General features: G+C 70.7%; 102 protein-coding genes (1 of these 102 running past the window's edge). 31 read left to right on the top strand and 71 right to left on the bottom strand.

What is annotated here, in order from left to right; translation table 11 throughout:
- The 4 genes from ACFQRJ_RS16070 to ACFQRJ_RS16055 form a co-directional block, all read right to left on the bottom strand.
- Nucleotides 1-1,639: the 5' portion of a TIM-barrel domain-containing protein gene (locus ACFQRJ_RS16070; protein WP_377020232.1), read on the bottom strand. The gene continues 728 nt to the left of window position 1, outside the view; only the first 1,639 of its 2,367 coding nucleotides appear in the window; it begins with the start codon at nt 1,637-1,639; its stop codon lies beyond the left edge, outside the window.
- Between the two features lie 70 nt (nt 1,640-1,709).
- Entirely contained in the window at nt 1,710-2,660 is a 951-nt protein-coding gene (locus tag ACFQRJ_RS16065) for a carbohydrate ABC transporter permease (protein ID WP_377020231.1), read from the bottom strand.
- On the bottom strand, nt 2,657-3,604 hold the full coding sequence (locus ACFQRJ_RS16060; protein ID WP_377020230.1) for a carbohydrate ABC transporter permease: 948 nt from the start codon (nt 3,602-3,604) through the stop codon (nt 2,657-2,659). Before ACFQRJ_RS16060 ends, ACFQRJ_RS16065 begins: the two co-directional genes overlap by 4 nt.
- Nucleotides 3,605-3,636: 32 nt before the next feature.
- Nucleotides 3,637-4,854, bottom strand: coding sequence for an ABC transporter substrate-binding protein (locus tag ACFQRJ_RS16055; protein ID WP_377020229.1), 1,218 nt, complete (start codon nt 4,852-4,854; stop codon nt 3,637-3,639).
- Between the two features lie 504 nt (nt 4,855-5,358).
- Here ACFQRJ_RS16055 and ACFQRJ_RS16050 point away from each other — a divergent pair.
- Together ACFQRJ_RS16050 and ACFQRJ_RS16045 are read left to right on the top strand one after the other, a co-directional pair.
- Entirely contained in the window at nt 5,359-6,798 is a 1,440-nt protein-coding gene (locus tag ACFQRJ_RS16050; protein WP_377020228.1) for an MFS transporter, read from the top strand.
- Nucleotides 6,799-6,955: 157 nt separating this feature from the next.
- Nucleotides 6,956-7,501: a pyridoxamine 5'-phosphate oxidase family protein gene (locus tag ACFQRJ_RS16045; protein ID WP_377020227.1), complete on the top strand. Its 546-nt coding sequence runs from the start codon at nt 6,956-6,958 to the stop codon at nt 7,499-7,501.
- 156 nt (nt 7,502-7,657) lie between these two features.
- On the opposite strand, the gene ACFQRJ_RS16040 is transcribed toward ACFQRJ_RS16045, so the two are convergent.
- From ACFQRJ_RS16040 to ACFQRJ_RS16000, 9 genes are all read right to left on the bottom strand, one after another.
- Entirely contained in the window at nt 7,658-8,128 is a 471-nt protein-coding gene (locus tag ACFQRJ_RS16040; RefSeq protein ID WP_377020226.1) for a ribose-5-phosphate isomerase, read from the bottom strand.
- Between the two features lie 128 nt (nt 8,129-8,256).
- A complete protein-coding gene (locus tag ACFQRJ_RS16035) occupies nt 8,257-9,960 on the bottom strand; it encodes a dihydroxyacetone kinase family protein (RefSeq protein ID WP_377020225.1) in 1,704 nt (567 codons plus the stop codon).
- 286 nt (nt 9,961-10,246) lie between these two features.
- Entirely contained in the window at nt 10,247-11,635 is a 1,389-nt protein-coding gene (locus ACFQRJ_RS16030) for an RbtT/DalT/CsbX family MFS transporter (RefSeq protein ID WP_377020224.1), read from the bottom strand.
- 140 nt (nt 11,636-11,775) lie between these two features.
- On the bottom strand, nt 11,776-12,774 hold the full coding sequence (locus tag ACFQRJ_RS16025; RefSeq protein ID WP_377020223.1) for a D-ribose ABC transporter substrate-binding protein: 999 nt from the start codon (nt 12,772-12,774) through the stop codon (nt 11,776-11,778).
- 113 nt (nt 12,775-12,887) lie between these two features.
- Nucleotides 12,888-14,180: an ABC transporter permease gene (locus tag ACFQRJ_RS16020; protein WP_377020222.1), complete on the bottom strand. Its 1,293-nt coding sequence runs from the start codon at nt 14,178-14,180 to the stop codon at nt 12,888-12,890.
- 26 nt (nt 14,181-14,206) lie between these two features.
- Nucleotides 14,207-15,724 (bottom strand): sugar ABC transporter ATP-binding protein, encoded by a 1,518-nt coding sequence (locus tag ACFQRJ_RS16015; RefSeq protein WP_377020221.1) that lies wholly within the window; start codon nt 15,722-15,724, stop codon nt 14,207-14,209.
- Complete coding sequence (locus ACFQRJ_RS16010) at nt 15,721-16,392, bottom strand: DUF2291 family protein (protein ID WP_377020220.1); 672 nt, start codon at nt 16,390-16,392, stop codon at nt 15,721-15,723. The genes ACFQRJ_RS16015 and ACFQRJ_RS16010 overlap by 4 nt, the downstream gene beginning before the upstream one ends.
- Before the next feature lie 448 nt (nt 16,393-16,840).
- Nucleotides 16,841-17,944, bottom strand: coding sequence for a zinc-binding dehydrogenase (locus ACFQRJ_RS16005; RefSeq protein WP_377020219.1), 1,104 nt, complete (start codon nt 17,942-17,944; stop codon nt 16,841-16,843).
- A gap of 273 nt (nt 17,945-18,217) precedes the next feature.
- Nucleotides 18,218-19,189: a sugar-binding transcriptional regulator gene (locus tag ACFQRJ_RS16000; RefSeq protein WP_377020218.1), complete on the bottom strand. Its 972-nt coding sequence runs from the start codon at nt 19,187-19,189 to the stop codon at nt 18,218-18,220.
- Nucleotides 19,190-19,467: 278 nt separating this feature from the next.
- Between ACFQRJ_RS16000 and ACFQRJ_RS15995 the strand changes: the two genes are divergently transcribed.
- The 4 genes from ACFQRJ_RS15995 to ACFQRJ_RS15980 all read left to right on the top strand — a co-directional run bounded on the left by ACFQRJ_RS15995 (nt 19,468) and on the right by ACFQRJ_RS15980 (nt 23,269).
- Nucleotides 19,468-20,958, top strand: a complete 1,491-nt coding sequence (locus tag ACFQRJ_RS15995) for an FGGY-family carbohydrate kinase (protein ID WP_377020217.1) — start codon at nt 19,468-19,470, stop codon at nt 20,956-20,958.
- A gap of 137 nt (nt 20,959-21,095) precedes the next feature.
- Complete coding sequence (locus ACFQRJ_RS15990; protein ID WP_377020216.1) at nt 21,096-21,422, top strand: cupin domain-containing protein; 327 nt, start codon at nt 21,096-21,098, stop codon at nt 21,420-21,422.
- A 182-nt stretch (nt 21,423-21,604) separates the two neighbouring features.
- Nucleotides 21,605-22,351, top strand: a complete 747-nt coding sequence (locus ACFQRJ_RS15985) for a FadR/GntR family transcriptional regulator (RefSeq protein ID WP_377020214.1) — start codon at nt 21,605-21,607, stop codon at nt 22,349-22,351.
- Nucleotides 22,352-22,420: 69 nt separating this feature from the next.
- Nucleotides 22,421-23,269, top strand: a complete 849-nt coding sequence (locus tag ACFQRJ_RS15980) for an SMP-30/gluconolactonase/LRE family protein (protein WP_377020213.1) — start codon at nt 22,421-22,423, stop codon at nt 23,267-23,269.
- 36 nt (nt 23,270-23,305) lie between these two features.
- Here ACFQRJ_RS15980 and putP read toward each other — a convergent pair whose 3' ends face one another.
- From putP to ACFQRJ_RS15960, 4 genes are all read right to left on the bottom strand, one after another.
- Nucleotides 23,306-24,865 (bottom strand): sodium/proline symporter PutP, encoded by a 1,560-nt coding sequence (gene putP / locus ACFQRJ_RS15975; RefSeq protein WP_377020212.1) that lies wholly within the window; start codon nt 24,863-24,865, stop codon nt 23,306-23,308.
- A gap of 450 nt (nt 24,866-25,315) precedes the next feature.
- Nucleotides 25,316-26,851 (bottom strand): glycerol kinase GlpK, encoded by a 1,536-nt coding sequence (gene glpK / locus ACFQRJ_RS15970; protein ID WP_377020211.1) that lies wholly within the window; start codon nt 26,849-26,851, stop codon nt 25,316-25,318.
- Between the two features lie 149 nt (nt 26,852-27,000).
- Nucleotides 27,001-27,720 (bottom strand): MIP/aquaporin family protein, encoded by a 720-nt coding sequence (locus ACFQRJ_RS15965; protein ID WP_377020210.1) that lies wholly within the window; start codon nt 27,718-27,720, stop codon nt 27,001-27,003.
- A 125-nt stretch (nt 27,721-27,845) separates the two neighbouring features.
- Nucleotides 27,846-29,591, bottom strand: coding sequence for a glycerol-3-phosphate dehydrogenase/oxidase (locus ACFQRJ_RS15960; RefSeq protein WP_377020209.1), 1,746 nt, complete (start codon nt 29,589-29,591; stop codon nt 27,846-27,848).
- Nucleotides 29,592-29,696: 105 nt separating this feature from the next.
- Between ACFQRJ_RS15960 and ACFQRJ_RS15955 the strand changes: the two genes are divergently transcribed.
- Nucleotides 29,697-30,656 (top strand): sugar-binding transcriptional regulator, encoded by a 960-nt coding sequence (locus ACFQRJ_RS15955; protein ID WP_377020208.1) that lies wholly within the window; start codon nt 29,697-29,699, stop codon nt 30,654-30,656.
- Between the two features lie 262 nt (nt 30,657-30,918).
- Here the strand turns inward: ACFQRJ_RS15955 and ACFQRJ_RS15950 are convergent, their stop codons facing one another.
- The 16 genes from ACFQRJ_RS15950 to thiD form a co-directional block, all read right to left on the bottom strand.
- A complete protein-coding gene (locus ACFQRJ_RS15950; protein ID WP_377020207.1) occupies nt 30,919-31,518 on the bottom strand; it encodes an ASCH domain-containing protein in 600 nt (199 codons plus the stop codon).
- A 220-nt stretch (nt 31,519-31,738) separates the two neighbouring features.
- The gene (gene fdhD / locus ACFQRJ_RS15945) at nt 31,739-32,611 is read right to left on the bottom strand and encodes a formate dehydrogenase accessory sulfurtransferase FdhD (protein WP_377020206.1); all 873 of its coding nucleotides are present in this window, start codon (nt 32,609-32,611) and stop codon (nt 31,739-31,741) included.
- 128 nt (nt 32,612-32,739) lie between these two features.
- Nucleotides 32,740-33,120 carry an ArsR/SmtB family transcription factor gene (locus ACFQRJ_RS15940; RefSeq protein WP_377020205.1) on the bottom strand — a complete coding sequence of 127 codons (381 nt, stop codon included), beginning with the start codon at nt 33,118-33,120 and terminating at the stop codon, nt 32,740-32,742.
- A 71-nt stretch (nt 33,121-33,191) separates the two neighbouring features.
- Nucleotides 33,192-33,686, bottom strand: a complete 495-nt coding sequence (locus ACFQRJ_RS15935; RefSeq protein ID WP_377020204.1) for an SRPBCC domain-containing protein — start codon at nt 33,684-33,686, stop codon at nt 33,192-33,194.
- A 183-nt stretch (nt 33,687-33,869) separates the two neighbouring features.
- Nucleotides 33,870-34,340, bottom strand: a complete 471-nt coding sequence (locus ACFQRJ_RS15930) for an SRPBCC family protein (RefSeq protein ID WP_377020203.1) — start codon at nt 34,338-34,340, stop codon at nt 33,870-33,872.
- Nucleotides 34,341-34,491: 151 nt separating this feature from the next.
- On the bottom strand, nt 34,492-35,328 hold the full coding sequence (locus ACFQRJ_RS15925; protein WP_377020202.1) for an SDR family oxidoreductase: 837 nt from the start codon (nt 35,326-35,328) through the stop codon (nt 34,492-34,494).
- Nucleotides 35,328-36,278, bottom strand: a complete 951-nt coding sequence (locus tag ACFQRJ_RS15920; RefSeq protein ID WP_377020201.1) for an ABC transporter substrate-binding protein — start codon at nt 36,276-36,278, stop codon at nt 35,328-35,330. Before ACFQRJ_RS15920 ends, ACFQRJ_RS15925 begins: the two co-directional genes overlap by 1 nt.
- A 94-nt stretch (nt 36,279-36,372) precedes the next feature.
- A complete protein-coding gene (locus ACFQRJ_RS15915; RefSeq protein WP_377020200.1) occupies nt 36,373-37,044 on the bottom strand; it encodes an ABC transporter permease in 672 nt (223 codons plus the stop codon).
- Entirely contained in the window at nt 37,041-37,691 is a 651-nt protein-coding gene (locus ACFQRJ_RS15910; RefSeq protein ID WP_377020199.1) for an ABC transporter permease, read from the bottom strand. The genes ACFQRJ_RS15915 and ACFQRJ_RS15910 overlap by 4 nt, the downstream gene beginning before the upstream one ends.
- Nucleotides 37,688-38,506 carry an ABC transporter ATP-binding protein gene (locus ACFQRJ_RS15905; RefSeq protein WP_377020198.1) on the bottom strand — a complete coding sequence of 273 codons (819 nt, stop codon included), beginning with the start codon at nt 38,504-38,506 and terminating at the stop codon, nt 37,688-37,690. The genes ACFQRJ_RS15910 and ACFQRJ_RS15905 overlap by 4 nt, the downstream gene beginning before the upstream one ends.
- A 92-nt stretch (nt 38,507-38,598) precedes the next feature.
- A complete protein-coding gene (locus ACFQRJ_RS15900; RefSeq protein WP_377020197.1) occupies nt 38,599-39,483 on the bottom strand; it encodes a class II glutamine amidotransferase in 885 nt (294 codons plus the stop codon).
- A 95-nt stretch (nt 39,484-39,578) separates the two neighbouring features.
- Complete coding sequence (locus ACFQRJ_RS15895; protein ID WP_377020196.1) at nt 39,579-40,409, bottom strand: amino acid ABC transporter permease; 831 nt, start codon at nt 40,407-40,409, stop codon at nt 39,579-39,581.
- Entirely contained in the window at nt 40,406-41,107 is a 702-nt protein-coding gene (locus ACFQRJ_RS15890; RefSeq protein WP_377020195.1) for an amino acid ABC transporter permease, read from the bottom strand. The genes ACFQRJ_RS15895 and ACFQRJ_RS15890 overlap by 4 nt, the downstream gene beginning before the upstream one ends.
- A 145-nt stretch (nt 41,108-41,252) precedes the next feature.
- Entirely contained in the window at nt 41,253-42,227 is a 975-nt protein-coding gene (locus ACFQRJ_RS15885; RefSeq protein WP_377020194.1) for a glutamate ABC transporter substrate-binding protein, read from the bottom strand.
- Nucleotides 42,228-42,382: 155 nt separating this feature from the next.
- Nucleotides 42,383-43,177 carry an amino acid ABC transporter ATP-binding protein gene (locus ACFQRJ_RS15880; RefSeq protein WP_377020193.1) on the bottom strand — a complete coding sequence of 265 codons (795 nt, stop codon included), beginning with the start codon at nt 43,175-43,177 and terminating at the stop codon, nt 42,383-42,385.
- Between the two features lie 284 nt (nt 43,178-43,461).
- A complete protein-coding gene (gene thiD, locus ACFQRJ_RS15875) occupies nt 43,462-44,262 on the bottom strand; it encodes a bifunctional hydroxymethylpyrimidine kinase/phosphomethylpyrimidine kinase (protein ID WP_377020192.1) in 801 nt (266 codons plus the stop codon).
- A 289-nt stretch (nt 44,263-44,551) separates the two neighbouring features.
- On the opposite strand from thiD, the gene ACFQRJ_RS15870 reads away from it, so the two are divergent.
- Together ACFQRJ_RS15870 and ACFQRJ_RS15865 are read left to right on the top strand one after the other, a co-directional pair.
- The gene (locus ACFQRJ_RS15870; protein ID WP_377020191.1) at nt 44,552-45,184 is read left to right on the top strand and encodes a GtrA family protein; all 633 of its coding nucleotides are present in this window, start codon (nt 44,552-44,554) and stop codon (nt 45,182-45,184) included.
- Nucleotides 45,185-45,384: 200 nt separating this feature from the next.
- Nucleotides 45,385-46,608, top strand: a complete 1,224-nt coding sequence (locus tag ACFQRJ_RS15865; protein ID WP_377020190.1) for an aminotransferase class I/II-fold pyridoxal phosphate-dependent enzyme — start codon at nt 45,385-45,387, stop codon at nt 46,606-46,608.
- A 216-nt stretch (nt 46,609-46,824) separates the two neighbouring features.
- On the opposite strand, the gene ACFQRJ_RS15860 is transcribed toward ACFQRJ_RS15865, so the two are convergent.
- From ACFQRJ_RS15860 to ACFQRJ_RS15850, 3 genes are all read right to left on the bottom strand, one after another.
- Nucleotides 46,825-47,844, bottom strand: a complete 1,020-nt coding sequence (locus ACFQRJ_RS15860; RefSeq protein ID WP_377020189.1) for a hypothetical protein — start codon at nt 47,842-47,844, stop codon at nt 46,825-46,827.
- 182 nt (nt 47,845-48,026) lie between these two features.
- Nucleotides 48,027-50,249 (bottom strand): 3-hydroxyacyl-CoA dehydrogenase NAD-binding domain-containing protein, encoded by a 2,223-nt coding sequence (locus ACFQRJ_RS15855; RefSeq protein WP_377020188.1) that lies wholly within the window; start codon nt 50,247-50,249, stop codon nt 48,027-48,029.
- Nucleotides 50,250-50,403: 154 nt separating this feature from the next.
- Nucleotides 50,404-51,318, bottom strand: coding sequence for a hypothetical protein (locus tag ACFQRJ_RS15850; RefSeq protein ID WP_377020187.1), 915 nt, complete (start codon nt 51,316-51,318; stop codon nt 50,404-50,406).
- A 475-nt stretch (nt 51,319-51,793) separates the two neighbouring features.
- Between ACFQRJ_RS15850 and ACFQRJ_RS15845 the strand changes: the two genes are divergently transcribed.
- Nucleotides 51,794-52,207, top strand: coding sequence for a hypothetical protein (locus ACFQRJ_RS15845; RefSeq protein ID WP_377020186.1), 414 nt, complete (start codon nt 51,794-51,796; stop codon nt 52,205-52,207).
- A 134-nt stretch (nt 52,208-52,341) separates the two neighbouring features.
- On the opposite strand, the gene ACFQRJ_RS15840 is transcribed toward ACFQRJ_RS15845, so the two are convergent.
- The gene (locus ACFQRJ_RS15840; RefSeq protein WP_377020185.1) at nt 52,342-53,997 is read right to left on the bottom strand and encodes a WXG100 family type VII secretion target; all 1,656 of its coding nucleotides are present in this window, start codon (nt 53,995-53,997) and stop codon (nt 52,342-52,344) included.
- A complete protein-coding gene (locus ACFQRJ_RS15835; protein WP_377020184.1) occupies nt 53,994-54,764 on the bottom strand; it encodes a hypothetical protein in 771 nt (256 codons plus the stop codon). The genes ACFQRJ_RS15840 and ACFQRJ_RS15835 overlap by 4 nt, the downstream gene beginning before the upstream one ends.
- A gap of 226 nt (nt 54,765-54,990) precedes the next feature.
- Here ACFQRJ_RS15835 and ACFQRJ_RS15830 point away from each other — a divergent pair, with 226 nt between their 5' ends.
- Complete coding sequence (locus tag ACFQRJ_RS15830; RefSeq protein ID WP_377020183.1) at nt 54,991-55,461, top strand: ArsR/SmtB family transcription factor; 471 nt, start codon at nt 54,991-54,993, stop codon at nt 55,459-55,461.
- Between the two features lie 2 nt (nt 55,462-55,463).
- On the top strand, nt 55,464-55,946 hold the full coding sequence (locus ACFQRJ_RS15825) for an SRPBCC domain-containing protein (protein ID WP_377020182.1): 483 nt from the start codon (nt 55,464-55,466) through the stop codon (nt 55,944-55,946).
- A 109-nt stretch (nt 55,947-56,055) separates the two neighbouring features.
- Here the strand turns inward: ACFQRJ_RS15825 and add are convergent, their stop codons facing one another.
- Entirely contained in the window at nt 56,056-57,069 is a 1,014-nt protein-coding gene (gene add / locus ACFQRJ_RS15820; protein ID WP_377020181.1) for an adenosine deaminase, read from the bottom strand.
- A gap of 180 nt (nt 57,070-57,249) precedes the next feature.
- Between add and ACFQRJ_RS15815 the strand changes: the two genes are divergently transcribed.
- From ACFQRJ_RS15815 to ACFQRJ_RS15805, 3 genes are all read left to right on the top strand, one after another.
- Complete coding sequence (locus tag ACFQRJ_RS15815) at nt 57,250-57,576, top strand: hypothetical protein (protein ID WP_377020180.1); 327 nt, start codon at nt 57,250-57,252, stop codon at nt 57,574-57,576.
- Nucleotides 57,573-57,776 (top strand): hypothetical protein, encoded by a 204-nt coding sequence (locus ACFQRJ_RS15810; RefSeq protein WP_377020179.1) that lies wholly within the window; start codon nt 57,573-57,575, stop codon nt 57,774-57,776. The genes ACFQRJ_RS15815 and ACFQRJ_RS15810 overlap by 4 nt, the downstream gene beginning before the upstream one ends.
- Before the next feature lie 130 nt (nt 57,777-57,906).
- Nucleotides 57,907-58,761, top strand: a complete 855-nt coding sequence (locus ACFQRJ_RS15805) for a GNAT family N-acetyltransferase (protein ID WP_377020178.1) — start codon at nt 57,907-57,909, stop codon at nt 58,759-58,761.
- Nucleotides 58,762-58,785: 24 nt separating this feature from the next.
- On the opposite strand, the gene ACFQRJ_RS15800 is transcribed toward ACFQRJ_RS15805, so the two are convergent.
- Genes ACFQRJ_RS15800 through ACFQRJ_RS15790 form a run of 3 tightly spaced genes read right to left on the bottom strand, consistent with a single transcriptional unit; the run spans nt 58,786 to nt 62,100 of the window.
- Complete coding sequence (locus ACFQRJ_RS15800) at nt 58,786-60,462, bottom strand: ABC transporter permease (RefSeq protein ID WP_377020177.1); 1,677 nt, start codon at nt 60,460-60,462, stop codon at nt 58,786-58,788.
- Nucleotides 60,459-61,394, bottom strand: a complete 936-nt coding sequence (locus ACFQRJ_RS15795; protein ID WP_377020176.1) for an ATP-binding cassette domain-containing protein — start codon at nt 61,392-61,394, stop codon at nt 60,459-60,461. Before ACFQRJ_RS15795 ends, ACFQRJ_RS15800 begins: the two co-directional genes overlap by 4 nt.
- 28 nt (nt 61,395-61,422) lie before the next feature.
- A complete protein-coding gene (locus tag ACFQRJ_RS15790; RefSeq protein ID WP_377020175.1) occupies nt 61,423-62,100 on the bottom strand; it encodes a TetR family transcriptional regulator in 678 nt (225 codons plus the stop codon).
- Between the two features lie 230 nt (nt 62,101-62,330).
- On the opposite strand from ACFQRJ_RS15790, the gene ACFQRJ_RS15785 reads away from it, so the two are divergent.
- Nucleotides 62,331-62,699, top strand: coding sequence for a hypothetical protein (locus tag ACFQRJ_RS15785; RefSeq protein ID WP_377020174.1), 369 nt, complete (start codon nt 62,331-62,333; stop codon nt 62,697-62,699).
- A 2-nt stretch (nt 62,700-62,701) separates the two neighbouring features.
- Complete coding sequence (locus ACFQRJ_RS15780) at nt 62,702-63,511, top strand: nitroreductase family protein (protein WP_377020173.1); 810 nt, start codon at nt 62,702-62,704, stop codon at nt 63,509-63,511.
- Between the two features lie 86 nt (nt 63,512-63,597).
- Here the strand turns inward: ACFQRJ_RS15780 and ACFQRJ_RS15775 are convergent, their stop codons facing one another.
- Together ACFQRJ_RS15775 and ACFQRJ_RS15770 are read right to left on the bottom strand one after the other, a co-directional pair.
- Nucleotides 63,598-65,037 (bottom strand): acyl-CoA dehydrogenase family protein, encoded by a 1,440-nt coding sequence (locus ACFQRJ_RS15775; protein WP_377020172.1) that lies wholly within the window; start codon nt 65,035-65,037, stop codon nt 63,598-63,600.
- Complete coding sequence (locus ACFQRJ_RS15770) at nt 65,037-66,254, bottom strand: acetyl-CoA C-acetyltransferase (protein ID WP_377020171.1); 1,218 nt, start codon at nt 66,252-66,254, stop codon at nt 65,037-65,039. Before ACFQRJ_RS15770 ends, ACFQRJ_RS15775 begins: the two co-directional genes overlap by 1 nt.
- 282 nt (nt 66,255-66,536) lie before the next feature.
- Here ACFQRJ_RS15770 and ACFQRJ_RS15765 point away from each other — a divergent pair, with 282 nt between their 5' ends.
- Nucleotides 66,537-68,213 (top strand): catalase, encoded by a 1,677-nt coding sequence (locus tag ACFQRJ_RS15765; protein WP_377020170.1) that lies wholly within the window; start codon nt 66,537-66,539, stop codon nt 68,211-68,213.
- 82 nt (nt 68,214-68,295) lie between these two features.
- Nucleotides 68,296-68,820 carry a GNAT family N-acetyltransferase gene (locus ACFQRJ_RS15760; RefSeq protein WP_377020169.1) on the top strand — a complete coding sequence of 175 codons (525 nt, stop codon included), beginning with the start codon at nt 68,296-68,298 and terminating at the stop codon, nt 68,818-68,820.
- A gap of 70 nt (nt 68,821-68,890) precedes the next feature.
- On the opposite strand, the gene ACFQRJ_RS15755 is transcribed toward ACFQRJ_RS15760, so the two are convergent.
- The 3 genes from ACFQRJ_RS15755 to ACFQRJ_RS15745 all read right to left on the bottom strand — a co-directional run bounded on the left by ACFQRJ_RS15755 (nt 68,891) and on the right by ACFQRJ_RS15745 (nt 72,128).
- Nucleotides 68,891-69,409, bottom strand: coding sequence for a GNAT family N-acetyltransferase (locus ACFQRJ_RS15755; protein WP_377020168.1), 519 nt, complete (start codon nt 69,407-69,409; stop codon nt 68,891-68,893).
- A gap of 60 nt (nt 69,410-69,469) precedes the next feature.
- Nucleotides 69,470-71,368 carry a glycoside hydrolase family 76 protein gene (locus ACFQRJ_RS15750; protein WP_377020167.1) on the bottom strand — a complete coding sequence of 633 codons (1,899 nt, stop codon included), beginning with the start codon at nt 71,366-71,368 and terminating at the stop codon, nt 69,470-69,472.
- A gap of 127 nt (nt 71,369-71,495) precedes the next feature.
- A complete protein-coding gene (locus ACFQRJ_RS15745; protein ID WP_377020166.1) occupies nt 71,496-72,128 on the bottom strand; it encodes a hypothetical protein in 633 nt (210 codons plus the stop codon).
- 207 nt (nt 72,129-72,335) lie between these two features.
- Here ACFQRJ_RS15745 and ACFQRJ_RS15740 point away from each other — a divergent pair, with 207 nt between their 5' ends.
- Entirely contained in the window at nt 72,336-72,557 is a 222-nt protein-coding gene (locus tag ACFQRJ_RS15740; RefSeq protein WP_377020165.1) for a hypothetical protein, read from the top strand.
- 76 nt (nt 72,558-72,633) lie between these two features.
- Nucleotides 72,634-73,314: a pyridoxamine 5'-phosphate oxidase gene (gene pdxH / locus ACFQRJ_RS15735; protein WP_377020164.1), complete on the top strand. Its 681-nt coding sequence runs from the start codon at nt 72,634-72,636 to the stop codon at nt 73,312-73,314.
- A gap of 37 nt (nt 73,315-73,351) precedes the next feature.
- Here pdxH and ACFQRJ_RS15730 read toward each other — a convergent pair whose 3' ends face one another.
- Nucleotides 73,352-74,062: an AAA family ATPase gene (locus ACFQRJ_RS15730; RefSeq protein WP_377020163.1), complete on the bottom strand. Its 711-nt coding sequence runs from the start codon at nt 74,060-74,062 to the stop codon at nt 73,352-73,354.
- A gap of 152 nt (nt 74,063-74,214) precedes the next feature.
- Here ACFQRJ_RS15730 and ACFQRJ_RS15725 point away from each other — a divergent pair, with 152 nt between their 5' ends.
- Nucleotides 74,215-74,664 (top strand): SRPBCC domain-containing protein, encoded by a 450-nt coding sequence (locus tag ACFQRJ_RS15725; RefSeq protein ID WP_377020162.1) that lies wholly within the window; start codon nt 74,215-74,217, stop codon nt 74,662-74,664.
- 220 nt (nt 74,665-74,884) lie between these two features.
- Here ACFQRJ_RS15725 and ACFQRJ_RS15720 read toward each other — a convergent pair whose 3' ends face one another.
- Together ACFQRJ_RS15720 and ACFQRJ_RS15715 are read right to left on the bottom strand one after the other, a co-directional pair.
- Complete coding sequence (locus ACFQRJ_RS15720) at nt 74,885-75,628, bottom strand: GH25 family lysozyme (protein ID WP_377020161.1); 744 nt, start codon at nt 75,626-75,628, stop codon at nt 74,885-74,887.
- 105 nt (nt 75,629-75,733) lie between these two features.
- Complete coding sequence (locus tag ACFQRJ_RS15715) at nt 75,734-76,471, bottom strand: glutamine amidotransferase (protein WP_377020160.1); 738 nt, start codon at nt 76,469-76,471, stop codon at nt 75,734-75,736.
- Between the two features lie 145 nt (nt 76,472-76,616).
- Between ACFQRJ_RS15715 and ACFQRJ_RS15710 the strand changes: the two genes are divergently transcribed.
- Nucleotides 76,617-77,582, top strand: a complete 966-nt coding sequence (locus tag ACFQRJ_RS15710) for an aminoglycoside phosphotransferase family protein (RefSeq protein WP_377020159.1) — start codon at nt 76,617-76,619, stop codon at nt 77,580-77,582.
- Nucleotides 77,583-77,626: 44 nt separating this feature from the next.
- Here the strand turns inward: ACFQRJ_RS15710 and ACFQRJ_RS15705 are convergent, their stop codons facing one another.
- Complete coding sequence (locus ACFQRJ_RS15705; RefSeq protein WP_377020158.1) at nt 77,627-79,579, bottom strand: HNH endonuclease; 1,953 nt, start codon at nt 79,577-79,579, stop codon at nt 77,627-77,629.
- A gap of 431 nt (nt 79,580-80,010) precedes the next feature.
- Between ACFQRJ_RS15705 and ACFQRJ_RS15700 the strand changes: the two genes are divergently transcribed.
- Complete coding sequence (locus ACFQRJ_RS15700; protein WP_377020157.1) at nt 80,011-80,511, top strand: glutathione peroxidase; 501 nt, start codon at nt 80,011-80,013, stop codon at nt 80,509-80,511.
- 95 nt (nt 80,512-80,606) lie between these two features.
- Here the strand turns inward: ACFQRJ_RS15700 and ACFQRJ_RS15695 are convergent, their stop codons facing one another.
- The 13 genes from ACFQRJ_RS15695 to ACFQRJ_RS15635 all read right to left on the bottom strand — a co-directional run bounded on the left by ACFQRJ_RS15695 (nt 80,607) and on the right by ACFQRJ_RS15635 (nt 99,193).
- Nucleotides 80,607-82,613, bottom strand: coding sequence for a serine hydrolase domain-containing protein (locus ACFQRJ_RS15695; protein ID WP_377020156.1), 2,007 nt, complete (start codon nt 82,611-82,613; stop codon nt 80,607-80,609).
- 189 nt (nt 82,614-82,802) lie between these two features.
- Nucleotides 82,803-83,297, bottom strand: coding sequence for a hypothetical protein (locus ACFQRJ_RS15690; protein ID WP_377020155.1), 495 nt, complete (start codon nt 83,295-83,297; stop codon nt 82,803-82,805).
- A gap of 172 nt (nt 83,298-83,469) precedes the next feature.
- On the bottom strand, nt 83,470-85,620 hold the full coding sequence (locus tag ACFQRJ_RS15685; protein WP_377020154.1) for a prolyl oligopeptidase family serine peptidase: 2,151 nt from the start codon (nt 85,618-85,620) through the stop codon (nt 83,470-83,472).
- Between the two features lie 63 nt (nt 85,621-85,683).
- Entirely contained in the window at nt 85,684-86,109 is a 426-nt protein-coding gene (locus ACFQRJ_RS15680; RefSeq protein WP_377020153.1) for a cation:proton antiporter, read from the bottom strand.
- On the bottom strand, nt 86,106-86,366 hold the full coding sequence (locus ACFQRJ_RS15675) for a monovalent cation/H+ antiporter complex subunit F (protein ID WP_377020152.1): 261 nt from the start codon (nt 86,364-86,366) through the stop codon (nt 86,106-86,108). Before ACFQRJ_RS15675 ends, ACFQRJ_RS15680 begins: the two co-directional genes overlap by 4 nt.
- Nucleotides 86,363-86,965, bottom strand: coding sequence for a Na+/H+ antiporter subunit E (locus ACFQRJ_RS15670; RefSeq protein WP_377020151.1), 603 nt, complete (start codon nt 86,963-86,965; stop codon nt 86,363-86,365). The genes ACFQRJ_RS15675 and ACFQRJ_RS15670 overlap by 4 nt, the downstream gene beginning before the upstream one ends.
- The gene (locus ACFQRJ_RS15665; RefSeq protein WP_377020150.1) at nt 86,965-88,506 is read right to left on the bottom strand and encodes a proton-conducting transporter membrane subunit; all 1,542 of its coding nucleotides are present in this window, start codon (nt 88,504-88,506) and stop codon (nt 86,965-86,967) included. The genes ACFQRJ_RS15670 and ACFQRJ_RS15665 overlap by 1 nt, the downstream gene beginning before the upstream one ends.
- Nucleotides 88,503-88,835 carry a sodium:proton antiporter gene (locus tag ACFQRJ_RS15660; protein WP_377020149.1) on the bottom strand — a complete coding sequence of 111 codons (333 nt, stop codon included), beginning with the start codon at nt 88,833-88,835 and terminating at the stop codon, nt 88,503-88,505. The genes ACFQRJ_RS15665 and ACFQRJ_RS15660 overlap by 4 nt, the downstream gene beginning before the upstream one ends.
- Nucleotides 88,832-91,873 carry a DUF4040 family protein gene (locus tag ACFQRJ_RS15655; protein WP_377020148.1) on the bottom strand — a complete coding sequence of 1,014 codons (3,042 nt, stop codon included), beginning with the start codon at nt 91,871-91,873 and terminating at the stop codon, nt 88,832-88,834. The genes ACFQRJ_RS15660 and ACFQRJ_RS15655 overlap by 4 nt, the downstream gene beginning before the upstream one ends.
- A 434-nt stretch (nt 91,874-92,307) precedes the next feature.
- Nucleotides 92,308-94,911, bottom strand: coding sequence for an alkaline phosphatase PhoX (locus ACFQRJ_RS15650; RefSeq protein WP_377020147.1), 2,604 nt, complete (start codon nt 94,909-94,911; stop codon nt 92,308-92,310).
- Between the two features lie 223 nt (nt 94,912-95,134).
- Nucleotides 95,135-95,548 carry a universal stress protein gene (locus tag ACFQRJ_RS15645; RefSeq protein ID WP_377020146.1) on the bottom strand — a complete coding sequence of 138 codons (414 nt, stop codon included), beginning with the start codon at nt 95,546-95,548 and terminating at the stop codon, nt 95,135-95,137.
- A gap of 72 nt (nt 95,549-95,620) precedes the next feature.
- Complete coding sequence (locus ACFQRJ_RS15640; RefSeq protein ID WP_377020145.1) at nt 95,621-97,081, bottom strand: APC family permease; 1,461 nt, start codon at nt 97,079-97,081, stop codon at nt 95,621-95,623.
- 339 nt (nt 97,082-97,420) lie between these two features.
- A complete protein-coding gene (locus ACFQRJ_RS15635; RefSeq protein ID WP_377020144.1) occupies nt 97,421-99,193 on the bottom strand; it encodes an LssY C-terminal domain-containing protein in 1,773 nt (590 codons plus the stop codon).
- Between the two features lie 77 nt (nt 99,194-99,270).
- On the opposite strand from ACFQRJ_RS15635, the gene ACFQRJ_RS15630 reads away from it, so the two are divergent.
- Nucleotides 99,271-100,107: an aldo/keto reductase gene (locus ACFQRJ_RS15630; RefSeq protein WP_377020143.1), complete on the top strand. Its 837-nt coding sequence runs from the start codon at nt 99,271-99,273 to the stop codon at nt 100,105-100,107.
- A gap of 297 nt (nt 100,108-100,404) precedes the next feature.
- Here ACFQRJ_RS15630 and ACFQRJ_RS15625 read toward each other — a convergent pair whose 3' ends face one another.
- The 4 genes from ACFQRJ_RS15625 to ACFQRJ_RS15610 all read right to left on the bottom strand — a co-directional run bounded on the left by ACFQRJ_RS15625 (nt 100,405) and on the right by ACFQRJ_RS15610 (nt 104,411).
- Entirely contained in the window at nt 100,405-101,169 is a 765-nt protein-coding gene (locus tag ACFQRJ_RS15625) for an ABC transporter ATP-binding protein (protein WP_377020142.1), read from the bottom strand.
- Entirely contained in the window at nt 101,166-102,230 is a 1,065-nt protein-coding gene (locus ACFQRJ_RS15620; RefSeq protein ID WP_377020141.1) for an iron chelate uptake ABC transporter family permease subunit, read from the bottom strand. The genes ACFQRJ_RS15625 and ACFQRJ_RS15620 overlap by 4 nt, the downstream gene beginning before the upstream one ends.
- A 100-nt stretch (nt 102,231-102,330) precedes the next feature.
- The gene (locus ACFQRJ_RS15615; protein WP_377020140.1) at nt 102,331-103,380 is read right to left on the bottom strand and encodes an ABC transporter permease; all 1,050 of its coding nucleotides are present in this window, start codon (nt 103,378-103,380) and stop codon (nt 102,331-102,333) included.
- 11 nt (nt 103,381-103,391) lie between these two features.
- Nucleotides 103,392-104,411 (bottom strand): siderophore ABC transporter substrate-binding protein, encoded by a 1,020-nt coding sequence (locus ACFQRJ_RS15610; RefSeq protein ID WP_377020139.1) that lies wholly within the window; start codon nt 104,409-104,411, stop codon nt 103,392-103,394.
- Nucleotides 104,412-104,630: 219 nt separating this feature from the next.
- Here ACFQRJ_RS15610 and ACFQRJ_RS15605 point away from each other — a divergent pair, with 219 nt between their 5' ends.
- From ACFQRJ_RS15605 to ACFQRJ_RS15595, 3 genes are all read left to right on the top strand, one after another.
- Entirely contained in the window at nt 104,631-105,614 is a 984-nt protein-coding gene (locus ACFQRJ_RS15605) for a hypothetical protein (protein ID WP_377020138.1), read from the top strand.
- A 148-nt stretch (nt 105,615-105,762) separates the two neighbouring features.
- Nucleotides 105,763-106,113 (top strand): YciI family protein, encoded by a 351-nt coding sequence (locus ACFQRJ_RS15600; protein ID WP_377020137.1) that lies wholly within the window; start codon nt 105,763-105,765, stop codon nt 106,111-106,113.
- 5 nt (nt 106,114-106,118) lie between these two features.
- The gene (locus ACFQRJ_RS15595) at nt 106,119-107,417 is read left to right on the top strand and encodes an RNA polymerase sigma factor (RefSeq protein ID WP_377020136.1); all 1,299 of its coding nucleotides are present in this window, start codon (nt 106,119-106,121) and stop codon (nt 107,415-107,417) included.
- Nucleotides 107,418-107,491: 74 nt separating this feature from the next.
- On the opposite strand, the gene ACFQRJ_RS15590 is transcribed toward ACFQRJ_RS15595, so the two are convergent.
- The 3 genes from ACFQRJ_RS15590 to ACFQRJ_RS15580 form a co-directional block, all read right to left on the bottom strand.
- A complete protein-coding gene (locus ACFQRJ_RS15590) occupies nt 107,492-107,923 on the bottom strand; it encodes a hypothetical protein (RefSeq protein WP_377020135.1) in 432 nt (143 codons plus the stop codon).
- A 75-nt stretch (nt 107,924-107,998) separates the two neighbouring features.
- Nucleotides 107,999-108,310, bottom strand: coding sequence for a 2TM domain-containing protein (locus tag ACFQRJ_RS15585; protein ID WP_377020134.1), 312 nt, complete (start codon nt 108,308-108,310; stop codon nt 107,999-108,001).
- 138 nt (nt 108,311-108,448) lie between these two features.
- Nucleotides 108,449-109,252 (bottom strand): methyltransferase domain-containing protein, encoded by an 804-nt coding sequence (locus tag ACFQRJ_RS15580; RefSeq protein ID WP_377020133.1) that lies wholly within the window; start codon nt 109,250-109,252, stop codon nt 108,449-108,451.
- 274 nt (nt 109,253-109,526) lie between these two features.
- Between ACFQRJ_RS15580 and ACFQRJ_RS15575 the strand changes: the two genes are divergently transcribed.
- The 3 genes from ACFQRJ_RS15575 to ACFQRJ_RS15565 all read left to right on the top strand — a co-directional run bounded on the left by ACFQRJ_RS15575 (nt 109,527) and on the right by ACFQRJ_RS15565 (nt 112,482).
- Entirely contained in the window at nt 109,527-111,056 is a 1,530-nt protein-coding gene (locus tag ACFQRJ_RS15575) for a purine-cytosine permease family protein (protein ID WP_377020132.1), read from the top strand.
- 20 nt (nt 111,057-111,076) lie between these two features.
- Nucleotides 111,077-111,613 carry a hypothetical protein gene (locus ACFQRJ_RS15570; protein WP_377020131.1) on the top strand — a complete coding sequence of 179 codons (537 nt, stop codon included), beginning with the start codon at nt 111,077-111,079 and terminating at the stop codon, nt 111,611-111,613.
- A gap of 98 nt (nt 111,614-111,711) precedes the next feature.
- Nucleotides 111,712-112,482, top strand: a complete 771-nt coding sequence (locus tag ACFQRJ_RS15565; protein WP_377020130.1) for an alpha/beta fold hydrolase — start codon at nt 111,712-111,714, stop codon at nt 112,480-112,482.
- The last annotated feature ends 95 nt before the right edge of the window (nt 112,483-112,577 follow it).

Here is a 112,577-nt window from a genome sequence, read left to right as displayed (position 1 = left end):
TCGGGGCGATGACCAGCTCCGAGCCGAAGGCGTAGGCGTTCGGGGCCCGGTAGGCCTCGTCGCGACGGGGATGGAGGTGGTACAGCGGCCGCACCAGCGGGGTGCCGTCGGCCGCCCGGTGGTTCATGGTGTGCAGGTAGGGCACCAGGCGGTGCCGCAGCCGCAGGGCCTCGCCCATCGCGGCCCGGTGGCCGGCCGGGAAGGTCCACGGCTCCTTGCGGATGAAAGGGTTGTTGGCCGAGTGCAGGCGCATGATCGGCGAGAACACGCCGAACTGCACCCACCGCGTGGCCAGCTCGTCGTCGCGGATGCCGCGGGTGTGGCCGCCGATGTCGTGGCTCCACCAGCCGTAGCCGATGTTCGCGGCGGTGGCGGTGAACTCGGGCTGGAAGGCCAGCGAGTCCCAGGAGACCACGGCGTCGCCCGAGAAGCCGACGGCGTAGCGATGGCTGCCGGGGCCGGCGTAGCGGGAGAAGGTCATCCCGGCGCCGCCGTCGCGGGCCGAGTCCAGCTGATGGAAGTGGTTCAGCAGCCACAGCGGGTCCACCCCGGGCAGGCGGCTGGTGCTGCCCTGCTGCCAGTCGATCCACCAGAAGTCCACGCCCTGCTCCTCGAGGGGGTGGTGGAGGTGGTCGAAGTAGGCGCGCAGGAAGTCGCGGTCGGTGGGATCGAAGGGGATGGTCTGCTCGGTCTCCGGATCGATCCCCAGCTCGCGGGCCATCTCGGGGTAGGCGTCCTCGAAGGCGCGCACGCCGTCGGCCGGATGCAGGTTCAGCGTGGTGCGCATGCCGCGCCGGTGCAGCTGCTCGAGGAAGCCCGCCGGGTCCGGGAACAGCGAGGGCTCCCAGGAGTACCCGGTCCAGCCGCTGCCGAAGCGGGAGGGGACGGACTCGACCCGGTGCCAGTCCATGTCGATCACCGCGACCGAGAACGGGATCTGCTCCGTCTCGAAGCGGTCCATCAGCTCGAGGTAGCTCTCCGCGCTGTAGGGGTGGTAGCGGCTCCACCAGTTGCCCAGTGCCCAGCGCGGCAGCAGCGAGGGGCGCCCGGAGACGGCGTAGAACGCGTCCAGCGCGGCGTCGTAGTCGCGCCCGTAGGCGAAGATCGTGAGGTCACGGCGGCCCGGGGCGCGGGTGCCGATCCATCCGTCGGCCTCGAACAGGAACGAGTCGCTGTCATCGAGCATGGTGATGCCGTCGCGGGCGAGGATGCCCGGCTCCAGCGGCATCCGCCCGTCGACGTCGTCGAGGGTTCGGCCGGTGCCGCCGAGGTCGCGCGGCTCCTGCCCGTAGGTCCACCGGTTCGCATCCGGGCCCAGGGTCTCCACGCTCAGCCCCGCCGCGGAGAAGCGCTGCCCGTCGTAGCGCAGCTGAGCACGGCCGGTGCTGATCTCGACCCCGGCGCCGCTGCGGACCACCGAGAACTCCGGCACCTCCAGGCGCCGGCGGATCGCGAACGTGGAGGCACGGTCCTCGAAGCCGCCGTCCTCGCTCCACTCCAGCCGGAACAGCCCGTCGGCCAGGACGCTGATGCGCCAGTTCTCCCCCGTGACCACGGCCTCGGGGTGGGCCACCGGGTCGGTGCCGGGAAAGGGACGGACGACGGGCAGGGACGCGGCATCGTGCCGGGAGGGGGTCATGCTGGCTCCTGGTAGGTCTGCGACGGGGAGGGCGGGCGACCGTGGCCGCACGGCCCCGGGATATCGGGGATCAGGACTTCACGGCGCCCTGGGTGATGCCGCTGATCACCCAGCGCTGGGCGATGAGGTACACGATGACCGTCGGCGCCATCGCCATCAAGTAGGACGCGAAGGCGACGTTGTAGTTGGTGCCGAAGTCGCTCTGGAAGATGTTCTGGACCACGGGCAGCGTCTGCAGGCGCGGGTTCGAGGTGATCAGCGAGGCCAGCATGAAGTCGTTCCAGGAGGCCAGGAAGGCGAAGATGCCGACGGTCGCGTTCATCGGGCCCAGCAGCGGCAGGATGATCCGCCAGAAGATCTGCCAGGTCGAGGCGCCGTCGATGCGGGCGCTCTCCTCGAGCTCGCCCGGGATCGAGCGCAGATAGGCCGAGTAGAGCAGCACGGAGAAGGAGAGCTGGAACATCGCGTGCAGGATCGCCACCCCGACGGGGTTGTCCAGACCCAGCTGCGCGGTGAGCTTGATCTGCGGCAGCGCCACCACCGGGAACGGCAGGAACATCGCGGCCAGCAGGTAGATGAACGACCAGCGGAAGAACCGCCGGTGCCAGTTGCGCACGATCGAGTAGGAGGCCAGCGAGCTCAGCAGCAGCGTCAGCGCCACCGTCAGCACGCACACGAGCACCGAGACGCCGAAGGCGACGGGGAAGTGCGTCAGCTTCCAGGCCTCGGCGAAGCTCCCCGGATTGACGGGACTGGGCAGGGAGAGAGCGTTGCCGTCGGCCGACTGCGGGCTGGTCTTGAAGGCCATCGCCACCGTGACGTACAGCGGGATGATCACGGTCAGCGCGGCGAGCGCGAGCAGGATCGTCAGCGGCCAGTTCGCCCGGCCATTGCGGTGGCGCAGGAGACCGGTGCGGCCGGGACCGGAGGGCGTGCTGCCGCCCGGGGCGCCGGCCGGGGCGCCGGCGAGGGACGGAGCGGCCGGGCCGGTGCCGGTGGAGGCGGTGTCGAGAGTGCTCATGCGAGTCGGAGGTTCCTTCCTCGTACAACGACCAGCTGCACGACGGAGATGAGGACCGTGATCACGAAGAAGATCGTCGCGTTGGCCATCTGGTAGGCGTACTCACCGCCGGTGAAGCCGGAGAAGATGCTCATGGCCACGCTGCGGGTGGAGGTTCCCGGCCCGCCGCCGGTGAGGCCGACGATGACGTCGTAGGCGCCCAGGTAGCCCTTCACCCCGAGGATCGTGTTGATCAGCACGAAGCCGCTGATCAACGGCAGCGTGATCGCCCACAGCTGCTTCCAGGTGGAGGCGCCGTCCAGGGAGCTGGCCTCGTAGAGGTCGTCCGGGATGGAGGTGAGCCCGGCGGTGTAGATCAGCAGGGCCCCGGGGACCGTCTGCCAGGCGGTGACGATCACGATCGAGAGCCACGCGAGGTCGGGGTTGCCCAGGATGCTCTCCTGGAGCGGCCCGATGCCGAGCGCGGTCGCCAGCGCCGGGACGGTGTTGGAGAACAGATAGTTGAACACGTAGGCCACGACGATGCCGGAGACCACCATTGGGATCACGAAGATCGTGCGCAGCCCGGCCGCGAACCGCACCCGCTTGGTCAGCGCGATCGCCAGCGCGAGGGCGATGGTCTGCGTGACCACCACGGTGACCAGCGCGAAGCCGAGCGTGAACGAGTAGGAGCTGAGGATGGAGGGATCGGAGAACAGGGCCTGGTAGTTCGCCAGCCCCAGCAGCTTCCACTCGCCGAAGCCGACGTAGTCGGTGAAGCTGTAGAAGATGCCCACGCTCGCCGGGACCACGACGAACCCGGTGAAGGCGAGCAGGGCGGGGACGAGGAACAGGTAGTGGATCAGATCGGTGCGCGGCCCGTGGCGGCGCGAGCCGCGGCCGGCGCTGCTGCCGCGGGTGGCGCGGGTGCCGCGGGTGGCGGACGTGGTGTCGGTGGTGGTCATGTTCGCTCCTGGATCGACGTGTGCCATGGCGCTCAGACCGTCGCGTCCCGGCCGGCCACGCGGCGCCAGTCGGCATCGAGCTGGCGCAGCATCGTGGTGAAGTCCCCGCTGCGGATCGCAGCCTGGAGGTAGTTGCCCAGCGGGATCGAGGTGGGCACGAAGGTGCCGGCGCCCTGGTAGAACGCGGCCTCGTCGACGTAGGCCTGCAGGCCCTCCAGCCGCTCATCGGTCTGCGGCGGCGCGTCCTTCGTGGTCGAGTAGGCGAGGTTGTCGCGGTTGTAGGCGTCGATGATCTCGGGCTGCATGAGGAACTCGACGAGCTCGCGCGCGGTCTCGACGTCCTGCGCCTCCTCGGGGATCCACAGCCCCAGGTCGACATTCACGCGCGCCTGCCGGTCGGCCGGGTCGTTGGTCACCGGCAGCGCGAAGGTGCCGATGTCGAGCGTCTCGTCGATCAGCGCGATCTGGCCCAGTGCCCACGGCCCCTGGAGGTACATCGCCGCCTCGCCCTTGCCGAAGGCGAGGTTGCCGTCGGCGTAGGACCGGGTGGCGTGGTCGGGGTTGAAGAACGAGGAGATGGTCTTCGCGCGCTCCATGGGCACGGCGAAGTCCTTCTCGAAGGAGACCTCCGAGTCGGGGCCGACGTCCTCGCCGATCTCGGTCATCTTCGCGAAGAACTCCGCGGGATCGACGAGGCTGCCCACGGAGTAGTCGAACAGGCCCTGCCACAGGGTCCAGGTGTCGCGGTCGGTGGCGTAGATCGGGGTGATCTCGGCCTTCTGCAGCTCGGTGCACACGTCGACGAACTCGTCCCAGGTCTCCGGCACCGGCAGGTCGTGCTCGGCGAAGATCGTCTTGTTGTAGATGACACCGGCCGCGGCCAGGGAGTACGGCAGCACGCTGGTGCGGCCGGGGTAGTCGGCGTACTGGGTGGCGAGCACGCCGATGCTGTCGCGGATCCGAGCGGCCGACGGCAGATCCGAGAGGTCGCGCAGCACGCCGCGCTCGATGTACCGGGCGAGCTCGAGGTTGGTGTTGAAGCAGCCGACATCCGCCGGGTCCCCGCGCACGAACTGCGGGGCGATCGCCGTGGTGGAGTCGTGGACGACGGAGGTGCCCGGATGGGCGCTCTCGAACTGAGTCAGCAGGTCACCGAAGTACCCGATGACCTCCTGCTTCTGCATGAAGAAGCGCAGGCTGCCTCCGCTCGCGGCTCCACTGGAGCAGCCGGCCAGGGCGAGCGCGCCCACGCCGAGGCCTCCTGCGGCGCCGGCGAGGAATCCTCGCCGGGCCACCTGCTCTGGTCCACCACGTGTTCTCGTTCGCACTATCGGGCCTCCTCGGGCGCACCGTCACGCGTCGTCGTCGCGCGTGCTCGCGCCGACGTCGGGCAATCCTCCTCGGCCGCGGGCACCGGCCGGTCGAGGAGACCGGGCAGTGCGTCCGCGACCGCGGTTGCCACGCCCGGCCAAGTTTGCAGCGCTGTAAACCGGCTGTCAAACGGTCTTCCCACGTGAGCATGACGTGATGTGAGACACGCGACGCTGCCGACGGTGGCCGCCTCGCGCCCGGACACGCCGCGGGCGGACTTTCGCAACGGATCCGAGACCTTCGAGGCTTTTTATCACAGTGACCAGGAGTCTTGCGGGGCCGGCCGTGCGCGATCGGCCGCGCGGGGCCCCGAGAGGGGGTTGCGCCCGGTGGGGCGTGCGCCATCATGGCTCGGGAACCGCCCAGCCATCCCGGAGATGACGATGAGCCCCACCCCCGCCTCGCCCGACGCCTCCCCCGTCGGCGCCGCCCGCCCCCTGACCAGGTCGCAGCGCCTGGATCGCCTGCCCTTCACCCGCAAGCACGGGCGGATGCTGGGCGCCTCCGGCATCGGCTGGGCGCTGGATGCGATGGACGTCGGCCTGATCTCCTTCGTCATCGCCGCCCTCAGCGTCCACTGGGAGCTGAGCAAGGGCGACGGCTCGCTGATCGCCTCGGCGGGGTTCGCGGGCATGGCCATCGGGGCGAGCCTGGGCGGGCTGCTCGCCGACCGCCTCGGCCGGCGCAGCGTCTTCGCCCTCACCCTGCTCGTGTACGGCCTGGCCACGGGCGCCTCCGCCCTGGCGATGGGCGTCGGCGTGCTGATCCTGCTGCGCTTCGTGGTGGGCCTGGGACTGGGGGCCGAGCTGCCTGTCGCCTCGACCCTGATGAGCGAGTTCGCCCCGGCCCGTATTCGCGGACGCGTGGTCGTGTGGCTCGAGGCGTTCTGGGCCCTGGGGTGGATCCTGGCCGCGGTGATCGGGACGTTCGTGGCCGCCTCCGGGCCCACGGGCTGGCGCTGGGCGCTGGCCATCGGTCTGGTGCCGGCGCTGTACTCGGTGGTGGTGCGCCTGGGGATGCCGGAGTCGGTGCGCTTCCTGGAGAAGCAGGGCCGTCACGACGAGGCCGAGACCATCGTGCGCGGGTTCGAGGACTCGGCCGGACTCGCCTCCCCGGTGGCCGCTGAGCAGGACTCCTCCGAGTCCTCGCAGCAGGTCTCCCCGGAGTCGCCCGCAGCGCCCGCCGCGCGGGTCACCACCGAACCGCCGCCCGCCGATCCCCTCAGCTCCGAGACCGCCGGGGGGATCTGGTCGCCGCTGCTGCGCCGCCGTACCGCCGGGCTGTGGGCGGTGTGGTTCTGCATCAACCTCTCGTACTACGGGGCCTTCATCTGGATCCCCACGCTGCTGGTCGATCGCGGCTTCACCCTGACCCAGTCGTTCACCTTCACGCTGATCATCACCCTCGCCCAGCTGCCCGGCTACGCCGTCTCCGCGTGGCTGATCGAGGTCATCGGGCGCCGCTGGACGCTGACGCTGTTCCTGGCCGGCTCCGCCCTCTCCGCCACCGCCTACGGCCTGGCGGACACCGAGGTGCTGATCATCGTGGCCGGCTGCTGCCTGAGCTTCTTCAACCTCGGAGCCTGGGGCGCGCTGTACGCGATCGGCCCGGAGCTCTACCCCACGGCCGTGCGGGGCACGGGCACCGGCGCGGCGGCCGGCTTCGGTCGCATCGCCTCGCTGCTGGCACCGTTCATGGTGCCGCTGCTGCTGGCCACCGGCGGGCAGGTGCTGTCCTTCGCCGTCTTCGCGGTGGCCTTCGCCCTGGCGGCGGGCGCCGCGTTCACCCTGCCCGAGCAGCGGGGGCGGGCGCTGGCGGAGTGACGGCCCGACCCCGGGGCGCGTGACCTGGCGGACTGCGCCGAGGTTCGCGGGGCGGACGTCGTCGACCATTGGGCCGCCCGACGGTGCCATCGCGACCGCGGACGCATCGGCCTTCCGGCACACGGGGACGACGGGCCTCACCCCGTAGCCTCGTGCCATGGCAAAAGTCTTCGACTCCATCGACGAGGGTCTCCGGGGCTGGATCGCCGAGCAGCCGATGTGGTTCGTCGCCACCGCCCCTCTCGGCGCCGAAGGGCACGTGAACGTCTCGCCCCGCGGCCATGATTCGTTCTCCGTGCTGGGCCCGCACCGCGTCGCCTGGGTCGACTACACCGGCAGCGGCGTCGAGACCATCGCGCACCTCCGCGAGAACGGGCGCGTGTGCCTGATGTTCCTCTCCTTCGAGGCACGGCCACGCATCGTGCGCCTGCACGGCAACGGCCGTGTCTTCGTCCCGGGAGACACGGAGTTCGACGAGGTCGTGGCACTCCACCCCGCGCATCCCAGCACACGGGCCGTCATCACGGTCGACGTCACGCGGATCAGCGACTCATGCGGCTGGGGCGTGCCGGTCATGGAGATGAGCGGCGAGCGCGACCTGCTCCGGCTGCAGGCCGAGAAGAAGGGCGAGGACGGCATGGAGCGCTACCGCGCCGAGAAGAACACCCACAGTATCGACGGCCTGCCAGGCCTGCCTCAGTGACGCCTCGACCTCGGCGCGCGTGACCTGGCGGACTGCGCCGAGGTTCGCGGGTCGGGCGTCGTCGACCATGGGGACGCCCGACTACTGGCGACATAGCGGGTGCCGTGGCGTATATGGCCACGGCACCCGCTCACACGCCAGTACCCGGTTGTCGGGTCAGGACTTGTCGAGCGACCCGTCGTAGGCGCAGATCGCGTCGACCTTCGCCGCCGAGGAGGAGTTGGGGTCGAACTCGAGGTCCAGCCACACCTTGACCAGTTCCTTGGCGAGCTCGAGGCCCACCACGCGCTCGCCCATGCACAGCACCTGCGCATCGTTGGAGAGCACGGAGCGCTGGACGGAGTAGAGGTCGTCCGCGGTCACGGCACGGATGCCGGGGACCTTGTTCGCGGAGATCGCCACGCCCAGGCCCGTGCCGCAGATCAGCAGCGCCCGGTCGGCCTCGCCGGCGGCGATCTTCTCCGCCGCCTCGATGGCGACGTTGGGGTAGTAGGTGCCGTCCTCCCGGCCGGTGACACCGACGTCGATCACGGAGTCGACGCGGGAGTCGGATTCGAGCAGTTCCTTCAGTGCACTCTTGTGGCCGAATCCGGCGTTGTCGGATCCGGTGATGATCTTCCAGCCCATGGCTGCTCCTTCGGGTGATGGATGAGGATGGCTGACGGAGACGGTGTCGTTCTATGCAGTTGTCAGCGGGCCGGCGGGGCTGCGGCCCGGGACCAGCCCTGCCGGACCGTCGCCGGTCGACCGGACGGTCAGGCCGAGAGCAGTTCGCCGAGGCGGGTCACGATCCGTGCGAAGGAGATCGCGCCCGGGTCGGGCGTGCCCTTGGACTTCTCGCCGTGGGTGCGTGCTCGGCCCAGGTGGGCGACGAGATCCGCGGTGGACTCGGCGGCCGCTGTGGCGTTCTCGGCGGCGGCGGTGACCGCCTCGGCGGCGGGTCCGTCGGCCGACTCCAGGGTCTCACGGAACGGCACCGCCGCGTCGACCATGGTCTTGTCCCCGGGCTTGGCCCCGCCCAGGCGCTCGACCGCCTCGACGGCCTGGGCCAGGGCAGAGGGGATCTGCTCGTCGCTGACGGCCTCGTCGTCGCGGAAACCGCCGCCGACGCTGGTCAGCACCGCGCCCCAGAGGGCACCGGAGGTCCCGCCGGCCTCGGCGGACCAGGCGGCTCCGGCCTGGACCAGCACGGTGCGGGCGCCGGCACCGCGCTCGAGCGCGCGGGAGGCGGCGGCGTGGGCACCGCGCGCGCCGAGGACCATTCCCTGGCCGTGGTCACCGTCGCCGGCGATCGAGTCCAGCTGGCCCAGCTCCGGCTCCAGCTCCTCGAGCAGGCTCTGGAGGTCGGCGAGGATCTCGGTGATGCGGCGGGCGCTGTCACGCGAGGCGTCGGTGGCCTCGGGGATCGGGTCCTCGCCGGGGGTGTAGAGCTCGCCGCGCTCCTGGCCGGCCGGCCCTTCGACCGTGCCGCCGCGACGGAACGCCGGGGTGTCGGCGGGGGCGAGCCAGTGCTGCTCGAGCTCGTCGTCCAGCCGCATCACCGTGAGCGAGAGGCCCGCCATGTCGAGGCTGGTGACGTGCTCGCCGACCTCGGGGCGCACGAGCGTGAGGCCCTTGTCCTGCAGCAGCGCCGAGACGTGCCTCCACACCACGAACATCTCTTCGTACTTCACGGTGCCCAGTCCGTTCAGGACCACCGCAGCCCGCTGCGAGTCGAGCTCGGGCGTCTCCTTCAGCACGCCCTCGACCAGCACCTCGGCGAGCTCGGCGGCGCTGGGCATCGGCTTCTCGTCGATCCCGGGCTCCCCGTGGATGCCCAGGCCGATGGCCATCTTGCCCTCGGGCACGTGGAAGAGGGCATCCTCAGCCCCGGGCAGCGTGCAGCCGTCGAAGGCCACACCCAGGGAGCGGGTGGCGTCGTTGGCCTTCCAGGCCAGGCGCTCGGCCTCGTCGAGGTCGGCCCCGGCCTGGATGGCGGCGCCGGCCACCTTGAACACGACCAGGTCACCGGCGATGCCGCGGCGGTCGCGGTGGTTGTCCTCGGAGTTGGAGGCGATGTCATCACTGACCTTGACGATGCGCACGTCGATGCCTTCCGCGCGCAGCTTCTCGGCGGCGACCCCGAAGTGGAGCACGTCGCCGGCGTAGTTGCCGAAGCCGAGGATCACGCCGCCGCCGTTGTCGGAGTTGCGGGCGACGGAGTAGACCTGGTCGGCCGACGGGGAGGAGAAGATGTTGCCGCACGGGGCGCCGTGGGCGAAGCCGGGACCCACCCAGCCGGCGAAGGCCGGGTAGTGACCGGATCCGCCGCCGACGACCAGCGCCGGGGCGCCCTCCGGAGTGGCCAGTGCGCGCACCACCCCGCCGTGCACCTGCAGCAGTTCGTCGGGGTGGGCGGCCACGAGGCCTTCCACGGCGTCGGCGGGGAACGACTTCGGGTCATCGAAGAGGTAAGTCATCGTCGAACTCTCTCTGCAGGGATATGAGGGGCGGGTACAGGGCCAGCCTGCCTGATGGGCGGTGCGCCGACCAGATGGGCCCGGGTCGTCGGCCGACAGCGGCCGGCACGGCGCCCGTGCCGGGCGATCAGCCCGGAAGGACGGGCGGACCGTCGACGTCGGCCACTGCGTCGGTGCCGCCGGGCGGGACAGGACGGAACGCCTCGCACGCAAGATCCTATAGGAAAGTGTGTGCCGGGAGGCAACCAGGCTCCGTTCGACCCGTCAGACATCGGTGGGCCGGCTCTCAGCGGGCCGCCGCCGGCGTGGCGGCCTCGTCGGAGGACCGGTCCTCACCATGAAGGCTCGGCTGATGGACCTTGAGGAAGTAGGTCATCACGAAGGCGCAGGCGTACAGCAGCACGAACGCCCAGACCACGCCGACGTTCCCGCCCCACGGGCGGACCACGGCGACCACGGCCGAGCCGAGGAACGTCGCCCCGCCGGCGGCCGTGGTGTACATGGCCATCGCCGCGCCGGTGTGCTTGGGGGCGATGGCGGGCATGATCGCGCCGAGCGGCACGAAGCCGGCCAGCAGGATGCCGAACACGGTGCCCGCGGCGACCGCGACGACGAAGCCCCAGTCGGAGCCGGCGGGGACCCAGTGCGGCACGTACCACCACAGCAGCAGGCCGATCGAGGAGCCGACGATGCCGAACCAGCGCACCGTCCTCGTCCAGCCCCAGCTGTCGCCGAGCGCACCGAAGGCTGCGTTGAACAGGATGTTGCCGGCATAGACCACGCTGGTCATGACCAGCCACTGCGACATGCTCCAGCCCAGCCCGCCGTCGGCGATGGAGCCGGCGATGACGCTCGGCAGGATGATGAACATCCCGAACTCGGGGGCGGTGTTGATCAGGCGCGTCAGGAAGCCCATGGCGATGCGCTTGTTGGTGAAGGTCAGCCGCAGGCCGGAGAGGATCACGGAGCCTCTGCTCTCGCCCGCGGGGGCCAGGCGCATGCTGCCGTGGCGTTCGCGCACCCCGAACCAGGCGATGAGGAAGCCGATCGTGACGATCCCGGTGGAGGCGAGCATCGCCCAGTACTGCCCGAGGAACCCGCCGCCGAAGCCGTCGATCAGGAACACGGCGACCAGCGAGCCCAGGGTGGGCAGGCCGCCGGTGAACATGACGTAGAACCAGCCGACGGCCGCTCCGTTGCGCGCCTTGTTCACCACGGCGTTGATCCACACCAGGAACGCGAAGGCGAACAGCGGGAACCCGAACCCGCGCAGGAAGTAGGACAGCGCCACCAGCGGCACCGACTCCAGTTGCAGGGAGCCGAGGAAGGCCAGCTCGAACACGACCCACACCCCGAAGCCCAGCGCCATCACGCGGCGCGGGCCCCAGAGATCGGACAGGGCGCCGGCCAGGTAGGAGCCGACGAGCACGGCCAGGCTGTAGGCGGCGATGATCCGGGCGGCGAGGTCGATCTTCGCATCCCCGCCGCCGAAGGTCTCGGCGATGTGTGGGGAGACGATGTTGGACTCGACGCCGTTGCCGGTCATGAAGATCAGGACGCCCAGGAAGCCCCAGCGCAGTGGGTGCGGGATCCCGATCCGGTCCAGGAAGCCCTCGCGGACTCCCGCCTCGTCGTCGGCGCCGGCTGCGCCTGTCGCCATCGGTGCCGAACTCATACGGACACTCCTTCGTGTGCGGTGGTCGCTCTCGCGGCCGTCACTGCGGTGCCGGGCGTACCGCCCGGCGGTCGACGCGGCGACCCTAGGACGAGCACCGAACATCCGTCAAGCACAAATGTTCCGCCGCACCCTCCTCCTCACTCGGTGTAGGTGAACGGTGCAGTCATCTTGTCGACGTTCTCCTCGGTGATGAGGATGCAGTCCAGCGCCTGCTTCTCCTGCTCCGGCTCGGTGCCGTTGCGCAGCAGATCGTCGGCCATCTCGATGACCTGCTCGGCGAACTGCGCCACGGGCTGGAGCACGGTGTAGGCGAGCTCGCCGTTCTTGATCGCCTCCACGGCGTCCGGCGAGCCGTCGAAGCCGCCCACCACGATGTCCTCGAGGACTCCGGCCTCCTGGAAGGCCGCGATCGCGCCCAACGCCATCTCGTCGTTGCCGGAGATCAGGCCCTTGATATCGGGATTGGCCTGCAGCAGCGACTGCGCCTTGTCGTGCCCCAGGGTCCGGTCCCAGTCCGCGACCTCCTCACCGACCTTCTCCAGGTCGGGGTACTGGCTGATCGTGGTCGTAAAGCCGTTCGAGCGGGTCTGGGCGTTGTTGTCCGAAGGCAGGCCGAACAGCTCGACGTAGGTGCCCTCCTCCCCCATACGTTTGACCCATTCCTGGGCGCCGAGCGCCGCGCCCTGCGCGTTGTTCGAGACCAACTGCGCCTTGGCGACGCCCTCCTCGTTGATCTCGGCGTTGATGAGGAAAACGGGGATGTCGGCCTGGACGACCTTCTTAATGGTGCCGATCGAGCCGTCCGCGTCGGCCGGGTCCATGATCACCGCCACCGACCGGTTCGAGATGGCTGTGTCGACCAGCGTGTTCTCGGTGTTGGTGTCACCTTTGTGGGCACCGACGGTGGTGGTGTAGCCGAGCTCCTCGGCCTTGGCCGCGGCGACATCGCCCTCGGTCTTCCAGTACGGGTTGGAGGGATCGTTGACGATGATCGTGATCAGGCCGCCGTCGGACGAACCGCCGCCGCCAGCACTGCCGCCGTCGGACGAACCGCCGCCGGATCCGGTCGAGCACGCCGCCAGGCCGGCCGCCGCGGCGCCGATGCCGAGTGCGGAGAGGAAATGCCTACGTTCCATGATGTGTTCCTTTCGAGGGGATGCAGCCCGGCCGGGGTGCATCGGGGCTCTTGCAGGGTTCTGGTCCCGGGTCTGTGAGGGCCCGGAGGGGGCAGTGCCGGCGGTCGGAGTGGTCAGTGCCGGCGGTCCGGTCCCGGGTCGCCACTGCCTGGCTCCTCGGCCCGGTCGGGGGCCGGCGTACCGGGCGAGGGGCCGCCGCCGGCTGCCGCGCCATCGACCGCCGCGCCGTCGGTCGCCGCACCGCCTGCCGACGCACCGTCGGTCGTCCCGCCGTCGGCCGGCTTCGCCCCGGAGGCGGCGGGAGCGGGCACGGGCGTGCCGCTGGGCGGTGTCGTCGTCGGGGTCTGCTTGGCCCTGCGCGGCCTCCCGTACTGCAGGGAGTTCAGCAGTACGGCGACGATGATCACTGCGCCGACGAACACCGTCTGCCAGTACTCGGAGACGCCGACGAGGACGAGCCCGTCGGAGAGGAACCCGATCACGAAGGCGCCCAGCAGGGTGCCACGCACGGTGCCGCGACCGCCGGAGAGAGCGGCGCCGCCGATGACGACGCCCGCGATCGCGGTCAGCTCGTAGGTATTGCCGGCGGTGGGGCTGGCACTGGTGAGGGTCGAGGCGAGGATCAGCCCGGCCACGGCGGAGCAGAGCCCGGAGATCACGTACACCCAGATCTTCACCGAGCGCACGGGCACGCCGGAGAGCTGGGAGGCGCGCTCATTTCCGCCGGTGGCGTACAGCCAGCGCCCGAACGTGGTCCGGGCCAGCACCACGGCGAGGACCAGCGCGATCACCGCCATGATCAGGACGCCGGCGGGGATTCCCAGGATGCGGTTGAACCCGAGCCACTCGAAGCCGGTGTTGCCCAGGCCCTCGGTGCCGGAGAGGTCGTTGATGGTGCGGCCGTTGGTCATCAGCAGCGCGAATCCGCGCACCACGTAGAGCATGCCGAGGGTCGCCACGAACGGGGCGACGTGGAACCGTGCCACGAGCAGGCCGTTGACCAGGCCGATCACTCCGCCGAGGGCGACGGAGATCAGCACCGCCACGGGCACGCTGGGGTAGAGCGTCACCCCGAAGATGTCCAGCGGCACGCCGCGCAGCAGGAAGCCGGCGATCACGGCGGTGAACCCGAGGGTGGAGCCGACGGAGAGGTCGATGCCGCCGGTCAGCACCACCAGCAGCATCCCCAGCGACAGCAGCGCGAAGATCGCGACGTGGGAGGCCATGATCAGCAGGTTGTCGACGGTGAGGTAGTTCGGCGAGAGCAGCGAGAAGACGACGATGATCAGCGCGAGGGCCAGGAAGGCCCGCCCCTCGATGAGGAGCTTGGAGAGGTCGAGCTTCTTCGCACCCTCACCTGCGGTGGTGGAGGTCTCTGCGGTGGTGGTCGCTGCGGTGGAGGTCATCGTGCTGTCCGTTCCTGGGTGCGGGGTCAAGAGGTGACGACTTCGCCGGAGGCGGCCATGACGTCGGACTTCGCGGCGTCGGGTCCGAATTCGGCAGAGATGCGACCGCGTCGCAGCACCACGATGCGGTGGGCGATGCTGAAGCACTCCTCGACCTCGGAGGTGGAGTAGACGACGCCCAGGCCCTCGCGGGCCCGGTCGGCGAGCAGACCGAAGACCTCGGCCTTCGCCCCGATGTCGATGCCCCGGCTGGGCTCGTCCAGGAGCATCACGCCGGGTCCGGTCGCCAGCGCCTTGCCGATGACGACCTTCTGCTGGTTGCCGCCGGAGAGGGAGCCGATCGGGGTCTGCGGCCCGGGCGCTTTGACGGTGACGTCCCGGATCAGCCCGTCGGCCAGGGCAGTCTCCTTGCGGCGCGAGAGGAAGCCGCGCGTGAGGAACTGCCGGATGCTGGAGAGGGTGAGGTTCTGGCCGACGGACATGGTCTGGACCAGCCCATCGCGCTGGCGATCCTCCGGCACCAGCCCGATCCCCATCGCGATGCGTTCGCCGATCGATTCGGGGCCGAGCTGCTGCCCGCGGTAGAGGATCCGGCCACCGGCGATGCGGCCGCGACCCGCGACGGCTTCCAGCACCTCGGTGCGGCCAGCGCCCATGAGCCCGTAGAGGCAGACGATCTCGCCTTCGCGCACCGTCAGCGACAGTTCGTCGACGACGGCACGCTCGGGGTTCTCGGGGTCGCGGACGGTGAGGTCCTGGATCTCCAGCACGGGATCGCCGAACGCGTGGCCTTCCGGTGGGGAGCCCAGGTCGAAGTGTTCGCCGACCATGTGCTGGACGATCCAGGCCAGGTCGATCTCCTCGCGGTCCCCGCGGGCGGTCATGGTGCCGTCCCGCAACACCACGGCATGGTCGGTGACCTGCAGCGCCTCCTCGAGATGGTGGGAGATGTAGACCAGGGAGACGCCGCGGGCCGTGTGCTCCTCGATGATTCCGAAGAGGATCTCGACCTCCTTGGCCGCCAGGGCCGACGTCGGCTCGTCCATGATGAGGATGCGGGCGTCGATGGACAGGGCCCGGGCGATCTCGACTATTTGCTGCTGGCCGACGCGCAGGTCGCCGACCATGGCCGCGGGACTCACATCCAGTCGCAGGTCGGCCAGGAGAGCGGCGGCCTGTCGCGTCTCCTCGGCGTAGTCGACGCCGCCGGCGCGGGTGATCTCCCGGCCGAGGAAGATGTTGTCGCGCACCGAAAGGTTCGGGGCGAGGCTCAGCTCCTGGTGGATGATCGCGATGCCGTGGTCGCGGGCGTCGTTGGTGGTGGCAAAGGTGACCGGCTGCCCGTCGAGGATGATCGATCCCGAGGTGGGCTGCTCCACGCCCGAGAGGATCTTCATCAGCGTCGACTTCCCCGCGCCGTTCTCCCCGAACAGCGTGGTGACCTGGCCGCGGTGGACGCCGAAGTCCACGCCCTTCAGCGCCCGGGTGCCCCCATAGGTCTTGACGATGTCGCGCGCATGAAGAACCACGTCGTCGGTGTTCACTGGACCTCCAGGGAGACGGGGGTGACGAGCCAGCCCTCGGGGTTGATCGCGGTGAAGGCCCCGGTGACAGTGACCGTCTCGCCCGGCAGCGAGGTCGGGTCCACGGGCTCGAGGACCTGCTTCTTCGCCTCATCGTTCAACGCGGCGCCGGCGTCCTGGTACTCGATCTGGTTGGTGAACTGGCCGAAGCCGTAGGAGCCGGTGGCATCGCGCAGGTCGGTGCCGTTGATGGCCGGGCCGGTCTGGATGCGCACGGTGACGTCCTGGGGCATACCCTCGACGTCGACCTCGTAGATGCCGGCCTCGCCCTCGCCGACGGTGCCGGTGAAGGTCGTGGAGTAGACGGTGTTCCCGGCGGCCTCGACCCCGTGCTCGGAGGCCGCGGCGTCTGGGTCCTCGGCGATCGCGGCGGCCAGCTCGGGAGCCTCCACGGCGCGCTCGGTGATCTGCTCCTGGACCTTCGGGAACTCCTCGGCTCCGAACGTGGCCTTGTCGAACTCCTCCGGTCCGGCGGCCTGGGACTCCTCCCCCTGAGGCACCACTTTCGTGCCCAGGACGACGACGAGCAGGGCGATCAGGGTCAGGGTTGCCGCGACCCAGCGGCCGGTGTGCTTCCTCGGCGATGCCGGGCGCCCGGTGCTGGGTGCCGCGGCGGATGCGGTGCTCATGGTGAGCCTTCCTCTGGTTGCTCCGGCTGGTGGGTGTCCGGCCGGTGGGTGGTCAGCCGGTGGGGCCCGGCCGGTGGGTGTCCGGCCGCCGGATGACCGGCGGGTGCGTGTGCTGCGACGGGCACCGTGCTCCGCTGGCGCCGTGGAGGGTGGTGTGGCTGGTGCGACTGGTGCGGTGGAGAGTGGTGCCGTGTTCCGGCTGGTGCATTGCGGGCCGAGCACGGAGCGGATACGCGTCCGTCAGCGTCGACGGGGTGCCGGATGTGCGTTCGGCCGGCGATGTGGGCGATCAGGTGGGGCGCACCGCCGGATCGGTTGGATAGGAGACGGCGGCTGTGCACCGCAGCGTGCACGGGACGGGAACCGCCGGCTCGGGAGACGGGGCCCAGGTGCGGGATGACGAGGGGCGGCGCCGCACCCGGGGCTGCGCAGGCCGTCCGCAGACGGCTCAGATACCGGGCAGGATGGAGACCTTGACGGAGGCGCCGGCGGAATCGGCGACCTGGTCCAGGGCGGTCTGGACCTCACCGAGGCCGTACTGGTGGGTGCAGATCTCGTCCATGGGCAGCTCGCCGGATTCGATCATCTTGATCGCGGCGGGCCAGCAGTTCGGGCCGAGGTGAGCCCCGAGGACGTCGAGCTCCTTGTCGTCGGAGATGATCGACCAGTCGACCTTCACGTCCTCCTTGAACACCGAGTACTCGACGTAGGTGCCGAGCTTGCGCAGGAGGTTCAGGCCCTGGCCGACCGCGCTGGGGTGACCGGTGCACTCGATGTACACGTCGGCCCCGTAGCCGCCCGTCAGGCCGCGGATCTCCTCGTAGATGTCCGTCGTGGACGGGTTCAGGGTGAGGTCGGCGCCGCACTTCCTCGCCAGCTCGAGCTTGTGCTCGTCGAAGTCGAGGGCGATGACCGTCTTCGGGTTCTTGTGAGCGGCGCCGATGATGGCGCCGAGCCCGATCGGCCCGCAGCCGGCGACCACGACGACGTCGTCGAAGCTGAGCTGGGCGCGCTCGACGGCGTGCAGCGAGCAGGACAGCGGCTCGGAGAAGGCGGCGTGGTGGGCGGGGATCTCCTTGGAGACCTGGTGGGCGCGGGCCTGCGGCGGGACCAGCATGTACTCGGCCATCGCGCCGTTGAAGTGCTTGAAGCCGAACATGTCGTGCGGACCGCACATCCAGTACCAGCCGCGCTGGCAGTACATGCACTCACCGCACGGCACGATCTGCTCGCAGGCGATGCGGTCACCGAGCTGGACGCCGTGCTGGGCGAGCGCCTCGGCCGAGCCGGAGACGACCTCGCCGACGAGCTCGTGACCGGGCGTGATGCCCGGATCGACCCAGCGATCACGGTTCTCGTCGCCCCAGAACTTGGCGGCCCCGTGGTAGCACTTCAGGTCGCTCGCGCAGACGCCGACGGCCTCGACGCGGATCAGCAGCTCGTCGTCGCCCGGCTCCGGGACCTCGAGCTCCTCGAGGCGGTAGTCCTCCGGGGCGTGCATGACCACGGCCTGCATGGTCCGTGGGATCTCGTGCTGGGGGGTCTCGGTCATCTCGACACATCTCCTTCGATACGTTCCGGGCGTCGTCATGGCGCCTGCCGGATCGGGGTGCGGCTCTGCGGTGTGCCCCGTCTCGGTGCGAGCGTAGGCACCGTCCCGCACATTCGTCAAGCACAAATGTTCCACCTCGGACCGCGCGGCGCCCGCGGACATGGGGCGGCGGGCGTGGGGACCTGCCCCACCTGAATAGCCCGATGACGGTGGTGATGCCTCGGAGTCGACGGCGCCTCGGACGCGCGGGGGACGCCTCGGGGTCGGCCGCGACTACGCCGGGTCCGCGTCCCCGTAGTCGGCCAGCACCTGCTCTGCGGTGGGGGCGTCGGTGATCAGCGTCGTGAACAGCCCGGCCTTCGCGCCCGCCCGGATCGAGGCGGCCTTGCCGCGGCCCGCGGCCAGCGCGATCGAGGTGGGGATCTGTCGCAGCTGGTCCAGCGTCGGGCGTACCAGCAGATCGGAGCCGGGATAGACGACCGGCTCGCCGTCGGCGTCGAAGAAGTGCAGGCAGATGTCGCCGACGGCGCTGGCCAGCGAGGGATCATCCCGCGGCACCACCGAGGTCAGCGACTCCCGTTCCAGGTACGGGGCTCCGATGCCGGTGACCAGCACGCTGGCACGCGCCCACAGGTCCATGATCTCCACGAAGCTCGGGTCCGCCTGCAGCGACCGCCACAGGCTCCGGCTCGGAAGGGCCGGAGCGAAGATGAATCGCGGCTGCGCCCCGGTGCGGGTGGCGAGGTTCCGCACCGTCTCGTTGGTCTGGAACGCGGGATCGGACTCCTGCTGGCCGCCGACGGTGGGGGCGACGACCACCCCGGCGAGCTGGGGCAGCTCCATCCGGCTGACGGCATGGGTGGTCCGGCCCGAGGAGACCAGCAGGACGTCGTCGCGGCGCAGGGCCAGACGGCGCAGCTCCTCCCCCAGCTGGTCACCGAGACCGCGGTAGTCGCGCTGCGCCTGGTCGCCGGGCGCGATCCGCACCCGTTCGACCCCGAGCAGAGCCCGCAGGCGGCTCTCGAGCTCGGTGACGTCCTCCTCGGGGACGTCGAGCACCTCGAAACGCACCATCCCGATCCGGCGCGCCTCGCTGAGCAGCTTGCTCACGGTGGGCCGGGAGACGCCGAGCTTCTCGGCGATCTCGGCCTGGCGAAGATTCTCGACGTAGTAGGCGGACGCGGCGCGGTGCAGGAGCTGCAGATCCATATGGCTCTCGAGCACGTCCACCTCATTCACCGTCATCGCGTTGTCGTCGACCGCTGCGTCGGCGCCTTCGAGCCGCGGACGGGTCGTCCGTGAGCGCTGATCCTATAGAGTCCGACGGCCCCTCACGCAACCGCCGGACCATCGCCCGACGGGCGCAGCGGCGCCACCCGTCCTGGTCGGCGGCATGGAAGCTCCCCTCGGCGAGGGGTGCACGCGGCTCGGTCCCGGCGCCGACAATGGCAGGATGGGCACACCCCGCCGGACCCGGCGAGGGCTGCCGCACACCGAGGTGACGATGAGGAGAGGGCGCGCCGATGGCAGATCGCGCTGAGGCCGTGCTCGGCATCGACGTCGGCACCTCGAGCACCAAGGGCGTGCTGGTGGCCCTCGACGGCACCATCCTGGCGTGCGCGGTACGCGAGCACGCGGTGGATCGGCCCGCTCCCGGGCACGTGGAGATGGACGCGGAGATCTGGTGGGACGAGGTCGTCTCCCTGACCGCCGAGCTCACCGAAACCGCGGACGCCCGGATCACGGCGGTCGGCGTCTCCGGGATGGGCCCGTGCGTCCTGCTGACCGATGACGCCGGGCACCCGGTGCGGCCCGCGATCCTCTACGGGGTCGATACCCGCGCGGAGGCGCAGATCGCCGACCTCACCGCACGGTTCGGCGACCAGGAGATCTTCGAGCGCTGCGGCAGCGTGCTCTCGGCGCAGGCCGCCGGCCCCAAGATCCGCTGGGTCGCCGAGCAGGAGCCGGAGCACTTCGCCCGGGCGTCCAGACTCTTCATGCCCGCCTCGTACCTGGCGTTCCGCCTGAGCGGGCGGTACGTACTGGACCATGCCAGCGCCAGCATGGTCACCCCGCTGTACGACACGGGGACGCTGGACTGGCATCGGCCCTGGTCGGATCACGTCGCACCAGGTCTGGAGCTGCCGCCGCTGCAGTGGGCCGGCGAGGCCGCAGGCACCGTCACCGCAGCTGCCGCGAGCGCGGTGCCCGGCCTGTCGCCCGGGATCCCCGTCATCACCGGCACGGTCGATGCCTGGGCGGAGGCGATCAGCGTCGGCGCCACCGCGCCCGGCGACGTGATGCTGATGTACGGCACCACGACGTTCCTGGTCGCGATCACCGATGAGCCCGCTCCCAGCCGCACCCTATGGGTCACCGCCGGCACCTCCGCGGGGACGTTCACCCTCTCCGGCGGGATGGCCAGCTCGGGCGCGATCACCGCCTGGATGCGGGAGCTGACCGGCGAGGCGGACTTCGCCACGCTGATCGACGAGGCCGCCACCAGCGGCGTCGGCGCGAACGGCCTGCTGATGCTGCCCTACTTCGCCGGGGAGCGATCGCCCATGCACGACCCGTCGGCCCGCGGCGTGATCGCCGGGCTCACGCTGTCGCACACGCGCGGAGACCTCTACCGGGCGGCGCTCGAGGCGGCGGCGTACGGGGTGCGCCATCATCTCGAGGCGCTGCGCGAGGCGGGTGTGGTCATCGAGCGGATGGTCGCCGTCGGCGGCGGGATCCGCAACGAGCTGTGGCCGCAGATCGTCTCCGACGTCACCGGGCTGCCGCAGGAGATCCCGCGGCGCACGGTCGGCGCCTCCTACGGCACGGCGATGCTCGCCGCGCAGCTCGCCCACGGCTCCGACACCAGTACCTGGAACGGGATCGATCACGTGTGCGTGCCCGATCCCGACGCCGGTGCCCGGTACGACCAGCTGTACCGGATGTACCGCGAGCTCTACCCCGCGACGCGGGACGTCACGCACGCCCTCTCGGAGATCCAGCAGCACGGGTGAGCGCGCGGTGCCGCAGCAGGCCGCGGCAGCCGCCGACCGTCCACCGGCGGCTCGCCTTCTCGGCCGCCGCGTCGGGATCCGTTGTCGACCCGCGCCCCCGGTGCTAGCGTCGAGAGCGCGAGCCGAAGGGGGCTGTCATGAGCATCGAGACCATAGACCTCGCAGACCTGCCGAGCGGCAACTTCGAGGGCCGGGATCACGGCGCCTCCATCTCGATCATCGTCGAACGTGATCTCGGCCGGGGGCTCGGTCCCCGGCTGCACCGCCACCCCTACGACGAGACCTTCCTGGTCCAGGCCGGGTCAGCCGTGTTCACGGTGGCCGATCGCCAGGTGACGGTGTCCGCCGGGCAGCTGCTGGTCGCGCCCGCGAACACCCCGCACCGCTTCGAGTCGCTCGGCGGCTACAGCGGGATCCACATCCACAGCAGCGATCGGTTCATCACCGAGTGGCTGGAGGAGTAGGAGCGCCCTCCCGCGTCCCGTGAGCACCGGCGGGGACGACGCCGTGCGCTGCCGAGCTCCCGCCCGGCCCCCGAAACGAGCGCCCGGGGACCGGGCACCGCGGGCCCCTGGCCGACCGATATCATGGCAGGTCACAGATCCTCGCCGGCCCTCGAGCCGGTGCGCGCGGCGAAGGAGGTCACATGGATCCCGGGGTCCAGGAGTTCCTCGACATGCTCGTGCGGGAGGGCGTCGAGGTCGAGCGCGGTCTCCTCATCCCCAGCGAGCGCCGGCTCGCCGAGCTCAGCGGCATGTCCCGCGCCCGGGTGCGGGAGCAGCTCTCCGGCCTGCAGATGCTGGGCATCCTGCGGAAGGTCCAGGGATCGGGCAATGTGCTGGTCTCCCCCGGCACCCCGGGGGCCGGCTCCGGGAACGGCTTCGAGATGATGCTGCGGGCCGGGCTCGTGACCGTCTCGCACATCAACGAGGCTCGCGAGACGCTCGAAGTGGCGATCGCCCCGAAGATCACCGAGCACGTCACCGACGAGCAGATCCAGGGCCTCGAGGACCAGGTGCGCGCCATGGTCGACGCCTCCTCCTCGCGGGACTTCGCCGGCGGCCTGGCAGCGGACCACACCTTCCACACGTCACTGCTGCGGATCTTCGCCAACCCCATCACGACATATGTCGTCGACGGCATGAACCGGGCCCTGCACGACCTGCTGCTCGAACGTCGTCGCATCGCCATCAGCCGGGAGATCGCGCGCAACCACGGCGACCTCCCCCGGAGCTTCGAGACCGATACCGTCCACTTCGAGATCACCCGTGCCCTGCGCTCGCGGCGGAAGGAGGCGGTCACCGCGGCCATGGAGGAGCACTTCGAGCTGTGGCGGCGCATCTGTCGCGGCTCGGAGCTCCCCGTCGGCCGCGCTGCTGCGCGGGAGAGCTGACGCCCTGCTCACCCTCCCCAGCGGCTACCGTAGGGAGCCACCGCTGCACCGCCGGCATACGGAGGCCCCATGCACGCCGAACGCATCACCGAGTCGATCTGCCACCACGCCGAAGGCCCGTACTGGTCGAACAGCTGGGGCGGACTGCGGTGGGTCGACATGCTCGCCGGCGACGTCATGCACCTGGACGAATCCGGCACCGTTCGCCGCATTCCCACCCCGAGCAACGTCGTGGCCTGCGTGCGCCCGGCAGCCAGCGGCGGCGCCGTGCTCGCCCTGGAGAAGGGCTTCGCCCTCGAGGACGCCGACGGAGCGATCGATCCCCTGCCCCCGCTGTGGGAGGAGGACGTGCGCATGAATGAGGGCGCCGTCGCCCCCGACGGCTCCTTCCTGTGCGGCTCCATGGCCTACGACGCCCGCGAGGGAGCGGCGGCCATGTGGCGCCTGCTGCCCGACGGCACCACCAGCCGGATGCTGACGGGACTGACGATCTCCAACGGCCTGGCCTTCTCGGCCGACGGCAGCCGCGCCTACTACGTCGACACCCCCACCGGGCGGGTCGACCTGTTCGACTGGTCCGACGACGCGGGCCTGACCGGCCGCCGGACCTTCGCGGACCTCACCGGCCAGGACGGCCACCCCGACGGGCTCACGCTCGACGCCGAGGGCAGGGTCTGGGTGGCGATGAACGGTGCCGGCACGGTGCTGGGTCTCGACGAGCACGGCGGCGTCGCCGAGCGCGTCACAGTCGATGCCCGCCAGACCACCGCCTGCACCTTCGGCGGTGCGGATCGCGGCACGCTGTACATCACCACCAGCCGGGAGAACGTCCCCGACGGCGAGGACCTCCAGGCGGGCTCGCTCTTCGCGGTCCGGCCCGGGGTGCGCGGCGCCGAGGATCGCCTCTTCGGGCAGTGAGCCGGCGCCGCCGACGGCACCGGGGCACCCGCCCTCTCAGACGGTCGAGGCGGGGCGTCCGGTCTCCCCGTCGGCCGCGTGGGCCGGGATCTCCCCGGTGGTCACCGTCTCGACCGTGTCGTCGAACTCGCGCATGGCCAGCGCCGGCGGCTGCGGGGTCACCAGGCTGACGAGGATCGCCAGGATCAGGCAGATCAGGAAGCCGGGGATGATCTCGTAGAGGTGCTCGTCGCCGAACAGGCCCCAGGCGACATCGGGCGTGAACCAGCCCCAGATGAACGCGACGGCGGCGCCGGAGACCATGCCGACCGCGGCGCCGGCCATGGTCAGGCGACGCCAGAACAGGGCCAGCAGCACGATCGGGCCGAAGGCCGCGCCGAACCCGGCCCAGGCGAAGGAGACCAGTTCCAGCACGGAGCTGTCCGGGGCGAGGGCGAGCAGCATCGCGACCACGGAGACGGCGAGCACGCCGATGCGGCCGCCCCACAGCGCGCCTTTGTCCCCGAGCTTCGCGCCGAAACCGCCGACGAGATCCTCGACGAGGGCGGAGCTGGTCACGATCAGCTGCGAGGAGATGGTGGACATGATCGCCGCCAGCACCGCGGCCAGCAGCACACCGGCCACGATCGGGTGGAACAGGATCTGGGAGAGGTCGAGGAAGACGGATTCGCCGTTGGTCTCGTCGGTGAGGACCGCGTCGGCGTTCTGCTGGAAGTAGGCCAGGCCCGCGAGCGCGGTGAACACGGCCCCGATCACGCAGATGATCATCCAGACCATTCCCACGCCCAGCCCGTAGCGGGCGTCGCGGGAGGAGCGCAGCGCCATGAAGCGCACGATGATGTGGGGCTGGCCGAAGTAGCCCAGGCCCCAGGCCAGAGCGGAGATGATGCCGAGGGCGGAGCCGCCGGCGGTCAGGCTGGCGAAGTCGGCGTCGACCTCGCGCACCGACTCGAACATGGCCACCGGCCCGCCGACGGCGAACATGGCGGTGATCGGCACGATCAGCAGCGAGACCAGCATGACCAGTCCCTGGACGACGTCGGTGTAGGTCGCGCCGAGGAACCCGCCGAACAGCGTGTACAGCACCGTCACGCCGCCGACGATGAGCATGCCGGTCACGTACGGGCCGCCGAACATCGACTGGAAGAACACGCCGCCGGCGACCATGCCGGAGGAGACGTAGAAGGTGAAGAAGACCAGGATGATCAGGCCCGCGGCGATCCTCAGGATGTTCGTGCGGTCGTGCAGCCGGTTGCCGAAGAAGCTGGGTACGGTGATCGCGTTACCGGCGATCTGCGTGTACTGCCGCAGCCTGGGGGCGACGAAGAACCAGTTCAGTCCGGCGCCGATGGTGAGGCCGATGGCGATCCACGCCTCGACCAGCCCGCCCATGTAGAGCGCTCCGGGCAGACCCAGCAGCAGCCAGCCGGACATGTCCGAGGCGCCGGCGGACAGAGCGGCGACGAACGGGTGGAGCTGGCGCCCGCCGAGCATGTAGTCCTCACCGCCGCGGGTCTTGCGGAAGGCGTAGAGGCCGATGCCGATCATCGCGGCGAAGTAGACGGCCAGGGCGACGAGTCTGAAGGCGAGATCCATGAGGAGGCTCCGATCTCAGAGTGGGGTCTCAGGGGAAGCGGGGGTGCGATGGGTGGCGCTGAGCCTACGCGCGGGTAGCCAGATCCTCATCCCGATCACGAGCTGGCGCGGCAGTCGTAGCCGGATCGTCACTGGGCACGGGCGCCACCTATCTCACATCCCGCCCCCTCCCGCAAACGGCCGCAGGGCCAGTCCCGGCGCGCACCCACCCCGTGCACGGAACGTCTCGCGTGGAGCACCCCATGCACGGAACACCTCGCGTACCTCACCCCGTGCACGGAACGCCTCGCGTGGAGCACCCCCTCCAGCGGACCGGTATCCATGTCGGATTCCGGTCCGCTGGGAGGGGGTGCTCCACGCGGCGCGCGGTCACAGCCGCGCGGCCGCGCATCGGCGCGCGGTCACAGCCGCGCAGCCGTGCAGCCGCGCGGTCACAGCCGGGCAGCGGCGTCAGCCGAACAGCGCCTCGGTGTCGTCGTCGACCCAGTCGAAGGTGCGCTCGACGGCCTTGTTCCACAGGCGCAGGTACCGGTCGCGGGTCTCGGAGTCCATGTCGGGCTCCCAGCGCTTGTCCTCGGCCCAGTTGTCGATGACGTCCTGCTCGCCGTCCCAGAAGCCCACCGCGATGCCGGCGGCGTAGGCGGCGCCGAGCGCGGTGGTCTCGATGACCTTCGGGCGCACGACGGGCACCCCGAGGATGTCGGCCTGGAACTGCATGAGGGTCTCGTTCATGACCATGCCGCCGTCGACCTTGAGCTCGGTGAGGTCGACCCCGGAGTCCGCGTTCATGGCGTCGAGCACCTCGGCGGACTGGAACGCGGTCGACTCCAGCGCGGCGCGGGCGATGTGGTTCTTGTTGATGAACCGGGTCATGCCGACGATGGTGCCGCGGGCGTCGGGCTTCCAGTGCGGGGCGAACAGGCCGGAGAAGGCGGGCACGATGAAGCAGCCGCCGTTGTTGTCGACCTTCTTGGCGAGGTCCTCGATCTCCGGGGCCTCCTTGATGATGCCCAGGTTGTCTCGCACCCATTGCACCAGCGAGCCGGTCACCGCGATGGAGCCCTCCAGGGCATAGACCGGCTTGTTCTCGCCGATCTTGTAGGCCACCGTCGTCAGCAGCCCGTTCTCGCTGCGCACCAGCTCCTCGCCGGTGTTGATCAGCATGAAGTTGCCGGTGCCGTAGGTGTTCTTGGCCTGGCCGATCTCGAAGCAGGCCTGGCCGAAGGTGGCCGCCTGCTGGTCGCCGAGGATGCCGGCGATCGGGGTGTCGATGAGCAGGTCGTTCTTGCGGCCGTGACCGTACACCTCGGAGGAGGACTTGATCTCCGGGAGCATGGAGAGCGGGATGCCCATGTCCGCCGCGATGTCCTCGTTCCAGTCGAGGGTGTCGATGTTCATGAGCATCGTGCGGGAGGCGTTGGTGACGTCGGTGACGTGCACGCCGCCGTTGAGGCCTCCGGTGAGGTTCCACAGCACCCAGGCGTCGGTGTTGCCGAACAGCAGGTCGCCGGCCTCGGCGCGCTCACGGGCACCCTCGACGTTGTCGAGGATCCACTTGATCTTGGGGCCGGAGAAGTAGGTCGCCAACGGCAGGCCCACGCGCTCTTTGTACTTGTCGGGACCCTCGTCCCCGGCGAGCTCGTTGCAGATGCGCTGGGTGCGGGTGTCCTGCCAGACGATCGCGTTGTAGACGGGCTCACCGGTGTTCTTGTCCCAGACCACGGCGGTCTCGCGCTGGTTGGTGATGCCGACGGCCGCCAGCTGGTGGCGGTTGATGTCGGCCCCGGTCAGCGCCTGGCCCACGACGGTGCGGGTGTTGCGCCAGATCTCCACCGGGTCGTGCTCGACCCAGCCGGACTTGGGGAAGATCTGCTCATGCTCCTTCTGGCCGGTGGCGACGATCTGGCCGCCGTGGTCGAAGACGATCGCGCGGGTCGAGGTGGTGCCCTGGTCGATCGAGAGGATGTACTGCTGCTGGTCGTTCATCGGGACTCCTTCGTGTGATGAGCGGGTTCTTCTGAAAAGGGTGACGCGGTGCGTCGTAGGCGGGGAGGAGGCTCGGGCCGGACATCGAGGCCCGGATCTCGGGACTCAGGTTTCGAGGTCCGGGGTATCGAGGCCCGGGATATCGAGGCTCAGAACGCCATGCTGACGACGCCGGCGAGGATGCCGCCGAGCAGCGGGCCGACGATCGGCACCCAGGAGTAGGCCCAGTCGCTGCCGCCCTTGTGCGGGATGGGCAGGATCGCATGGGCCAGGCGGGGGCCGAGGTCACGGGCCGGGTTGATGGCGTAGCCGGTGGGACCGCCGAGCGAGGCGCCGATGCTGACCACGAGCAGGGCCACGGCCAGGGGGCCGAGTTCGTTCGGGGTGTTGCCGAACATGATGATGATGAACACCAGCACGAACGTCCCGATGATCTCGGTGACGACGTTCCAGCCGTAGGAGCGGATCTCCGGGCCGGTCGAGAAGGTGCCCAGGATCGTGCCCGGGTCGGTCTCGGCGTCGTAGTGGGTCTTGTAGGCGAGCCAGCAGACGACGGCCCCGAGGAAACCACCGATTAGCTCGGCGGCGAAGTAGGCGATGGTGTTGGCGACGGTGATCGGGATCCCGTCGGCGTATTCACCGGCTCCGCTGGAGAGCAGTCCGACGGTGACCGCGGGGTTCAGGTGCGCGCCGGTCTTGTACGCGGTCCAGACACCGGCGAAAACCGCCAGGCCCCAGCCGAAGTTGATCAGCAGCCAGCCGCCGCCGTTGCCCTTGGTCTTGCCCAGGATCACGTTGGCGACGACACCACCGCCCAGCAGGGTGAGCATCGCCGTGCCGGCGATCTCGTAGAGAAAAATGGTTGCCATGGGTCCTCCTCATCGAGCGACCCCGCTGCGGTGCGGGGCCGGTGGCATCCGTCGGGGTGCAGGCAGAGGCCTGCGGAAACCCCGACCGGCGCCGGCCGAGGCTCGGCCGGCGCCCGTGACTGCGGTCAGGTCCGGGGCGGCACCTCCGTCGTCTCGGCCAGGCGCGCCGAGACGAGCTCGTCGCTGGTGGCGCGCTCGCCCTCGAGGCGGGCGGCGATGAACTCCCGGTAGGAGTCGATCTCGCGGCGGCGGGCGTCCTCGTCCCAGCCGAGGTCCGGGCCGACGAGGGCGGCGATCTCCTCGGCGGCGTCGGTCCCGCGGTCGGGCGTCTCGTAGTCCAGGCGGGTGCGGCGCTGGAGGATGTCGGCGAGGTGGCGGGCGCCTTCGGCGCGGACCGCGTAGAGCACCTCGGCGCGGAGGTAGCGGGCGGCGTGCTCGAGCGGCTCCCCGAGGGAGGGGTCCTCGTCGATCAGCGCGAGCACGTCGGGCAGCAGGGCGCCGTAGCGGGACAGCAGGCGTTCCATGCGCACCTCGTCGAACCCGTAGCGGGCGGCGAGGCGGTCCTTCTCGCGCTGCAGGGCGGTGAACCCCTGGGCGCCGATCACGGGGAGGGAGCGGGTGAGGCTCTTGCGGTCGGGCTCGGAGTCCTTCAGGGCGAAGTCGACGACGTCCTCGGCCATCACTCGGTAGGTGGTGTACTTGCCGCCGGCGATCGCCGATAGGCCCGGCTCGATCTCCATCACGGTGTGCTCGCGGGAGACCTTCGTGGAGCCGGAGTCGTTGCCCTTCTTGACCGGCTGGAGAAGCGGGCGCAGGCCGGAGTAGACGCCGACGACGTCCTCTCGGGTGAGGTCGTCGGCGAGCACGGCGTTGGCGTGCTCGATCACGTAGTCGATGTCCTCGGCGGTGGCGCCGACGGTGCGCGGGTCCTGGGTCCACGGGGTGTCGGTCGTGCCGATCACCCAGTACTCGTCCCAGGGGATGATGAACAGGACGGACTTCTCGGTCTGGGTGATGATGCCGGTGTCCGGGGCGGCGGGGATGCGGTCGCGGGCGACGGTGATGTGGATGCCCTTGGAGGCGAGCACCTCGAGACCGGCGTCGGCCCCGGCGAGCTCCTGCTGCTCCTGGGTCCAGACGCCGCCGGCGAGGATGGTCTCGCGGGCGTGGACCTCGAACTCCTCGCCGGTCTCCTGATCGCGCATGCGAGCACCGGTGACGCGACCGCGCTCGTCGTGGAGGTAGTCGATGACGGCGGTGTAGTTGGCGACCGAGGCGTCCAGCTGCGCGGCGGAGCGCACCAGCATCATCACGAAGCGGGCGTCGTCGACCTCGGCGTCGTAGTACTCCAGCGCTCCCACGGCCTTCTCGCCGTCCAGGGCGGGGAAGACCTCGAGCATCTTCTCGTGCAGGAGGTGGCGGTGCATGGGGACGGCGCGCTTGCGGCCGACGGACTGCATGGCGTCGTAGAGCATCACGCCGGAGCCGATGAAGGCGCGGTCGACGACCTTCTTGAAGAAGGGGAAGACGAACTTGATGGGCCGCACCAGATGCGGGGCGGTGTGCTCCAGCAGCAGGTCGCGCTCGCGCAGGGCCTCGGCGACCAGCTTGAAGTCGAGCATCTGGAGGTAGCGCAGGCCGCCGTGCATGAGCTTGGAGGAGCGCGAGGAGGTGCCATTGGCCCAGTCGCGCGACTCGACCAGGCCCACGCTCAGGCCGCGGGTCGCGGCGTCGAAGGCGGCGCCGGCGCCGTTGACGCCACCCCCGACCACGAGGATGTCCAGCGGGTTCTCCGCTGTCGCGGCGCGCAGGCGCGCCAGGTGCTCCGTCCTGTTCTCCGGGGTGAGGGCGGACCGATGCAGGTCGGACACGTGACGCTCCTTCGCGAATGACGACTTCTGTGACGACTCCGCTCATCGTCGAACCTCCGTGCAGCGTCGCGCAAGTGTGGTGCACGAACGTGCAAGACTGCCCGTATGACGCCGGGAACACGCCTCGAGACGGCCTTCGATGCTGCACGGATGTACTACGAGGAGGGCCAGACCATGGAGGCGGTGGCCGGCGCGCTGTCCGTCTCGCGCTCGACCGTCTCGCGACTGCTGCGCGATGCCCGCGAGGCGGGACTGGTGCAGATCTCCCTGCGCCCACCCAGCGATCACCGGGTCGAGGCGCTGCGGCGCCGGATCGCCCAGCTGTACGGGGTGACGGCGCACGTGATCGCTGCCGGCCCGGCCGACGGGGAGCGAGAACGCCTCGAAGCCGTCGCGGAGGCAGGGGCCGAGTACCTCGACGACATGCTGGAGCCGGGCATGACGATCGGCATGGCCTGGGGCACCACCATCGCTGCACTGGTGGGCGCCGTGGGCCCGCGCCCGGTGCCGGGGCTGCGGATCGTTCAGCTCAACGGGGCCATCAACACCGAGGGCTCCGGGCTCACCTACGTCTCCACGGTGCTCTCGCAGGCGGCGACGCTGTGGGACGCGACCGTCCACCACTTCCCGGTCCCCGCGTTCTTCGACTACACCGCCACCCGCGACGCCATGTGGCGCGAGCGTTCCGTCCAGCGCGTGCTGGAGACGCAGCGCCAGTGCACCCTGGCCGTCTTCAGCGTCGGCGCCTTCGACGCCGAGGTCCCCAGCCACGTCTACACCAACAACTACCTGACCAGCGAGGACCTCCGTTCCCTGCGGGCCGACGGCGCCATCGGGGATGTGTGCACGGTGTTCCTGCGGGCCGACGGCTCCTTCCGCGGCATCGACATGAACGCCCGCGGCTCGGGCCCGGACCCGTTCCAGCTCACCCGCATCCCCCGCCGGCTGCTGCTCGCGGCCGGGACCCGCAAGGCCCTGCCGCTGCGAGCCGCGTTGCGCGCCGGGGTCGCCACCGACGTCGTGGTCGACGAGGTCACCGCCGCGAGCCTGCTGTCCCTGCGGTAGCGCGTCAGTCGTCCGCCGTGACCAGCCCCGACAGACTGCCGGTGTCGATAGCCTGACGTCATGGGAACTGTATTCGTCGCACTGATGTGCCTTGCCGGCTCCCTCTGGGGTGCGCACTACGGCACGAAGCGACGGGAAGAGCTGGAACGGCTCGATCGGGAGCGCCGTTCACGCCGTCCCGGTGCGACATCCGCGAGTACCTCCTCACTCAGCGGTGCACGAGATGAGCGACCCGACGAGCCGAACAGCGGGACTCCGCGCCTCAGGACCCGCTGAGCGCCGAGGTTCGGTGGAGGACGCGGAAGCGTTCGCAGACCACCGGCATGTCGGGCGCGAAGCCACGCGGGGAGTACTCACGCCAGAACGTCTCGTGGACTCTCCGCCAGCTCCCCAGGGTGCGGTCGTCCTCACCCTCGGAGTGTGCATGGTCGTCGCTGACCTGGCCGAAGGGAACGATCTCGATCGCGGTCACCTCGAGCACCGCGCGCGGAATGCCGGCACCATCGAGGATGATCGAGAGATCGCCGACCGCAGGGATCGGCTCCCCGTCCTCCTCGTAGTCCCACAGCGAGGAGGCTGTTGCCGTCTTCCTTCCCTCGAGAACGAGCGCGAGCAGACCGTCGGCGTGCTCCCGGGTAGCACCGAATGCCCATGCCTCAGGAACCCCGGCGGGTAAGGACGGGCGCGCAATGCGGGCCTCCGCCCAGAACTCGGCGTAATCGGCGACGGCAGGTTCGACGCCGGTGACGGCGGGTTCGTGCGCGGCGGCAGCGGTGTCGTCGGCGGCGTCGGCGCCGGGGGTGTCCACGGAGGCAGCGGCAGTGGCGTCAGCGGCAGTGGCGAAGGCGTCGGCGGCAGTCACCCGCTGAGATTATCGCGCCACGGGACGATCGATGTGACGTTCGAGGCGGCGAGATTGCGCTCAAGGGACCCGACCGTCACATCCGAACGAGCCGGCCGGACGGACGCACCGCGCACCGGCCAACACCCAGCGGGATCGGCCCGTACCGACCGGCCCAGGAAGACCGGCCGGTACCGAGCGGCACCCCGGGACCAGCCGGCGCCGGGCGACTTCCGCGGGATCAGCCGGCGGCGTCGCGGAGGTCGAGGCGGTCGGGGTGGGTGTAGAGGTTCATGCGGCCATCGCCGTCCTCGTGGGCCCGCGTGAAGCCCACCAGGGTCATGCCGAACTCCTCGGCGGTGTCCACGGCCAGCGAACTCGCCGCGGAGACGCAGGCCAGCAAGGGGATCCCCGCCATGTACGCCTTCTGGGTGATCTCGAAGCTGGCCCGCGAGGAGACCAGGAGGAAGGTGTCGCGCAAGGGCAGGCGATCCTCGAGCAATGCCCAGCCGATGACCTTGTCCACCGCGTTGTGCCGGCCGACGTCCTCGCGCACCACCAGCAAGTTGCCCTCGAGGTCGACGAGAGCCGCGGCGTGGACGCCCCCGGTGCGGGCGAAGACGGTCTGCTCGGCGGACAGCGCGCGGGCGGCACCGAGGATGGTGCGCGGGTCGAGCGACCAGTTCTGCATCAGCGTGTACCGGCTCTTCTGGCGCACCGCATCGATGCTCTCAGAGCCGCAGACTCCGCACGCGGAGGTGGTGGTGAAGTTCCTCGTGGCCAGCGGCAGCAGCTGCGGACGCGTGGTGGTGAAGTCCATGACGTTGTAAGTATTGCGGGCGAAGCCGCTGTCGTCCTCGACCACGGCGCCGTCGCAGTAGCGGGCCTCGGTGATGTCCTCGCGGTGGGCGATCAATCCCTCACCGTGGAGGAAGCCGTGGATCAGCTCGACGTCGTGGCCCGGGGTGCGCATGGTCAGGCTCAGTTGCTGCCCGTTCAGGCGGATGTCGAGCGGCTCCTCGACCGCGACGTGGTCACTCTTGCGGCCCGCATACAGCGTGCCCTCGCGTACTCGGACCGTGCGGATCCGCGTCCTATCGGTGACCCTGCCCATGGTGTGAGCGTAGCCCTCTCACCTGCACAGTGGTCGCCGGCCCCAACACTCGGAGGCACCCGCGCGACGCGCGCAGCGACGCGAGGAGCGCGGCCACGCGGCGAAGGCGGCTGCCCGCGAGCGAGACCTCACGCCCCGGGGTCGGATGCCTCGGCCAGCTCCTTGATCCGTGCCAGTCGGCGGTCCCAACCGCGAGCGACGACGCCGAGCAGGTCGGAGACTTCCCGGATGCGAGCGGGGTGGACGTCGTGGACGCGGCGGCGGGCCTGCCGGGTGACCTCGACGAGCCCCGCCTCGTCGAGGACGCGCAGGTGCTTGGCGACGGCCTGACGGGTGAGGTCGAGGTCGCGCGCCACCGCCCCGGCGTCGTCGGGCTGCTCCGCCAGGCGCACGAGGATCCGCCGACGGGTGCGGTCGGCGAGCGCTGCGAACACCTCGTCGGCCCCGTCGGCGAGCAGACCGTCGAGGTCCCCCCGGTGACGCCCTGCCGTCGCCTCGGAAGCCGTCACGTGACGGGGCCCCGTGTGCCCGACGAGGCGATCGGGCGCGGCGGGTTCGCCGGCGGCTGCTTGTGGCGCGTTCACGCAGACGCTTCCGCGAGCGTCCGCGCCACGGCGAGCTCCTCGATCCAGCCCTTCGTGTTGTCCTCGAAGCGCTCGCGGCGCACGGCGGCGTCGGAGCTGATCTCCGCGAAGCCTCGCTCGCGCACAGTCAGCTGCACGCCGTTCCCGTCGGGCTCGATCGTGAACTCGACGGTGTTCTTCGGGCAGTCGTCGAATGCTCCGGCCTGGCCGCCGAGCCAGGTGAACACGGCGCGACGCGGCGGCTCGAGCGCCTCGATGCCGAGGGAGAACTCACCGTGGACCGGGTCGACCACTCGGGCGACGTCCCCGTCGATCTCGATCTCGTGCGGGCGGTACTCGCCGTCGTTGATGAACCATCCGGGTTCGCTGATGATGGCGAACACCGTCTCGGCCGACGCGTCGATGTGGATGCTGCGCATGATCTCGTCGGGGACGTCATCGGTCGTGAGGCGGACCTCGTCGCTGGGGGTCGCTGTGAGCTCGCTGGTCATGACTTCGCTCCTGTGCTCGGAACGCGACCACCCCGGCCGCGTGCGATCAGCGTGCCACGACTCGCGCCGTAGTGCAACCCGCCAATTGCACTACGGGGGTGGCACGACCGGGGCTGCGATACGGGGCAGCACGACGGACCTCGGGTCGCAGCCGGCACAGCCTGGGACGTCGTGCGCGCGAGGTCAGGGGTTGGTGACCGCAGCGGCGAGCTTGTTCAGCGACTCCTCCAAGTCCTCCTCCGGAACCCCGGGGAAGATCGGCAGCAGTTTCGGGTCGGTGACATCGGACCAGTCGTAGGTCAGCGTGACCTCGGTGGTGCCGGCGTCGAGGGGCTTGAGCTCATAGAGCCACTCCCAGCCGGGCACGTCGTCCGGGGACTCCTCGCGAGCGGGCTTCCACCCGATCATCTTGTTCTCGTCGAAGGCGGTGACGTGGTTGCGCATTCGGTAGTCACCACCCATGCCCTCGGCATACATATTCATCGTGAACTGCTCACCGGCCTTGGTCACGCGCTCGGTGTTCTCGGCGGAGCGGACCATGCCTGACCCGTCGACGTCGGGGTGGCGTGCAGGCAGGCTCAGCAGGTCGAAGAGGTCCTTGGCGGGGGCGTCGATGACGCGGCTGACGACGATCTTGTTCTCTTCCGTGGTCATACCGCCACCCTAGGAGGCCGCCGGCCGCTGCACGCGGTGTTCGGGAGGATCGTGACCGCCCGGTCCGGCCGTGGGCCGCGCCGCCGCCCACCCGTCCGATCGCAGGCACGGTGGCCGCCTCACCCCGCCTCACCGGGCAGCGGCGGCCGCCTCACAAGGGCGAGGCCACCGCCTCCGCGAGCGGGGTGGCCGGCCGGCCCAGCACGATGGCGACGTCGTCGCTGACCATGTCGAGCTGCCCCGAGGCGATCGCGGTGTAGGTGCTGATCCAGGCCTCGACCATCCAGTCCGGCACGCCGTAGGAGGCCCGGGAGGCGTGAGCTTCCTCGAGGGTCTCGTCGACGTAGCGGTACTCCTGCCCCAGCGCGCCGGTCATGATCGCGGCGGCCTCGTCCAGCGACACCGCGGCGGGGCCGGTGAGGTCGAGGGTGCGCCCGGCCCATCCGGAAGGGTCGCGCAGGATGGCGGCGGCGACCTCGGCCACGTCGGAGCGGGCCACGAAAGCGCAGCGGCCCTCAGCGCCCGGCCCGCGGATGGTGCGGTCCTCACCGGCGAAGTCCAGCAGCACGTCGGCGTAGAAGCTGTCCCGCAGGACGGTCCAGGCCATGCCCGATTCCTGCAGAAACTCCTCGGTCGCGCCGTGGTCCCGCGCCAGCGTGAACTCCGCCTCGGCCGAGGCGCCGAGGAAGGACGTGTAGACGAGGTGGCTCACGCCGGCATCGGCCGCGGCCCGGATCACGGTGCGGTGCTGCTCGATCCGGTCGGCGGCCTCCCCGGCGGAGACCAGGAACAGTACGTCGACGTCGGCGAAGGCGGTCCGGCACGCGTCGGCATCGGCGTACTCGGCGCGGACCACGTCGGCTCCCGCGATCTCCGGCGCCCGGCGCGGGCTGCGCACCACCAGTCGCAGGTCGGGCCCGAGGTCACTCAGCTCGCGGGCGACCGCGCCGCCGATCTTCCCGGTCGCTCCGGTGACGGCGATCCTCATCAGACCAGGCCCTTCTCGCTGAGCCAGCCGCTGGCGATGTCCGCCGAGGAGGCCTGGTCCTCGACGCTCTGACGGTTCAGCTCGATCAGGTCGTCGGGCGTCAGCGCCTCGATGACCGAGGTCATGGCAGCCTCGGCGGCCTCGTCGACCTTCTCGCTGACGACGGGGACCACGTTCTGCGGCAGGATCAGCGACTCCGGGTCCTCGAGGACGACGAAATCGTTCGCCACGATGGCCGGATCGGAGGTGTACAGATCCGCTAGCTGCACATCCCCGTCCGTCAGCGCCTGCACGGTCAGGGGACCACCGGAGTCCTCGACCGGGACCACCGTGATGTCGACGCCGTAGACGGACTTCACGCCCTCGGGCCCGTAGGGGCGGACCTCGAACTCGCTGTTGGCGGCGATCTTCAGATCGTCGATGCCCGCGAGATCGCCGATCGAGCTCAGGGAGTTCGCCTCGGCGAACTCGGACGTGGTGGTGTAGGAGTCCTGGTCGGTGGCCTCGGCGAACGGCAGCAGACGCAGGCCCTCCGGGAGCACCTCGCCGAGCGCGGAGTGGATCTCCTCGGGGCTGGCCGACGCGGCCTCGGAGTCGTAGAACTGCAGCAGGTTGCCGGTGTACTCCGGCAGCACGTCGAGGGCGCCGCTCTCGAGCTCCGGCATGTAGACCTCGCGCTGACCGATCTGGAACTGCCGGTCGACGGTGAGTCCTTCGGCTTCGAGGACCTGCGCGAACAGCTCGGCGACGATCTCGTTGGAGTAGTAGGCCTGGGATCCGATCACGATCGTGCTCGCGTCGGCCCCGCCGGAGCCGCCGCCGTCGGAACCGCCCTCTCCGCCGCTTCCCTCCTCGAAGGGGTCCGAGCTGCCGCAGGCGGCCGCTCCGAGGGCCACGCCGCCGATGCCGAACGCGCCGAGCAGACGGCGCCGGGTGCTGTGGATGGTCATGAGGATCCTCCTGGGGTGCGGGACAGCGGACGGGCGATGGAACGGTGGGCCGACGGGACGGGACGGTGGACCGATGGAACGGGACGGGCGGTGCTCAGGCGGGACGGGCACCGCGCGGGGAGGTGGCGCGCTGGATGATCAGCAGCGCGAGGTCGAGCAGCAGCGCGAGGGCGATCACCAGCAGGGAACCGGCGATCATCTGCGGATAGTCCTGGGAGCCGAGCCCGAGGAAGATGTAGCGGCCCAAGCCCCCGTTGCCGACGTAGGCCGCGAGCATGGCGGTGGCCACGACCTGCACCGTCGCCCCGCGGAAGCCGCCGATGATCAGCGGCATGCCCAGCGGGATCTCGACCCGGGTGAGGATCTGCCACTCGGTCATGCCCTGAGCGCGGGCGGCATCGACGGTGGCGGGGTCCGCCGATTCGACCGCGGAGTACGCCCCGGCGAGCAGGGAGGGCAGCGCCAGGATCACGAAGGCCAGCAGCGGCGCGGTCAGGCCGATGCCCAGCACGAGGGCGAACAGAGTGACCAGTCCCAGCGTGGGCAGGGCGCGGGCGGCCCCGGAGGCGGCGACCGCGAGCCCGGCGAACCGACCGGTGTGGCCCACCAGCAGGCCGATCGGAATGGCGATCAGTGCGGCGATCAGCACCCCGAGGGCGGTGTAACCGAGGTGCTCGAGGGTGCGCACAGGGATGCCGGAGGGGCCGCTCCAGCGAGCGGGGTCGGCCAGCCAGACGAAGGCCTCGCCGTAGGGATTCTCGTTCACGGCCGGCTGACCACCTTCCGCCGGGTCCAGGGCATCAGCGCTCTGCCCAGCAGCACCAGCAGCGCGTCGGTGAGCAGGGCCAGCGCTGCCGTGAGCACCACGCCGGCCGCGATCTCCGCCACGATGCCGCGGCGGAACCCGTCCACGAAGAGCATTCCCAGGCTGGGCACTCCGAGCACGCCGCCCACGGTGACCAGCGAGATGGTGCTGACGGCGACAACGCGCACGCCCGCCAGCAGCACCGGCCCGGCCAGCGGCAGCTCGACCTGCCAGAACCGGGCCAGCGGGGCGTACCCCTGTGCGGTGGCGGAACTGAGCACGTCGCGGTCCACGGAGCGGAACCCGTCGGAGGCGGCGGGGACCATCAGGGCCAGGCCGTACAGCGAGAGCGCGACGATGATGTTCACGGGGCTGCGCACTCCGGTGCCGATGATGCCGGGCAGCAGCACGAACAGCGGCAGCGAGGGGATCGCGTACATCAGTCCCGACGCGGTGGTGACGCCCGGCCGCAGCCAGCCGGTCAGGTTGGCGAGCTTCGCGATCGGCAGTGCCAGCACGAGCGCGATAAGGATCGGCGGCAGCGCCTGGACCAGGTGGGCACCGGTGCGCGCCGCGAGAACGTCGAGGTTGGCGAGCACCCAGCTCACGACGGGGTCTCCAGCACACCGGCCGCGCGACCGTCGGCGTCGACCACGACATCGCGCCCGTCGACCTGTTCGACGTGGAGGGTGCGGGCCCCGCGGTCGGCGCCGACGAAGCTGGCCACGAACTCGTCGGCCGGATCGGCGAGGATCTCCTGCGGGGTGCCGACCTGGGCCACGACACCACCGGGCTTGAGGATGACGACGCGGTCGCCGACCAGGAACGCCTCGTCGATGTCGTGGGTGACGAACACGATCGTCTTGCGCAGCTCCCGCTGCAGGCGCAGCAGCTCCTGCTGCAGCTCACTGCGCACGATCGGGTCCACTGCACCGAAGGGCTCGTCCATCAGCAGGATGTTCGGATCGGCCGCGAGGCCACGGGCCACGCCGACGCGCTGCTGCTGACCGCCGGAGAGCTGGGCGGGATAGCGGCGGGCGAGGGCGGCATCGAGGCCGACCGTCTCCATCAGCTCGTGAGCGCGGCGGCGGGCCTCCCCCTTGGAGGTGCCGCGCAGCACGGGCACGGTGGTGATGTTGTCCAGCACGGTGCGATGCGGCAGCAGCCCGGAGGCCTGCATGACGTAGCCGATGCTGCGGCGCAGCGTCACGGGATCCAGGCTGGCCACGTCGTCCCCGTCGATGTGGACCCGACCGGAGGTGGCATCGACCATGCGGTTGACCATGCGCAGCAGCGTGGTCTTGCCCGAGCCGGAGGTGCCCACGAGCACCACCGACTCGTGGGAGGCGACGTCCAGGCTGAAGTCCGCCACGGCGACCGCGCCACCGGGGTACTCCTTGCGGATGTTCTCGAATCCGATCACCGGGGCCTCCAGTCGTGTCGGGGCGACGAGCTGTCACTGCCGGCTCGCTCAACCTTATCCAGATGGCGGCCTCCGTGGCGGCGCCTTGCCGTTCAGCGCACCTCGCAGTTCAGGGCGGGACGCACCGAGACGCTGAGGTCGCCCCGGTTGATCACCAGCGCCTGGCCCTCGCCCACGTCGAGATGGTCGGCCTGAGGGATCCCGGAGGAGGCCACGATCACGCGGTCGGCGTCGATGCGGTAGCGCAGCGAGTAGTTGTCGGCGGTGTGATGAGGCTTGGCCTGGGCCGGATCGGACTGCTGATAGGCGATCATCACGTCGGGCGTCATGTACAGGCAGTTCAGGGCCTCGGGAACACGACCGGCGTGCTCGAGGCACAGCTGCGTGAGCTCGGCGGCGGCCCGCTGCACGGCGGTCGCCGGGTCCGTCTCGCGGGCATGGAGCTCGACCAGGGAGAAGTACAGCTCCGAGTCGGTGGTGCCCTCGGGCGTGCGCCCGCCGCGCGCGAGGATCGCTTCACGCAGCGGGTCGGAGAGGTCGTACTGGCCGTTGTGCGCGAATACCGCCTCACCCTCGCGGAAGGGATGGGTGTTGTCGATCCGCAGGGGCAGGCCGGGGCTCGCCTTGCGCAGGTGCACGAGCATCATCGGGCCCGTCGCCTCGGCGACGGCGTCCCGGTAGGCCGCGGATTCGCGGGCCACATCGAGGTGGCGGTGGATGCGGGGCCGACGGGGGTCGACGGGCCAGTGCTCACCGGCCGGCCGAGAAGTCCCTGCGGCTGCGTCATTCCCGCCGGCCGCCGCCCCGCCGGCCGCCGCCCCGTCGGCCGCCGCCTTCCCGTCGGCCGCGTCGAACCAGGCCACGCCCCATCCGTCGCGATGGATCTCGGACTGTTCGGTGAACGGTTCGATCTCGTCACGGACAGCACGGTCCAGGGAGATGAGCTCACGGGAGACGACGCCGAGCAGTCGGCACATGGCAGGACCAGCCTTCCGGGGAACAGTGGACGACGGGGACGACGAACAGGGCCGACGCGAGCGGCAGGGAGGACGCGTCGGGCGGCGTGTCGGACTCAGCTCGCGCCGGCGCGGGCCTTCATGTGCGCATCCAGTGCCAGCGCGATCCGGGTGAGCAGGAAGTTCACGGCGATGTAGATGACCGAGACGACGATGTAGGTCTGGACCAGGTAGCGCGTGATCGAGACCATCGTCTTGCCCTGGAACTGCAGCTCGTTGACGCTGACCACGTAGCCGAGGGTGGAGTCCTTCAGCAGGGAGACCAGGGCGAGGATGAGGCTGGGCAGGACCAGGCGCACGGCCTGCGGCAGGATCACGGAGAGCATGGAGTCGCGGTGGCTGAGCCCGATCGCGGCGGCGGCCTCGTGCTGCCCCACGTCGACCGCCTTGATGCCGGCCCGGAACACCTCCGCGGTGGTTGCGGAGGAGACCAGGACCATCGGGATCGCGAGCATCCAGAACCGTGGGAACGTGACCCCGTAGGCGGGCAGAGCCAGTAGGAACCCGTAGACCACCAGCAGCATCGGGATGCCGCGGAAGAACTCGATCCACACCGTGCTCGCTGCGCTGAGCACCCGCACCCGCGACAGCCGCGCCAGCGCCAGCAGCAACCCGAGGGGGAAGGCCACCGCTGCGGCGACAGCGGTGACCTGTACCGTCCCGGCCAGCCCCTGGCCGAGGAAGGCGAGGTAGTCGGCCCGGAGGTAGACGACCCACTTGTTCGGATCCAGCTGCCCGTTGATCGCGAACTGCCGCAGTCCTGCCGCGAGCAGGCCGAGGATCGCCAGGATGCTGAGGATCGACAGCAGCAGGATCCGCCGGCGCCCCTTGGGGCCGGGCGCGTCGAACAGCACCTTGGTCGCGGTATTGCTCGTCGCAGCGCTCATGCCTGGGCTCCTGCCGTGACATCCAGAGCATTGCGGGTCCGGGAGCGGCCCGGCCGCTGCCCCGGGGAGACGGCGCGCTCGATGACACCGCCGAGCGCGGCGCCGCCCAGGGACATCGCCAGATACACGGTCCCGGCCACCAGGAACATGATCACCGCCTGCGCGTACTGGATGTTGAGGGTCTGGGTGACCCAGGTGATCTCACTGACCGAGATCGCCGAGCACAGCGCCGATCCGATCACCGTGCCGATGAAGACGTTCACCAGGGGCTGGACCATGGCTCGGAAGGCCTGCGGGAGCACCACGTGGCGCAGCGTCCCGAAGAAGCCGAGCCCGATCGACCGCGCCGCTTCGGCGTGGCCGACGGGCACCGTATTGATCCCCGAGCGGACGTTCTCGCACACGAAGGCGGCCGACGAGAGGGTCAGCCCCAGCACGCCGCACCAGAAGTAGGGCAGGCGCAGCCCGACGTCGGGGAGGCCGAACGCGACCAGGATCAGCAAGCTCAGCAGCGGGATGTTGCGGAAGATCTCGACGTAGACCGTCGCGGCCCAGCGCAGCGGCGGAATGGGGCTGACCCGGCACACCGCCAGCGCGGTGCCGACGACGAGCGCGAACAGGTAGCCGAGCACGACCAGCGCGAACGTGGTCGCGACACCCTCCACCAACAGGGGGATGTTCTCGCGGATGGCTTGCATGGGTCCCTCTCGAGATCAGGGGCGGGCTGACGGGCGGGGTGCGGCCGTCGGCCGTGCATGTCGCGGGGGCGGCCGGATCCCACCGTCTGGCCGGGCCGACGGGCTGGCCAGGTCCGTCGGCCGAGCGCGTCGGCCGGTGGTCGGCTCACGCCGGCATGTCGCCCGGGGTCGGGGGCTCGGGGGCCGAGCCATCCACGACCTCGCCGATGGTGGCGGCCCACAGCGCGTCCCAGGTACCGGAGTCGATGAGCTCCTGGAGGAAGGTGTTGACGAACTCGACGGCGTCCTCGTGGTCCTGCGAAAGGCCGATGCCGTACGGGTCGTCGACGAACGGTTCACCGACCACGGAGACCTCCGGGTCTGCGGCGGAGTTGCCCAGCAGCACGCCCTGGTCGAGGACGTACGCGTCGGAACGACCCTGCTTCAGTGCGGCGACGCAGGACTCGTTGTCCGGGAGGGTCTCGACCTCTCCCGGGTCGGTCACGAACTCTTCGATGGCCTGGATGCCGGTCGAGTTGGACTGGGTGACGAGGTTCTTGCCGGTGAGGTCCTCCGGGCCGGCGACGGTCTCGGCGTCCTCAGTCCGGACCTGAATGGCGGTGCCCGAGAGATAGTACGGGCCGGCGAAGTTGATGACCTCGAGGCGCTCGGGAGTGATCGAGTAGGTGGCGATCACGCAGTCCACGGTGCCGTTCTGGACCATGGTCTCGCGGGTCTCGACCGTAGTGTCGATGTACTCGATCTTGCCCTCGATGTCCTCGCCGAGGATGTAGCGGGCCAGCAGCTGGGTGATGCCCGCGTCGAAACCGGTGGGCTCGCCGCCACTGGTGCTGGCCAGGGAGAAGACCTGGTTGGCGAGGGTGCCACCACGGATCAGCTGGTCCTTGTCCTTGATGGCGCTCGCCCAGGCGCTGGCGGCGACGACGTCGTCCTCGGCGATCGGGCCGGAGGCGATGGCGTCGGTGAACGCCGAGCCTTCGGCGCCGCCGCCATCGGAGCCGCCGCCCAGTGAGGGGCCCTCACCCGTCTCGGAGGAGCAGGCGGCGAGGGCACCGAGGGGCAGGGCGGCAGCGGCCGCGACGACGGCGCGACGGCCGGGCCGGAAGCTGGTGCGGGTCATGGATCTCTCCGATTCTCGAGTCGCCCGTGGGGCGGGGTCGGGGCTGTGGGGTGGGGTCGGGGCTGGTGGGGCGTGGTCGCGGCTGACGGGGCATGGTCGCGGCTGGCGGGGCCGGGAAGGAGCCGGTGCGGCACGGCTGGTGCTGGTACGGCCGGTCAGTGGGGCAGGATCTTGCCCAGGAACGCCTTGGCGCGCTCGCTGCGTGGTGCGGTGAAGAACTCCTCGGGCTCGCCCTGTTCGACGATCTCTCCCGCATCCATATAGATCACGCGGTCGCAGACATGGCGGGCGAAGCCCATTTCGTGGGTCACCACCAGCATCGTCATGCCCTGCTCGGCGAGCTCGGTCATCACGTCGAGCACCTCGTTGATCACCTCGGGGTCGAGCGCCGAGGTGGGCTCGTCGAAGAGCATGGCTTTGGGTCTCATGGCCAGTGCCCGGGCGATCGCCACGCGCTGCTGCTGCCCGCCGGACAGCGCCGTCGGCAGCGAGTTCGCCTTGTCGGCGAGACCGACGCGCTCGAGCAGCTCCATGGCCTGCGCCTCGGCCTCCGCCTTGGAGGCTCCGCGCACCTTCCGCGGGCCGAGGGTGACGTTGTCGATCGCCTTGAGGTGGGGGAAGAGGTTGAAGGCCTGGAAGACCATGCCGACGTCGCTGCGCAGCTTGGTCAGCTCCTTCCCCTCCTCCGGCAGCCGCTGGCCGTCGATGGTGATCTCGCCGGCGGAGATCGTCTCGAGCCGGTTCAAGCAGCGGCACACGGTCGACTTCCCGGATCCGGAGGCGCCGATCAGCGCCACCACTTCACCGCGATGGATATCGAGATCGATGTTCTTCAGCGCCTGGAAATCGCCGAAGAACTTCTCCACGCCGCGCGCGGAGATCAGGGGCTCCCCGATCTGCTTCGATGCCTCCGGCCGCGTCGAACCCGTGGCTGTGCTGGTATCGGTCATAAGGGTGAGAATGCGGTGTCAGGAGGCGCCCTGTCCAGGCAGTGGGCATTCCGCTCACCGTTCGGAACAAGTTCGTGACCGGTGTTCACGCGATGACCGGAGGCCGGGTACTGGCGACATAGCGGGAGCCGTGGCCATATAGGCAACGGCTCCCGCTATATCGCCAGTTGTCGGGAGCGCCCCCGCCGGTCAGGGGTGGCGCGGCCCGGGCCGGACACCCGTTCGGGGACAGCGGCCCGGGCCGGGCACCCGTTCAGGGCCAGCGGCCCGGGCGGACTCGCCGCTCAGCGGTGGTAGGCGCCCTGGTAGACGGCGTCGAAGGGGGTGTGGCCGGCCTGGCGGTTCTCGATGGAGACGGTGACGATCTCCTTGGCCACCTGCGCCGCCTCGAGGGCGGTGGCGCCCTTGGCCAGCTCCGCGGTGACCGCGGCGGCCAGCGTGCAGCCGGCGCCGGAGACGCGCTCCTGGCCGATCTTGGGGCTGCGCAGCTCGACGACCTCGTCCCCGTCGTAGAAGATGTCGACCGCGTCGGACCCGTCCAGGACCACGCCGCCCTTGGCCAGGACCGTGACGTCGTAGGCCTCGTGGATGCGCCGGGCGGCCTCGGTGAGCTCCTCGACGGTCTCGATCTTCTCCATCCCCGACAGCGTCAGCGCCTCGAAGTGGTTGGGCGTGACGAAGGTGGCCAGCGGGAGGATCTTCTCCTTGAGGGCGTTGTCCGTGTCCAGGGCCGCGCCGGGCTCCTGCCCCTTGCAGATCAGCACCGGGTCGAGCACGACGTGGGTGAAGCTGCGCTCGCGCAGGGAGGCGGCGACGGTGTCGATGGTGACGGGCGTGCCCAGCATGCCGATCTTGACCGTGTCGATGTCGTGGACGGAGGTGGTCGCCTCGATCTGGTCCGAGATCACCTCCGGGGCGACGGGCACGAAGCGGTGGGCCCAGTCGTTCTTCGGGTCGAAGGAGACGATGCAGGTCAGAGCAGCGGTGCCGAACGTGCCGAGCTGGTGGAACGTCTTGAGGTCCGCCTGGGCGCCGGCGCCACCGGATGCTTCGGAACCGGCGATGGTCAGGGCGACGTGGGTCATGGGAACCTTCCTTCGATGCTGTGGGGCTTCGATCCTGTCGGGGGCGGTGCCGCGTGCCCCGATCGCGGCGCTGTGGCCACGACCCGGAGGTCGACGGGGGCGATGCACCCGTCACGGCAACGGAGACCGCGCGCTCCCAGGGTGCCGACGTCGTCGGCCCCGTCGCAGCGGCCTGGCCGTGCGCTCCCAGGGTCCGGGTGCACGCGAGTGGGCGGGTCGGCGACCACTCAGCATCCGGACCCGTCGCAGGCCGGGCCGCAAGCCTATCGCCTCGGGTACAGTGCCGTGCGTGCTGAGACCCCAACCGTCGACGGACACCGCGGATCCCACGCGATCCGGCGATGCCGCAGATCTCGGGTGTACGACGTCGTCGCTCGAGTGGGCAGGTTCCCTGGAATCCGTGCCGGCCCGTTCCGCCGCGCGCCGTGCCCGCGCGACGTCCCCGTCGGCACCGAGGAGGCCCCTGCGCGAGCGGGCCCGTGATCTCGCCACCGACCATCTGGGGTCGTCGATACGGTTCCTGCTCGTCGGCGGCATCGTCTTCCTGCTGGACGCGGCGATGTACAACCTGCTGGTGTTCTGGGAGCCCTCCGCCGGCTGGGGCCACGGGATCATGCACGGCCACCCCCTGACGGCGAAGCTGCTCACGATCGCGGTCGCCTCCTGCCTGACCTACCTGGGCAACCGGCTGTGGACCTTCGGGGACCGTCCCCGCCCGGACACCGCCCGCTCGATACTGCTGTTCCTCCTGATCAACCTGATCGCGGCCGGTCTGCAGCTGTCCTGCCTGGGCTTCTCGCGGTATGTGCTGGGCCTGGACTCGGTGCTGGCGGACAACATCTCCGGCACGATCATCGGCCAGGTCATCTCGACGTCGTTCCGGTACGTCACCTACGGGCGCTTCGTCTTCCCGCGGCGCTGAGACGGCCGACGGGCCGTGACGCGGCCGGCCGGCCTGCGGCGCGGCGCCCCGCGCGGCGCCCGGCCCCGCCCGGCGCCCGGCCCCGCCCGGCGCCCGGCCCCGCCCGGCGCCCTGTCCCGTCACACGCCGGCGCACCCCGGCACACCGACTCAGCCGGACTGCCCCGGCGATCCCGGTCCGTCTCTGACAGACTCGTGGCCATGGACACCACCGGCCCCTGGACCCGCGCCGCCGCCGCTGCCGGCCTGCTCGCCGGCGGCGAGGCCCGCCCCACCGTGTTCGCCCGCATGTCCGCGAAGGCCACCGAGCTCGGCGCGCTGAACCTCGGCCAGGGCTTCCCCGACGACGATCCTCCCGCCGTGGTGGCCGACGCCGCGGTGAGCGCGATCCGTGCCGGCCACAACCAGTACCCTCCGGGCATCGGCGAGGCCGCGCTGCGCGAGGCGATCGCCGAGCACCAGTCGCAGTGGTACGGGCTGCACTGGGACGCCGGCAGCGAGGTGCTGGTGACCACGGGCGCCACCGAGGCGCTGGCCGCGACCATCCTGGCCCTGGTGGAGCCGGGCGACGAGGTCGTGACGCTGGAGCCGTTCTACGACCAGTACGCGGCGCTGATCGCGCTCGCGGGCGGTGTGCATCGCACGGTCCCGCTGACCTCCCGCGCCGACGCCTCCGGCGACCTGGTGCTGGAGGTCGACGAGGTCGCTCTGCGTGCGGCCTTCTCCGACCGCACCCGCGTGGTACTGGTGAACACCCCGCACAACCCCACCGGCGTGATGCTGTGGGTCGGAGCGCTGCAGGCGATCGCCGAGGAGGCCGCCCGGCACGACGCGATCATCGTGACCGACGAGGTCTACGAGCACCTCACCTTCGGCCCGGCCCACCTGCCGATCGCCACCCTGCCCGGTGCGCAGGATCGCACGGTCTCGATCTCCTCGGCGGGCAAGACGTTCTCGGTCACGGGCTGGAAGATCGGCTGGATCACCGCCCGGCCCGAGCTGGTCACGGCCATCACCGGGGTCAAGCAGTGGCTGACCTACGCCTCCGGGGCGCCGTTCCAGCCGGCCGTGGCGGCAGGATTGGGCATGCCGACCTCTGCCTTCCAGGATCTCGCCGACAGTCTGCGTGCTCGCCGCGACCTGCTGACCCAGGGCCTGCGCTCGATCGGTTTCCGGGTCAGCGTGCCCGAGGCGGGCTACTTCACCGCGGCCGACGCCGCGCCGCTGGGCGAAGCCGACGCCATGGCTCTGTGCGAGCGGCTGCCCGAGGAGGCCGGCGTGGTCGCGATCCCGCTGTCGGCCTTCTACCGCGACGGCGCGGCCGGGGAGGCGAGCTCGTATCTGCGCTTCGCCTTCTGCAAGAGCCACGCCACGATCGAGCAGTCCCTGGAGCGCCTGGAGGCCTGGGCACGGCACCGCCGCTGACGGCGCCGAGGTCGGCTCATCCGGCCGCGACCCAGATCGAGCCGGCCCCTTCGGTCCACGGCGTGTACACCTCGAAGGTGCCGTCCCGGCGCGCTGTCGTCCTCGTGCCTCGTGATCCTCTCGCCGGGGTGGCCGGGACCGACCGCACGACGACGGCCCGCCTCCTCACCGGTTCTCCGGGAGCAGGCGGGCCCTCGTGGTCCGCGCGGGATCAGATCAGGTGGCTGAGATCCAGGCGGGGTCGCCGCTGAAGTCGAGCAGGCTGCTGACGGTGAACGCGCCGCCCTCGACCTGGTCCTCCGGCACCAGCAGCGGCACTTCCCATTCGCCGGTGCCGCCGTCGTAGAGCGTGCCCACGTCGAGGCTGTCCTTGGGCGCCACGGCGCTGGTGAGCGAGTAGCTGTTCCCGGCATCGGAGACGTACTCGACCAGGATCGAGAAGCCCGGCTCGAGGCTGTCATCGCCGTGGTACGTCGCCGTGATAGGCACCAGGATGTAGGTCTCGCCCTCGGCGGGCTCCTCGTTGTACGAGTTGGCCTCCAGGACCTCGTCGGTGGCGTCCCAGTTCGGCTCGCCGAGGGTGACGTCGATGGTGCCGCCGTCACCATCGTCGATGGTCACGGTCTCACCGAGTGCAGCCGGATCATCCTTCGTCGCGGCTCCCCCGGAGGATCCGCCCTGGGACTCCTCCTCAGTGGTCTCCTCCGCCGAGGTCTCCTCCTCGGTGGTCTCCTCCTCGGTCGGCTCCTCCTCGGTGGCCGCCTCCTCAGAGGTCTCCTCCTCGGTGGTCTCCTCCTGAGTCGTCTCGCCCCCGCCGCTTGTGTCCTCGTCGCCACCGTCGCGGGTGAACAGGAAGATGCCGCCGCCGACGATGACGAGCAGGAGCGCGAGGACCGCGCAGCCGGCGCAGATGATGATCGGGACCTTCGCGCCCCCGGACTTCTTCTCGCCGCCCTGCGGGGTGAAGCCCTCACCCGAGTCGCCGCCGAAGGACGGCGCGAAGGAGGCGTCCTGCCCGTAGCCGGCGTTCGGCGACGCCTGACCGTAGGGGGCATCCGCGGAGGCCTGACCGTAGTCGGCCTGCGGCGGCTGGCCGTAATCGCTCGGCTGCTCCTGGCCGAAGCCGCCGTTCGGGGACGGCTGACCGTAATCCCCGTACCCACCGTCCGGAGAAGGCTGCCCGTGGGAATCACTGGAGGGGGGCTGACCCCATCCGTTCTGCGGTGGCTGCGACATATCTTTTCCGGCGCGTAGACAGCGCCATCCCCTCTCTCCCGGTACGTCTGTGCGGTCCGACCCCTGGGCCTGACCGTCACATAGTACGGGGCGTGCCGACCGGGAGCGATGCCTTCGACATCGCTATCCGGTTACGAACGGGCGAGAGAAAGCAGTCCCGCAGAAGCTCGACGGCGGCCGATTCAGAGCCGCCCTGTGAACAGCTCCCCGTGGAAAGTCCGACCCACGGCACGCCGGGACGCACCGCTGACGTCGAGGTACGGCGTGATGCCGCCGCGATGGCGCGGGAAACCGGCTCCGAGGATCAGTGCCAGGTCGACCTGCTCGGGTCGCTGGACCACTCCGGCCTCGAGCATCAGGGCGATCTCCTCGGCCAGGCCGTCCTGGACCTTCTCGAGCAGGGCGTCGCCGACGGGGGCCTGCGCCGCGCCGGCTCCCCCGCCGTCGGCGGCGAAGACCTCCGCGACCGACGGCGAGACCGGCGGGTGGACGGCAGTCCTGCTGCGCTCGGTGAAGCGGGCACCCCGCTCGGCCATGGCGGTCAGCCCCGGGGAGGCGTGGAAACGGGCGCCGAGCTCGTCGGCCAGCACCGCGCCGACGTGGTCGGCGACGGCCAGGCCCACCAGGTCCAGCAGCTCGAGGGGACGCATCGGCAGGCCGAGCGGATCCAGGGAGGCGTCGACCTCCTGGGGATCGGCGCCGGCGTCGAGGGAGGCGAGCACCGCGCCCAGCACGCGGAACAGCAGCCGATTGACGATGAAGCCGGGTGCGTCGGCGCTGCGCACAGCGAACTTCCGCAGGCGGCGCACCACCTCCTGTCCGGTCGCCAGAGCAGCGTCGTCGGTGGCCTCGGTGTGGACCACCTCGACCAGCGGCATCTTGGCGACCGGGTTGAAGAAGTGCAGGCCCACCACGCGCTCGGGGTGCTCGAGATCCTCGGCCATCCGCGCGACGGACAGCGAGGAGGTGTTGGTGGCCAGCAGGGCGTCGGGGGCGAGCACGCTCTCCAGCTCGGCGAAGACGGACTTCTTGACCCCCAGCACCTCGGGGACGGCTTCCAGCACGAGGTCGCAGCCTTCGAGCTCGGCCAGATCGGTCGTGGCCGTCAGCCCACCGGCCACCCGGGTGGCGGTGTCCTCGTCGAGCTTCCCCCGGGCGGCGGCCTGGGCCACGACATCGCGGGCAGCCGCCAGGCCCTTCTCCGCGATGCTCTGGTCGAGATCGCGCATGACGACGGGGACCTGGAGCCCGAGGGCGAGCTGCGCGGCGATCTGGGAGGCCATCAGTCCGGCACCGGCCACGCCGACGCGGCGGATCTCGCGGGCGTCGTCGACCGGGGCGCGGCCGGGCTTGCCGCGGCGCAGCAGCTCGGCGGCGTACATGGAGGCCGCGGCGGCGTCGCTGCGGGCCAGCTCACCCAGGGCGGCGGCCTCGCGGTCCAGGGCGGCGGGCAGGTCGGAGCCGGGCAGCTGCTGGAGCAGTTCGAGGGCGCGGGCGACGGCGGGGGCTCCCTGCATCTCCAGCCGCGCCGCCCAGGTGCGACGGGTCTCGGCCGCGCCGTGCGGGGCATCGAGTGCGTCGCGCAGTGCCTCGGCCTCGGGGCTGCCCTCGGCGGGAAGCGGGACGGCGCGACCGGCCCAGGCACCCGGGATGGTCGTCTCCGCGGCCAGCCGGGTCTCCACGGCGGCCTCGGCCACCGCGGGGTCGACGATGTCGGTGTCGGCCTCATCGACGTCGATGTGCGCGGCGACCAGGGCGGCGAACTCGTCGAGCGCTTCGTCCAAGTCCGCGGCGAGCTCGTCGGCCAGTCCGGTCTCGAGGGCCTGGTCGGTGCCGAGCTGCTTGTCGCGGGCGGGGTCCTCGAGGATCATCCGGGCGGCGGTCTCGGGGCCGACGACGGACTGCAGGAGGGTGGTGCCGCCCCAGCCGGGCAGGATGCCCAGGCTGGTCTCGGGCAGGCCGATGCCGGTGACGCCCGGGGCGACGGTGCGCACGTCGGCCATCAGCGCCACCTCGAGGCCGCCTCCGAGGGCGGCCCCGTTGAGGTGGGCGAGGATCGGGACGGGGCTGGAGCGCACGCGGATCTGGAGCGCATGCGCGGCCCTCGTCATGGTCTCGACGCTCTCGAGCACGTCGGGGTCGGAGAACATCGAGAGATCGGCGCCGGCGAGGAACACGCGTCCGGAGCCGGTCAGGGCGATCGCCTGGATCTCGCCGGCCTCGGCGCGGTCCAGGGCGGTGGAGATCGCGCCGGTGACGGCGTCGAGCGAGCGCGGACCGAGGGTCGCGGGCCGCTTGTCCTCACCCTCCGGGGGCGCGAAGGTCAGCACGGCCACGGTGCCGAGCCCGGGGTGCTCGCGATCTGCGGTCAGGACTCGGGTGACGTGCTCGGTGTAGCTGCTCATCAGTGGCCTTTCGCGATCTCTTCGTCGAGTGCCGGCGGGCTCCGCCCAGTTGCCTGATACCGCCGGTTTCAGATAGATCATGCCTCAGCGCGTCGGCGGGTGTCCACCGCGCGCCCCGGCGGCGAGGCCCCGCCGCGGAGAGCCACCGTCGATCTCACGCGCCGTCGAAGTAGAGCACTTCCCCGTTGAACGTCTCGACGCCGAGCCGGAACCCTGCGACTTCCGGCTCGGGCAGGATGTAGATGCTGCGGAAGGTCGCGCTCTCCCCGTCGCCGAGCGGCTCGATCGCCTCCATCGGGTCCGGGACCAGTCCTTCGGCGGCATCCTGGTAGTAGGAGCGCTCGGATTCGCCGGTCAGCCACAGCTCCTCGACGGGGGCGAGCCGGCCCGGCCCGTCGTAGCGGACCTCGAAGGTCACCATGACCATGCGGAAACCGTCCTCGACGACGTCCTCACCGGCCGCCCCGGGCAGGGTGGCCTCGGTGTCCACGTCCGTCGGGGTGACGCTGATGGTGCCGTCGGACCACGTGCCCCAGGAGACGGTGTGCTCGCCGACGGTCGCCGGGTCGTCGAAGCCGCCGGTCCCGTCGGTCACGGGCCGGCCTGCCGAGTCGGTGACCTCGCCGGGCTCTCGCTCCTGATCGGTCTCCTGCTCCGACGGGGTGGCCGCGGGAGGCTGGGCAGGTGCCGGCTCCCCGGTGTCGAGCAGCCGCACGGCGCCGCCGACGACCAGGCCGACGGCGGCGAGCATGCCGACCACCTGCAGGGCCACGATCGCGACGATCGCCCAGGGCGGGATGCCGCCCTCCCGGCGGGCAGGGCCGCGGTGGGATGGGTCCCGGCTGTCCGGGCCGCGGAGAGCTGGTTCTCCGCGGGCCGAGTCCCCGAGAGCCGCCCCGGGCGGCCCGCCGTCCCCGAAGGCGCTGAGCCTCTCGGGACCTGAGGGGTGGCCGTCGGCGCCGTAGTCCGGCAGCCCGAGCGGTTCGTCGTCGGCGAGTGGTTCCGTATCGGACGGGACCGGGGAGGGGTCCCGGTCCGCGCCGGTCGGAGGCGGCCACTGCTGTGCCATGACTCGAGCATAGGCGCCTCGGGCCCGCGACACTCCCGGTGTGCTCAGGTGGCATGACGAAGCGCGAGGCATCGAAAGAGGTGTGACCGTGGTGAGCAGACGAGGCGCACCGAGCGCTGCTGCCTGCGGCGCGCAGCCGGCGCTCCGCCGTCGAAAGCGCTGTGTGATGGAGGTCGTGGTCGAGGTAGCGGTGGCCGACGGGGGGTATTCGACTCTGGACCTGCGGCCCTTCACCGGTTCGAACGGCACGGATGAGGGGTCCGTGGCTGATCTCGACCCGTCGTTGGACCCTGACGGCAGGATCTCAGTGGAAACGCTCGCTGAACGCTACTGACGGAAGGACCGCACGCCGCTCTCGTGCCTTCCGTGGTCAGGCCTTCCGTGGTCGGTGGGATCGGGCACCGCTGAGGGGCGGGCACGACCGGAGCACATGGCATGCTGGAACTCGACCCGTGTGGAGAGGTGGGGGAACGTGGTGAGTCGACGAACTGTGCTGGGGTCCATCACGGGCCTGCCAGCGCTGCTGCTGGCTGCCTGCGGCCCGACGGACGACGGCGTCACTGACCAGCTCATCGCCGCCATCTCGGAGATCCCCGATGTCGATTCCGTCGAACTCGAGATTCGTCGCGGTGCCGAGTTCGGCGTCGGTCTCTCGGGGACGGTGCACATATCCCCGGGAACGGGTGGACCGGTCGATGTCTTCGATGAGGCAGTGGGCGCGATCGCCCGCGTGGCTGCTCGGGAGAACGGGTACGACCACTTGGACGTCTCGTCGTTCACCGGTCGGGACGGTGGCGAAGAGATCACGGTCTTCAACCTGGACCACGAGCTGGTACCGGACTCGCGAGTGCGCATCGAGCTGCTGTACGAACGATACGGCCTCGCCTGACAGCGGTGATGACGCGCAGCGCCCCGAAAGTCCCGGCGAGATCGTCTGGACTCCGGGCCGTTGCCGGCTCCATGAACCAGACCGTGCGCCCCAGGGCGACACGGAGCGAGACTGTTCTGCCGACCCCTCCCGAATCAGTGCTCGCCGCGCCCGACGGTGACCACATGAGACTCGGCGACGTAGGTGCCGTCACCGATGTACGAGCCCGAGATGTCTTCCTGCAGCCCTGAGAGCACCGGGTCCGCACCCGTGGCGGCCTGCACACTTCCGTAGTAGCCGTACGCAGGATCGTTCGGGTCGTAGGAGTCATGATTGCCGAATAAGGGTTCGGTGCCATCGCTCACACGCCCGGGGCAGCCCTCGAGAACGACCTCGTGCACATTCGGTGCCTGCAGGCTGCCGTCACCGACTTGGGCCCCCTGCAGATCGGATTGCGCGATCGGGTCACCGGTGTACTGCACGTCCGTGGGAACGGGCACCTCGACCGGCTGACCGATAGGACCGCCGACAGCGACCGGCACCTCGCCGACGCCGTGCGGATCCAGACCCACCGGCCCGTGCGCCACATTGACCACCTCGGTCGACCCCTGGGCCGGCACGACCGTCTGGACAGGCGAACCCACCGAGAAGCTATGGGTCACGTTGTATGTCCCGGACTCGCCGGAGGAGCTGTTGAAAGGGGGATCGGCTGCCAGATGGGAGGCCACGATCCCTCCCTGGGAATGCCCGACGAACATGACGTTCGACCCGTCCGGGACCCCGGCCTCCTCCATCGCCGCACGGACGTCGTCCATCGCCGCCGGATGCTGGCCGGCGACCAAGCGCAGATTCGACCCCCAGTCCCGAGAGTTCCCCTGGCCCCCATATGCTTCCGGCACCTCGCCGAGCCCGGCCCCCTCCGTCGGCGGGACCTGCACGATGTACGAGGGATCGCCACCATCAGCGCTGCGGACCTCCTGGATGCCGATCTGACCGGACTCGAGGGCGCCGCCGTCATGGGACATCCTCAGAGCGTCGTTCCCGATCACCAGGTCGCCCAGATCCTGCGGACTCGCCACCGGTTCCGTGCTCGTCTCGACACCTTCCACGATGCCGCCCGGGCGGTCATCGAGAAATGCCGTGTCGTTCCCGGTGACGGCCTCGTACACACCCACACCGGCAGAGCCCGTGGTGACCAGGCCCGCCGAGACCAGTTCGGCGTAGGTCGGAACCCGCTCGCCGGTTGCCCAGTCCTCGAGGATCCCGCCGGCGTGGTTCGCATCCCGCTGGAACTGCGCGATCCCGTCGGTGTTCACGCCGAGCCCGCCGAGCCCCGTCTCCAGGAGGTCTATCCCGCCGTCGACGCCCCAGCCGATCGCGTCGGAGGCGAGCCTTGCGACATCGGACAGCGCCCCTTCGGCGGGGCCCTCGAGCCAGTCCGGGAGCCAGGAGCTGTCGTCCTCCAGATACCCATGGACCATGTCCGCCGCCACGGCGTCCGGGATCGACCCGGGAGTCTCGGCCGGGCCGGATTCGGGGCCGTCGCGATCGGAGACCACGTCCTGCTCGTCGGCCTCCCCGAGCGCCCGGTCCCCCAGGGTGGTCAGGTCGTCGCACAGGGTGGAGAGGTGGGTGGCGGCCAGATCGTCCCATCGACCGCGGAAGTCCTCGGCGTCGGGCCCTTCCCAGGCCGTGCTCCGGATGACGGCGTCCAGCCGCTCCCGCAATCCTTGCACGTCGCCGGAGACGTGGCGCAGCCGGTCGGCATGGGAGCGGACCTGTTCGGTGTCCATGCCGTAGAACGCGGTCATCGCGCGCCTCCTCGCGCCGCGCACGCGGCCTCGAACCGCAGGCCTTCCTCGAGCACCGGGAGCACTGTGCCCAGCACATCTCCCGGGGCCACGGGATGGATAGCGCCGGTCGAGGTCTCGGCGGCGTCCATGCGGTAGAGGTCGCGGTCGCCGCGCACCCAGAGCCGGGACCAGGACACCGGCGCTTCGGTGACGCGGCCACCAGGGTCGTGCAGGGTAAGGGAGACCGATACGCGCGGGCCGCTGGTGGTGAGGGCGTCGCGCAGCCGGTCATCCAGGTCGGGCACGGAGGCGACGGCGTCCTGCGGGGACTCGCCGCGCGCCAGTGCGGCTCGGAGGAGTCCGATCTGTGCGGGGGTGGGCCGCAGCGCGTGCTCGGTCCGTTCGACGGTGAGCCGAGGGGCTTCCGGGTCGACGCCGGCGGCGTCGAGCAGTTCGGTGATCAAGCGAGGCACCTGGTCGATCGGGACCGTCGACCACTGGGAGGCGCCGCCGTCGACGGAGGCCTCCACGGTGGCGCCGGCCGGGTCGAGCGCGACCCGTGCCCGACGGGTCGATTCCTCGTGCGTCACCGCCACGACCAGGAGAGCCCGGGCCGTGAACTGGTGCCGGACGAGCTCGTCGAAGCCGTCGGTGGGTGCCGGCTCGCCGGTCGGAGCCGGGCCGGGGACCAGTGCACGGTAGACCGGGTTCCAGTCCCGCGCCGGGGTGGTGGTCTCGGCCGCCCAGTGGGCCGCTCGATCGACGGTCGCGGTCAATGTCGCCATCGGTGTGCTCCTCGAGCAGAGGGCGGGTTCGGTGCCCCGAACCCCTGTGCTTCGGTGGCCGGAGCCCCTGTGCTGCTGCGAGCGTACGAGCCGGGGGCCCGACCGGCCATGGGTAGTTCTCCCCACCGCCCGGCAACCGGAACCGCGCGGTCGCCGGAACAGCGCTCCCCCGAAAAGAACCGGCGACCCCTTGAATCATACAACCACACGGTTGTACGTTTACGGTGTGCATCAGATCGACGACGACCACGCCGATGCGTGGTTCCACGCGCTGTCGGACCGCACCCGCCGGGACATCCTGCGGCGGGTGCTCGACGGCGAGCAGTCGGTCTCGGCCCTGGCCCGGAACTACCCCATGAGCCTGACGGCGGTGCAGAAGCACGTCGTCGTGCTCGAGCGGGCCGGGCTCATCACACGGCGTCGCAGCGGCCGGGAGACCCTCGCTCGCGGTGACGCCGACAGCGTGCGCTCGGCCGCGCGGCTCCTTGCCGACCTGGAGGCCGCCCGCCGGGAGCACATCGCCCGCATCGACGAGCTGCTCGACTCCGCGGCCGAGGACGACCCGGCTGCATTCCCCAGCCGGCCGGACTCGCCACCACGCCCGCCGGAAGCTGCGGCTCACCAGCATGACCATGCGCCCCGCCGGTCGGCTTCCCTTCCCCGTCAGCCGGCACACCCGCCCCACCGGAAGGAATGACCATGCCTGTCACCGACATCAGCCACGACCTCGAGGCCATGACACTCACGATCACGGCGGAGTTCGCCGCGCCGGTCCGGCGGATCTGGGACATCTACGCCGATCCGCGCCAGCTCGAGAAGGTCTGGGGGCCCGAGGGCTACCCCGCCACCGTCGTCGACCACGACCTCTCCCCCGGCGGCCGGGTCACGTATTACATGACCGGCCCCGACGGGGATCGGTTCTACGGGTACTGGGAGGTGCTCACGGTCGATGAGCCGAACTCGTTCACCTACCGCGACGGCTTCGCGAACGAGGATTTCTCGCCGAACGAGAGCCTCCCGGCCGCCGAGTCCACCACCACGCTGAACGAGCACGACGGGAAGACGCGCGCAATCTACGTGACCACGTACAACTCCCGCGACGAGCTCCAGACGGTGCTCGACATGGGCGTCGAGGAGGGCTCGCGCTCGGCGATCAACCAGATCGACGACCTGGTGGCCTGACGGGCTGCGCAGATCTCGCGCGGACTCGGCTCCCGCGGACCGGCCCCGGGACCGCTCGGGGCCGGTTGCCGGCCGGCGCGCCCCCAGGGTGCGGTCGGCTCCCCCGCGCTCAGCCCTGTGCGGCGACCTCGTCGAGGCGACGCAGCCATCCCTGCGTCGCCTCGTCCCCGGCCCAGCTGATCTCGAGGGAGTTGCGCGCCAGGGTCACGACCTCTTCGCGCGTGAGCTGCTGCGCCTCGGCGAGCGCGAGGATGTTGTCGGCGACGTACCCCCCGAAGTACGAGGGGTCGTCGGAGGCGATGGAGACCTTCAGCCCGCTGCGGAGCAGCTCCGTGATCTCGGCTCCCTTCATCTGCTCGGTGACGAAGGAGTTCGACAACGGGCAGCAGGTGAAGCCGATGCCGCGCTGCTTCGCCTCCGCGACCAGGGCCGGGTCCTCGAGGATGTTCGAACCGTGGTCGATGCGCTCGACGCCGATCTCGTCCATGACGGTGGCGATGTGGCCGATCGCGTCGTCCTGATCGACGTCGCAGTGCATCGTCAGCCGGTAACCCGCCTCCTTCGCGGCGGCGAAGACCGCGGCGAACTTCTCGGGCGGGTTGCCGCGCTCGTCGGAGTCCAGGCCCACGCCGACGATGCGGTCACGGTAGGGCAGGGAGGCCTCGAGCGTCTCGCGGGCGGATTCGGCGCTCATGTCGCGCAGGAAGCACATGATCAGGGCGGCGTCGACACCCAGCGACGGCGCCTCCTGCACGGCCGACCACAGCCCGTCGACGACGATGGAGAACGGGACGCCGCGGCTGGTGTGGGCCTGGGGATCGAAGAAGATCTCCGCCCGCACCACCCCGTCGGCGGCGGCGCGCTCGAGGTAGGCGAGGGCGAGGTCGTGGAAGTCCTGCTCGGTCACCAGCACCTCCATCGCCGGGTAGTACACGGCCAGGAAGCTGGTCAGATCGGTGAAGTCGTAGGTGGCACGGACGTCCTCGACCGTGTCCTGCTCGATGTCGACCCCGTTGCGCCGGGCCAGTTCGAGCTTCAGCTCCGGTTCGAGGGTGCCCTCGATGTGCAGGTGCAGCTCGGCCTTGGGCAGGGCGGTGACGAACTCGCGGTCCACGACGGGCACGATGACTCTCCTCGGTGATCTCGACGCTCGCGGCATCAGAAGCCGCCGGCGCCAGAGTACGGCGCGCGGATGGGAGCGGCCCGGGACGGCCGGCCGGGCGGAGCCGGCCCGTGACACGGATCCGCACCGCGCCTACGGTGGAGCCACAGCACCGGAGCACGGATTCGGCGGGAGGTCGACATGCCGACGAGCGAGACGCGTGCCGCCGACGCGCCGTCGTCCCAGGTCGACAGGGGCCGCAGGGTCGCTCCGATCCGCCGTGCGCCCTGGACCATCGATCTGCTCGCGAGCGTGATGGCCGGCGCCGGCCTCTTCGGCTTCTGGGGTGGTGCCGGCGACATCGTCGGGGCGGCTCAGGGACTGGGCATCCTGATGCTGGCGGCCGGTGCGTCCTCGTGGGGCGCGTTCATGCCAAGCACCACGGACCCCGACCGACCAGGACCTTTCACGGTCCGCGCGCAGTGCTCGGCGCCTGCCTCGCCGTCGCGCCCCTGGCGCTCTTCGTGACGCTGCCGGCGAGCACCCCGTCGTCCGCCATCGCGATCCTGGCGGTGGTGTTCGGCGGCATGTTCTACGCCGTCGTCCGTCTCGAGGACGAGGAGGCTGCGCGCCGGCCGGCGTCGCCGCGAAAGGCCGGCCCGGTCGCGACGTACCCCGAGGTCACGACCCACGAATCCCCTGACGGCGCCGACGATCGCCGACGCTGAGGACGGGTACCTCACAGCGCCCCTCGTGGCGCCGGGGCTGCTCAACGCATCGGAGTAGCGTTGATCCGGGCCCGTCCTCGCTCGCGAGGAGCAGGCCGGATCCGCCGCGCCGGTCGAACGAGGAGCACGCATGACCCTGGAGGACGACTCCGCCGCCGAGCCGATGCACATCGCCGCGGACCGGCCACGGGCCCGGGCGCAGGACGTCCCCCTCGCCGGTGAGGATCGCAGTGACGGTCGACACGGGGGTCGCGGCGGTGCCACCGGAACAGACTGGAGCGCCCCTGCGGCGGACCACGACGGCGCGGCGGACGCCGTGCTGGACAATCCCGTGTGGTCCTCCCTCACCGGGCGTCACGCGCACCTGGCGATCGGCAACGACCTGGTCAGGAAGTACCCCGACGACGTCTCCCCCTTCGTCGGCGTGAAGGACTGGGAGCACCCGGACGTGTGGGACGCGCTCCTGGAGGTGTTCGGCCATGACGCCGTCGTCAGCATCTCCCACGCCGACCCGCTGCTGCCGACGGGGTGGTCTCCCGTGTTCAGCATCGACGGCGTGCAGCTGACCGAGACCGACCGTCTCGCCGCCCGACCGGACCAGGAGGCTGTCGAGCTCGGTCCCGAGGACGCGTCCGAGATGCTCGCCCTGGTCCAACGCACCGAGCCCGGCCCCTTCCTGCCCCGCACCCCTGAGCTCGGTCGCTACGTGGGGATCCGTCGCGACGGCGAGCTGATCGCGATGGCCGGCGAGCGGCTGCAGCCCGAGGGATGGACCGAGATCAGCGCCGTCGCGGTCGACCCCGCCCACCGGCGCCAGGGCCTCGCCTCCCGTCTCGTGCTCGATGTCGCCTTCCACATCCAGCAGCGGGGCAGGCGGGCCTTCCTCCACGCGGCGGCCGCCAACACCGGCGCGATCGCCGCCTACGAGAGGCTCGGCTTCGCCCTGCGTCGCCGGCTCACCTTCGGCGCCGCCCGCACACCCTGAGGGTCCGGACCGGCGGGAACCGGCTCAGGATCCCGACTGCACCTCGCGGCGGCGGAAGCCGACCAGGGCGAGCAGGTAGAGGATGGCCACGACCGCGGTCACCGCGAGCGCTCCCCCGGCCTCGAAGTCCTCCACGAACGGTTCCGAGACCCAGTGGAACGGGGAGATGCCGAGCAGGGCGTCGGGGAAATCGAAGATGGCGCCGAACATCTGGGCGACCAGTACGAAGGCCAGCAGCAGCCAGGTCAGGCCGGCCGCCCGCGGCACCCACGCGTACAGCGCCGCGGACAGCGCTGCGAACAGCACGATCGGTGGGGCGTAGGAGGCGAAGGCCGCGAGATAGGCGGGAAGCTCCGGTTCGTCGATCCCCACGAGGATCGCCCCGATCCACATCGCCACCACGGACAGCGCGAACAGTGCGGCCGCACCGATGCCGGAGACCAGCAACTGCGCTCCGAGCCAGCGCCACCGGGAGACGGGCCCGGCCAGGACGATCTCGAGCCGCCCGGCGGTCTCCTCGCTCCGGCAGTACTGGTGGGTGGTCACGATCGCGACGGCCACCACGCACAGGGCCACGAACAGCAGCATCACGGCGAGGAAGGACTCCGTGAAGTCGGCGGGGTCCGTGCCGAACAGCGCCCCCAGAGCGGGATTGTCCGCGACGAGCTCGGAGGCGAGGTCGTTCATCGTGCTCAGCATGGTGCCGGTGGCGAACCACATCAGGGCCATGCCCAGCCCGCACCACAGCAGGGTCGCGCGCTGCTGACGCCAGGCCATCGCGATCGGCGTGCTCAGGCTCGCCAGTGCGTGCGCTCGCCCGGCGCGGTCGGCCGTGAGCCCCTGGCCGAAGTCCCGGCGTCGGGCGAGGGACGCGGCCAGAACCAGCAGCACCGCGGTCGCGGCGATCGACAGCAGCGCCGGCCACCAGCGCAGGTCGACGAAGGCCCGCATCTGCTGGGCCCAGGCCACCGGGGAGAACCACGACAGCGCGGAGCCCTCCAGCTCGATCATGTCGCCGGCGGCACGGATCACGAAGGCCACGGCGAACACCGCCAGGCCGAGCCCGGTCGCACCGCGGGCCGAGGCGGTGATCTGGCAGGTCACCAGCGCCACGGCCCCGAACACCAGGGCGGACAGCGCACTGCCGCTCATCATCCCGAGGCCGTCGACGAGGGAGGGGTCCTCCCCGGCCAGGGACGCCAGCGCTCCGACCGCGGCGATGACCATGAGGTGCAGGACCAGGGTCAGCAGCGCCGCGGCGACGGGCGCCAGGGGGCCGACGGCGCTGGCGCGCACCAGCTCGGCGCGGGCGCTCTCCTCCTCGGCGCGGGTATGACGGACGACGTGGAGGATCGCCATGATCGACAGCGCCAGCACGGTCCAGGTGGTGCCCTCGTTGGCGACGGCGACCATCGGGGCGTAGTCGTCCAGGCCGTAGCCGGGTCCGCCCATCACGATGCCCGAGGGCGTGCGCATCACCTCGGCGCGGGCGGCGAGTGCGGAGTCGTCGAAGATCGAGCTCAGCGCCACCGAGAAGTAGGCGATGAAGGCTGCCATCGACAGCACCCACACGCTCATCCGCACCCGGTCGCGGCGCAGGATGTGACGGGTGATGGCCAGGGTGCCGGTCAGCGGGGATCCGCCCCGGCTCCGATCGTCCGGAGCGGGGGCCCGGTGCGTGGGTGCGGTGGACGTGGTCATCGGACCGGCTCGCTCTCGGGCGCGATCCCGCTCTCGGCGAGGTCGTCGCCGTAGTGGCGCATGAACAGGTCCTCGAGCGAGGGCGGCGTCGCGGTCAGGGAGGCCACCTGCTGAGAGGTCAGCGCGTCCAGCACGGCGGCGATCGACGTGTCGTCGACGTCGGCCGTCAGGCGAGTGCCGTCCTTGACGGCGACCGTCTCGGGATCATGGACACCGTCGAGGCCGGTGACCGCCTCGGCCTGCCCGCGGATGACAGCGGTGACGCGGGTGCGGGTGAGGTGGCGCAGGTCCTCGAGGGTGCCGGATTCGACGGCCTTGCCGGCACGGATGATGGTGACGGTGTCGCAGAGCTTCTCGACCTCGCTGAGGATGTGACTGCTCAGCAGCACTGCCCGCCCCTGGGCCTTGAGCTCGCGCACCTCCTCGGTGAAGACCGCTTCCATCAGCGGGTCCAGTCCCGCCGTCGGCTCGTCGAGGATGAGCAGCTCGGCGTCGCTGGCGAAGGCGGCCACCAGCGCGACCTTCTGCCGGTTGCCCTTGGAGTAGGTGCGGGCCTTCTTGCGGGGGTCGAGCTCGAAGCGCTCGAGGAGATCGGCTCGGCGGCGGGGGTCGGGCTTTCCCCGCAGGCGGGAGAGGTAGTCGATCGCCTCGCCGCCGGTGAGGTTGGGCCACAGCGCGACGTCACCGGGGACGTAGGCGAGGCGGCGGTGGAGGGCGACGGCGTCGGCCCAGGGGTCGCCGCCGAACAGGCGGACGCTGCCGGCGTCGGCCCGCAGCAGCCCCAGCAGCACGCGGATGGTGGTCGACTTGCCGGCGCCGTTGGGGCCGAGGAAGCCGCGCACCTCGCCCTCGCCGACGCTGAGGTCGAGGCCGTCCAGCGCGGTGAAGGAGCCGAATTTCTTGGTCAGGTTCTGGATGTCGATGGGGTTCATGGCATGAGTCCTCTGCGGTCTCGGATGATCAGGCCGGATCCGGCGGGTCCGGCGACGTGGCGTCCTCGGCGGACGCCTCCGTGCCGGACGGCGGGTCGGAGAGGTAGAGCAGGTACTCCTGCAGCACGGTCCCGGAGGTGAAGAACCCGTCGGTGTACAGCTCGAGGCTCGGCAGCGCGGTCTCGACCTGGAGCCGCCGCAGCATGCCGGCGAGGTCGTGGCGTTCGGCCGGATCGGCCAGGAGCATGGAGACCAGCAGCGAGCCGAGACCGGCCTGGACCATGAAGCGGGCGCGGGCGCGCTCGTCGCGGCTGGGCTTGGCGACCCCGTCGGCCACCGCCTCGGCGACATAGGACTCGGCGTCCTCGATCATGTGGTCGACGAAGATCCGGCCGAAGTCCCCGCCGTCCAGCAGCGAGTGCATCATGTATCCGATCAGGACGGCCTGGTCCTCCTGAGCGGGAAGGGCTGACATCAGAGTGCCGCGCCGGGTGGCGCGGATGTTCTCCGTCTTCACCTCCCGGATCCACTCCAGGACGAATTCGTCGCAGGCCTCGCGCAGTCCGTCCTTGGATCCGAAGCGCTTCATGAGCAGGGCGGCGCTGACGCCAGCGTCCGCGGCGATCGTGCGCAGCGTGGCGCCGAAGCCGTCGTGGGCGAACCGCTCGATCGCGGCACGGACGACGGGATCCGCCCTCGGCAGCATCGCGATCCCTTCCGGTCCATCCTGTGGCGTGAACAGCTGTTCACCGTGGCGCTGTCAGCGTAAACGGCTGTTCACCCCGAACGCAAGAGCATTCTCGCTCCGGCCCGCACGAGTCGTGCCTTCGGGCCGCCCGCCTCCGTGTCGCCCACAAGGGATGGGCACGTGCCCCCGGACCGATCGATCCGGTGCGACATGGCATCCGGCGTCGAGGAGGGCGATACTCCGGAGATATGCGGTCCATTCGTTCCCCTCGTCCCGCCGTGGGCTGCGACTCCGTGGCCGGCATCGCCGTGGCCCTCGCGGCCGGGTGCTATGCGGCCAATGTCGCCCTCGGCCTGTCGGTGGCGTCCCGGCTGGTCGACACCTCGAACGCCCGGTGGATCCACCACGGCCTGTTCATCGCCACCGCGACCAGCACCGGGGTCGCGCTCGCGCTCTCCGGCATCCGGCGCGAGGCGTCGGCGCTCCCCCTGGCGGCGACGGCGGCACCCCTGGTGCTGCTGCAGCGGCACGGGTCCCGGCCGCTGGCCCGGCATACCCGCACGGCTATGCTCGCAGCGCCCGGCTACGTCATCGCTCTCGCCCTGGCCCGGAGGTGACCATGGAATTCCTCGACGCCGTCTTCTCCCGCCGCACCACCAACGGCCCGCTGCGCCCGGACCCCGTCAGCCCCGAGCACCAGCAGCTGCTGATCCGAGCCGCCGCGGCCGCGCCCTCCCAGTTCAACAGCCAGCCGTGGCGGTTCGTGCTGATCGAGGACCCTGGCACGATCGCTGAGGTGGCCCGGATCAGCGGGGAGAGCATGACGCAGGTGATGAGCGAGGGCACGTTCTTCCACCGCTATCGCAGGTACTTCCGGTTCAGCCAGAAGGAGATGGACCAGACCCGCAGCGGGATGCTGTTCGACCGTCTGCCCGCGCTGCTGCGGCCGTTCACCGGGCAGGTCTTCACCGATTCGGGCCAGAAGCTGATGAACCGCCTGCGGGTTCCGCAGAAGCTGGGCGAGGACAACCGGAAGCTGGTGGCCGGATCACCGCTGCTGGTGGGTGTGATGCTGGAGCGCCAGGAGTACCGTCCCGAGCAGCTCTCGGGCTTCTACTCGGTCTTCAGCATGGGCGCGGCGATGGAGAACCTGTGGCTGACCACGACGCAGCTGGGCATGGGCATTCAATTCGTCTCCTTCCCCATGGAGGTGCCGGAGAACTGGCAGCGGATCGTGGAGATGCTGCGGGTACCCGATGATCTCGAACTGATGGCCGTCTACCGGCTCGGCTACCTGCCCGAGAGGCAGCACCGGCCGACGATCGACTGGTCCAGCCGGGAGCGGAAGCTGCCCTCCCAGTTCGTCTTTCGCGAGACCTGCGAGAGACCGCAGACGGGCTGGGACGAGGACTCGCGGCCGGGGGTGTGAGGTCGGCGGGCTCGGCCGGGGATGTGAGCGATGTGAGCGTGCAGAGCGACCGCGTCACGGATGGCCCGGGCTAGGGCGTCCTGGCCTCACACGAACGCGCTGGTCCCCGTCACGCTCCGGCCGACGATGAGGGACTGCATGGTGTCGGTGCCCTCGTAGGTGTGCAGTGCTTCGATGTCGGCCTTGTGCCTCGCCACGCGGTTCTCCAGCAGGATCCCGGAGCCGCCGAGGAGGTCCCGGGCATCCGCGGCGATCTCCCGGGCGGCACGGGTGTTGTGCACCTTGGCCAGCGATGCCTGCTCGGGGCGCACGGCTCCGGCGGATTCGAGGTCAGCCAGCCGGGTGCAGTACAGCTGCATCGACGTCAGCGTCGCCAGCATGGTCGACAGGCGCACCTGGATGTGCTGGGACTTCGCGAGCGGGCGCCCGAACTGGATGCGGGTGCGCGCATGTTCGAGGGCGGACTCGTAGCAGGCGGTCGCGTGCCCGAGCGCGCCCCAGGCCACGCCGGCGCGGGTCGCGAACAGCACCGTCGAGGTGTCCTTGAACGAGCGCGCACCGGGCAGGCGCGCCTCCAGCGGCACGCGTACCCCGTCGAGGGTGATGTGGGCCTGGTGGATGGCGCGCAGGGCGACCTTGCCGCGGATCACCTCGGCCTCGTAGCCGGGCAGGTGCTGCTCGACGAGGAAGCCGCTGACCTGGCCGTGGAGTGCCTCGTCGGCCGGGTCGTCGACGCGTGCCCACACCACGGTGAGGTGGCCACCGGCACCGTTGCCGATCCAGCGCTTCTCGCCGGTGAGCACCCATTGGTCGCCGTCCCGTCGTGCCACGGTCTCCAGCGAGACGGAGTCGGAGCCGTGGTCGGGCTCGGTCAGGGCGAAGCCGGCGTACTCGCGACCGGTGACGATCGGTTCGACCCAGCGCTGCTTCTGCTCGTCGGACCCGAGCAGCACGATCGAGCGCAGCGCGAGCCCGCCCTGGACGCCGACCATGGTGCCCAGCGAGCCGTCGATGCGGGAGAGCTCCATGTTGACCAGGCCGGTGGCGAGCGGGGAGAGCTTCCGGTGGCCGGGGACATCAAGGCCGTCGGTCAGCAGGTCGAGCTCGCCGAGGCGGCCGATCAGCTCGACGGGGTACTCGCCGCGGTCCCACCAGTCGTTGATCCGCGGCAGCACGTCGGCGGCGAGAGAGCGCGCGGTGCGCCACGCCTCGAGGTCCTCCCCTGCCACGTCCTGGAACAGGCCGAAGTGATCGGCCTGGAGGGGCAGCAGCTCGGCGGGTTCGGCCGCGTCGGCATCGGGCGCGGAGATCACGGCGCGGCCGGTGGCGACGGAGTCGGAGGTCGGCTGATCGGCCTCGGCGCCGAGGTCGCCGCCGAGGGAGATGGGGCGGCCGGCCGGGGGTCGTGCGTCCCACGGGGACGGGTCCGTGCCCGGTGGCGGGAGCGGCGCCGGGACGGGGTCGGGGTTCGGACCGGGCCCCGGGTCCGGCATCGGTCCGGGATCGGGCGTGGAGTTGCTGGTCATCAGGACATCCTCTCGATGATGAGGGCCATTCCCTGGCCGCCGCCGACGCACAGGGTGGCCAGGCCGAACTGTCCGTCGCGCTCGCGCAGACCGTTCAGCAGGGTCGTGGTCATGCGCGCCCCGGTGGAGCCCCAGGGGTGGCCCAGGGCGATCGCGCCGCCGTGGACATTGAGTCTGTCGTGGTCGATCCCGAGGTCCTCGGCCGACGGGATGACCTGCGCGGCGAAGGCCTCGTTCAGCTCGACCAGGTCGATGTCGCCGATGCTCATCCCGGCGTGGGCGAGGGCGCGGCGTGTGGAGTCCACCGGTCCCAGGCCCATGATCTCGGGACTGAGGCCCGAGACGCCCGTGGCCACGATCCGGGCCAGCGGGGTCAGTCCGAGCTCGCGGGCGTAGTCCCCGGACATCACCACCAGCGCGGCGGCGCCGTCGGAGAGCGGGCAGCAGTTGCCGGCGGTGACGGTGCCGCCGGGCCGGAACACCGGGTCGAGGCCGGCGACCTTCTCGAGCGTGGTGCCGGGGCGCGGGGAGTCGTCGGCCTCGACCGTGCTGCCGTCGGGCAGCGTGACCGGGGTGATGTCGCGGGCGAAGAAGCCGGAGGCGATGGCGGCCTCGGCGCGCTGCTGGGAGCGGACACCGTACTCGTCCTGGGCCTGGCGGGAGATGCCGCGCAGCTCGGCGACGTTCTCGGCGGTCTGGCCCATGAGGATGTAGGGGTCCGGCAGCTCTCCGTCCTCCCGCGGGTCGTGCCACGGGGCGGGGATCTCGCGGGCGGCTCGCTTCTCGGTGCGCTCCGAGGCGGGCTGGAACATCGGATCGCGCACGTCGTCCTCGACCAGCTTGCCGGTGCCGAAGGACAGCGATTCGACGCCTGCGGAGATCACGGCGCGCGCCTCCCCGGCGCGGATGGCGTGGAAGGCGGTGCGGGTGGTCTCGATCGAGGAGGCGCAGAAACGGCTCACCGTCGCACCGGGCACGGCATCCAGTCCGAGCCGGGTGGCGACCACGCGGGCGAGATTGCCGCCCTGGTAGCCCTCCGGGATGGCGCAGCCCAGCTGCAGGTCGTCGATGGTCGTCGGGTCCAGGTCCGGTACCTGGTCGAGGGCCGCTCGGACCATCTGGGATGCGAGCTCGTCCGGGCGGACGTCCTGCAGCGACCCCTTGCGGGCGCGCCCGATCGGTGAGCGGGCGGCGGCGACGATGACGGCCTCGGGCACGTGGTTCTCCTTCGACGACGGTGTCTGCGGGCGGTGCGGACGACGGCGCTGATCGAGGGGATCCGGTCGCGTCCGGCTGTTCCTGATACTACGGGTTGCAGTTACTTGGTGGGAAGTCCGGGCGGACGCCGCCGCACCATGCGGTCGGACCCTTGCCCTCGCCCCGGGATTCCGACAACAGTGGGCTACGACACACCCCCAGCCCGCGGTGTGCTCGCAGGGCGTGCCCGCCACGGCCGTCCGGGGTGCGCCCGGGACCGCTCGTGAAGGAGGCCAGCAGCCATGACCGAACATCGCCCGCCGGCAGGAGACCCGTCGCAGGCCGCGCTGACGGATCGTCAGGGCCACCCCGTCTACGACAACCAGAACATGCGCACCGTGGGCGCGCGCGGTCCGGCGACCATGGAGAACTACCAGTTCCTCGAGAAGATGAGCCACTTCGATCGCGAGCGCGTGCCGGAGCGGGTCGTCCACGCCCGCGGCGCCACCGCGTACGGCTACTTCGAGTCCTACGGGAGATGGGGCGAGGAGCCGATCTCGAACTTCACCCGCGCGAAGGTGTTCCAGGGCGAGGGCAAGCGCACCGACCTGGCCATCCGCTTCTCCACCGTCGCCGGCGGGCGCGACTCCTCGGAACTGGCCCGGGACCCGCGCGGATTCGCGATCAAGTTCTACACCGAGGACGGCAACTGGGATCTCGTCGGCAACAACCTCGGCGTCTTCTTCATCCGCGATGCGATCAAGTTCCCCGACTTCATCCACACCCAGAAGCCGGACCCGGTCACCAACCAGGCGTCGGTCCCCAACCGCGCCTTCGACTTCTTCAGCCAGTCGCCCGAGTCGCTGCACATGGTCACGGTGCTGTTCAGTCCGCGCGGCATCCCGGCGAGCTACCGCACGCAGCAGGGTTTCGGCGTGAACACCTACAAGTGGATCAACGCCGACGGGCAGACGGTACTGGTGAAGTACCACTGGATCCCCACGCTCGGCGTCTCCTCGCTGACGGCCGAGGACGCCAGCACGATCCAGGCCCAGGAGCTCGGGTACCACACCAAGGACCTGTACGACGCGATCGAGCGCGGCGACTACCCCGAGTGGGAGCTGCGGGTGCAGATGATGTCCGACGACGAGCACCCCGAGCTCGACTTCGACCCGCTGGATGACACCAAGGTCTGGCCGGAGGAGCAGTTCGAGCCCAAGCCCGTCGGCCGCATGGTGCTCAACCGCGTCCCCGACAACTTCTTCGCCGAGAGCGAGCAGATCTCCTTCGGCACCGGCGTGCTGGTGGACGGCCTGGACTTCTCCGACGACAAGATGCTGATCGGCCGGACGTTCTCCTATTCCGACACCCAGCGCCACCGGGTGGGGCCGAACTACCTGCAGCTGCCGGTGAATCAGCCGAAGGTGCGGGTCGCGACCAATCAGCGCGATGGTCAGATGACGTACCACGTGGACACGGATCCGGTGCAGAACACGAGCGTGAACTACGAACCCACCGTGACCGGCGGCCTGCGGGAGACGGAGCGGAGCTCGGGGTACCACGCCAGCGTCGGCCCGGAGGTCTCCGGGCGTCTGACCCGGTCACCGATCCCGCGCACCAACGACTACAAGCAGGCCGGCGAGCGGTTCCATCTGCAGGAGGACTGGGAGAAGGAGGACCTGATCACCAACCTGGTGGGGGCGCTCTCCCAGTGCGACCGCCACATCCAGGAGCGGATGGTCTGGCACTTCTACCTGGCCGACGACGAGTACGGTCGCCGAGTGGGCGATGGCCTGGGCATCACCGTGGACGACGTCAAGGATCTCGAGCCGCTGGTGACCCAGACCCTCACCGACGAGGAGCAGGAGCGGCTGCGCAACCTCGGCCACAACGGGCCGCGCGACGTCGAGGGGCTGACCATGACCCACTGCGTGCCCAACAAGCGCATGGAGGTCGATGAGTCGACCATGATGATGTGAGGTGCACGGTGGGGCCTGACGCGATGAGTCCCGGCACGACGGGGCCGACGCGATGGCGCCCGACGCGAGGCAGACTTCAGGTATGCCCACCGCGCCGACCCCGGACCGCCACTTCTCGATCGACACTCCCCGCCCACAGGACGCCCCGGCACTCGCGCGGGTGCATGTACGGGGGTGGCGGGTCGCCTACGGGCATCTGCTCGAGGGCGAGGAGTTCTTCGGCCGGCCGGCCATAGACCGCCGTACCGCGCAGTGGCGGACGTGGCTCACGCCGGGAACACCCGCGCATGCGCAGGGCATCTACCGGGTCGGGCGCGACGGCGCGGGCCTTCCCGTCGGTCTCGCGGCGAGTTGGCCCTCTCGAGATCCGGAGCCGGTCCGCGAGCGCGAGCTCTCGCTGCTGTACATCGAGCAGGCCTGGTTCGGCAGCGGGCTGGGCCGGGCCCTGGCCGAGTCCGTGATCGGCGAGGGCCCGGCGAGCATCTGGGTCGCCGAGGACAATCCTCGCGCCCGCCGGTTCTACGAGAAGCTCGGCTTCGCCGCCGACGGGGCCGCCCACGTCGAGGAGCACCTGGGGAATCTGAGGGACATCCGCATGGTGCGGTGAGGGACTGGGCCGTGCCTGGAGCCGACGCACAACAAATGGCGGCCGGCGCAGGACCCAAGACCCATGACGCTCAGGGCGTCACGGTCATCACCAGCTGCGTCGCCTCCCCGACGCGCCCGGAGCGCTCGATCTCCACGAAGCCGAGCTTCTCCAGAACGCGTCGGGAGGCCGCGTTCCAGTCCCAGACCGTGGCCCAGAGCCGGGAGTGCCCCGCCGCCCACGCCCATTCCAGAACCGCTGCACCGGCCTCGGTCGCGTATCCCTGACCGTGCTCACGCGCGAGCAGTTCCACGGCGAGCTCGGGCCGTCGCTCCCCTCGGGGCTCGGGGTCGGTCAGGCCGCAGTAGCCCACGACCTCGCCCGTGGCGCGCGGCACGACGGCGAGCAGGCCGAGGCCCGGGCGCTCCGCACGACGCCGGATGGCGTCCTCGAGCTCGGCGACGGTGGGGTGGCCATCCGCATCGATCCGGCGGTGCGGCGGGACGCGCGGATCCCGTTCGCTCCACAGCTGACGCTGGACGCCTGCTTCCTCCGGGCGCCACGGGCGCAGGAGGAGACGGTCGGTCTCGAGCCGCGGTTCTCCCGTCATCGCCGGAGCACCGAAGGGACGGTCACCGAGAGCAGCCCGCCCGTCATCGCCGCCCTCCCCTCAGGAGGCGCCGTACTCCACGCTGACATGGTGGACCTGGCCTCCCCAGCCGTCCTCGGGGAACGCGTCGGATACCCGCAGGTAGACGTCCTTGTCCTCCCCCTCGAGGTACGGGCCGAGATCGAGGACGTGGTCCGCCCGATTGGAGGCATCCCGAATCTGCTCGTCCTCGGTCAGCACGCGTGACCAGCTCTCGCCGTCCGGGCCCAGATCGACCAGATACTGGTTGCTGATCGTCAGCGTGAGCTGGGCCGATGTGGTGCTGGCGGGCAACGGGAAGCGGTAGATGAAGTAGCTGTCCCCGTCGGCGAACCGGCCGGGCTCGATCGTCACGCCCGAGCCCCCGGCATCCCACAGCCACGGCGCATCGTCGATCGTGCCGGCGTCGAAGTCGATGGTGCGTGCGACGACGACGTCCGCCCGGGCGGTGAATGTCAGCCCGCCGGGTGCCGACGCCGTCACCGAGACCGTGTGGTTCCCGTCGGGAGCGTCCGGTGGGAGGCTCACGGTCACCGGGACCACGGCGCTCACCGGTTGCCCGTCCCGCGCGCTCTTCGGCACGTCCAGCGTGACCCGCTCGTCGGTCTCCAGCTCCCAGCCGTCCGGCCCCTGCGCCTCCAGGCGCACGTGCACCCGCCGTGCGTGCGCTGAGGTGATCGCGACGTTCAGGTCGAGCTGGATCTGCGTGGGCTCGCCGTCGGGCATCACCACGGGAGCCTGGGCGAGGGAGGCGGACAGCGACCGGTCCACGCCGTCCTCGGGGAGGTCGGCGATCAGGGCGCTGAGGGCACTGGCCTGGGCGCGCCAGTCGAAGACGTTCGGGGACTCCTCGGTGCTGGCCCCCGCCCAGCGCACACCGAGCTGGTCGGCGATGTTGCGGTCCTGCTCCCAGATCGTGGCGGCCTGGGTGGCGACCACGTCGCGGTACCGGGCATCGCCCGTGGTGTCGGCGAGGTCCATCAGGTAGCGCAGGAAGATGCCCTTGAACTGCTTGTGGTTGTCGTTCGTGGTCTCCCCCAGCACGTCGGTCCACTCGGTGAGGATCCCCTCGGTGACCAGAGCGCCTTCGGCGAGCGCCGAGTCCGCGAAGTAGCGGGCCTTCTCCAGCAGGTCCGGGTCGTCGGTGGCGCGCCACAGTTCGAGCGCGGCGCCGATCGCGAGGCCCTGGTTGTAGGTGTAGATGCGGTCGCCGTTGTTCTCGCAGGCGTCGGTCAGGCCGTCATTGAGCAGGCCGTCCTCGTTGATCATGCCGCTGCCGAGGTACCAGTCCCACGCCGCCCGGGAGCGCTCCAGCCACGTGGTATCCCCGGGGATGCGGTTGTGCAGCTCGGCCGTCAGGCGAATCCACTGGCCGTTGGTGACGGCGTTCTTGTAGGTGCGCTCCTCGTTCCACCAGATGCCCCCGCCGCAAGTGCTGGGGTCCCAGAAGTCGTTCATGAAGTCACCGATGGTCACGGCCATGTCGAGGTACTTCTGGTTCCCCGTGAGGTCGTACGTGGTGATCCAGGTCAGCGCCCACCAGCCGGAATCGTCGATGGCGCGGCTGGTGAAGTTCCCGTAGAGCTCGTCGCCGGAGAGCTCCCCGGCAGGGAACGGGCCCTTGTTCCTCTCGAAGGTGTGGTCGAGGTGATCCAGGTAGCGCCGGTCCCCGGTGCGCAGCATGTAGTCGCCGATGGTCTGGAGCGCGACGGCCGAGTTCCACCAGCTCGAGGGGAACCATGCCTTGTGCTGGTCGTAGTCGCGCATCAGCACGTCGGCGGCGACGCGGGCGCGGGCCAGGGCCTCCGAGCTCTCCGTCCGCGGGCCGGCCGGTGGTGCCGCGTGGGCGCCAGAGGCGAGGCCGAGGGCGGGCAGCGAGGCTGCCGTGAGGGTGACGAGGGTGCGGCGTGACATCTTCATCGATGAACTTCCGATCATGGTGCTCGGTCAGGGAACATCCTGCTCATGCCGTGAGCGTTCACAGCCGCCGTACAGCGTGGCACCGGGGCGGTGAGACGTCAATCACGCCGCGCAGCGCCGGGCTGTCTCAGCATCCTGTCTGCGAGTCCTGCGGGTCGCTGCGCACGTGCAGAGGTCGGCCGTCGTCGACGCTGATGACGAGGTTGCCGCTTCCCGTGGCGTCGCCCGGCCCGAAGAACATGACCGTGCCCGTGCGCGACTCGCCGTCGGTGAGGGCCTTGCCGGGCACGAGCAGCGGGTGCGCCAGGATCTCCAGGCCCGGGTCGGCGCCGTGGGCTGCGAACGGCCCTGCCATGCGCTGGACGAGGAGCTCGGAGGCCGGCTCCCACGTGCCCTCGCCCTCGTAGGCGACGGTCAGCTCGATGATGAAGTACTCCCGACACTTGGCCGGGCCCTTCCAGCCCGGATCGATGTCGGGAGAATCCGCCGTGACGCTCTCTGCCCGGTTGACGCTGACGCTGACCTCACCGCCTTCTGCCGTGGCCCACACCAGCGAGTCCTGCCCGATGCGGGCGGGGTCGAACCGGGTGCCGCGGGGAGCCTGGTCGCCGACCACGGTGCCGGGAGGGCGGCTGTCACCCACCGCCGGATCGGCGCGAACGGCGAGCGCCGCGATGACGACACCGCCGGCCAGCAGCAGCGCGAGCACCACGATCGCGGCGACGACGAACGGCCGCCGTCTGCTGCCCGCGTGCGCCATTGAGGGCCCCTCCACGTCATTCGAGTGTTCCGTGACTACGGCAGGCTAGCCTGCCCGGCCGTCATCCGACGTGGGAATGCCAACCGTCGTGCTCGTGGTCGTCCGCCGCGGCTCCCACCGGTCCGCCACCGAGGTCCGTCCGTGGGTGGACGGCTCCGCTCCTGCCGGCGGACGCGGGGCCTCCCCGGCCATCACCAGAGTGGAGTCATGAAGAACGCGACCATCGCCACCAGCCGAACCCGTGCCGCCGACCATGAGTTCATCGAGTATCGCCCCCTGCCCGCGGCCTGGGGTGACCTCGAGGCCCTCCGCAGCGTCCGAGCCGCCAAGGCCCGCGCCGGGGAGTTCCGGCCGATCCGGACCGCGCGGCCGCTCGGAGATCCCCGCGGGCCGAAGGCCGCCCATCGGGGCCGGCGACGAACGTCCTAGGATCAGGGGCACGACATAGTTGTCCGCCGCGCGGCCTCAGCGGGCGCCGGCGGCCTCTGAGACGAAGGTCGAGGACATGAACGAAGATCCCGCTGGGCGCCTGGCGGGCGAGCGTCACGACTATCTGGCCGGATCGCTGGCCGATGATGCTCCGTCGGATCCGCTGGCGCTGTTCGACATCTGGATGGACGAGGCCTTCGCCCGGCGCGATGAACAGGGCGACCTGACCGACCCGTCGGCCGTGGTGCTCTCGACCGTGGCGATGGATGCGATGGGCCGCCCCCGCCCCCGGTCGCGGACCGTGCTGCTGAAGGGACACGACGGCGAGGGGTTCGTGCTGTACACGAACCTGACCTCCCCCAAGGCCACCGAGCTGGATGCGGCGCCGCATGCCGCCCTGCTGCTGCCCTGGTACCCGATGCAGCGACAGGTGCGGATCGAAGGGGCCGTCAGCCACCTCTCCGACGCGGAGTCCGACGCGTACTGGGCGCAGCGTCCGCGAGGCGCGCAGCTCGGCGCGTGGGCGTCCCACCAATCACGGCCCATCGCCTCGCGTGCCGCTCTCGATGCGCAGTACGACGAGGTCGAGGCCCGCTTCGAGGGCCATGAGGTCTCCCGCCCGCCGTTCTGGGGCGGCCTGCGGGTGCTCGCGGAGCGGATGGAGTTCTGGCAGGGGCGGGAGAACCGCTTCCACGATCGGATCGCGTACGACCGCGCGGCCGACGGCGCCTGGCAGCGTCACCGTCTGCAGCCGTGAACGCGCAGCAGAACAGCGCTCGACGGCCCCGGTGGTATCAGCCCAGGTGACGCAGGAATCGCTGGGGCGACTCCAGGAAACTGCGCCACGTGCGCACGAGATCCAGGTCGTCGTAGGTGGCGGCTCGGATGCCCCAGGGGCCCAGTTCGTACAGATCAGCGCCGGGCAGAGCGGCAAGGACCGGTGAGTGCGTGGACAGGATGATCTGCGCTCCGCCGGCGACGAGGTCGCGCACCAGTCCCAGCAGCGCCAGGCATCCGCTGAGGGACAGCGCGGATTCGGGTTCGTCCAGCAGCCAGAGCCCGCCGATACGCGACCGCTCCGAGACGATCTCCAGGAACGATTCGCCGTGGCTGCGTTCGTGCATCACGCCGCCCACGCCGATCTCCTCGTAGTAGGTGAACAGAGAATGCATGGTCTCGGCGCGCAGGAAGAACCCCTTCTTGGACGCACCCGCGCCGCGCACCAGCTGCAGGTGGTCGACCAGCGGTGACTCGGTCGCGCGCGTGGAGTGCATGGCTCCGGTGCCGCCGCCTTCGACATTGAGCCCGTAGGCGCCGGCGATCGCCTCGACCACGGTGGACTTGCCGGCGCCGTTGTCCCCGGTCAGCACCGTGATTCGGCCGAACTCCAGTCCTTGGGTCAGCAGCTGTTCCATCGGCGGCAGGGTCGCGGGCCACTCACCCATGTCCGCCGGGGAGAGGGCGTGCATGCGTACTGCACGCAGCGGGAGCACGGGATCGACCATCTCCCCAGCATGCAGGAGCGCGCCGACACCTCGCGCGGCGGAGCGAGCTGACGTCGACGTGCGGTGACGCCCCGGCGACCAGTTATCGAACACCTGTGGACGGCTCGGGTGGCGGCCTCCCGAGCCCCCGTCGGCCGCCCTACCGTGGTCTTATGCAGACCGAGATCACTCCCCCACCCACCGGCCTCACCCGCGACGCCGGGTGGGAGCTCGGCGTCCGCCGCACTCTCTCCGCCCCGCTCGAGGACGTCTGGCGCCGGCTGCTGGCCGAGTGGCTGCCGCAGTGGCTGGGCGTCGAGAACGTCCCGCAGATGGTCGGCGCCCCCATGCGTCACGACGGTCAGACCCGCGGCCGCGTGGTGGGCTGCCACGTGGGCCGACGGGTGCGCGTGCGCTGGACGCCGCCGACCCTCGATCACGAGACCGTCTTCCAGGTGACCCTGCTGGAGGCCTCGGGCGGCACCACGGTCGCCATCCATCAGGAGCGCCTGCTGGGCGCGGCCGAACGGCAGGGGCTGCTCGAGCACTGGACGACGATCCTGGACGAGCTCGTCGCGGCCATCGACCGCGAGACCGCCGTCAACCACGACCTGCCGAACTGAGGGCCTCGCCGGCAGCATGCCCCGGCGCGGGGCGCCGCCGACGGACCGCGACCGATCGGCAACCGGGTCCGTGGTGCGCGCGGGCTCAGCCGTCCTCGGGCTCGTGGGTCAGCTCCCCTTCGCCCGCGGGGATCGACGCGTGCTCGCGGAGCGTCTCGATCCGGGCGACGTCGATGTCGACGCCGCCCTCGATGCCTGAGACCTCGCCGTCGAAGCGCAGCTACCACACGGACCAGTCCGCCCGGTCTGGTCTGCTGGTCTCCGAGAACAGCCAGTCGGGCCGCGAATCCGTCACCGGCAGTCCGTAGTGCTCACGCCACTCGGAGGAGGAGTAGATGACCAGACGCCGACCCCACTCCTCCTCGACGGCGGCGGTGAAGGCATCGATCTCGGCCTGCGCGTCGGCCGCCTCGGGCCGCTGCTGGCACGCGCCGTCGAACTCGAGGTCGAGCGCGGGCGGCAGCGCACTGTCATCCGGCGGTGCGGCGGCCAGGAAGTCCGCGGCCTGGTCGGCCCCCGGTGAGCACAGCGTGAAGTAGTGGTACGCGCCGGGGGTGACTCCTGCGGCACGGGCTCCGTCCCAGTTCTCGGCGAACCGGGAGTCCGTGAAGCCGGTGCCCTCGGTGGCCTTGATGTAGGCGAATCCGTAGCCGTCGGCGGCGACCTGGCTCCAGTCGATCTCCCGCTGATGTGCGGAGACGTCCAGGCCCATGATCTCGTCCTCGGCCAGCTCGACCCCGTCGGGCAACTGGGCACGCGCCGGCGCGTCGGGCGGGGTCACGGGTGCGGTCATGGCGGCGTCGTCGGCCTGGAAGGGTTCCGGTTCGGTGGCTGCCCCGCCCCCTCCGCGCAGAGCGCCGATGAGGACGGCTGTGCACCCGCCGAGGACGAGCACCAGGCACAGCACCAGCCCGCCCGCGACGAGCTGGCGGCGTCGGACCTGCTCGCGAGTGAATCGGGGCACGGTGCGGACCTTACCTGAGCAGAGGTGCGCAGGCCGGGAACGGAGCCGGGCACAGCGGGCGGACACGGCTCAGCGGACGGACACCGCTCAGCGCGCGGACACGGCTCAGCGCGCGAACAGCGTCGCGAAGGCGCGGAGCAGCTTCGGGGGTTCGTCGGCCTCGACGCTCTCGAGCGCGGCGAAGATGTCCTCCATCTCGTCGGGCGAGAAGTACCCATGGTCGCGATAGGCACGGGCGCGGTCGATGATCGAGGGGATGTCGAGCTCGGGGTGGAACTGGGTGGCGTACTGGCGGGTGCCGACGCGGAACATCTGCACGGGCGAGGCGTTGCCGGTGGCCAGCAGCGTCGCGTGATCCGGAAGCGTATGGACGGCTTCCTTGTGCCCGACGAGCCCGACGAAGGACTCGGCGAGTCCTGCCTCCTGGATCAGCGGATCCTGGCGGCCATCGGCCGTGAGCGTCACGTCGATGGCCCCGAGCGGTTCCCCGTAGGTGCGGTCGATGACAGCGCCCTGGTGCGTGCCGAGGGTGCCGATTCCGTAGCAGGCGCCGAAGAAGGGGATGTCCTCGGCGATGACCTGGTCCAGCACCCGGAAGATCTCCTTCTCGGCGCGCTTCTCGGCCTCGGACTTGGTCTGCTCCGGATCGGAGACGGTGAAGGGGCTGCCGCCGAGGATGATCCCGGAGATGTCCGCTGCCGCCAGCTCGGGGTACGGGTCACGGTCCAGTCGCGCCCAGATCAGATCACCTTCGTCCAGCCCGGTGAAGGAGAGGACGGACTCCTTCTCGGTGTAGGCGACGTCGTCCTCGGGGCGGGTGGCGATCAGCACGAACGGTTTCACGGAAGAATGTTAGCCGCCGGGGCTGTACGGGTCGGCCGGTTGCGCCGGCGCGATATGTCCCCAGGTGCAGGCTCGGTGTGCGCCCCGCCTCCGCTCTCGCGCTCGCTTTTCGTCCTCCTCGTCCTCGTCCTCACAGGAGATGGTCATGACCGGTCCCTCCAGGATCGACCGTGCCACTGACGCCCCCGACCCGCCTCCGCTGATCGCTGGATACCCGTTGCCGCCTCTCCTGGCCGACAACGAGGAGCCGGGCGTCGTCGCCTGGCGCTCCGGACTGCCCGGCATCGTCGACGAGGTGCTCGATGAATGGTCGCTGTCGGTCTCGACGCCCTTCTCCCCCGGTGGGTCGGCGGCGTGGGTGGCACCGGTGCGCGACGGCCATGGCGCGGAGCTGGTGCTGAAGGTGGCGTGGGCCCACGAGGAGGCGCGCGACGAGGCCCCAGGGATGGCCCTGTGGCAGGGACGCGGCGCAGCAGAGGTGGTGCACAGTGAGCGCCGCGGAGAGACATCGCTGCTGCTCATGGAGTGCATTCGGCCTGGTATCCCACTCGCGGAACTGCTGACCTGGCCGGAGCGCGACGAGGTGGTCGCGAATCTCCTGCGACGCATGTGGGAGTCGCCGAGTGTCATCGCTTCCCCGTCCGACGCAGCGCAGTTCCGGCCGCTGGCCCACATGTGTGCGTGGTGGGCGGACAGCGCCCAGCAGCGCGCCGACGACGGGATCTCACCTCTGCCCCACGATCTTGTCGACCATGGACTGGCGCTGTTCCGTGAGCTGCCTCGGCAGTGGGGCGGTGAGCCCGTGCTTCTGGCTACCGACCTGCACCCGTCGAACGTTCTGGCGCGAGGAGAGGGCAGGCAACGGCAGTGGGTGCTGATCGATCCCAAGCCATATGTCGGTGACCCGCACTACGACGTCCTCCAGCACATGCTCAATGACCCGCAGCGCCTCACCTCTCAGCCCGGTGAGTTCGCCGATCGCATGTCTGATCTGGCCGGGCTGGATCCGCAGCGGACGCGCCGCTGGCTGTTCGCGCGATGCGTGCAGGAAGCGGGCGTGATGAACGGGGCGGCCGAGGTGGCACTCCGGTTGGCGGCCGACGGGGTGTAGTCCGATCGGGCCGCAGCCAGGCGAGATCGACGCCGCCGCGCGACTCATCGTTCGGCACTTTCTCGTCGGTCCCGACGTGATCGGCGCTCTCCTCGCTCCTGTCGGTTAGCTCGGTCCTGCCGGGCACGACGTCCGCGTGGTTTCCGCCGCTTCCGAGGTGCCGGCCGTTCAGGATCGAACAGCCCGGCGCGATGGAGGGCTTCATAGGCTGCGGTGACATCGCCCGGAGACGGCTGTGACCGCTGGTTGCCGGATGCTGTGGGACCGGAACCTCGGTCGGCAGGAACTGTGTTGCCGCTCTTGGCCCCATGGCCTCTCTCGGCCCCATTGCCGCTCTTGGCCCCACTGCCACCCTCAGCATTGTCGCCACCATCTTCACCGTCCCCGCCGTCCCCGTCGGCCCCGTCGGCCCCGTCGGCCCCGTCGGCCCCGTCGGCCCCGACAGTAGGAACCGGCAGTGATTGCAGCGGGGCGAGAGGACTGGGCGTGGTGGTGCGGCTGGTGCCGGCCATGCCGGTCCAGGTCACGCGGTGGCCCGGGCGCTCAGGATCGGCGGTTCGCACCACGGAGCGGGTGTCGTGCTCCTTCTGGTTGCAGTGCGCACACACGTCCTGGCCGTTGTCGATACTGGTGGGCCCGCCCTCGGCATGCGGGGTGATGTGGTCCCGCTGTCGCGCGGCGGCATTGCAGAACGGCCCCCGGCAGGACGTATCGCGCCAGCTGAGGAACCGGCGCATCGCAGGTGGGAACTCGCGCGCCCTGGATTCGACGCCGACCAGCTCCCCGGAGGTGGGGTGGGTGTACAGCCGGCGGATGACAGCGCGCAGGGCGGGCCCGTCCGGTCCCAGCGGGTCCCGGTCGATGCTCGCGGTATCGGGCGGCTCCTGGCCGGGCCCGGCGAGATCAGCAGGCTGGCGGGGTTCGGCGAGAGCGGCCCGGAGCTGAGCCCGGACGGCTTCGGCGGGCACCGGTCCGTACCCCTCGATCTGGGCGGCGTCGCCGCAATCCGAGTTGAACAGGGCGCGGTCGGTGATCATCACCCCCACGTCGAGGGTCACCGGCTCCATGCCGCCCTCACGGCGCAGCAGAGTCTCGGTGAAGGCGTCGGCCATCAGAGTGCTGTGGTTCTCGCCGGGGCTGAGGGTGCCGTCGGCTTCGGCGCGGCGCCGCTCCGCCTCCAGCGAGAGCCGCTTGTGGACCAGACGGGCATCGATCGCAGGCAGTCGCGCACTCACAGTCGCCATCCCGTGCTCGCCCGGGGTGAACGTCACGCAGCGTTCCTTGCGGGCCTTGGTGTGGCGGTACGTCGTCCCATCGGGGTCGATGTGCTCGGCCACGGCGGCCACCTCCCGGCGCCATTGACGCACCCCGGCCCCGTCCAGGTCCGGCAGGCGTTCGCCGAGGATGGCATCGACGGTCTTGCGCTGATCCTCGTCGATGGGCGACATCGCGTCCGCCGTGGCATAGGCGACCTGAGCGGTGACCTTGCCCGATCCCATCGCGGAGAGCATCTCGGGCATCGAGGCCACCATGCGTCGCGCCGCCGAGAACGTCCGGCCGGCAGTTGCAGGGGACCGCCGGGTCATCAACGACAGGTCCCGGCGCGTGGCCGCATCGGACTGGCGGTTGATGCGCTCCATCGGAGGCAGCACCGCATCCTCGTGCGCCGTGCTGTCGCGGGCGGCGGCGATCAGATCCCGTGTGGTCGCCTTGCCGAGGGCGACGACGGTGCGCGCCTCCAGAGCATCCAGGGCGCTGCGTGCCTCCTGGATCGTGGCGAGGAGGTTGGTGAACACCGCTCGCTCCTGGGTACCGACCTCGAACAGCCGACGCGGATCGGTGGCGATCGATTCGAGGATGAAGCCGTCATCGGCCAGCAGATCTGCAAGACCCGCCAGACCAGCGGCGCGCACAGCAGCCACCGACCGTGGCGGGCCCGGGGGCTGCTGCGCGGTCGGGCCCTCTCCCGGAGGTGGTGACTGCTGTGATGTGGACATAGCTCCATCCTCTCGCGCATCACCACGTATCGAAACCTCGTTCCCCGGAATGTGGACAACTTTTTGCGACGATTCCTCCACACTTTCTGCGTGCCACATAGTCGCCCACCCCCAGCACTGTCACCGCTGGTGACCGAGGGGGAGCACACATCGGCGCCATCGCCTCACGCCGGCCGGCCGGACATCGCCCCCTCTCTGCACGCTCCGATCAGCCGCAATTAGACACTCATAACGAATTGCGCCAGCCAGCACCGAATAATGTGGACGAATGAGCATTGTGGAGGAACCATTCACGAGCAGCGACCGACACCCGGGCGCGCCGCGACAGAACTGGCGCCGTCACACCTCCGGCGCCGGCCCGGACGTGAGGCCGCACCACCCGGCCCGGCCAGCCCTGTGAGGCCCACATCTCAGAGGTCCACAATGGACTCATGACGACTCTTGCCGACTTCACCGCGAGCACGATCACCGGGCAGGACAAGAACCTCGCCGACTACGTCGGGTCGGCCGCGCTGGTGGTCAACACCGCCAGCAAGTGCGGCTTCACCCCGCAGTACGCAGGGCTCCAGGATCTGTACGCCCGCTTCCATGAGCGCGGCCTGGTGGTGCTCGGCTTCCCCTGCGACCAGTTCATGCACCAGGAGCCGGGCACCGAGTCCGAGATCGCCGAGTTCTGCTCCGTCAACTTCGGCGTCGAGTTCCCGATGTTCGCGAAGGTCGACGTCAACGGCGAGGACGCGCACCCGCTGTACACGTGGCTGACCAGCTCGCACGCCGGTCCGCACGGCGATATCCCCGCCGGTGAGATCGGCTGGAACTTCACCAAGTTCCTCGTCGGCCGCGACGGCGCCGTCATCGCCCGCTACGGACCAAAGGTGGAGCCGGCCGACATCGCCGACGACATCGAGCGGGCGTTGGCCGCCGACGCCTGAGACCCGCCCGCTGCAGCCAGGCCCCGCCCGCTGCGGTCCGGCAGAGATGCCGATACCGTCAGGCGGAGATGCCGAGCGACCCGCCGCCGGGCAGCTCACTCCCCCAGCACCCACCCGTCGGCCACGATCACCTCACGGTCCGCAGCACGATCGGTGTCCAGCAGCTCGTGGTGCCCGTCCACTACCCGGATCCGGCCCACCCACGCACCGAGCCCGCGGGTGGCGCCGTCGGTCGTCACGGTCAGCCGGATCTGCACCTCGTCGCCGAGCACTTCTCCCGCTGAGTCGACCAGGGGAAACGTGCCGGTCCACTGCTGGCGTCGGCCCCAGCCGGTGATCTGGCCGTCGGGCACGTCGACCGGTTCCTCGTGCCGGGCCTCGAGCGTCCCGGCCAGCGGGTACCAGCTCGAGCCCTGGTCCTGCGAGGCCTCGACCGACAGCACGTCGTACGCGGTCTCGAGATGAGCGAACAGATCCAGCACCAGCTCCGGGCTGCGGGCCCCGCCGCTGCCCAGATCGAGGCCGGCCGTGAGGGTCGCCGTGGAATCGTCCTCGGCGCCAGCGCTCCAGCCCTCCCGCAGCTTCGTCGGCACAATGCCCAGGGCACCCGCCACGCACGTGGAGACCTCCCGCCGGGTGGCGGAGGTGGAGGACCACTCGCGTGTGGGGTGGACGGAGTTGGCGAGCATGATGACGATGGTGTCGGTCAGCGGGTCGATCACCAGCGAGGTGCCGGTGAAGCCGGTGTGCGCCCCGCTATACGGGCTGGTCAGGCCTGCGTGGTAGTACCAGGCCTCCAGCTCGGGGCCGAGGCCGCGGCGGGCACCGCCGACCCCGGTGACCGCGGCGATGCGGTCGGTGAACATCTCCTGCACGGTCTGGGCGGAGAGGATCTCGGCCTTCCCGTAGCGCCCGCCGCCGAGGAACATCTGCCCGAAGACGGCCAGGTCGCGGGCGGTGGAGAAGACCCCGGCGTGCCCGGCGACGCCGCCGAGCGAGTAGGCGTTCTCGTCGTGGACGTGACCGTGGACGAGCTCCCCGTAGTAGTCGATGTACTCAGTGGCGGCGATCCGCGGGCGCAGCTCCGCGGGCGGGTTGTACATGGTCTCGTGCATGCCGAGGGGCTCGGTGATGTGCTCGCGCACGTACTCGTCCAAGCTCTGCCCGGCGAGCTTCTCGACGATCAGCCCCAGCGTGATCAGGCCGAGGTCGCTGTAGACGTACTCGGTGCCGGGCGGGGCCTGCGGTGCGACCGTCAGCACGGCGTCCAGCCGCGAGGGCACGTCGGGGTAGGAGGAGTAGAGGTTGATGAAGGGCGGCAGGCCGCCGACGTGGGTGAGCAGGTGCTGGACGGTGACGTCGGCCTTGCCGTTCGCGGCGAAGGCCGGCAGATGCGAGGCGACCGTGTCCTCCAGCGACAGCTCGCCCTGCTCGATCAGCTGCATCACCGAAGTGGCGGTGAACAGTTTCGAGATGGAGGCGAGGTCGTAGATCGTGTCGCTGCGCGCCTCGATCCACTGATCCTCGGGCAGCTGCTCGGTCGCAGTCTTCCAGCGCAGCGCGTACCCGTCGGCGTGCTCATAGGCGATGCCCGCCTGGGAGGCGACCAGCAGCGAGGCGCCGGAGAAGCGGGGCGGATCGTGGTCCAGGCCGGCGCGGATGATCGCGGGCAGCTCCTCGAGCGAGTCGGCGTCGAGGCCGACGGAGCCGGGCTCGGCCTCTCGCAGCGTCCTGCCCGATCGCTGGCGGTCCCAGGGATGGCGGTGGGGTTTCCCGCGGCTCCAGTCCGGTGCGGCCAGGGCCGAGCGAGAGGAGGGCTCGTCCTTGTGCGGAGCGGGATCGCCCTTCGCCCAGCCGGCGATCGGCACTCCGACGGCGGTGGCGGTGGCCGCCAGCGCGGTGCCGGCCAGGCCCGCGCGGCGGGTGAGTCCGGCGCGGCGGAGGCGGCCGCCGCTGGAGCTGGGACCGCTGCCGCGGACGGCACCCGCGCGACCGGCATCGCCGCCGGTGGCGGACGTGTCACCGCCACCGGGCTCTCCCCCGCGGCCGACTGCTCCGGCCTCGGGGTTCTCGTCGCTGCTCGGCGTCGTCCGGGAATCCATGGGAGCTCCTTCGCATCGCGTCGCGGCAGGAAAGGGGCTCGTGCGCCGGCGACGACGAGACCTGCCTGGCGCCGCTGCCGGTGGGTCCGTCGGCCGCCGCACGCCGTCGACCACGGTAGCCGGACGCCCGGCGATGTGCCACTCGTCACGATGGGCCGAGCGGGGTGGCGGTCGATGAGTGGCGCAGGGTCAGGCTCGTGGCCGTGCGCCGCGTTCTCGCCGGAGCCGTTGGACGCCGCGCACCATGATCACGACGCCGGCCAGCAGCAGCGCGATGCGGACGAGCCCGCCCAGGACCTCGAGAACCGTGAAGACGATCTCGACCGTGGAAAGGCCCGGGGGATCTCCGTAGGTCTCGAACGACAGGCCGAACATCCCGAAGAGCCCCATCGCCGCCGCCACGAGGATGAAGATCCCGCCCCGGCGCAGGTTCGCGGCGCCCCTGACGACCACCAGGATGGCCAGGATCAGCAAGGCCAAGGACAGGCCGGCCTCGAGAGCCCACAGCCCCATCAGTGTCAGCACCCAGGCCACCTCGCGGGCCATCGAGCCAGCCGCCCACGCCATGAGCGGCCTCTCGCTGAGACCGAAGACCAGCCCGGCGGCGATGGCGACCACGAGAGCCGCCGCGACCACGACGGCGGCGGTGGCCGGTCGCAGCGGCTGCGCGACGGGGCGCGACACCGCTCCCGAGCCCGCCCCTGCGCCCGGTCCGCCTCCCGGACCCGCCCCTGCGCCCGGTCCGCCTCCCGGACCCGCCCCTGCGCCCGGTCCGCCTCCTGAACCCGGCCATGCGCCTGATCCCGTGCCACCCGGTCCCTGCCCGGATTCTGGCCCCATGCTCATCCCGCCGCCCTCAGTCGCGCTGCAGCTCGAGCACCGGCACGCACGCCGGGCTGAATCCCAGCACCTGCCCGTAGAACGACAGGCTCGCCTCGGTGGCGCGGATGATCGACTCCGCCTTGCGGAACCCGTGCTGCTCCCCCTCGAACAGGAGGTAGGCGTGCGGGATCCCCTTGGCCGCGAGCGCGTCACGGAACAGTTCGGACTGGCTGGGCGGCACGATCCGGTCCTCGTCGCCCTGGAGCAGCAGCACCGGCACCTCGAGCTCGTCGACGTGGTTGAGCGGGGCGCGCTCGACGTACAGGTCGCGGCGCTCGGGATAGGGGCCGACGAGGCCGTCGATGTAGCGCGACTCGAAGTCGTGGGTGTCCAGGCGGAACTTCTCGAGCTCGGCGACGCCGAAGCTGGAGACGCCCGCGGCGAAGGTGTCGGTGCGGGTCAGGCACGCGAGCGTGGTCCAGCCGCCGGCGCTGCCGCCCTCGATCGCCAGTCGCTTCCCGTCGGCGATTCCCTGGGAAACCAGATCTTCCATGACGGCGACGGTGTCGGCGACGTCGACCACGCCCCACTGCCCGCGCAGACGGTTGCGGTAGGCGCGGCCATAGCCGGTCGAGCCGCCGTAGTTGACCTCCACCACGCCCAGGCCCCGGGAGGTGTAGTACGCGACCGGGAGCGAGAGGACCGGCGGGACGTGCCCGGTCGGACCGCCGTGGACGCGAGCGATGAACGGCGGCAGATCTCCCTCGCGGCCAGTCATGCCGTCCTGCCGGGGCCGGTACACGATGGCGTGGACGACACCGCCCTCGGCGAGGGGAACCTCGATGCTCTCGCCGACGGGCAGGGCGCCGGGGTCCGGGGCGTCGTTGCGCGAGGAGCGCAGCAGAGTCAGCGAGGACAGGACGGCCGACGGACCATCGCCCGCCGACGTTGGGGCCGTCGACGGATCCGTCGCGGCGGCGGGCCGGTCACCGTGGCCGGCCGCGAGTTCGAGTCGCGCGGTGTGGATCGCGGCGAACTGCGTCGGCGATGCCCCGGCCAGCACCACCAGCCCGTCGGCGCGCACGAGGGCGGCGCTGATCTGTGTCAGCGGGCACTCCAGCGGCGTCAGCTCGGCCGTGCTGAGCCTCAGCACCCCGAGGTTCGCGGCGGCGCGACCGTACTGGACGAGAGCCCGGTCGGCGTCGAGCACCTGGTACCAGGTGCTGCCGAGGGTCCACATCGGCCCGGCGAACTCCTGGTCGAGCTCGAGGACCTGCCGGGCGCCGGCTTCGGCCGACCAGGTCCAGGGGTTCCACCAGCCGGAGGCGTCGGAGACGAACATCAGCCACTGGTCGTCGAGCCATTCCGGCTGCAGGACGGAGGTCTCGGGACCGCCCGCGATCACGTCACCGGTGCCCGCACTGCCTCCGGCCAGCGGTGCCACGTGCAGCTGGGTGCCGTCCCACGGCATCTGCGGGTGCTCCCAGCTCAGCCAGGCGACCCGGGTCCCGTCCGGGCTGATGCGCGGATGGGCGACGAACCGCGAGGCCGGGGTGACGCGCCGGACGGCGGACGGGTCCTCGGCGGCCGAGCCGTCCAGGGGCACGGCCGCGACGTAGCGCTCGATGTGGGGTGCGCCGTCGGCATCGGCGCGCGGGCCCTGGTCACCACCGGTGTGGTCCTCGCAGATCCACCAGATCTCGACGGTGCCGTCGGCCAGGGTGACCGGTGTGGGGTCGGCCCAGCGCAGCGAGGGCCCGTGGGCGGAATCGACCTCGGGGCCGAGGGGCGAGAGCGGGCGCGGCTGCTCGCCCTCCCGGACGGCGTGGACGCGCTGGTCCTCGAAGTTCACGAACACCACCAGCGGGGGCTCGGAGCCTGTCCCGGCGGCGCCGGGGACGACGGTCCAGCTCGCTCCGCCGTACTCGTGCACGCGTGAGCGCGCGTTGAACGGCGCGGGCAGGACGGTGACCGCAGCAGCTGCCGCATCGTCGTCACGGCCGGCGACGTCGACCGCTCCTGCCGAGCGCACGATCGCCTGGCGCCCGCCCTCGGTGGCGATGCCTTCGGTCCACCACACGGCGTCGCCGACCAGGCGCGGGGCGCCGAGCCTGGTCCCGCCGGTCGCGAGCTGCTCGGCGGTGATGGGCGAGGGCCAGGAGCCGTAGGGCAGTGTCGTCACCATGGCCCCACAGTAGAGGGCCCCGCCGGGCCCCGACGGCGGCTGTGGACAGACGTCACCCGGGTGTTACCGGCCGTCGGGCCCCATCTCCTCACCCGGGCGCACCTCGGTGTGCGGGGTCTGCTCGCCCTCACCGGGGGCGCGAGCGAGATCCTGCGGCGCGGTGCGCGGGTCGACCGGGGAGCCGGAGAGATAGGCGGCCCTCGCCAGCACGTTCGAGGCAATCGAGGAGACGATGATCAGGGCGATGACGGTGATGATCGACTTGACCAGCATCGCGACCTCGAAGCCGCTGATCTGGGTGTGGCGCAGGAACGCGGCGACCACGATCATCGGCAGCCCGAGGCCGGTGGCCGGGGAGAGCACGTTGATGCGGCTGAGGGCGTCGCGGGCGTGGAACATCGACAGGGCGGCCGTGAGCATCCAGAACGCGCCGCCGAGCAGGAGCACGGCGGTCACGACGGTCACGACGAGATCGAGTGCGGCGCTCATCGCTGCCCCCTGGTGAGGATGCGGGCGAGGGCGACGGTCGAGAGGATGCCGAGCACGGCGGCGATCAGCGCCGCGTCCACCGCCGCGGCGGATTCCTTGATCAGGCCGACGATGATGATCACGCCGACGCCGGAGAAGAACACCAGGTCACCGACCACGGCACGGCTGGCGGGGTCCGGGGCGGTGGCCATGCGGAACAGTCCGACCAGGATCGTCGCACCCAGCATCGCGGTGGTCAGCCACAGGACGATGGTCATCGTTCCTCCTCCGGATCGGTCGCCGAGGGATCGGTCGCCGACGGGTCGCCCGCCGTCGGGCCGCCCGCCGTCGGGCCGGTCGCCGACGGGCCGGCCGCCGAGGGGTCGGACCCCTCCGAGCCGGTCGCGAGCGGGGCCTGCCCCTGCTCCCGGTCACCGCTGCGGCCCCCGCTGTCGTGGATGCGACGTGCTTCCCGGCCATCGGCGTAGCGCTCGTCGGCCAGTCCGCCGCGGCGGGGATGCAGGGCGGCATCCGCCCCGCCCCGCCCGCGGGTGGCGCGCAGCAGCCGCTCCTCCATCTCGGCGAGGTCGGAGAGCACCTGCTCACGGGAGGTGGCGAACAGGGCGTGGACGAACAGGCTGGGCCGCTCTTCGGCCGTGCCGTGCGCCGTGCCCACCACGAGGGTGCCGGGGGTGATCGTGATCGAGGAGGCCATCGCGACGATCTCGATGTCGGTGGTGGCCCGCAGACGGTACTCGACGATCGCCGGGGAGCTGTGCACTCCGGGTGTGTAGACGCCCTTGGCGACCTCGACCGAGCCCTTGAGGATCTCGACGAGGATCCACAGCGCGTAGGACAGCGTGTACCACAGCCGCATCATCCGCCCCTCACCGCCTCCACGTAGGCGCCGACGTCCAGCAGGTCCGTGGCGGCGAGGTCCACCGTCGGCAGCAGGAGGCCGATGCCGACGAACATCGCCAGCGACAGCGCCATCATCGACGCGCCGGGCAGGGCGAGGCGCCAGGGCACGCGCACCTCGTCCGGCAGCGGGGTCTCTGCCCCACGGCCGGTGCGGGGGTCATCGGGTCGGTAGGTGGTCATGTCCTCGCCCCATGCGATGCCGCGCCACACGCGCTGCAGGCCCAGCAGGGAGCCGACGGACGCGACGACCACCGCGAGGACGGCCGCCCAGCCCAGCACCCCCTCACCGGTGGAGGCCTGCTCCGCCGAGGCGCTGAGCAGACCCACCTTGCCCCACAGTCCGGAGGTGGGCGGCAGGCCGACGAGGCTGAACAGGCCCAGGGCGATGATCCCGACGACCCACGGGTCGCGCCGCGCCAGCCCGGAGAGGTGGTCGAGACGGCCGGAGCCGTAGGTGTGCTCGACCGCGCCGGTGGTCAGCAGCAGCGCCGACATCGTCACCACGTGGTGGACGAGGTAGAGGATGCCGGCGGTCAGGGACAGCTGGGTCAGCAGCACCAGGCCCAGCAGGATGTGGCCGACGCCGGCGACCATCTGGTGACCCATCGCGGTGCGGACGCGGGAGGCGCCGGCGGTGGCGAACGCACCGACCAGGATGGTTGCGATCACGAGGACGGCGAGCACGGCCAGAAACGGCAGCCCGTCGGAGAAGGTCACCGTGATGATGCGGTAGATCGCGTACAGCGCCACCTTGGTGTGCAGGGCGGAGAACAGGCCCATGATCCCCGCCGAGGTCGCCGGGTAGGCCCGCGGCAGCCAGGAGTGGACCGGGACCATGCCGCCCTTGACCGCCAGGGCCAGCAGCACCACGGCCAGCGCCGCGGCGGTGACGGGATCCTCGCTGCCGGCGCCGGCCAGCGCCGCGAGGTTCACCGTGCCCGCGGCGCCGTACACGAAGGCCACGCCGATCACGAGCACCGTCGAGGTGAGCAGATTGACCAGCACGAACAGGCGGCCGATGCCGAGTCGCCGCCAGGTCCCGGTCAGCGCGATGAGGGCGTAGGAGGGCATCAGCATGACCTCGACCCACACGAACAGGTTGAACAGGTCCCCGGTGAGCAGGGCGCCGTTGACGCCCGCCGTCAGCAGCAGCACCAGCGGCGGCACGAACCGGTAGTGGGACTCCCCCGTCAGCAGCAGGAACACGCTCGCCGCCAGGGTCGCGACCGCGGTGACCAGCAGCATCAGCGCGCTGAATGAATCGGAGACGAAGGGGATCGCCAGCACGTCCGAGAAGCCGCCGACGGCGTGGGCGACGACGGGCTCGCTGCGGTGGTACGCCAGCAGCCAGATCGCGCCGACGCCGGAGATCACCGGCACGGCGATCAGCAGCACGCTCTCGACGAGATGGCGGCGGACGAGGACCAGCGCGGCGGCTCCCAGCAGGGGGATCACCACGAACAGGGGCAGCAGCGACGGGGCGACGGCGGGGATCATGAGTCCTCACTCTCGCCGGTCTTCGGGTGATGAGACATGTCGTCGTCGTGGCCGATGACCGCCAGGGTGAGCATGAAGATGGTAACGGCCATGGTGATCACGATGGCCGTGAGCACGAAGGCCTGCGGGAGCGGATCGGCCATCTCGGGACGGGCCGAGATATCGGTCAGCGGCTCAGCGCGCCATCCGGGGACGCCGCTGGCCAGCAGGATGAAGTTCGCGGCGTGGCTGAGCAGGGTCATGCCGAACACGGCGCGCACCATGGAGCGCTGCAGCAGCAGGTACACCCCGCCGCCGACGAGGACGGCCACGGTCAGGCTGAGGATCATCGGCGACCGGGCTCCTTCGGTTCGGTGCCGGCGGTGAGATGGGAGGTGCCCATCCCCACGCGGCGCCGGCGGGGGGCGGGTTCGCCGCGGGTGGTCTCCAGGGGGCCGGACAGCTCGCCCTCGACGGCCTCATCGGTGCGCTCGCGGGTGCCCTCGATCGGTGGCACGTCACCGCGGGTGGCGCTGACGCCCAGGAGGTTCACCGCGATCATCACCAGCCCCAGCACCGCCAGGTACACCCCGAGGTCGAAGATCATCGAGGTGGAGACGTGGACCCCCAGCAGGTACCCGTGCAGCGGTTCGAGGAACCCGGTCTTCGCGTACCCGAGGAAGCCGGCCCCGAGCGCGACGCCGATCCCGCCGCCGATCAGCACCACCGGCAGCTTCGGCGGCCCGATCGGGCGGTCCATGGAGGTCGAGAGGTACAGCAGCGCCACGATCGCCGAGCCGACCAGGGCAGCGATGAAGCCGCCGCCGGGAGCGTTGTGCCCGCGCAGGAACAGCATCACCGAGATGATCGCCAGGATCGGTCCCGTCACCCGCACCATCAGCTGCAGCGCGGCGGCGTTGCCCCAGGCGGAGTCGATCGCACGATGGGCCGAGGTGCCCTCGGGCCGCAGCTGCGGTTCGTCGGCCGGCTGATGGTCCGTGGGCTCGTCGGGGTCGATGAACCGGTCGCGGATGCTGGAGAGCACGGCGACGATCGCGATGCCCGCCATGCCGAGCACGGACAGTTCGCCGAGGGTGTCCAGGGCACGGAACTCCACGAGGATCACGTTGACGATGTTGTGGCCGCCGGTGATCTCCTCGGCGTGGTCGATGTAGTACTGGGCGACGTCGCTGCGGCCCCGTCGGCCCACGAACAGGAACATGCCGGCCCCGGCGGCCAGGCCGACCAGCACCGCGATGGTGATCGAGCCGCGGCGGCGGGGCCAATGCGGGAACACGAAGCCCTTGGGCAGGCGCTGGAGGACCAGCATGATCACGATGATCGTCAGCGACTCGACCAGCAGCTGGGTCAGGGCGACGTCCGGCGCACCCAGGGAGAGGATCTGCACGGTCGCCAGGATCCCGATCGCGGCGAGGGCGACCGCGGCGCCCAGGCGGTCGTGACGCGTGCACACCACCACGACCGCGGCCGTGATCAGCACCAGCAGGACGAGGTCGATGGGCTGATTGGTGCCGGGGGCCAGCGGGACGAGATCGCCGGCCAGCACCGCTAGCGAGCCCAGCACGACCGCTGCGAAGGCCACCACGATCGCGCCCAGGTGCCGCATCGGGTCGTCCGAGGCGATCGGGCGGACCAGGACGGCCGCGATGCGCTCGGCCAGGCGGTCGACGGCGGTCAGCACGCGGGCGCCGTCGACCGGGAACGGGCGCGCCTCCAGGGCGGGCAGCAGCGGGCGGCGGACCAGGGCGATCACGGTGCCCAGCACGATGACGCCGGCGGTGAGGCCCAGCTCCGGGGTGATGCCGTGCCAGAGGGCGAGGTGAGCGTGGTGCTCGCCGCCCAGAGCGGCCTCCATCGCCCGGGAGACCGGGGTGTCCAGCACGCCGACCCACAGGGCCAGGGGCAGCCCGGCGAGGATGGGCAGGGCGGCCGGCCAGAGGAACAGCGCCTCGGGACGGTGGGCGTCGGCAGCCCGGACCGTCGCCCCGGTCGGATCGGTGCTGCCGGCTTCCTGGGCCGGCGTCACGCCGTCCGTGCGGGCGAGCGCGTGCTCGTCCCGGCCGTCGACGAAGACGCCGAGCACGATCTTGGCGCAGTAGGCGAAGGTGAGCACGCTCGCCCCGGCGATGCCGAGCGCGACCGTCCACCCCACCCAGGCCGGGCCATGGGCCTCGAGGGCGCCGGTCAGCAGCGACTCTTTGGAGGCGAAGCCGAGCATCGGGGGCAGGCCCGCCATCGACATGCAGCCCAGCAGCGTGATGACGAACGAGCCCGGCATGGCGCGCAGCAGCGCCGGCATCCGGCGCAGCTCGCGGGTGTGCACGGCGTGGTCGACCACACCGACCATCATGAACAGCCCGGACTTGAACAGGGCGTGGGCGATCGTGTGCACCACCGCCGCGAGGATCGCCGCCTCGGTGCCGACGCCGATGACGGTGACGATCAGGCCCAGCTGGCTGACCGTGGAGTAGGCCATCAGCTTCTTCAGGTCCGGCTGCTGGAGGGCGAGGAATCCGCCGACGAAGGCGGTGATCAGGCCCGCCACGATCAGCAGCACGTTCCACGCCAGCACGTCGTGGAAGGCAGGGCTGAAGCGCAGCAGCAGGAAGATGCCGGCCTTGACCACGGCGGCCGCGTGCAGGTACGCCGAGACCGGGGTGGCCGCGGCCATCGCGTCGGGCAGCCACACGTGGAAGGGGAACTGGGCGGACTTGGTGCAGGCCGCGACGGCGACCAGCACCGCCACCAGGGTCGCGAAGCCGGGGTCGGTGGACCAGACATCGGAGGCGAGGACCTCGTGCAGCGAGGTGGTGCCCAGCCGCACCACCATCAGCGACACGGCCGTCAGCAGGCTCAGGCCGCCGAGGAAGGTGATCAGCAGCGTGCGCATCGAGGCGGCCTGGCCGGCGCTGCCCGAGCGGGCGATCAGCAGGAAGGAGGCGATCGAGGTGAGCTCCCAGGTGATGAACAGCAGCACCAGGTCGTCGGCGAGCACGAGGCCCACCATCGACAGGGTGAACAGCACCATCACCAGGGAGAAGCTGAGGTGGCGCCCGGGCTCGAAGTATCGCGCCGAGTAGGCGAGCACGATCGCGCCGATGACCAGGGCGATCATGGCGAAGACGATGCCGACGCCGTCCGCGCGCAGGGCGAGATCGATGTCCCATTGCGGAGCCCACGGCATCGTGAACACAGCAGCGGGATCGTCGCCGGCGCCGGCGAGGACCGCCGAGGCGGCCGGGATCAGGGTCGCGGTGGCCACGAGGTACAGCCCGGCGAGCACCCAGCAGGCGGCGCGGCCGAGCACCCGGTCCAGCAGCGGCGTGAGCGCGGCCGTGGCGAGCAGGATCAGGAGCGTCCAGAGCACCGACACCGTCAGCACCCCGGCCGGGAGCGGTCGGACGTGGCGGGGCGGGGCATGGCCGTGATCCTACCGATCCGCAGGCGGCGGCCAAAGTTCCGGACGCCCACCGGGCACTCCGACGGGCCCGCGCGCGCACGCGAGATAAACACGCGAGATAAATAAGCCTCGTCCACACGCCTCACGCCCCGTTTCCGTGGCCGGAATCACGCGCTCGAGGGTGCTCCAGACTGCGCCGAGGCACCGGCCGGCCCCGCCGAGCCGACCCCGCAGTGGCGGAGCCGATCCCGGCGCGGCGGTCATGCGCACCACGGACGGCCACGACCAACGGCCCCGCAGTCGTGTGGCTGCGGGGCCGTGTGGCTGCGGGGCCGTGTGGCTGCGGGGCCGTCGCGTCGTCGGGACCGGAGGGTCGGTCACCCGATGCAGGGGACCGGCGATCAGCCGCCCATGAACGTGATGTTCTGCTCCGTGCGGGCGCGGTGCAGGAACGCCGCGGTGGCGTCACGGTTCATCGGGTTCAGCGGACGGTAGGTGCCATCGCTCCAGCCCTTGGAGATGCCCTGGTCCTCGAGCCAGGCGATCTCCTTGGCGTACATGATGTGCGTGGGCACGTCCTCGAAGGGACGCTCGGTGGGCTCGTCGAAGGCGGGCGAGCCGGCGTAGCGGTACATGAACGCCGCCATCGCATCGCGCGCGATGGGCTGGGTGGGCCGGAAGGTGCGGTCGCTCCAGCCGGTCGTGATGCCCTGCTGGTAGGCCCAGATGATCGCGTCGTAGTGCTCCTGACCGCGCTCGACGTCGCGGAACGGCTCGCTGCGCGGGGGCGTGACCTCCGGCGAACCGGCCAGGCGGTGCAGGAACGCGGCCATCGCGTCACGGTTGACGGGCTGGACGGGACGGAAGGTGCCGTCCTTGTAGCCCTTGGCGATGCCGTTCTCGTACGCCCAGATGACCGACTCGTAGTGCTCGTCCTCGGGGCCCATGTCGGAGAAGGGGTGCTCCTCGGCGATCGGCAGCACCTGGATCACGGCGGGCTTGGGGCCGACGCCGTCGAAGTCGGGGAAGTAGGAGCGCTGGTCGCCCCACTCGCCGTCCTCGCCGGGGTGCTGGACCGAGACGAAGGCGGTCTGGTCCTGGTCGCGGATGATCGGGCCGCAGGTCTCGGCGTCGATCGGGACCGAGAGGAACTGCTCGACGCGGCCGCGGCTGTCGCCGTCCAGGGTCACGCGGAACAGGCCGTCGTTGTAGCCGATGCCGGAGGGGGCGCCGTCGGTGGAGATCCAGAGGTTGCCCACAGAGTCGAAGGCGAGGTTGTCGGGGCAGGAGATCGGGGAGACCTTGTCCTGCGGGAAGCCGGAGAAGTACGTCTGATCGCCCTGCTCGGGGTCACCGCACACCATCAGCAGGTTCCAGGAGAACGTCGTCGAGGACTGGTCGCCCTGCTCGTCGATCTCCACGATGTGGCCGTCGCGGTTCTCCGTGCGAGGGTTCATCTCGTCGGCCGGCGCGTTGCCGTCGACGCCGCGGCCGGAGTTGTTGGTGCAGGCGACGTACACGCGGCGGGAGGCCAGGGAGGGCTCGACGTCCTCGCAGCGGTCCATCTTGGTCGGGCCCACGGTGTCGGCCGCGAGGCGGGTGTTGACCAGGACCTCCTCGACGGTGAAGCCCTCGACCTGGGACTTGCCCTTGAGCACGAGCGGCAGCCACTCGCCGGTGCCGTCGAAGGCGCCGTCGGAGGGAACCTCGCCGGAGCCGTCGATCTCGTCGGCGGAGTTGCCGGTGAACTTGGCGACGAAGAGGTCGCCCTCCTCCAGCAGCTTCATGTTGTGGTCGCGGTCGCCCTCGACGTACTTCTTCTTGGAGACGAACTTGTAGAGGTAGTCGAAGACCTCGTCGTCGCCCATGTACGCGACGACGCGGTCGTCCTCGCCGATGATCACGTTGGCGCCCTCGTGCTTGAAGCGGCCCATCGCCGTGTGCTTGCGAGGGGTGGACTCAGGGTCGAACGGGTCGACCTCGACGATCCAGCCGAAGCGGTTGGGCTCGTTCTCGTAGCCCTCGTTGCGGGCGTCGAAGCGGTCGTACTTCTGCTCCCACAGGCGGGAGGTCTCGCGGTCAGCCAGGCCGTAGCGCTGCTCGGCCTCGGAGGTGCCGGGAGCGCGGAAGTAGCCGTGGAAGTTCTCCTCGCCGGAGAGCAGCGTGCCCCAGGGGGTCAGGCCGCCGGCGCAGTTGCCGAGCGTTCCCAGGACGGTCCTGCCCTTGGGGTCGTCAGCGGTCGTGACCAGGTCGCTGCCGGCGGCGGGGCCGGTCAGGGCGAACTCGTCGTCGAGATGGATGCGGCGGTTCAGCTCCGCGCCCTGGACATAGCTGTAGGGCGAGATGGCGTTCTCGCGCTCGAGCTCGACGACGGTGAGCCCGTGGGCGGCCATGCCGATCTCGATGATGTCGTCCTGGTCCGTGTCGGCCGGGAACATGATGTTCTCGTTCGTGTACTCGTGGTTCACGAACATCACGGCGCGCTTGCCGTCGGTGTCCGGGATCTCCTGGATCTCGGTGTAGTCGTTGTTGTAGCCGAACTGGACCCGCTGGGCCTCGGCGCTCTGGGCGTTCCAGTCGAACTCGGGGGCGTCGTCGAACAGCGGGTCGCCCCAGCGGATCACGGGGTGCCACTCGAAGCCCTCGGGCACGGTGAACTCGTCGGTCTCGAAGTTCACCGGAGCGATCGCGTCGAAGTCGAGCGAGGTGCCGTTGGGGGCGAGGGCGGGCGCGGGGCCGACGGTCGGGGCCGCCGGGGAGGAGCCGGCCGGGGCCGCGACGGCGCCCTGGGTGCCGGCCAGGGCGATCGCGATGGCGCCGCCGGTGCCGCCGAGCATGGTGCGGCGGGAGAGCGCGGCGGAGGCGATGTCGCGGAAGGTGGAGTTGTCGCTGTGGTTGCAGGGGCCGTAGGCGCACTGGTTACCGCACTTCAGCGCACACGTCACCGCCGAGCGCTTGCCGCGCACGGAGTCCTTCATCATCAGGGGCAGGTCGATCAGGGCCATCGGAAGATCCTTTGCTGTTGATGTGCTCTCGGCCGCGATAACGGGGGGAGTCGACCTGACAATGCGCCAGCAAAGTGATCCCGTTCTCGCCCTGAGGCGACACCGGGGTGAACTCTGAGAGGAATTCGTATGACGCGAGTGCGGCATCCCGGGCTTGGCACGGAGTCTGTGCCGGTCAGGGCCGCGATGGGCGGAAGGCTCAGGGCCTGGGTGAGCTGAGGAATCAGGGCCGCGGTGGGCTGACGAAGGTGTCGGGCTTGACCAGCACCACCGGTACGGGCGATTCGATCGCGACCCGCTGCGAGGTCGAGCCCAGCAGGATCTTCCCGATCGGGGTGCGGCGCCGGATGCCGATCACGACGAGGTCGACGGCGTCGTTCTCGATGGCGTCGAGGATGTCGTCGGCCGGGTCGTCGCGCTTGGGGACGGTGCGCAGCTCGTGCTCGAGGCCGGTCTCGGCCAGGCGCTCCGCGAGCGGCCGGGGGTCGCTGACGCCGCGGGCCTTGCGCGGGTCCGGCGCGCGCTCGGAGGCGAGCACCAGGAGGGAGGCGTCGCGCCGCCTCGCCTCCTCGACGGCGAAGGCGAGCGCGGCCTCACTGGTCGCACTGGGGACATAGGCCAGCAGGACGGTGGTCATGGCATCTCCCTGGGGGAACGATCGAAGAGGGCGGCGACTCGGGCGAGGCCCGGGTTCCGCCGGGAACTGAGCTCAGCCGAGGTCGTCGGGGTGGCGGATGCGGGTGCGCCGGGATCGGACGGCGCTGTTATAGATCCAGGTGATCGCGAACAGCACCAGGCCGATCGCGAGGAGACCGCCGGCGATGATGTAGTTCTGCGCGGGCTGCGCCAGCGGCGTGATCAGGGCGAAGGCGGTGATCGCGCCGATCACCGGCAGCACCGTCGGGGTCCGGAAGTGGCCCTCGCGGCCCGGTTCCCGGCGCAGGACCAGCACCGCGACGTTGACCAGGCCGAACACGGCCAGCAGCAGCAGCGCGGTGGTGCCGCCGAGAGCGGAGATGGTGCCTTCGGCGAGGACGTAGCGCACGGTGAGCACCAGCGCGAAGGCCAAGCCGGTGGAGAAGAGGATCCCGGCCCACGGGGTGCGTCGGCTGCGCAGCACCCCTCGCAGGAACCCGGGCAGCACTTCCTGCTTGGCCATGCCGTACAGCAGGCGGGAGGCCATCATCATGTTGATCAGCACCGTGTTGGCCACCGCGAAGATCGAGATGAACGCGAAGATCGTATCGATCGGGATGCCCGGGGCGCCGACCTCGACGACGGTCAGCAGCGGTGTGGTCGCCTCCGTGAGCTGACCGATCGGGACCACGGCCACGGCGAGCACGGAGATCAGCACGTAGATCACGCCGGTGATGGACAGGCCCCCGATCAGTGCGCGCGGGAAGTTCTTGACCGGGTTGACCGTCTCCTCGGCCATGTTCACCGAGTCCTCGAAGCCGACCATCGAGAAGAACGCCAGGGCGGTGGCGCCGATGACGGCCATGAACAGGCTCTTGTCGTTCGCGGTCTCGAACAGGATCACGCGGGAGAAGTCCGCCTTGCCCTCGGCGATCGCGAAGAAGCCGACGAGGATGACGAGGGTGAGGCCGGAGAGCTCGATGAGGGTCAGGGCGACGTTCGCCTTCACCGACTCCGAGACGCCGTAGAGATTGATCAGGGCGACCAGGGCGATGAACGCCAGCGAGATCGCCGTCGCGGTCCCGGTCGCGGCGCCCCCGAGGGTCTCGTCGAGCCCGAAGGCCTTGAGCACGTTGTCGGCGAGGAAGATCGAGCTGGTCGAGGCCGAGGTGATGCCGGAGGAGAGCACCGCGAAGGTGACCATGAAGGTCAGGAAATGGATGCCGAACGCCTTGTGGACGTACAGCGCGGCACCGGCGGCCTGCGGGTACTTGGTGACCATCTCGACGTAGGACAGCGCCGAGACCATGGCCACGGCGAAGGCGATGATGATCGGCAGCCAGCCCGCGCCGCCCACTTCCCCGGCGACCTTGCCGGTCAGGGCGTAGACGCCGGTTCCCAGGATGTCGCCGACGATGAACAGCAGCAGGAGCTTGGGGGTGATGGCCTGCTTCAGCTCGGGCTGGTCGGAGGCGCCGCCGACCGGTGCCGGGTCGCCCGGCGCTGCCGGGGCAGGCTCGTGGGGCTCGCTCATCAGGATCCTCCCGGGGAACGGGGATTCGGGCGGGCCGCTCAAGGTGGCGCCGGGCTCGCGATGAGCGTCGGCGCTCAGGGACACCGTGAACAGCTGACAGCGAACTCTACTCCGTGGTGTCCGTGCTCACACCGAGGCCGACGGGAAACAGAACGACGTGTTGCGCCGCGCCCGGTCCGGCCGCGGACACGCGTCTCCACCGGCCTCAGCAGACCGGCTCTGCCAGCTCTGCCGCCCCTGCCAGCTCTGCCAACCCTGCCAGCTCTGCCAGCCCTGCCAGCGCTGCGCCGAACGCTCTCGCTGCCATCAGCGCCGCTGCGCCGGCCGCTCTCGCGGCCGTCAGCGCCGCTGGCCCGGCCGCTCCGCCGGCTGCTCCGCCGGCTGCGCCAGGTCAGCCTGCGGCACTCCGTCGTCCGTCCCGCCGGGGGCGTGGCCGTCCACCTCGCCGGCCTGGTCCCGGTCCTCGGACCTGCTCTCGCCGTCGTCCACGTCCTCGCCCACGGCCTGGCCCTCGCCAGCGGCCTGGTCCGCGCCCTCGTCCGCGTCCGCGCCCTCGTCCGCGCCCTCGTCCTCGTCCTCGTCCTCGTCCTCGTGGGAGGAAACGCGCAGCGTCTGCACCCACTGGCGGGAGGCGTCGGAGCTGATCGCGAGCACGCCGAGGGCGGAGGCACCGGCGCCGACCAGCAGCGAGTGGGTCACGTCGCCGCCGGAGGAGGTGGCCAGCGCCAGGCGCACGACCGCGTCGGCCGTGAACACAGCCATCAGGGCGATCCGGGCCCAGCGGCTGCGGCGCAGCACCCCGATCAGCAGCAACACCAGCATCAGGGCGAACCCGGAGGCCACGCCCAACCCGGTCTGGCCGGGGAACAGCAGCGTCGCGTCATCGAACAGAGGCAGCGGGCTCGTCCCCAGCAGCTGGGTGAGCCATTGCGCGACCACGAGCCCCGCCTGCAGCAGCACGAGGGCGCCGGTGAACGCGACCGTCGGCGGCGGCAGGTGGTGGTCGGCCGCCCGGGCCACGGCCTCGTGGAAGTCGTCGACCGTCCCGTGCCACTGCGCAGAGATCTCGTTGCCCAGATCGGTGCGGCCGGTGACACCACTGGTGAGGCGGGCCGCGGCCAGCGCGGACTGGGTCGCGGCGCGGGCGCGGGCCTTCATCACGGTGGTCCCCGTCGGCCGGTGCCGGGGCAGCATCATCGCGGTCGCCCCGTCTGACCGGGAGGCGGCGCCGGCCACATCGATCACCGGCAGGTGGCCGTCGGTGCGGAACCGGTCGCCCTGGCCGTTGCGGTGGTGGTACGCGGTCGAGAACTCGTGGATCATCTCGACGGGGATCTCCCGGTCGGCGTAGCGCACGGTGTCGATCAGGTAGTCGCGCTCGACGTCGATGTTCTCGTCGATGCGGTGGGTGACCTGGAGGGTGAAGAAGGAGAAGCCGACGGCGCGGTCGTAGGTGCCGGCGGCGAGCCAGTCCGCCCGGTAGCCGCCGGGCAGCACGAAGTCCGGCGGCATCCGCCAGAACCGCACGTGGTGACGTTTGGTGGTGGTCCCGCCGACCTCCTGCTGGTAGGTGAAGTCATGGCGTCGGCCCATCAGGTACAGGTCGGAGACCGGTGCGGAGGGATACGAGCTGCGCAGCAGCGTCGAGCGGACCATCGACCAGGCCGAGGAGACGGTGCGCTCCTCGGCGAGCACCCAGCCCGCGCGGCGCATCGCCACGTGCAGATCGCGCTCGGGGCCGTCGAAGGCGAGGTTGATCGGGTCCGAGAGCACGCCCTCGGTGGTTCGGGTGCGGCCGAAGAAGTAGTCCGGCAGATAGATCCAGGTCATCAGCTGATGCAGGCGCGGCAGCGTGATGTAGGTCAGCAGGATCCAGAAACCAGCCAGGTACAGCAGCCGGATGGGCGTCAGCGAGAAGCCCTCGATCAGGTACAGCAGCGCCAGCCACACCGAGACCACCACGCCGGTGGCGATGAACAGGGTGTCCAGCAGTCCGTACACGTCCAGCCGCCGCCCCTCGGGGGTGTGCCCGCGGGCATGGTCGTAGGCGGGCGGTCCGTCGGGGACGGGCCGCTCCAGCGGTGCAAGACGTGAGCTGCGTGCCGGTGTCACCGGGTCCGCCCCGGGCTCGTCGAGCTCATGACTCCATCGTAGGCTGGCGGCGACGCCGATCCCTCCAGGAGGAGACCATGTCCACCAGTCCTTCGCTGACCTTTCATGACGGCCACTCGATCCCGCAGCTCGGCTACGGCGTGTACAAGGTCGACAACGAGGTCGCGGCCGACCTGACCGGGCAGGCCATCGAGGCCGGCTACCGTCACATCGACACCGCCAAGCTGTACGGCAACGAGGAGGGCGTGGGCCGCGCGGTGCGCGCCGCCGACGTGCCCCGCGAGGACCTCTTCGTCACCACCAAGCTGTGGAACGACGAGCACGCCTACGATGACGCGATCGCCGCCTGTGAGGCGTCCCTGGAGCGGCTGGGCCTGGACTACATGGACCTCTACCTCATCCACTGGGCGGTCCCGTCCCAGGGCCAGTACGTCGAGGCGTGGGAGGCGCTGGTCGAGCTGCAGAAGCGGGGCCTGACCCGCTCGATCGGTGTCTCGAACTTCCCGCTCGCCGAGCTCGAGGAGATCATCGCCGCCACCGGCGTCACCCCCGTGATCCACCAGATCGAGCTGCATCCCTACTTCCAGCAGCGCGAGCTGCGCGAGGCCCACGCCCAGCACAGCATCCTCACCCAGTCCTGGGGGCCGCTCGGCCAGGGCAAGTCCGACCTCCTCGAGAACCCCGTCATCACCGGCATCGCCGCTGCCCACGGCGCCACCCCGGCCCAGGTGGTCCTCGCCTGGCACCTCGCCCACGACATCGTGGCGATCCCGAAATCGGCCACGCCCTCTCGGATCGTGGAGAACCTGGAGTCGGTCCAGCTGCAGCTCAGCCCCGACGACATCGCCGCGATCGACGAGCTGGATCGCCCCGACGGCCGCGCCGGGTTCGACCCCGCCCAGAAGCGGGACTGACGCCGAGGCGGGCGCGCGCCGGCCCGACCTCGCTGCGGCCCGGCGCGGCCCGGCGCGACTCCTCCGCAGGATCCGTGACCGCGTTGGTATGGCGCTCCAATTCCCACGAGGTCGCGGATCCCGCGCTGCCGGCGCAGGGTCGGGTCCCGCGCCGCCGGCGCAGGGTCGGGTCCCGCGCCGCCGGCGCAGGGTCGGGTCCCGCGCCGCCGGCGCAGGGTCGGGTCCCGCGCCGCCGGCGCGGGGTCGGGCGTCGTCGGCCCCGAGCGCAGGAACGTCGGCGCAGCCTTCCGCCTGCTCTCAGTAGTAGACGGCGAGCGGGCCGCTGGGCCCGTCGATGACCTGGACCGGGGTGTCGAACACCCGGGTGAGCACCTCCCCGTCCATGATCTGCTCGACCGGGCCGGCCTCGACCACACCGCCGTCCTTCATCGCGATGATGTGGTCGCCGTAGTGGGCGGCGAAGTTGATGTCGTGCAGCACCACGACGACGGTGCGGCCCAGCTCGCGGGCGGCGTCCCGCAGCCGGCCCATCATCTGCACGCTGTGGCGCATGTCGAGGTTGTTCAGCGGTTCGTCCAGCAGCACGTACTCGGTGTCCTGGGCGAGGACCATGGCGACGTAGGCACGCTGTCGCTGGCCGCCGGAGAGCTGGTCGAGGTAGCGGTCCTCGAGCTCGTCGAGGCTCAGGAAGTCGATGGCCTCGCTGATCTTCTGCTCATCCAGCCTGGTCAGCCGCCCCTTGGAGTAGGGGAAGCGGCCGAAGCCCACCAACTGGCGCACGGTGAGCCGGGTGATGAAGTGGTTCTCCTGGCGCAGCACGGAGAGGATCTTCGCGAGGTCCTTCGAGGCGGTGGAGCCGACGTCGTACCCGGCCACCTCGATCGCGCCCTCGTCGATCCCCAGCAGCCGGCCGGCCATGGTCAGCAGCGTGGACTTGCCCGCGCCGTTCGGGCCCACCAGCGCCGTGACCCCGCCGGCGGGGATCTCGAGGCTGACCGGGCCGATCTCGATGGTCCGCGAGCCCGAGGTGTATCGCTTCCGCACCGCGTCGATGGTGATCACAGGCGCCCCTTCCGCAGGATGACGGCGAGGAAGACGGACCCGCCGACGAGTTCGATGATGATGGAGACCACTCCCTGCGCGTAGAAGACGTGGTTCATCAGGAAGTACGCCCCGGAGAGCACGACGAATCCGGCCAGCACACCGACCGGCAGCAGCCGGCGATGGTCGTGGGTGCCGATCAGCTGGTACGTCAGCGTCGCGACCAGGAAGCCGAAGAAGGTCATGGGGCCGATCAAGGCGGTGGAGACCGCCATCAGCACCGAGACCAGCACCAGGGTGTAGATGGTCTGGCGGCCGTGGTCCACGCCGACGTTCAGGCACACGTCCCGGCCCAGGGAGATGACGTTGAGGCGGCGGGCGTTCAGCCACACCAGCACCCCGGCGACCAGGCACAGCGGGATCGCGTAGGGCAGGTATTCGACGCTCGCGTTGGTGACCGAGCCGAACAGGCGGGCGCTGAGCACGTCGAACTCGCTGGGGCTCAGCAGGCGCTGCATGAAGGTCGAGACCGACCCCAGCCCTCCCCCGATGATGATGCCGATCAGCAGCATCACCTGCATGTTCGCGTACTTCCCGCGAAGCAGCCAGCCGTACAGCAGCACGGAGAGGCCCACCATCAGCGCCACCTGCGCGAGGAATTGCGCGGTGCCCTGGAGCGCCACCACTCCGGCTACGCCGAGCAGATAGACGGCGGCGGTCTGGATGACGGTGTACAGCGACTCGAAGCCCATGATCGAGGGCGTGATGATGCGGTTGTTCGTCACCGTCTGGAAGGCGATGGTGGCTGTGGCCTGGCAGAACGCGGCGATCGCCATGACCACCAGGGAGGTCGCGCGCAGTTCGGCGATCAGCCAGAAGCCCCGGGTGCCGACGGGCATCGGGTTGTCGATGGCCAGCAGTCCGAGCCCGAACGCGGCCGCGAGGACCACGAGCGCGCCGACCACGCTCCAGTAGCGCGTGCGGGACCTGGCATCCGGAAAGGGACCGGAGCTGCTGCGGGGCCGGGGCAGCGGGCGCGGGGCCGCCGCGTCGAGGACGGCGTCGGCCGGGGAGGTGGACACGGCCCGCCCGGTGTCCGCGCCGGTCGCCGCCCCAGCGGCGGGTGCCACCCCAGCGGCGGGTGCCGGTCCCGTGACGGGTGCCGAGCCGGTCAGCGTGCGCTCACCCATGCCGGCGCTGCCTCAGCAGGAGGGCGATGAACACGATGGCGCCGACGATCCCCAGGATCAGGGAGACCGGCACCTCGAAGGGCATGATGATCGTGCGCCCGATGAGGTCGCAGACGGTGACCACGGCAATGCCCAGCAGCGCCACCCACGGCAGGTTGCTGCGCAGGTCGTCGCCCCGGATCATCGAGACCACGTTGGGCACGATGAGACCGAGGAAGGGCAGGTTCCCCACCACCACGGTGACCACGCCGGTGGCGATGGCGACCAGGCCGGTACCCATCAGCAGCACCCGCTGGTAGTTCACGCCGACGTTGGTGGCGATGTCCTCCCCCAGCCCGGCGACGGTGAGCCGGTCGGCGACCAGGAACACCGCCACCCCGACCAGCGCCACGATCCACAGCACCTCGTACTGGCCCCGCAGCACGGAGGTGAAGGAGCCGGCGAACCACACCCCGAGGTTCTGCAGGGCGTCGAACTGGAGGGCGACGAAGGTCGAGACGGAGCCGACGACGGCACCGAGCATGATGCCGATGATCGGCACGATCAGGGAGCTGCGCAGGGTCACCTTCCGCAGGAAGGCGAAGAACACCATGGTGCCGACGAAGGCGAAGGCGATCGCGACCGTCATCCGGGTCAGGAGGCCGGCCTGCGGCGCGAGCACCATCACCAGGATCAGCCCCAGGCCGGCCCATTCCGTGGTGCCGGTGGTCGACGGCTCGACGAACCGGTTCTGGGTCATCAGCTGCATGATCAGCCCGGACATGGCCATCGCAGCGCCGGCGAGAACCAGCGCGATGGTGCGCGGGATCCGGGTGATCGCGAACATCTCGCCGCCGTCCTCGGCTCCCACCACGTCGTAGACCCCGGTCAGCAGCGACGCGACCAGCAGCAGGGCCACCACCGCGAGGGCGACGACGAGCTTCGCGTCCAGCAGCGGTTCGCGGCCGCGAGCTCGCTCGGGCACCCCGTCGGGCGCCCGAGCGACCGTCGGCGCAGCGGGTCGAGGCGAGGCAGCGGGCCGAGGTGAGGACGAGGACGACATCGCGCCAGGGCTCAGGCCGCGCCCTCGAGGGCGTCGGCCAGGGCCTCGAAGTATTCCGTGTACGTCTGGATCGATTCGTTGGTGTACGTATCCGCGGGCATGTAGACGAGGCGGCCCTCGGCGACGGCGGTGACCCCGGCGAGCGCCTCGGAGGCCTCGAGGATCTCGGCCGCCGGCTCGTAGGCCGGGTCGTCGGCGGAGATCGCGGCGTCACGGTCCATGACCAGGATCCAGTCCGGGTTGGACTCGGCGATGGCCTCGACGGAGATGTCGTCGCCCTGATGGTCGTCGCTGGCGCCCTCCACCTCGAGCGCGGGGACGAAGCCGAAGGCCTCGAACGTCCAGCCCAGGGTGCGGCCGGCTCCGGGGGCGATGTACCCGATCTCGCCGCCGGACACGTTGACGGCCATGACGGTGTCGGAGCCGTTGTAGGCGGCGGTGACGCGCTCCATGGTGGCATCGAGGTCGGCGCCGAGCTGCTCGGCCTCGGCCTCCTTGGAGAACACCGTCCCGAGGGCGCTGACCTGGCGCTTGAGCTCGTCCGCGAAGGGCTGGTCATCACGGGGGTCGAGCTCGAGGATGGCCGCGTCCGGGGCGAGACGGGCGAAGTCCTCGTGGTAGTCCGCGAAGCGCTGACCGTTGATGATCAGGGTCGGCTCGGCGGCGACGACCGCCTCGAGATCGGGTTCGCGATGGTTGCCGAGATCGATGATCGACTCGTCGTGCCGGTAGGAGATCGTCGTCGGCATCAGGGCGCGCGCAGCAGCAGTGAGCGTGACATCCCAGTCCTGGAGCGTCTCGAAGGTGCGGTTGTCCGTCGCGACGACGGAGGCCGGCGGGGTCTGGACGGTCTGGGTGCCGTTGTTGTCCTCGATCTCCACGGTGCCCGCCGCGCCGCTGTCACCCCCGTCGGACGCACCGCCGTCGGCGGCCTGGGTGCTGCCGCCACAGGCGGTCAGGACCACGCCCAGAGCACCGGCGGTGGAGAGCGCGCTGAAGTGGCGACGGGAGAGACGGGAGTGGGAGGTCATGGGGCTGCCTTCTGTCGAGGGAAAGGGACCGGTCCGGGAGAGCGGAGCGCGTCGCGGCCACACTGAGGTTAGCCTTACCTCTGCTATTTACGCCACTCATGCTTTGCATTATTTCGCGTACCGAGACGCGCTCGGGAGCCGCGACCCCGCCGCTAGGCTGGGCCGCGGCCGGGCACGCGTATCGTCCGCGCCGGGGAGCAGGGCTCGAGGGGAGCAGCAATGTCCGACCGTCCAGGCACGTTCGAGCCGCCGCAGCTGCCCGACTTCAGCGGCGGGGCCGGCGGCAGCGCGGGCGGCGGGGCATCGATCCCGGGCACTGCTGGCGGGGCTGGTGGCTCCAATGGGGTCGGTGGGCCTAGCGGGCCCAGTGCCGGGCACGGCGGGACTCCCGGCGGTGGCGGCGGCAGGGGTCCGATCATCGCCGTCGTCCTTGGCGGCGTCGGCGTCCTGGTGGTGGTGCTCGCGATCGTGGCACTCGTGCTCTCACAGACCGTGTTCTCGACTGACGCCGAGGATCCGACCGCCGCCGAGGAGACCTCTGCTGCCGATGATCCCGAGGAGACCCGGCCCGAGGAGTACGTCCCCTCCGAGGAGGGGACGGACGAGGCCGGCGGCGCCGAGCCGACGTTCACCGAGCAGCCCACCACCGAGTGCACGGTCCACGACGACAACAACTCGCAGGCCGAGCAGTCCGACGGCACGGTGCGCAGCGGGGGCCTGGAGTTCGCGGTCCAGCCGGATTGGGGCACCGGCAGCAACTGGGGCTCGCAGTCCTCGTACATGGTCGATGTCGCCGCCGCGGAGCAGGAGGTCGAGGACGGTTGGTACTCCGTCGCCGCCGTGGGCGCCGTGGAGTTCCCCGAGGACGAGGGCGGCTACCCGGGCGTCGAGGACGCCGCGCGAGCCATTTTCCAGTGCGGCATCTCGCGCGATCAGGCCCAGGAGATCTACGGACCGGACCCTGAACTGACGAACTACCGCGACGAGGCTTTCACGGTCGACGGGCACGACGGCTGGATCGTCACCGCGACGGTCATGCTCTCGGACCTCAGCCTGCTGGACACCACGGAGTCATGGGAGATCGCCGTGATCGTCGTGGATACGCCGGAGGGCCCCGCGGCGTTCGACGGCGGTGCCGCCACCGGGCACGAGCAGCAGGTCGCCGACCTCCAGGCCATGATCGACAGCCTCAGCGTGGCCTGACAGCGCGGGATGTGCCCGGCACGGGGCGGGGCGGGCGATCCCGGCGACGTCGATCCGATTCCGGAGAACTGTCGATCTGCTCGGCGCCCGTTCGTCATAGTGGTGTCCGGGCCGCTCGGCTCGGTCACCGCACCACCGAGGAGTGAGCATGAAGTACGTACTGCTGCTGATGGGAAACATGGCCGATGACCGCTGCGGCGAGACCGACGAGGGCCCGAACCCCGAGGAGTTCATGGCCTTCGACGCGGAACTGAAGGAGGCCGGCGTGCTCGCCGGCGGCTTCGCCCTCACCGATCCGGACGAGGGCACGAGCGTCTCCAAGGCCGATCGCGATGCCGAACCGGTGATCACCGCCGGCCCCTATGCCGAGAGCCGCGAGTTCGTCGGCGGCACCATCGTCCTGGATGTCGCGAACCTCGACGATGCTCTGACCTGGGCCACCAAGTGCCCCGGGGCGATCGGCGGCCGCATCGAGGTGCGCCCGCTCGCGGAGTACTGAGGGCGGTGGCCATCGCCGCGGCGCACGAGGAGCCGCCCGCCGACGACGTGCTGACCCGGGTCCACCGGGAGGAGCACAGCCGCCTGCTGGCAACCCTCGTGCGCCGCTTCGGCGATCTCGAACTCGCCGAGGACGCCGCCCAGGAGGCGATGGAATCCGCCCTGCGCACGTGGCCTCGGCAGGGCGTGCCCGAACGGCCGCTGGCCTGGCTGACCACCGCCGCCAAGCGCGTCGCCCTGGACCGCGTGCGACGTGACGCCACCTACGCCCGCCGGCTCGCGGAGCTGCACGTGGCCGAAGAGGCCGCGGCCACGCCTCCGGCCGATGCTGACGTCCTCGCCGACGGGGACCTGCCCGACGAGCGCCTCGCCATGCTCATGGGTTGCTGCCACCCCGCCATCGCCCCGGCCGACCGCATCACCCTGATGCTGCGCTTCGTGGGCTCGCTGAGCACCGCGGAGATCGCGCAGGCCCTGCTGGTACCGGTGGCGACCCTGCAGGCGCGGATCACCCGCGCCAAGAAGCGGATCGCGGCAAACCGGATCCCGTTGACGGTGCCGGCCGATCCCGCGGACCGCGAGCGCCGGCTGCCTCTGGTGCTGACCGCGATCTCGCTGATCTTCACCGAGGGCTATGCCGCAACCAGTGGTGACGCCCCGATCCGGCAGGAGCTCACGGCCGAGGCGATCCGTCTGGCGCGGATCACGCACGGCCTGCTCCCCTCGGCCGCGGAACCACAGGGGCTGCTGGGCCTGCTGCTGCTCGCCGATGCCCGCTCCCCAGCCCGCCAGGACGCCGACGGCGTGCCGATCCCACTCGAGGACCAGGACCGCTCGCGGTGGGATCGCGATCTGCTCGCCGAGGGCCTGGCACTGGCCGAGGGGGCGGCGGGCCGCCCGGATGCCGGACGCTTCACGATCCAGGCCGCGATCGCCGCCGTGCACGCGGAGGCCGCGCGCTACGAGGACACCGACTGGCCGCAGATCCTCTCGCTGTACGACTTGCTGCTGGCACGCGGCGAGGACCCGGTAGTGCGGATGAACCGGGCCATTGCCGTGGGGAGGGCACGAGGACCTCAGGAAGGGCTGGCACTGCTCGAGGGGCTGGCCGATGATCCCGAACTCGCCCGCCACCATCCCTTCCACATCGCGGTCGCCCTGTTCCGCGACGAGGTGGGCCGGCGCGAGGAGGCCGCGGCAGCGTGGGCCCGGGCGCTCGAGCAGGTGGACAACGCCGCCGAGCAGCGGTTCATCGAGCGACGCCTGGCCGAGAGCGAGGGCTCGACATCCACGGCCCGGGACTGACGACCTCCGCCGCCGGCGGGCGTGGGCCCGGCCTACGACGGGCCCGACCGTCGGCGAGGAAGGCGTTCAGCCGGTCAGGCCTTCAGCGACTTCTTCTGCTTGGTCTGCTTCTTCTCCGCCAGCAGGAGAGCGCCGGCGATCGCGAGCAGCCAGGTGTCCTTCGCGACGGCCGTGCCGTCCTGACTGGGACGCACGCCGTCGGACTCGGTCATCTCGGGGGTGCGCAGGTACATCGAGACCAGGCTTCCCGAGAAGGCGGCCAGGGCCGCGCCCGCGATCCGGTTGGGCACGAAGGGCAGCAGCAGCGAGGCGCCGACGGCGATCTCGCCGTAGCTGAGGAACTTCGCGAACTGCTCCGGCGTGAGCTTCTCCAGCGGCGGGACGCCCTTGGCGGCCATGCCCTGGAGGCCCTCGGCCATCTCGGCCGGCATGCCGAGCTTGCCGATTCCGGAGTTGAGGATGAACGCGCCGGGGATGGCGCGGAGGGCGATGGTGCTGAGGCTCATGTCGTCTCCAACGTCGAGGGTGGTTGCGTATTCAACGATACGCTCCCGCGCCCGTCTCGTCGAGGCCCCGCGGGCTCAGCGACGGCCGCTCAGCCGGTCCATCTCCTTGCGGACCCGGTCCTCGCTCTCGCCCGGGCCGAACAGTTCCCATGCCTGCCAGAACAGGCCGATCCCCCAGAACACCAGCACGAACAGCGGCCAGGGGAACCCGTAGCCGTAGCTGGCCCAGGACCAGAACAGGATCCCGTTGACCATCAGATAGACGGCCACCTGGACCGCGAACCCGCGGCGGGCGTGGATGTTCCGGGCGGCCTGTCGACGCAGTCCGGCCTCGTCGTCCTCGGGGATGTCGTGCGGGGCATCGGTGCGGTCATACGGCGTCTGCATCGCTGGCTCTCCCACTTGCTGCGCGGAACCGCCCGGTGCGGCTCCTTCCCTGTCCACGACCGTAGGAAGCCACGGCGAGCAGCGCCCATGACGGCTGTCATCGATGCACCCGACTCGGCGTCACGAGGGCATGGCCCGTCAGGGCCGGGCGAGGATCTCGCCGTGCAGGAGCACGAACCAGCCGTCGGGGTGGTCGGCCCAGCGACCGAACGCAGCGGCGATCTCCTCGAGCTCGTCGATGTCGGCCCACCCCTGGCGCTGGAGCTGATCGGCCAGCGGCGGCGTCGTGATCCGGCCGCTCCAGGTCTCGGACCAGGTCGCGCGGGTCTGCGGGGTCGCGTACAGCACCGTGGACGAGCTCGGCGTGACGTCCCCGAAGCCCGCTTCGTGCGCCCAGGCGAGCAACCGGCGACCCGCATCGGGGGTTCCCCCGTTGGCGCGGGCAGCGCGCACGTACAGCTCGCGCCATCTCTCCAGCAACGGGTCCTCGGGGAACCACCGGAAGCCGTCGTAGTCGCTGTCCCGGATCGCGACGACCCCGCCCGGGCCGGTGATCCGGCGGAACTCGGCGAGGGCGACCACCGGCCGGGGCAGATGCTGGAGGACCTGGTGGGCATGGACGACGTCGAAGGCGCCGTCGGCGAACGGCAGCTCATGAGCATCCCCGACCACCACCTCCACCGCGTCCAGCTCCTGCCGGGCGAGCTCCTCGCGCGTGATGCCGGCGGCGTGCTCGTCCACTTCGAGGGCGACCACGTTCTCCGGGCCGACGAGCCGGGCCAGCCCCGCAGTGATCGTCCCCGCCCCGCTGCCCACATCGAGCAGCCGCTGCCCGGCGCGAAGTTGCGGCAGGAGGTAGGCGGAGGAGTTCTCGGCGGTGCGCTGACGGTGGCTGCCGAGGACTGCGGCACCGTAGCCGTGGGTGTAGGTCGGAACGGGCATGGGCCGACGGTAGGTGCCCCGGAGCGGGACGGGAACGGCGGTCCGTCCCGTGGGCGCAGCTGCACCTCCCGAGCCGCGGATCGCCGAGGGGCCCGATCTCCTGGACCGCGCCGAGCCTCCGGCGAGCATGTCGGCCGCCTCGTCCAGCACGCGGCGGGGGTATGGCACCGCGTTTGGGCGGCGAGCCTGCTGAGTGCCGTCATGGGACACTGCAGCTGACATCCGTCCACCCCGTCGGCCGGCCGTGCGCTGGTCGTTCTCTCCCGGAGCCGACATGACCTCCCCTGACAGCACCACTGCGCCGACGCCTCCCCCGGCCCCCGTCGGCGGCGCCGGCGTCATCGAGACCACCGGCATCGAGATCATCGCGGAGTCAGAGAGGACAGCGCGCCCGCGCGATCTCGTCTGGCCGTGGTTCGCCGCGAACGTCTCGGTGTTCGGCATGAGCTACGGCTCGTACCTGCTGGGATTCGGGATCAGCTTCTGGCAGGCCACGATCGTCGCGATCATCGGCATCATCATCAGCTTCGCCCTGTGCGGGCTGGTCGCGATCGCCGGCAAGCGCGGCAGCGCGCCGACGATGGTGCTCTCCCGCGCCGCGTTCGGCGTCCACGGGCAGAAGGTGCCCGGCATCGTCTCGTGGCTGACCTCGATCGGCTGGGAGACGAGCCTGGCGATCTCCGCGGTGCTGGCCACCGCCACCGTGTTCGACGTGCTCGGGGTCGCTTCCGGGCAGGCGGTCACCGTGATCGCGGCGATCCTCATCGCCACCCTGATCGTGGTGGCGAGCGTGCTCGGCTATCACACGATCATGCGCCTGCAGTCGATCCTGACCTGGGCCACCGGCGCCATGACCATCGTCTTCATGGCCCTGACCATTCCCGCCATCGACTGGGCCGCGGTGGCGTCGGCGCCGAACGGGCCGCCGCAGGCGATGGTCGGTGCGCTGGTGATGGTGATGACCGGCTTCGGGCTGGGCTGGATCAACATCGCCGCCGACTGGTCGCGGTACCAGAAGCGCACGGCGTCCGACGGGTCGATCGTGCTGTGGAACACCGTGGGCGGTGCGGCCGCGCCGGTGGTGCTGGTGATCTTCGGGCTGCTGCTGGCCGGCTCCGATCCCGATCTGAATGCCGCGATCGAGGGCGACCCGATCGGCGCGCTGATCTCGATCCTGCCGCTGTGGGCGCTGATCCCCTTCTGGATCGTCGCGGTGCTGACCCTGGTCTCCGGGGCGGTGCTGGGCATCTACTCCTCCGGCCTGACCCTGCTGAGCCTGGGCATCAGGATCCCGCGCCCGGCCGCCGCCGCGATCGACGGCCTGATCCTCACCGTCGGCACCATCTGGGTCGCGTTCTTCGCCACCAGCTTCATCGGCCCGTTCCAGAGCTTCCTGATCACCCTCGGCGTGCCGATCGCCGCGTGGGCCGGGATCCTCATCGCCGACGTCCTCTCCCGCCGCGCGGACTACGACGAGAAGGCCCTGTTCGACCCGAGCGGCCGCTACGGCGCCGTGGACTGGACCTCGGTGATCACGCTGGTGGTGGCCTCGGTGATCGGCTGGGGCCTGGTCGTGAACTCCTTCACCGAGGCCGCGCCGTGGAACAACTGGCAGGGCTACCTGCTTCAGCCGCTGGGCCTGGGCACCTTCGTGGACGACCCGGCCGGTTCCTACTGGGAGGGCAACTGGGCCTACTCCAACATCGGCGTGATCCTCGCCCTCGTGCTCGGCTTCGTCGTCACCTGGTTCGCCCGGCGCGGCACCATCCGCCGGCAGGAGCAGGGAGTGGCTGCTCGGGCCTGAGCATTCGGAAGGAAGAAAACATGTCCGTCATGGAGATCGTCGCCTTCATCCCGATCATCGTCGGCCTCTGGCTGCTGAGCTTCCTGGTCCGGCGCCCGTGGATCCGCAAGCGGCATCCCGAGCGCCGCTGCGTCTCGCGACTGGTGGGCGTGATCGGCTTCGTGATCCTGCTGTTCGGCGTCCTGCTCGTGCTCGCGGGGATCACGAAGGGCGAAAACCCTGCCGAGATCCGGGCCGATGTGATCGCCGGTAGCGTGCTTCTGCTGATCGCCATCCTGCTGCTGTGGACCTTCTTCATCGTCTACGTCGAGGCGGGGCCGGACGCCTTCAGATCCCGGGGCATGCTGGGGCGCACCCGGACCATTCGCTATGCGGACATCGCCCGCATCAGCTATATCGGCTCCGGCGGCCCTGACGGCACGAACATCTCGAGAACCAGCCAGACCAGACTCAGGGCACGCGACGGCACCACGATCACCGCGGGCAACGGGCTGTTCGACTGGGAGCACTATCGGGCGTGGCAGGAGCGCACGGGACAGCAGGCACCGGAGGAGTGACCTCGGCGCGGGCCACTCCACCCCGTCCCTGTGGCCGACAGCGCGTCCGACCCTCTTCGAGGACAGATCGTGTCCTCTGCGCGACCTACCGTGAGGGCATGAGCATCGATCAGACACCGGGCACACCCGCAACTCTTGTCCTCGTCCCCGGGCACTGGCTCGGCGGCTGGGCCTGGGACGAGGTCGTCGACTCCCTCACTGACGAGCGGATCCCCGCAGAGTCCGTGACCCTGCCGGGCATGGACCCCGCCGCCCCGCGGCGGGCCTCCTCCGACCTCGAGGACCAGGCGTCCCACCTCGGCGAGGTGGTCTCCCGTCTCGCGGACTCGGCGGGCCCGGTGGTCCTCGTCGCGCACAGCGGGGCCAATCTGCCGGTGATGCGGCTGCTGGGGTGCCGGCCCGAGCTCGTGGACCACGTGGTCTGGGTGGACAGCGGCCCACAGCTCGACGGCGCGGTCGCCGCCCCCGGGCTGCCCGAGGAGGTCGCCGAGGTCCCGCTCCCACCATTCGAGGAGCTCGGGCAGCAGGCGAGCCTCGAGGGGCTCTCCTCTGCGCAGCTCGACCGGTTCCGCGAGCGCTCCGTCCCCCAGCCGGGTCCGGTGATGCGGGGCGTGCTGAGGGTGGAGGACGACCGGTGGCAGGGGATCCCGGCGACCATGATCTGCAGCTCCCTGACCTCCCAGGACGTCACGGCAATGGCGGAGTCGGGTCACCCGATGATGGCACCGGTGACCGCGGTCCAGCACCTGGACCTGGTCGATCTCCCCACCGGGCACTGGCCCTTCTGGAGCCGACCGGCCGACCTCGCCGCGCTGCTCGCCGAGCGCTCCCGCACGGTCGCGGAGGTGCGTACAGTGCGGTCAGTGTGAGGCTCTGTGGTGCCGCGGATGTCGCGGTGGTTGGATCGCTTCCATCCGGTGATTGGCCCGTACAGTGGCTGCCGCTCCTCAGTGTGAGGCTCTGT

This window comes from Brachybacterium sp. GCM10030252, from assembly GCF_042666535.1.
GTDB lineage: Bacteria > Actinomycetota > Actinomycetes > Actinomycetales > Dermabacteraceae > Brachybacterium.
This window is presented reverse-complemented; position numbering and strand designations above follow the sequence as displayed.

Excerpts from the sequence above, each read along its gene's own strand:
- ACFQRJ_RS16005 (WP_377020219.1), bottom strand. The coding sequence starts at position 17,944 with ATGACCGAGACCCCCCAGCACGAGATCCCACGGACCATGCAGGCCGTG.
- ACFQRJ_RS15705 (WP_377020158.1), bottom strand. The coding sequence starts at position 79,579 with ATGTCCACATCACAGCAGTCACCACCTCCGGGAGAGGGCCCGACCGCG.
- ACFQRJ_RS15985 (WP_377020214.1), top strand. The coding sequence starts at position 21,605 with ATGGATCCCGGGGTCCAGGAGTTCCTCGACATGCTCGTGCGGGAGGGC.
- ACFQRJ_RS15615 (WP_377020140.1), bottom strand. The coding sequence starts at position 103,380 with ATGTCGTCCTCGTCCTCACCTCGGCCCGCTGCCTCGCCTCGACCCGCT.
- ACFQRJ_RS15695 (WP_377020156.1), bottom strand. The coding sequence starts at position 82,613 with ATGGATTCCCGGACGACGCCGAGCAGCGACGAGAACCCCGAGGCCGGA.
- ACFQRJ_RS15585 (WP_377020134.1), bottom strand. The coding sequence starts at position 108,310 with ATGCAGACGCCGTATGACCGCACCGATGCCCCGCACGACATCCCCGAG.
- ACFQRJ_RS15785 (WP_377020174.1), top strand. The coding sequence starts at position 62,331 with ATGCGGTCCATTCGTTCCCCTCGTCCCGCCGTGGGCTGCGACTCCGTG.
- ACFQRJ_RS15865 (WP_377020190.1), top strand. The coding sequence starts at position 45,385 with ATGGACACCACCGGCCCCTGGACCCGCGCCGCCGCCGCTGCCGGCCTG.
- ACFQRJ_RS16065 (WP_377020231.1), bottom strand. The coding sequence starts at position 2,660 with ATGAGCACTCTCGACACCGCCTCCACCGGCACCGGCCCGGCCGCTCCG.
- ACFQRJ_RS15980 (WP_377020213.1), top strand. The coding sequence starts at position 22,421 with ATGCACGCCGAACGCATCACCGAGTCGATCTGCCACCACGCCGAAGGC.
- ACFQRJ_RS16040 (WP_377020226.1), bottom strand. The coding sequence starts at position 8,128 with ATGGGCTGGAAGATCATCACCGGATCCGACAACGCCGGATTCGGCCAC.
- ACFQRJ_RS15860 (WP_377020189.1), bottom strand. The coding sequence starts at position 47,844 with ATGTCGCAGCCACCGCAGAACGGATGGGGTCAGCCCCCCTCCAGTGAT.
- ACFQRJ_RS15775 (WP_377020172.1), bottom strand. The coding sequence starts at position 65,037 with ATGACCAGCAACTCCACGCCCGATCCCGGACCGATGCCGGACCCGGGG.
- ACFQRJ_RS16050 (WP_377020228.1), top strand. The coding sequence starts at position 5,359 with ATGAGCCCCACCCCCGCCTCGCCCGACGCCTCCCCCGTCGGCGCCGCC.
- ACFQRJ_RS15740 (WP_377020165.1), top strand. The coding sequence starts at position 72,336 with ATGAAGAACGCGACCATCGCCACCAGCCGAACCCGTGCCGCCGACCAT.
- ACFQRJ_RS15660 (WP_377020149.1), bottom strand. The coding sequence starts at position 88,835 with ATGATCCTCAGCCTGACCGTGGCCGTCCTCGTCGGCGGCGGGGTGTAC.
- ACFQRJ_RS16030 (WP_377020224.1), bottom strand. The coding sequence starts at position 11,635 with ATGAGTTCGGCACCGATGGCGACAGGCGCAGCCGGCGCCGACGACGAG.
- ACFQRJ_RS15630 (WP_377020143.1), top strand. The coding sequence starts at position 99,271 with ATGTCCACCAGTCCTTCGCTGACCTTTCATGACGGCCACTCGATCCCG.
- ACFQRJ_RS15780 (WP_377020173.1), top strand. The coding sequence starts at position 62,702 with ATGGAATTCCTCGACGCCGTCTTCTCCCGCCGCACCACCAACGGCCCG.
- ACFQRJ_RS15880 (WP_377020193.1), bottom strand. The coding sequence starts at position 43,177 with ATGACCGATACCAGCACAGCCACGGGTTCGACGCGGCCGGAGGCATCG.
- ACFQRJ_RS15665 (WP_377020150.1), bottom strand. The coding sequence starts at position 88,506 with ATGATCCCCGCCGTCGCCCCGTCGCTGCTGCCCCTGTTCGTGGTGATC.
- ACFQRJ_RS15835 (WP_377020184.1), bottom strand. The coding sequence starts at position 54,764 with ATGGCGACATTGACCGCGACCGTCGATCGAGCGGCCCACTGGGCGGCC.
- ACFQRJ_RS15645 (WP_377020146.1), bottom strand. The coding sequence starts at position 95,548 with ATGACCACCGTCCTGCTGGCCTATGTCCCCAGTGCGACCAGTGAGGCC.
- ACFQRJ_RS15890 (WP_377020195.1), bottom strand. The coding sequence starts at position 41,107 with ATGCAAGCCATCCGCGAGAACATCCCCCTGTTGGTGGAGGGTGTCGCG.
- ACFQRJ_RS15825 (WP_377020182.1), top strand. The coding sequence starts at position 55,464 with ATGCCTGTCACCGACATCAGCCACGACCTCGAGGCCATGACACTCACG.
- ACFQRJ_RS15590 (WP_377020135.1), bottom strand. The coding sequence starts at position 107,923 with ATGAGCCTCAGCACCATCGCCCTCCGCGCCATCCCCGGCGCGTTCATC.
- ACFQRJ_RS16000 (WP_377020218.1), bottom strand. The coding sequence starts at position 19,189 with ATGACGGTGAATGAGGTGGACGTGCTCGAGAGCCATATGGATCTGCAG.
- thiD (WP_377020192.1), bottom strand. The coding sequence starts at position 44,262 with ATGACCCACGTCGCCCTGACCATCGCCGGTTCCGAAGCATCCGGTGGC.
- ACFQRJ_RS16025 (WP_377020223.1), bottom strand. The coding sequence starts at position 12,774 with ATGGAACGTAGGCATTTCCTCTCCGCACTCGGCATCGGCGCCGCGGCG.
- ACFQRJ_RS15930 (WP_377020203.1), bottom strand. The coding sequence starts at position 34,340 with ATGACCACGGAAGAGAACAAGATCGTCGTCAGCCGCGTCATCGACGCC.
- ACFQRJ_RS15925 (WP_377020202.1), bottom strand. The coding sequence starts at position 35,328 with ATGAGGATCGCCGTCACCGGAGCGACCGGGAAGATCGGCGGCGCGGTC.
- ACFQRJ_RS15800 (WP_377020177.1), bottom strand. The coding sequence starts at position 60,462 with ATGACCACGTCCACCGCACCCACGCACCGGGCCCCCGCTCCGGACGAT.
- ACFQRJ_RS15725 (WP_377020162.1), top strand. The coding sequence starts at position 74,215 with ATGCAGACCGAGATCACTCCCCCACCCACCGGCCTCACCCGCGACGCC.
- ACFQRJ_RS15815 (WP_377020180.1), top strand. The coding sequence starts at position 57,250 with ATGCCGACGAGCGAGACGCGTGCCGCCGACGCGCCGTCGTCCCAGGTC.
- ACFQRJ_RS15965 (WP_377020210.1), bottom strand. The coding sequence starts at position 27,720 with ATGGCAACCATTTTTCTCTACGAGATCGCCGGCACGGCGATGCTCACC.
- ACFQRJ_RS15600 (WP_377020137.1), top strand. The coding sequence starts at position 105,763 with ATGAAGTACGTACTGCTGCTGATGGGAAACATGGCCGATGACCGCTGC.
- ACFQRJ_RS16035 (WP_377020225.1), bottom strand. The coding sequence starts at position 9,960 with ATGACTTACCTCTTCGATGACCCGAAGTCGTTCCCCGCCGACGCCGTG.
- ACFQRJ_RS15765 (WP_377020170.1), top strand. The coding sequence starts at position 66,537 with ATGACCGAACATCGCCCGCCGGCAGGAGACCCGTCGCAGGCCGCGCTG.
- ACFQRJ_RS15575 (WP_377020132.1), top strand. The coding sequence starts at position 109,527 with ATGACCTCCCCTGACAGCACCACTGCGCCGACGCCTCCCCCGGCCCCC.
- ACFQRJ_RS15670 (WP_377020151.1), bottom strand. The coding sequence starts at position 86,965 with ATGCGGCTGTGGTACACGCTGTCCTACGCGCTGTGGATCCTCGTCGAG.
- ACFQRJ_RS16045 (WP_377020227.1), top strand. The coding sequence starts at position 6,956 with ATGGCAAAAGTCTTCGACTCCATCGACGAGGGTCTCCGGGGCTGGATC.
- ACFQRJ_RS15750 (WP_377020167.1), bottom strand. The coding sequence starts at position 71,368 with ATGAAGATGTCACGCCGCACCCTCGTCACCCTCACGGCAGCCTCGCTG.
- ACFQRJ_RS15990 (WP_377020216.1), top strand. The coding sequence starts at position 21,096 with ATGAGCATCGAGACCATAGACCTCGCAGACCTGCCGAGCGGCAACTTC.
- ACFQRJ_RS15995 (WP_377020217.1), top strand. The coding sequence starts at position 19,468 with ATGGCAGATCGCGCTGAGGCCGTGCTCGGCATCGACGTCGGCACCTCG.
- ACFQRJ_RS15760 (WP_377020169.1), top strand. The coding sequence starts at position 68,296 with ATGCCCACCGCGCCGACCCCGGACCGCCACTTCTCGATCGACACTCCC.
- ACFQRJ_RS15920 (WP_377020201.1), bottom strand. The coding sequence starts at position 36,278 with ATGACCATCCACAGCACCCGGCGCCGTCTGCTCGGCGCGTTCGGCATC.
- ACFQRJ_RS15955 (WP_377020208.1), top strand. The coding sequence starts at position 29,697 with ATGACGCCGGGAACACGCCTCGAGACGGCCTTCGATGCTGCACGGATG.
- ACFQRJ_RS15710 (WP_377020159.1), top strand. The coding sequence starts at position 76,617 with ATGACCGGTCCCTCCAGGATCGACCGTGCCACTGACGCCCCCGACCCG.
- ACFQRJ_RS15610 (WP_377020139.1), bottom strand. The coding sequence starts at position 104,411 with ATGACCTCCCACTCCCGTCTCTCCCGTCGCCACTTCAGCGCGCTCTCC.
- pdxH (WP_377020164.1), top strand. The coding sequence starts at position 72,634 with ATGAACGAAGATCCCGCTGGGCGCCTGGCGGGCGAGCGTCACGACTAT.
- ACFQRJ_RS15640 (WP_377020145.1), bottom strand. The coding sequence starts at position 97,081 with ATGAGCGAGCCCCACGAGCCTGCCCCGGCAGCGCCGGGCGACCCGGCA.
- ACFQRJ_RS15850 (WP_377020187.1), bottom strand. The coding sequence starts at position 51,318 with ATGGCACAGCAGTGGCCGCCTCCGACCGGCGCGGACCGGGACCCCTCC.
- ACFQRJ_RS15895 (WP_377020196.1), bottom strand. The coding sequence starts at position 40,409 with ATGAGCGCTGCGACGAGCAATACCGCGACCAAGGTGCTGTTCGACGCG.
- ACFQRJ_RS15790 (WP_377020175.1), bottom strand. The coding sequence starts at position 62,100 with ATGCTGCCGAGGGCGGATCCCGTCGTCCGTGCCGCGATCGAGCGGTTC.
- ACFQRJ_RS15675 (WP_377020152.1), bottom strand. The coding sequence starts at position 86,366 with ATGACCATCGTCCTGTGGCTGACCACCGCGATGCTGGGTGCGACGATC.
- ACFQRJ_RS15900 (WP_377020197.1), bottom strand. The coding sequence starts at position 39,483 with ATGTGCCGACTGCTCGGCGTCGTCTCCCGTGAGCTCATCTCCCTGGAC.
- fdhD (WP_377020206.1), bottom strand. The coding sequence starts at position 32,611 with ATGGGCAGGGTCACCGATAGGACGCGGATCCGCACGGTCCGAGTACGC.
- glpK (WP_377020211.1), bottom strand. The coding sequence starts at position 26,851 with ATGAACGACCAGCAGCAGTACATCCTCTCGATCGACCAGGGCACCACC.
- ACFQRJ_RS15570 (WP_377020131.1), top strand. The coding sequence starts at position 111,077 with ATGTCCGTCATGGAGATCGTCGCCTTCATCCCGATCATCGTCGGCCTC.
- ACFQRJ_RS16010 (WP_377020220.1), bottom strand. The coding sequence starts at position 16,392 with ATGAGCACCGCATCCGCCGCGGCACCCAGCACCGGGCGCCCGGCATCG.
- ACFQRJ_RS15935 (WP_377020204.1), bottom strand. The coding sequence starts at position 33,686 with ATGACCAGCGAGCTCACAGCGACCCCCAGCGACGAGGTCCGCCTCACG.
- ACFQRJ_RS15805 (WP_377020178.1), top strand. The coding sequence starts at position 57,907 with ATGACCCTGGAGGACGACTCCGCCGCCGAGCCGATGCACATCGCCGCG.
- ACFQRJ_RS15580 (WP_377020133.1), bottom strand. The coding sequence starts at position 109,252 with ATGCCCGTTCCGACCTACACCCACGGCTACGGTGCCGCAGTCCTCGGC.
- ACFQRJ_RS15855 (WP_377020188.1), bottom strand. The coding sequence starts at position 50,249 with ATGAGCAGCTACACCGAGCACGTCACCCGAGTCCTGACCGCAGATCGC.
- ACFQRJ_RS15755 (WP_377020168.1), bottom strand. The coding sequence starts at position 69,409 with ATGACGGGAGAACCGCGGCTCGAGACCGACCGTCTCCTCCTGCGCCCG.
- ACFQRJ_RS15680 (WP_377020153.1), bottom strand. The coding sequence starts at position 86,109 with ATGAGCGCCGCACTCGATCTCGTCGTGACCGTCGTGACCGCCGTGCTC.
- ACFQRJ_RS16060 (WP_377020230.1), bottom strand. The coding sequence starts at position 3,604 with ATGACCACCACCGACACCACGTCCGCCACCCGCGGCACCCGCGCCACC.
- ACFQRJ_RS15700 (WP_377020157.1), top strand. The coding sequence starts at position 80,011 with ATGACGACTCTTGCCGACTTCACCGCGAGCACGATCACCGGGCAGGAC.
- ACFQRJ_RS15605 (WP_377020138.1), top strand. The coding sequence starts at position 104,631 with ATGTCCGACCGTCCAGGCACGTTCGAGCCGCCGCAGCTGCCCGACTTC.
- ACFQRJ_RS16020 (WP_377020222.1), bottom strand. The coding sequence starts at position 14,180 with ATGACCTCCACCGCAGCGACCACCACCGCAGAGACCTCCACCACCGCA.
- ACFQRJ_RS15885 (WP_377020194.1), bottom strand. The coding sequence starts at position 42,227 with ATGACCCGCACCAGCTTCCGGCCCGGCCGTCGCGCCGTCGTCGCGGCC.
- ACFQRJ_RS15685 (WP_377020154.1), bottom strand. The coding sequence starts at position 85,620 with ATGGTGACGACACTGCCCTACGGCTCCTGGCCCTCGCCCATCACCGCC.
- ACFQRJ_RS15650 (WP_377020147.1), bottom strand. The coding sequence starts at position 94,911 with ATGGCCCTGATCGACCTGCCCCTGATGATGAAGGACTCCGTGCGCGGC.
- ACFQRJ_RS15565 (WP_377020130.1), top strand. The coding sequence starts at position 111,712 with ATGAGCATCGATCAGACACCGGGCACACCCGCAACTCTTGTCCTCGTC.
- putP (WP_377020212.1), bottom strand. The coding sequence starts at position 24,865 with ATGGATCTCGCCTTCAGACTCGTCGCCCTGGCCGTCTACTTCGCCGCG.
- ACFQRJ_RS15840 (WP_377020185.1), bottom strand. The coding sequence starts at position 53,997 with ATGACCGCGTTCTACGGCATGGACACCGAACAGGTCCGCTCCCATGCC.
- ACFQRJ_RS15730 (WP_377020163.1), bottom strand. The coding sequence starts at position 74,062 with ATGGTCGATCCCGTGCTCCCGCTGCGTGCAGTACGCATGCACGCCCTC.
- ACFQRJ_RS15745 (WP_377020166.1), bottom strand. The coding sequence starts at position 72,128 with ATGGCGCACGCGGGCAGCAGACGGCGGCCGTTCGTCGTCGCCGCGATC.
- ACFQRJ_RS15795 (WP_377020176.1), bottom strand. The coding sequence starts at position 61,394 with ATGAACCCCATCGACATCCAGAACCTGACCAAGAAATTCGGCTCCTTC.